General features: G+C 61.5%; 107 protein-coding genes and 6 pseudogenes (2 of these 113 running past the window's edge). 57 read left to right on the top strand and 56 right to left on the bottom strand.

What is annotated here, in order from left to right:
* The 5 genes from JI59_RS19770 to JI59_RS19750 form a co-directional block, all read right to left on the bottom strand.
* On the bottom strand, positions 1–904 hold the 5' portion of the coding sequence (locus JI59_RS19770; protein WP_007014619.1) for a glycerol-3-phosphate dehydrogenase. The gene continues 584 nt to the left of window position 1, outside the view; only the first 904 of its 1,488 coding nucleotides appear in the window; its start codon is at positions 902–904; its stop codon lies off the left edge, out of view.
* Positions 905–922: 18 nt separating this feature from the next.
* Positions 923–2,011: an LLM class flavin-dependent oxidoreductase gene (locus JI59_RS19765; protein WP_007014620.1), complete on the bottom strand. Its 1,089-nt coding sequence runs from the start codon at positions 2,009–2,011 to the stop codon at positions 923–925.
* Positions 2,012–2,137: 126 nt separating this feature from the next.
* The gene (locus tag JI59_RS19760; protein WP_007014621.1) at positions 2,138–3,052 is read right to left on the bottom strand and encodes an aldo/keto reductase; all 915 of its coding nucleotides are present in this window, start codon (positions 3,050–3,052) and stop codon (positions 2,138–2,140) included.
* A complete protein-coding gene (locus JI59_RS19755) occupies positions 3,049–4,062 on the bottom strand; it encodes a LacI family DNA-binding transcriptional regulator (protein WP_007014622.1) in 1,014 nt (337 codons plus the stop codon). Before JI59_RS19755 ends, JI59_RS19760 begins: the two co-directional genes overlap by 4 nt.
* On the bottom strand, positions 4,059–6,068 hold the full coding sequence (locus JI59_RS19750; protein WP_039858129.1) for an alpha-glucosidase: 2,010 nt from the start codon (positions 6,066–6,068) through the stop codon (positions 4,059–4,061). Before JI59_RS19750 ends, JI59_RS19755 begins: the two co-directional genes overlap by 4 nt.
* A 195-nt stretch (positions 6,069–6,263) precedes the next feature.
* Here JI59_RS19750 and JI59_RS19745 point away from each other — a divergent pair, with 195 nt between their 5' ends.
* The 4 genes from JI59_RS19745 to JI59_RS19730 all read left to right on the top strand — a co-directional run bounded on the left by JI59_RS19745 (position 6,264) and on the right by JI59_RS19730 (position 15,093).
* Positions 6,264–8,576 carry a TonB-dependent receptor gene (locus JI59_RS19745; RefSeq protein ID WP_007014624.1) on the top strand — a complete coding sequence of 771 codons (2,313 nt, stop codon included), beginning with the start codon at positions 6,264–6,266 and terminating at the stop codon, positions 8,574–8,576.
* A 235-nt stretch (positions 8,577–8,811) separates the two neighbouring features.
* Positions 8,812–10,566, top strand: a complete 1,755-nt coding sequence (locus JI59_RS19740) for a sulfotransferase (RefSeq protein ID WP_052118005.1) — start codon at positions 8,812–8,814, stop codon at positions 10,564–10,566.
* A gap of 137 nt (positions 10,567–10,703) precedes the next feature.
* Positions 10,704–13,130 carry a TonB-dependent receptor gene (locus tag JI59_RS19735; RefSeq protein ID WP_007014627.1) on the top strand — a complete coding sequence of 809 codons (2,427 nt, stop codon included), beginning with the start codon at positions 10,704–10,706 and terminating at the stop codon, positions 13,128–13,130.
* Positions 13,131–13,317: 187 nt separating this feature from the next.
* Entirely contained in the window at positions 13,318–15,093 is a 1,776-nt protein-coding gene (locus JI59_RS19730) for a sensor domain-containing diguanylate cyclase (RefSeq protein ID WP_007014628.1), read from the top strand.
* A gap of 39 nt (positions 15,094–15,132) precedes the next feature.
* On the opposite strand, the gene JI59_RS19725 is transcribed toward JI59_RS19730, so the two are convergent.
* The gene (locus JI59_RS19725; RefSeq protein ID WP_007014629.1) at positions 15,133–16,371 is read right to left on the bottom strand and encodes an MFS transporter; all 1,239 of its coding nucleotides are present in this window, start codon (positions 16,369–16,371) and stop codon (positions 15,133–15,135) included.
* 109 nt (positions 16,372–16,480) lie between these two features.
* Here JI59_RS19725 and JI59_RS19720 point away from each other — a divergent pair, with 109 nt between their 5' ends.
* Complete coding sequence (locus JI59_RS19720) at positions 16,481–17,563, top strand: YeiH family protein (protein ID WP_039858130.1); 1,083 nt, start codon at positions 16,481–16,483, stop codon at positions 17,561–17,563.
* Positions 17,564–17,827: 264 nt separating this feature from the next.
* The gene (locus tag JI59_RS19715; protein WP_007014631.1) at positions 17,828–18,262 is read left to right on the top strand and encodes a DUF4168 domain-containing protein; all 435 of its coding nucleotides are present in this window, start codon (positions 17,828–17,830) and stop codon (positions 18,260–18,262) included.
* A 279-nt stretch (positions 18,263–18,541) separates the two neighbouring features.
* Here JI59_RS19715 and JI59_RS27455 read toward each other — a convergent pair whose 3' ends face one another.
* Both JI59_RS27455 and JI59_RS19710 read right to left on the bottom strand, forming a co-directional pair.
* Positions 18,542–18,769, bottom strand: a complete 228-nt coding sequence (locus JI59_RS27455) for a hypothetical protein (protein ID WP_007014632.1) — start codon at positions 18,767–18,769, stop codon at positions 18,542–18,544.
* Positions 18,770–19,202: 433 nt separating this feature from the next.
* A complete protein-coding gene (locus tag JI59_RS19710) occupies positions 19,203–19,889 on the bottom strand; it encodes a pentapeptide repeat-containing protein (RefSeq protein WP_007014633.1) in 687 nt (228 codons plus the stop codon).
* Positions 19,890–20,048: 159 nt separating this feature from the next.
* On the opposite strand from JI59_RS19710, the gene JI59_RS19705 reads away from it, so the two are divergent.
* On the top strand, positions 20,049–20,918 hold the full coding sequence (locus JI59_RS19705; RefSeq protein WP_007014635.1) for an oxygenase MpaB family protein: 870 nt from the start codon (positions 20,049–20,051) through the stop codon (positions 20,916–20,918).
* A 44-nt stretch (positions 20,919–20,962) separates the two neighbouring features.
* Here the strand turns inward: JI59_RS19705 and JI59_RS19700 are convergent, their stop codons facing one another.
* Complete coding sequence (locus JI59_RS19700) at positions 20,963–21,430, bottom strand: ferritin-like domain-containing protein (protein WP_007014636.1); 468 nt, start codon at positions 21,428–21,430, stop codon at positions 20,963–20,965.
* Between the two features lie 209 nt (positions 21,431–21,639).
* Between JI59_RS19700 and JI59_RS19695 the strand changes: the two genes are divergently transcribed.
* A complete protein-coding gene (locus JI59_RS19695; protein WP_007014637.1) occupies positions 21,640–21,948 on the top strand; it encodes an alkylphosphonate utilization protein in 309 nt (102 codons plus the stop codon).
* On the opposite strand, the gene JI59_RS19690 is transcribed toward JI59_RS19695, so the two are convergent.
* From JI59_RS19690 to JI59_RS19680, 3 genes are all read right to left on the bottom strand, one after another.
* Positions 21,949–22,149: a hypothetical protein gene (locus tag JI59_RS19690; RefSeq protein ID WP_007014638.1), complete on the bottom strand. Its 201-nt coding sequence runs from the start codon at positions 22,147–22,149 to the stop codon at positions 21,949–21,951.
* A 138-nt stretch (positions 22,150–22,287) separates the two neighbouring features.
* Positions 22,288–24,096 carry a diguanylate cyclase gene (locus tag JI59_RS19685; protein ID WP_007014639.1) on the bottom strand — a complete coding sequence of 603 codons (1,809 nt, stop codon included), beginning with the start codon at positions 24,094–24,096 and terminating at the stop codon, positions 22,288–22,290.
* A gap of 100 nt (positions 24,097–24,196) precedes the next feature.
* Positions 24,197–25,240, bottom strand: a complete 1,044-nt coding sequence (locus tag JI59_RS19680; RefSeq protein WP_039858131.1) for a rod shape-determining protein — start codon at positions 25,238–25,240, stop codon at positions 24,197–24,199.
* A gap of 286 nt (positions 25,241–25,526) precedes the next feature.
* On the opposite strand from JI59_RS19680, the gene JI59_RS19675 reads away from it, so the two are divergent.
* The gene (locus tag JI59_RS19675) at positions 25,527–26,078 is read left to right on the top strand and encodes a DNA-3-methyladenine glycosylase I (RefSeq protein ID WP_081474056.1); all 552 of its coding nucleotides are present in this window, start codon (positions 25,527–25,529) and stop codon (positions 26,076–26,078) included.
* Positions 26,079–26,135: 57 nt separating this feature from the next.
* On the opposite strand, the gene JI59_RS27450 is transcribed toward JI59_RS19675, so the two are convergent.
* Both JI59_RS27450 and JI59_RS19665 read right to left on the bottom strand, forming a co-directional pair.
* Entirely contained in the window at positions 26,136–26,495 is a 360-nt protein-coding gene (locus JI59_RS27450; protein ID WP_041565025.1) for a hypothetical protein, read from the bottom strand.
* Positions 26,496–26,868: 373 nt separating this feature from the next.
* Entirely contained in the window at positions 26,869–27,780 is a 912-nt protein-coding gene (locus tag JI59_RS19665) for a LysR family transcriptional regulator (RefSeq protein ID WP_007014643.1), read from the bottom strand.
* A 134-nt stretch (positions 27,781–27,914) separates the two neighbouring features.
* On the opposite strand from JI59_RS19665, the gene JI59_RS19660 reads away from it, so the two are divergent.
* The 4 genes from JI59_RS19660 (at position 27,915) to JI59_RS19645 (ending at position 32,410) form a co-directional block, all read left to right on the top strand.
* Positions 27,915–29,354 carry an aldehyde dehydrogenase family protein gene (locus JI59_RS19660; protein ID WP_007014644.1) on the top strand — a complete coding sequence of 480 codons (1,440 nt, stop codon included), beginning with the start codon at positions 27,915–27,917 and terminating at the stop codon, positions 29,352–29,354.
* Positions 29,355–29,402: 48 nt separating this feature from the next.
* Positions 29,403–30,584 (top strand): DSD1 family PLP-dependent enzyme, encoded by a 1,182-nt coding sequence (locus JI59_RS19655; protein WP_052118004.1) that lies wholly within the window; start codon positions 29,403–29,405, stop codon positions 30,582–30,584.
* On the top strand, positions 30,584–30,982 hold the full coding sequence (locus tag JI59_RS19650; RefSeq protein WP_007014646.1) for a RidA family protein: 399 nt from the start codon (positions 30,584–30,586) through the stop codon (positions 30,980–30,982). Before JI59_RS19655 ends, JI59_RS19650 begins: the two co-directional genes overlap by 1 nt.
* A gap of 222 nt (positions 30,983–31,204) precedes the next feature.
* Entirely contained in the window at positions 31,205–32,410 is a 1,206-nt protein-coding gene (locus tag JI59_RS19645; protein WP_039858134.1) for an acetyltransferase domain-containing protein, read from the top strand.
* A gap of 377 nt (positions 32,411–32,787) precedes the next feature.
* Here JI59_RS19645 and JI59_RS19640 read toward each other — a convergent pair whose 3' ends face one another.
* Positions 32,788–34,110, bottom strand: a complete 1,323-nt coding sequence (locus tag JI59_RS19640) for an NAD(P)/FAD-dependent oxidoreductase (RefSeq protein ID WP_007014648.1) — start codon at positions 34,108–34,110, stop codon at positions 32,788–32,790.
* A gap of 573 nt (positions 34,111–34,683) precedes the next feature.
* Here JI59_RS19640 and JI59_RS27445 point away from each other — a divergent pair.
* Positions 34,684–34,833: a hypothetical protein gene (locus JI59_RS27445; protein WP_007014651.1), complete on the top strand. Its 150-nt coding sequence runs from the start codon at positions 34,684–34,686 to the stop codon at positions 34,831–34,833.
* Positions 34,834–35,190: 357 nt separating this feature from the next.
* On the opposite strand, the gene JI59_RS19635 is transcribed toward JI59_RS27445, so the two are convergent.
* From JI59_RS19635 to JI59_RS25785, 4 genes are all read right to left on the bottom strand, one after another.
* Positions 35,191–36,348: a ThuA domain-containing protein gene (locus tag JI59_RS19635; RefSeq protein ID WP_007014652.1), complete on the bottom strand. Its 1,158-nt coding sequence runs from the start codon at positions 36,346–36,348 to the stop codon at positions 35,191–35,193.
* Positions 36,349–36,387: 39 nt separating this feature from the next.
* Positions 36,388–37,170 (bottom strand): SGNH/GDSL hydrolase family protein, encoded by a 783-nt coding sequence (locus JI59_RS19630; RefSeq protein ID WP_239000632.1) that lies wholly within the window; start codon positions 37,168–37,170, stop codon positions 36,388–36,390.
* 140 nt (positions 37,171–37,310) lie between these two features.
* Positions 37,311–37,850, bottom strand: coding sequence for a fibronectin type III-like domain-contianing protein (locus JI59_RS19625; protein ID WP_007014654.1), 540 nt, complete (start codon positions 37,848–37,850; stop codon positions 37,311–37,313).
* Between the two features lie 166 nt (positions 37,851–38,016).
* Positions 38,017–39,162, bottom strand: a complete 1,146-nt coding sequence (locus JI59_RS25785) for a TetR family transcriptional regulator (RefSeq protein WP_203226100.1) — start codon at positions 39,160–39,162, stop codon at positions 38,017–38,019.
* A 499-nt stretch (positions 39,163–39,661) separates the two neighbouring features.
* Between JI59_RS25785 and JI59_RS19615 the strand changes: the two genes are divergently transcribed.
* The 3 genes from JI59_RS19615 (at position 39,662) to JI59_RS28225 (ending at position 41,176) form a co-directional block, all read left to right on the top strand.
* A complete protein-coding gene (locus JI59_RS19615; protein ID WP_039858135.1) occupies positions 39,662–40,126 on the top strand; it encodes a nuclear transport factor 2 family protein in 465 nt (154 codons plus the stop codon).
* A 96-nt stretch (positions 40,127–40,222) separates the two neighbouring features.
* On the top strand, positions 40,223–40,951 hold the full coding sequence (locus JI59_RS19610) for an MBL fold metallo-hydrolase (RefSeq protein ID WP_007014658.1): 729 nt from the start codon (positions 40,223–40,225) through the stop codon (positions 40,949–40,951).
* Between the two features lie 3 nt (positions 40,952–40,954).
* Positions 40,955–41,176: a Lar family restriction alleviation protein gene (locus JI59_RS28225; protein ID WP_039858137.1), complete on the top strand. Its 222-nt coding sequence runs from the start codon at positions 40,955–40,957 to the stop codon at positions 41,174–41,176.
* A gap of 4 nt (positions 41,177–41,180) precedes the next feature.
* Here JI59_RS28225 and JI59_RS19600 read toward each other — a convergent pair whose 3' ends face one another.
* Positions 41,181–42,251 carry a rhodanese-like domain-containing protein gene (locus JI59_RS19600; protein ID WP_039858210.1) on the bottom strand — a complete coding sequence of 357 codons (1,071 nt, stop codon included), beginning with the start codon at positions 42,249–42,251 and terminating at the stop codon, positions 41,181–41,183.
* 145 nt (positions 42,252–42,396) lie between these two features.
* Between JI59_RS19600 and JI59_RS19595 the strand changes: the two genes are divergently transcribed.
* Positions 42,397–43,113, top strand: coding sequence for a DUF998 domain-containing protein (locus tag JI59_RS19595; RefSeq protein WP_007014661.1), 717 nt, complete (start codon positions 42,397–42,399; stop codon positions 43,111–43,113).
* A 5-nt stretch (positions 43,114–43,118) separates the two neighbouring features.
* Here JI59_RS19595 and JI59_RS19590 read toward each other — a convergent pair whose 3' ends face one another.
* Positions 43,119–43,523, bottom strand: coding sequence for a GlcG/HbpS family heme-binding protein (locus tag JI59_RS19590; RefSeq protein WP_039858138.1), 405 nt, complete (start codon positions 43,521–43,523; stop codon positions 43,119–43,121).
* Positions 43,524–43,724: 201 nt separating this feature from the next.
* Between JI59_RS19590 and JI59_RS19585 the strand changes: the two genes are divergently transcribed.
* Positions 43,725–44,336, top strand: coding sequence for a hypothetical protein (locus JI59_RS19585; protein WP_007014663.1), 612 nt, complete (start codon positions 43,725–43,727; stop codon positions 44,334–44,336).
* Here JI59_RS19585 and treF read toward each other — a convergent pair.
* Positions 44,333–45,904, bottom strand: a complete 1,572-nt coding sequence (gene treF / locus JI59_RS19580) for an alpha,alpha-trehalase TreF (RefSeq protein ID WP_007014664.1) — start codon at positions 45,902–45,904, stop codon at positions 44,333–44,335. The genes JI59_RS19585 and treF overlap by 4 nt on opposite strands.
* A gap of 187 nt (positions 45,905–46,091) precedes the next feature.
* Here treF and JI59_RS19575 point away from each other — a divergent pair, with 187 nt between their 5' ends.
* From JI59_RS19575 to JI59_RS19545, 7 genes are all read left to right on the top strand, one after another.
* Positions 46,092–46,292, top strand: a complete 201-nt coding sequence (locus tag JI59_RS19575) for a hypothetical protein (RefSeq protein ID WP_007014665.1) — start codon at positions 46,092–46,094, stop codon at positions 46,290–46,292.
* A 305-nt stretch (positions 46,293–46,597) separates the two neighbouring features.
* Entirely contained in the window at positions 46,598–47,470 is an 873-nt protein-coding gene (locus JI59_RS19570) for a sulfite exporter TauE/SafE family protein (protein WP_007014666.1), read from the top strand.
* Between the two features lie 43 nt (positions 47,471–47,513).
* Positions 47,514–48,317: a lipid II flippase Amj family protein gene (locus tag JI59_RS19565; protein WP_007014667.1), complete on the top strand. Its 804-nt coding sequence runs from the start codon at positions 47,514–47,516 to the stop codon at positions 48,315–48,317.
* Between the two features lie 240 nt (positions 48,318–48,557).
* Positions 48,558–48,818: a hypothetical protein gene (locus JI59_RS19560; protein WP_039858140.1), complete on the top strand. Its 261-nt coding sequence runs from the start codon at positions 48,558–48,560 to the stop codon at positions 48,816–48,818.
* A 194-nt stretch (positions 48,819–49,012) separates the two neighbouring features.
* Entirely contained in the window at positions 49,013–50,140 is a 1,128-nt protein-coding gene (locus tag JI59_RS19555; protein ID WP_007014669.1) for a cobalamin-independent methionine synthase II family protein, read from the top strand.
* Positions 50,137–50,538 carry a nuclear transport factor 2 family protein gene (locus tag JI59_RS19550; protein ID WP_007014670.1) on the top strand — a complete coding sequence of 134 codons (402 nt, stop codon included), beginning with the start codon at positions 50,137–50,139 and terminating at the stop codon, positions 50,536–50,538. The genes JI59_RS19555 and JI59_RS19550 overlap by 4 nt, the downstream gene beginning before the upstream one ends.
* 8 nt (positions 50,539–50,546) lie before the next feature.
* On the top strand, positions 50,547–51,305 hold the full coding sequence (locus tag JI59_RS19545; protein ID WP_039858143.1) for an IclR family transcriptional regulator: 759 nt from the start codon (positions 50,547–50,549) through the stop codon (positions 51,303–51,305).
* A gap of 210 nt (positions 51,306–51,515) precedes the next feature.
* Here JI59_RS19545 and desA read toward each other — a convergent pair whose 3' ends face one another.
* Positions 51,516–52,919 carry a syringate O-demethylase gene (gene desA / locus JI59_RS19540; RefSeq protein ID WP_007014672.1) on the bottom strand — a complete coding sequence of 468 codons (1,404 nt, stop codon included), beginning with the start codon at positions 52,917–52,919 and terminating at the stop codon, positions 51,516–51,518.
* 53 nt (positions 52,920–52,972) lie between these two features.
* Complete coding sequence (locus JI59_RS19535; RefSeq protein ID WP_007014673.1) at positions 52,973–53,683, bottom strand: alpha/beta fold hydrolase; 711 nt, start codon at positions 53,681–53,683, stop codon at positions 52,973–52,975.
* A gap of 130 nt (positions 53,684–53,813) precedes the next feature.
* Between JI59_RS19535 and JI59_RS19530 the strand changes: the two genes are divergently transcribed.
* Genes JI59_RS19530 through JI59_RS19515 form a run of 4 tightly spaced genes read left to right on the top strand, consistent with a single transcriptional unit; the run spans position 53,814 to position 56,910 of the window.
* A complete protein-coding gene (locus tag JI59_RS19530) occupies positions 53,814–54,683 on the top strand; it encodes a methylenetetrahydrofolate reductase (RefSeq protein ID WP_007014674.1) in 870 nt (289 codons plus the stop codon).
* Between the two features lie 33 nt (positions 54,684–54,716).
* Entirely contained in the window at positions 54,717–55,574 is an 858-nt protein-coding gene (purU, locus tag JI59_RS19525; RefSeq protein WP_007014675.1) for a formyltetrahydrofolate deformylase, read from the top strand.
* Positions 55,575–55,603: 29 nt separating this feature from the next.
* Positions 55,604–56,014, top strand: a complete 411-nt coding sequence (gene ligA / locus JI59_RS19520; RefSeq protein WP_007014676.1) for a protocatechuate 4,5-dioxygenase subunit alpha — start codon at positions 55,604–55,606, stop codon at positions 56,012–56,014.
* Positions 56,014–56,910: a class III extradiol dioxygenase subunit beta gene (locus JI59_RS19515; RefSeq protein ID WP_007014677.1), complete on the top strand. Its 897-nt coding sequence runs from the start codon at positions 56,014–56,016 to the stop codon at positions 56,908–56,910. Before ligA ends, JI59_RS19515 begins: the two co-directional genes overlap by 1 nt.
* Positions 56,911–56,966: 56 nt before the next feature.
* Here JI59_RS19515 and JI59_RS19510 read toward each other — a convergent pair whose 3' ends face one another.
* The 5 genes from JI59_RS19510 to JI59_RS19490 form a co-directional block, all read right to left on the bottom strand.
* Positions 56,967–57,356 carry a dihydroneopterin aldolase gene (locus JI59_RS19510; RefSeq protein WP_007014678.1) on the bottom strand — a complete coding sequence of 130 codons (390 nt, stop codon included), beginning with the start codon at positions 57,354–57,356 and terminating at the stop codon, positions 56,967–56,969.
* Between the two features lie 22 nt (positions 57,357–57,378).
* Complete coding sequence (locus JI59_RS19505) at positions 57,379–58,272, bottom strand: bifunctional methylenetetrahydrofolate dehydrogenase/methenyltetrahydrofolate cyclohydrolase (protein WP_007014679.1); 894 nt, start codon at positions 58,270–58,272, stop codon at positions 57,379–57,381.
* A gap of 235 nt (positions 58,273–58,507) precedes the next feature.
* Positions 58,508–58,906, bottom strand: a complete 399-nt coding sequence (locus tag JI59_RS19500) for a UrcA family protein (protein ID WP_007014680.1) — start codon at positions 58,904–58,906, stop codon at positions 58,508–58,510.
* 121 nt (positions 58,907–59,027) lie between these two features.
* Positions 59,028–59,777 (bottom strand): SDR family NAD(P)-dependent oxidoreductase, encoded by a 750-nt coding sequence (locus tag JI59_RS19495; protein WP_039858215.1) that lies wholly within the window; start codon positions 59,775–59,777, stop codon positions 59,028–59,030.
* Between the two features lie 7 nt (positions 59,778–59,784).
* Positions 59,785–60,333 (bottom strand): cupin domain-containing protein, encoded by a 549-nt coding sequence (locus tag JI59_RS19490; protein ID WP_007014682.1) that lies wholly within the window; start codon positions 60,331–60,333, stop codon positions 59,785–59,787.
* Positions 60,334–60,729: 396 nt separating this feature from the next.
* Between JI59_RS19490 and JI59_RS19485 the strand changes: the two genes are divergently transcribed.
* A complete protein-coding gene (locus JI59_RS19485; protein WP_007014684.1) occupies positions 60,730–61,740 on the top strand; it encodes a sodium:calcium antiporter in 1,011 nt (336 codons plus the stop codon).
* 10 nt (positions 61,741–61,750) lie between these two features.
* On the opposite strand, the gene JI59_RS19480 is transcribed toward JI59_RS19485, so the two are convergent.
* The gene (locus tag JI59_RS19480) at positions 61,751–64,387 is read right to left on the bottom strand and encodes a cation-translocating P-type ATPase (RefSeq protein ID WP_007014685.1); all 2,637 of its coding nucleotides are present in this window, start codon (positions 64,385–64,387) and stop codon (positions 61,751–61,753) included.
* Between the two features lies 1 nt (position 64,388).
* Positions 64,389–65,333 (bottom strand): L,D-transpeptidase family protein, encoded by a 945-nt coding sequence (locus JI59_RS19475; protein WP_239000625.1) that lies wholly within the window; start codon positions 65,331–65,333, stop codon positions 64,389–64,391.
* On the opposite strand from JI59_RS19475, the gene JI59_RS27770 reads away from it, so the two are divergent.
* The 3 genes from JI59_RS27770 to JI59_RS19460 all read left to right on the top strand — a co-directional run bounded on the left by JI59_RS27770 (position 65,328) and on the right by JI59_RS19460 (position 68,789).
* On the top strand, positions 65,328–66,254 hold the full coding sequence (locus JI59_RS27770; RefSeq protein ID WP_239000624.1) for a murein L,D-transpeptidase catalytic domain family protein: 927 nt from the start codon (positions 65,328–65,330) through the stop codon (positions 66,252–66,254). The genes JI59_RS19475 and JI59_RS27770 overlap by 6 nt on opposite strands.
* Before the next feature lie 160 nt (positions 66,255–66,414).
* The gene (locus JI59_RS19465) at positions 66,415–67,902 is read left to right on the top strand and encodes a thymidine phosphorylase family protein (RefSeq protein ID WP_007014689.1); all 1,488 of its coding nucleotides are present in this window, start codon (positions 66,415–66,417) and stop codon (positions 67,900–67,902) included.
* A complete protein-coding gene (locus JI59_RS19460) occupies positions 67,899–68,789 on the top strand; it encodes a ribose-phosphate diphosphokinase (protein WP_007014690.1) in 891 nt (296 codons plus the stop codon). Before JI59_RS19465 ends, JI59_RS19460 begins: the two co-directional genes overlap by 4 nt.
* Here the strand turns inward: JI59_RS19460 and JI59_RS19455 are convergent.
* Positions 68,780–70,408, bottom strand: coding sequence for an MBL fold metallo-hydrolase (locus JI59_RS19455; protein WP_007014691.1), 1,629 nt, complete (start codon positions 70,406–70,408; stop codon positions 68,780–68,782). The two genes, JI59_RS19460 and JI59_RS19455, sit on opposite strands and share 10 nt — an antisense overlap.
* 233 nt (positions 70,409–70,641) lie before the next feature.
* Here JI59_RS19455 and atpD point away from each other — a divergent pair, with 233 nt between their 5' ends.
* From atpD to JI59_RS19410, 9 genes are read left to right on the top strand one after another with little or no spacing between them, the layout of a single operon-like run.
* On the top strand, positions 70,642–72,072 hold the full coding sequence (gene atpD, locus JI59_RS19450; RefSeq protein WP_039858145.1) for a F0F1 ATP synthase subunit beta: 1,431 nt from the start codon (positions 70,642–70,644) through the stop codon (positions 72,070–72,072).
* Positions 72,069–72,518: a F0F1 ATP synthase subunit epsilon gene (locus JI59_RS19445; protein ID WP_007014694.1), complete on the top strand. Its 450-nt coding sequence runs from the start codon at positions 72,069–72,071 to the stop codon at positions 72,516–72,518. The genes atpD and JI59_RS19445 overlap by 4 nt, the downstream gene beginning before the upstream one ends.
* The gene (locus JI59_RS19440; RefSeq protein WP_007014695.1) at positions 72,515–72,802 is read left to right on the top strand and encodes an AtpZ/AtpI family protein; all 288 of its coding nucleotides are present in this window, start codon (positions 72,515–72,517) and stop codon (positions 72,800–72,802) included. The genes JI59_RS19445 and JI59_RS19440 overlap by 4 nt, the downstream gene beginning before the upstream one ends.
* Entirely contained in the window at positions 72,799–73,083 is a 285-nt protein-coding gene (locus JI59_RS19435) for an ATP synthase subunit I (RefSeq protein ID WP_007014696.1), read from the top strand. The genes JI59_RS19440 and JI59_RS19435 overlap by 4 nt, the downstream gene beginning before the upstream one ends.
* A complete protein-coding gene (locus JI59_RS19430) occupies positions 73,080–73,790 on the top strand; it encodes a F0F1 ATP synthase subunit A (protein ID WP_007014697.1) in 711 nt (236 codons plus the stop codon). The genes JI59_RS19435 and JI59_RS19430 overlap by 4 nt, the downstream gene beginning before the upstream one ends.
* Entirely contained in the window at positions 73,774–74,022 is a 249-nt protein-coding gene (locus JI59_RS19425) for a F0F1 ATP synthase subunit C (RefSeq protein WP_007014698.1), read from the top strand. The genes JI59_RS19430 and JI59_RS19425 overlap by 17 nt, the downstream gene beginning before the upstream one ends.
* A gap of 4 nt (positions 74,023–74,026) precedes the next feature.
* Complete coding sequence (locus JI59_RS19420) at positions 74,027–74,770, top strand: ATP synthase F0 subunit B (RefSeq protein ID WP_007014699.1); 744 nt, start codon at positions 74,027–74,029, stop codon at positions 74,768–74,770.
* Entirely contained in the window at positions 74,757–76,313 is a 1,557-nt protein-coding gene (locus tag JI59_RS19415) for a F0F1 ATP synthase subunit alpha (protein ID WP_039858226.1), read from the top strand. Before JI59_RS19420 ends, JI59_RS19415 begins: the two co-directional genes overlap by 14 nt.
* Positions 76,306–77,172 carry a F0F1 ATP synthase subunit gamma gene (locus JI59_RS19410; protein WP_007014701.1) on the top strand — a complete coding sequence of 289 codons (867 nt, stop codon included), beginning with the start codon at positions 76,306–76,308 and terminating at the stop codon, positions 77,170–77,172. The genes JI59_RS19415 and JI59_RS19410 overlap by 8 nt, the downstream gene beginning before the upstream one ends.
* Positions 77,173–77,186: 14 nt before the next feature.
* Here the strand turns inward: JI59_RS19410 and JI59_RS19405 are convergent, their stop codons facing one another.
* On the bottom strand, positions 77,187–78,056 hold the full coding sequence (locus JI59_RS19405; RefSeq protein ID WP_007014702.1) for an aldehyde dehydrogenase family protein: 870 nt from the start codon (positions 78,054–78,056) through the stop codon (positions 77,187–77,189).
* Positions 78,057–78,241: 185 nt separating this feature from the next.
* A pseudogene (locus tag JI59_RS19400) lies at positions 78,242–79,371 on the bottom strand (IS3 family transposase).
* 407 nt (positions 79,372–79,778) lie between these two features.
* Between JI59_RS19400 and JI59_RS19390 the strand changes: the two are divergent.
* Positions 79,779–80,375, top strand: coding sequence for a TetR/AcrR family transcriptional regulator (locus tag JI59_RS19390; protein WP_007014705.1), 597 nt, complete (start codon positions 79,779–79,781; stop codon positions 80,373–80,375).
* An 8-nt stretch (positions 80,376–80,383) separates the two neighbouring features.
* On the opposite strand, the gene JI59_RS19385 is transcribed toward JI59_RS19390, so the two are convergent.
* From JI59_RS19385 to JI59_RS19345, 9 genes are all read right to left on the bottom strand, one after another.
* Positions 80,384–81,172, bottom strand: coding sequence for an enoyl-CoA hydratase-related protein (locus JI59_RS19385; RefSeq protein WP_039858146.1), 789 nt, complete (start codon positions 81,170–81,172; stop codon positions 80,384–80,386).
* Positions 81,165–82,241 carry a 1,2-phenylacetyl-CoA epoxidase subunit PaaE gene (gene paaE / locus JI59_RS19380; RefSeq protein WP_007014707.1) on the bottom strand — a complete coding sequence of 359 codons (1,077 nt, stop codon included), beginning with the start codon at positions 82,239–82,241 and terminating at the stop codon, positions 81,165–81,167. The genes JI59_RS19385 and paaE overlap by 8 nt, the downstream gene beginning before the upstream one ends.
* A gap of 42 nt (positions 82,242–82,283) precedes the next feature.
* Positions 82,284–82,787, bottom strand: coding sequence for a 1,2-phenylacetyl-CoA epoxidase subunit PaaD (gene paaD / locus JI59_RS19375; RefSeq protein WP_007014708.1), 504 nt, complete (start codon positions 82,785–82,787; stop codon positions 82,284–82,286).
* A 6-nt stretch (positions 82,788–82,793) separates the two neighbouring features.
* The gene (gene paaC, locus JI59_RS19370) at positions 82,794–83,546 is read right to left on the bottom strand and encodes a 1,2-phenylacetyl-CoA epoxidase subunit PaaC (RefSeq protein ID WP_039858147.1); all 753 of its coding nucleotides are present in this window, start codon (positions 83,544–83,546) and stop codon (positions 82,794–82,796) included.
* Complete coding sequence (paaB, locus tag JI59_RS19365; protein WP_039858148.1) at positions 83,546–83,830, bottom strand: 1,2-phenylacetyl-CoA epoxidase subunit PaaB; 285 nt, start codon at positions 83,828–83,830, stop codon at positions 83,546–83,548. The genes paaC and paaB overlap by 1 nt, the downstream gene beginning before the upstream one ends.
* Before the next feature lie 24 nt (positions 83,831–83,854).
* A complete protein-coding gene (paaA, locus tag JI59_RS19360) occupies positions 83,855–84,853 on the bottom strand; it encodes a 1,2-phenylacetyl-CoA epoxidase subunit PaaA (RefSeq protein WP_007014711.1) in 999 nt (332 codons plus the stop codon).
* A 73-nt stretch (positions 84,854–84,926) separates the two neighbouring features.
* Positions 84,927–86,129 carry a 3-oxoadipyl-CoA thiolase gene (gene pcaF, locus JI59_RS19355; protein WP_039858233.1) on the bottom strand — a complete coding sequence of 401 codons (1,203 nt, stop codon included), beginning with the start codon at positions 86,127–86,129 and terminating at the stop codon, positions 84,927–84,929.
* 17 nt (positions 86,130–86,146) lie between these two features.
* Complete coding sequence (gene paaI / locus JI59_RS19350) at positions 86,147–86,572, bottom strand: hydroxyphenylacetyl-CoA thioesterase PaaI (protein WP_007014713.1); 426 nt, start codon at positions 86,570–86,572, stop codon at positions 86,147–86,149.
* Between the two features lie 5 nt (positions 86,573–86,577).
* A complete protein-coding gene (locus JI59_RS19345; RefSeq protein WP_007014714.1) occupies positions 86,578–88,035 on the bottom strand; it encodes a 3-hydroxyacyl-CoA dehydrogenase NAD-binding domain-containing protein in 1,458 nt (485 codons plus the stop codon).
* Between the two features lie 80 nt (positions 88,036–88,115).
* Here JI59_RS19345 and paaG point away from each other — a divergent pair, with 80 nt between their 5' ends.
* From paaG to paaK, 3 genes are read left to right on the top strand one after another with little or no spacing between them, the layout of a single operon-like run.
* A complete protein-coding gene (gene paaG, locus JI59_RS19340; RefSeq protein ID WP_007014715.1) occupies positions 88,116–88,907 on the top strand; it encodes a 2-(1,2-epoxy-1,2-dihydrophenyl)acetyl-CoA isomerase PaaG in 792 nt (263 codons plus the stop codon).
* A 34-nt stretch (positions 88,908–88,941) separates the two neighbouring features.
* Complete coding sequence (gene paaZ / locus JI59_RS19335; RefSeq protein WP_007014716.1) at positions 88,942–90,972, top strand: phenylacetic acid degradation bifunctional protein PaaZ; 2,031 nt, start codon at positions 88,942–88,944, stop codon at positions 90,970–90,972.
* 5 nt (positions 90,973–90,977) lie between these two features.
* A complete protein-coding gene (gene paaK / locus JI59_RS19330) occupies positions 90,978–92,282 on the top strand; it encodes a phenylacetate--CoA ligase PaaK (RefSeq protein WP_007014717.1) in 1,305 nt (434 codons plus the stop codon).
* 749 nt (positions 92,283–93,031) lie between these two features.
* On the opposite strand, the gene JI59_RS19325 is transcribed toward paaK, so the two are convergent.
* The 9 genes and pseudogenes from JI59_RS19325 to JI59_RS26305 all read right to left on the bottom strand — a co-directional run bounded on the left by JI59_RS19325 (position 93,032) and on the right by JI59_RS26305 (position 102,660).
* A complete protein-coding gene (locus tag JI59_RS19325) occupies positions 93,032–93,478 on the bottom strand; it encodes an aldehyde dehydrogenase family protein (RefSeq protein WP_052118001.1) in 447 nt (148 codons plus the stop codon).
* Between the two features lie 89 nt (positions 93,479–93,567).
* Entirely contained in the window at positions 93,568–94,149 is a 582-nt protein-coding gene (locus JI59_RS19320) for a UPF0149 family protein (protein WP_007015830.1), read from the bottom strand.
* Positions 94,146–95,699, bottom strand: a complete 1,554-nt coding sequence (gene tnpC / locus JI59_RS19315; protein ID WP_007015831.1) for an IS66 family transposase — start codon at positions 95,697–95,699, stop codon at positions 94,146–94,148. The genes JI59_RS19320 and tnpC overlap by 4 nt, the downstream gene beginning before the upstream one ends.
* 50 nt (positions 95,700–95,749) lie before the next feature.
* Positions 95,750–96,103, bottom strand: coding sequence for an IS66 family insertion sequence element accessory protein TnpB (gene tnpB, locus JI59_RS19310; RefSeq protein WP_038575295.1), 354 nt, complete (start codon positions 96,101–96,103; stop codon positions 95,750–95,752).
* Positions 96,100–96,429 carry an IS66-like element accessory protein TnpA gene (gene tnpA, locus JI59_RS26310; protein ID WP_203226079.1) on the bottom strand — a complete coding sequence of 110 codons (330 nt, stop codon included), beginning with the start codon at positions 96,427–96,429 and terminating at the stop codon, positions 96,100–96,102. Before tnpA ends, tnpB begins: the two co-directional genes overlap by 4 nt.
* Before the next feature lie 161 nt (positions 96,430–96,590).
* Positions 96,591–97,529: pseudogene (locus JI59_RS19300) on the bottom strand (aldehyde dehydrogenase family protein); the annotation flags it as partial.
* Between the two features lie 39 nt (positions 97,530–97,568).
* Positions 97,569–98,810 carry an acyl-CoA dehydrogenase family protein gene (locus tag JI59_RS19295; protein WP_007014033.1) on the bottom strand — a complete coding sequence of 414 codons (1,242 nt, stop codon included), beginning with the start codon at positions 98,808–98,810 and terminating at the stop codon, positions 97,569–97,571.
* A gap of 131 nt (positions 98,811–98,941) precedes the next feature.
* Positions 98,942–101,365 (bottom strand): TonB-dependent receptor, encoded by a 2,424-nt coding sequence (locus tag JI59_RS27150; RefSeq protein WP_007014034.1) that lies wholly within the window; start codon positions 101,363–101,365, stop codon positions 98,942–98,944.
* Between the two features lie 293 nt (positions 101,366–101,658).
* Positions 101,659–102,660, bottom strand: a complete 1,002-nt coding sequence (locus JI59_RS26305) for an AraC-like ligand-binding domain-containing protein (RefSeq protein WP_238532575.1) — start codon at positions 102,658–102,660, stop codon at positions 101,659–101,661.
* A gap of 149 nt (positions 102,661–102,809) precedes the next feature.
* Between JI59_RS26305 and JI59_RS19280 the strand changes: the two genes are divergently transcribed.
* The 4 genes and pseudogenes from JI59_RS19280 to JI59_RS26860 all read left to right on the top strand — a co-directional run.
* Positions 102,810–103,904, top strand: coding sequence for a carbon-nitrogen hydrolase family protein (locus JI59_RS19280; protein ID WP_081474007.1), 1,095 nt, complete (start codon positions 102,810–102,812; stop codon positions 103,902–103,904).
* Positions 103,888–104,553 carry a pyridoxamine 5'-phosphate oxidase family protein gene (locus tag JI59_RS19275; RefSeq protein ID WP_007014036.1) on the top strand — a complete coding sequence of 222 codons (666 nt, stop codon included), beginning with the start codon at positions 103,888–103,890 and terminating at the stop codon, positions 104,551–104,553. Before JI59_RS19280 ends, JI59_RS19275 begins: the two co-directional genes overlap by 17 nt.
* A gap of 223 nt (positions 104,554–104,776) precedes the next feature.
* Positions 104,777–105,115 (top strand): transposase, encoded by a 339-nt coding sequence (locus JI59_RS19270; protein WP_007014037.1) that lies wholly within the window; start codon positions 104,777–104,779, stop codon positions 105,113–105,115.
* Between the two features lie 300 nt (positions 105,116–105,415).
* Positions 105,416–105,541 (top strand): annotated as a pseudogene (locus JI59_RS26860) (IS110 family transposase); the annotation flags it as partial.
* 38 nt (positions 105,542–105,579) lie between these two features.
* Here JI59_RS26860 and JI59_RS19265 read toward each other — a convergent pair.
* Positions 105,580–107,163, bottom strand: a complete 1,584-nt coding sequence (locus tag JI59_RS19265) for an integrase catalytic domain-containing protein (RefSeq protein ID WP_007015845.1) — start codon at positions 107,161–107,163, stop codon at positions 105,580–105,582.
* 113 nt (positions 107,164–107,276) lie between these two features.
* Between JI59_RS19265 and JI59_RS19260 the strand changes: the two are divergent.
* Positions 107,277–107,871, top strand: a pseudogene (locus JI59_RS19260) (transposase); the annotation flags it as partial.
* A gap of 278 nt (positions 107,872–108,149) precedes the next feature.
* Here JI59_RS19260 and JI59_RS26300 read toward each other — a convergent pair.
* Both JI59_RS26300 and JI59_RS28220 read right to left on the bottom strand, forming a co-directional pair.
* A pseudogene (locus JI59_RS26300) lies at positions 108,150–108,460 on the bottom strand (IS5/IS1182 family transposase); the annotation flags it as partial.
* Positions 108,453–109,085, bottom strand: a pseudogene (locus JI59_RS28220) (IS630 family transposase); the annotation flags it as partial. The pseudogenes JI59_RS26300 and JI59_RS28220, both read right to left, overlap by 8 nt.
* A 402-nt stretch (positions 109,086–109,487) precedes the next feature.
* Between JI59_RS28220 and JI59_RS19250 the strand changes: the two are divergent.
* Genes JI59_RS19250 through JI59_RS25775 form a run of 4 tightly spaced genes read left to right on the top strand, consistent with a single transcriptional unit; the run spans position 109,488 to position 112,874 of the window.
* On the top strand, positions 109,488–110,711 hold the full coding sequence (locus tag JI59_RS19250) for an MFS transporter (protein WP_039857625.1): 1,224 nt from the start codon (positions 109,488–109,490) through the stop codon (positions 110,709–110,711).
* Between the two features lie 12 nt (positions 110,712–110,723).
* On the top strand, positions 110,724–111,590 hold the full coding sequence (locus JI59_RS25780) for a glutathione S-transferase family protein (protein ID WP_007014043.1): 867 nt from the start codon (positions 110,724–110,726) through the stop codon (positions 111,588–111,590).
* Positions 111,591–111,620: 30 nt separating this feature from the next.
* Entirely contained in the window at positions 111,621–112,481 is an 861-nt protein-coding gene (locus JI59_RS19240) for an amidohydrolase family protein (RefSeq protein ID WP_007014044.1), read from the top strand.
* A gap of 12 nt (positions 112,482–112,493) precedes the next feature.
* Positions 112,494–112,874, top strand: coding sequence for an amidohydrolase family protein (locus tag JI59_RS25775; protein WP_007014045.1), 381 nt, complete (start codon positions 112,494–112,496; stop codon positions 112,872–112,874).
* Positions 112,875–112,884: 10 nt separating this feature from the next.
* Here JI59_RS25775 and JI59_RS19235 read toward each other — a convergent pair whose 3' ends face one another.
* Complete coding sequence (locus JI59_RS19235; RefSeq protein ID WP_052117999.1) at positions 112,885–113,790, bottom strand: LysR family transcriptional regulator; 906 nt, start codon at positions 113,788–113,790, stop codon at positions 112,885–112,887.
* A 105-nt stretch (positions 113,791–113,895) separates the two neighbouring features.
* Here JI59_RS19235 and JI59_RS19230 point away from each other — a divergent pair, with 105 nt between their 5' ends.
* Positions 113,896–114,564, top strand: the 5' portion of a protein-coding gene (locus tag JI59_RS19230) for an acyl-CoA dehydrogenase (RefSeq protein WP_007014047.1). Its footprint extends 507 nt past the window's final position; 669 of the gene's 1,176 nt are visible here — the first part of the coding sequence; the start codon lies at positions 113,896–113,898; its stop codon lies off the right edge, out of view.

Here is a 114,564-nt window from a genome sequence, read left to right as displayed (position 1 = left end):
CCGGTTCGCGAAAGTAGTGGCTCGCCCCCTCGCACAAGTAGGCGATTTCCTCATCGCTCGCCCGGACGTCCTCAAGGCTGCCATGATGGTCGCGATCGGTCGTGCCGATCAGCGTGAAGTCTTGCTCGTAAGGGATGGCGAAGAAGATCCGCCCGTCGGGAAGCTGGAAGAAATAGGCGAATTCATGCTCGAATTTGCGCGGAACGACGATGTGCGAGCCGCGCACGAGGCGCATGCGCCGTTCGGACTGTTCACCGGCCTGCCCCAGGAGCTTGAGGACCGCAGGCCCTGCTGCATTGACGACTGCCCGCGCGTGGAAGCTCTTGCCGCCTGCCTCGATACGCCAGCCCTCCGCCTCGCGGGTCAGCGCCTCGACCCGCGAACCCGTGTGCACCTCGGCGCCGTGATCCGCCGCATCGCGCGCATTGAGGACAACGAGGCGCGCATCGTCCACCCAGCAATCGGAGTAGACATAGGCGTGGGTGAATTCGTCCTTAAGCGGCCTGCCGCCGGGATGTCTGGCGAGATCGACCGACCGCGTCGCCGGAAGGCGCTTGCGGCCACCGAGATGGTCATAGACGAACAGGCCCAGGCGCAACAGCCAGCGGGGCCGCAGCCCCTTCACATGCGGCAGGATGAAGCGCAGCGGCCAGATGATATGCGGCGCAATCGCCCAGAGGCGTTCGCGTTCGCTGAGCGATTCACGGACGAGGCCGAACTCGTAATGCTCAAGATAGCGCAGGCCGCCGTGGATGAGCTTGGTCGATGCAGAAGACGTTCCGCTTGCCAGGTCGCGCGCTTCCAGCAGCAGGACCCGCGCACCGCGGCCCGCGGCATCGCGTGCGATGCCGCAACCGTTCACGCCGCCGCCGATCACGGCAATGTCGAAGAGCTCTTCGCTCACCTCGGTGGCTTCCTTCTGTCAGGCTTCGAGCGGACCGTGCTGGATATGCGGCAGGACATGGCGCGCAAACAGGTCGGCCTCCTGCGCATGGGGATAGCCGGATAGGATGAACGCCTCGATCCCTTCGTCCTGATAGGCGCGAAGTTTGGCGAGAACCTGATCGGGCGTGCCGACGATCGCGGCGCCGCAACCCGAGCGGGCGCGCCCGATGCCGGTCCACAGGTTGTCCTCGACGAAGCCATCTCCCCCTGCGGCGCTGCGCAGTTCCGCCTGGCGCTGGACACCGTAGTTCTTCGCATCGAGCGATTTTTCGCGAATGGCCTTGCCCGCTTCGTCATCCAGCTTCGACAACAGGCGGTCGGCATAGTGGCGGGCCTCCTCTTCGGTTTCGCGGACGATGACGTGGACACGGTATCCGAACTTGAGACTACGGCCAAATCGCGCAGCACGCGCTTTCATGTCGGCGATGGTTTCGCGCACCTTGTCCATCGTATCGGGCCACATGAGATAGACGTCGCAGCCTTCGGCAGCGCATTCGCGCGCATCCTCGCTCAATCCCCCGAAGTAGAACGCGGGACATTTGCCAGAGATAGTGCCGATGCGCGGCGGGTCGAGCTGGAGCTTGTAGAACTCGCCCTCGTGATCGAGGTGCTCGCCATCGAGGAGCGTACGCACGATCTTCATGACCTCGGTCGCGCGGGCATAACGGCGCGCACTTTCCAGCTTTTCGCCGGGCATGTCGGAGGAGATGATGTTGACGTTGAGGCGGCCGCCGGTGCCCGAGGCATTCGGGCCGAGGATGCGGTCGAGCGTTGCGATGCGGCGCGCAAGCTGGGGCGGCCAGTCCTCACCGATGCGGGTGGCCCAGAGCAATTTCATGCGGCGCACCTGCGTCGCCACCGCAGCGGCACAAGCCGTGGTATCGAGCCCGAGCTGGTAGCCCGATGGCAAAAGGATATTGTCGAAACCGCCTTCCTCGGCGCGCATCACGATATTGCGGCAATGCTCCCAGCTCGACTGGAGATAGGGATCGGGAACCCCGAGGAATTCGTAATCGTCGTCGCACAATGCGGAGAACCACGCGATTTCACATTTCCGGTCTGACATTTCGATCTCCTCTCACATCAATCAGGCGTACGCGGTTGCCGGGTCACCCGGTCCGGGCGCACGTTTGCATGTCCAGCAATAGTTACTGTTACTCTCGTTCAGCTCCGCAGGTGCGGAACTCCTGGCTCAGGGCAATGGCACTCCCCGGGCCGCGACCAGAACGCCGTACCACTCCTGCCTGGTCCAGCGGACTTTGAGCGCCGCCGTTCCTTCGACGATCCGCTCGGCCTGCTGCGACCCGATAATCGGGACGATGCCTGCCGGATGCGCCATGAGCCAACTGTAGGCCGCAACCGTACTGGATACGCCATGGGCATCGGCCACCGCGCCAAGCGCCGCGGCAACCGCCCTGTCACGCGCGCTCTGCGGATTGGCGAGGCGTCCGCCGCCCAGCGGCGACCATGCCATCGGGAGCAGGCCCATCATCATCGCCTGATCGAGTTCGCCATTCTCGAAGCAGTCGATACGCAGGGGGCTGATCTCGGGCTGGGTGGACACCAGCCTGGTACCAAGGAACGAATCCAGCGCGGCAATCTGGTGGATGGTGAAGTTCGAGACGCCCAGCGTGCGGATCTTGCCTGCCGCAACGGCATCCTCCAGCGCGCGCGCCACTTCCTGCGGGTGGGTCAGGATGTCGGGACGATGGACCTGCCAGAGGTCGATTTGCTCGACCTTCAGGCGGCGCAGCGATGCATCGATGGCCTCGTTGAGATAGGCGGTGCTCTGATCGTAAGGGAGCGGCGGGCAGATGCCGCCCTTGGTTGCCAGCACCATGCGCGGGCGCAGCGAGGAATCCCGGGCCAGCACTTCGCCCAACAGCGCCTCTGCATCGCCGAACCCGGCCACTCCGTCGAAACCGTAGATATCGGCAGTATCGAGCAGGGTGATCCCGGCATCGAGAGCCGTGTTCACGAGACGGGCAGCTTCATCGACGGTGCGCCCACCCTCTGCAAGGCGCCACATGCCCCACGCGATCGAGGACACTTCGATGCCGCTGGCACCCAGAGTTCGGACGGCAGGGGCGGCAGGCAATTGGCTCATATGGTCTTCCTGAGAGGCGGCGCGACGGATGCGCGCTCGATAAGGGAATGGGGCAGGCGGCGGTGGGTGATCTCGTTTCCGGCGATCAGGATCTCGGTGGCGGTCTGGGCCAGCTCCGCCATCGGCTGGTGAATGGTGGTGAGCGGCGGCCATACCGTGCGGGCCAGGGTCGTATCGTCGAAGCCGGTCACCGACAGCTGCGCCGGAATCTCGATCCCGCGGGTATGCGCTTCGGCCAGGACTCCGGCGGCCATGTCGTCGTTCGACGCGAAGATAGCGGTCGGCACTTCGGGCAGGTCGAGCAGGTACTGCGCCGCCCGCACGCCGCTTTCGAAATCGAACTCGCCTTCGAAGACGAGCGAAGGTTCGAACTGGATGCCGACCCGGTCAAGTGCCCGGCGATAGCCGAAGAGGCGATCTTCGGACGCCATGTGGCTTTGGTGTCCCTTTATGAAACCGATACGGCGATGGCCCTGGTTGATCAGGTAGGTCGTCATGTCATCTGCGGCCTGCGTGTCATCCATGAACACCGAGCTGGTGAGCGCATGGTTGGTACCCGGCGAGATCCGCACGAAAGGCAGGTCGAGCGCCTCGAGTGCGCGCAGCACCGGTTCGCAGTCGGTGACTGGCGAGGACAGGATGATCCCGTCGACATGCGTCTCGGTCACAAGACCGCGCACCTGTTCGCCAACGGTCGGATCGGTCACGTCGACCGGCTGGGCAAGCAGGCGGATGTTGTGCTGCTTGCACTGTTCCCAGCATCCGGTCTGGATCTGGAACATGTAGAAAGGGCTGTGGTTGTCGTAGATCAGGGCGATCTGGTTGGATTTCGATCCGGACAGGATGCGGGCGGCAACGCTCGGGCGAAAATCGAGCTTCTGCATGGCCTCCTCGACCCGCGCACGCGTATCCGCGCTGACGTAGGGATGCCCGTTGAGCACGCGGCTGACCGTCTTCACCGCCACACCGGCCATGGCTGCCACGTCCCTGATATTCGCCCGCTCACTCATCCCCGCAACACCCCTTCCAGTCCGGCAAACAGCTGCGCGAAGGCACTGTCCGGCCGATAGAACACAGGCGGCTGCCCTATCGGAGCGGGAACCTCGGCAACTCCGGGTGCGTAAACCTTGCCCGTCCAGCAATGTCTCCAGACACCGCTGCCCGGCAGGATCACCCGGCGCGCCTCGGCTCCCTCTTCGATGACGGGTGCCACGACCATGTCGGCACCGTAGAGGAACTGATCCTGCACCGTAAACAATGCAGGTTCATCGGGATAATGCAGGAACAATGGCCTCTGGGCAGGAAGACCCGCCCCTTGCGCCTCGTGGCACAAGTGGCGGACGTAGGGTGCCAGATGCGCGTGGACCCGGCTCCAGCGCGCAAAGCAATCCAGCAATTCAGATGAGGAATCGAACTGGAGGTTGTCATCGGGGCGATTGCCCTCGTGGCTGCGCATGACCGGCGCAAAGGCCGACAGCTCGCACCAACGCTGCATCAGCTCGACGCTGCGGACATTGCCGTGGAGCGATGTGTAGCCGCCACAATCGGAGTGGCTGTAGGCATTGCCGACCAGCCCCGAAGAAAGCGCGGCAGTCACGACCGTCCCGATGCCGTCATGGCGCGTGAAATCGACGCACTGGTCTCCGGCCCACAACAGCGGACAATAGGCTTGCACCCCGGAAAAGCCGGCCCGCATGAAGAAGAGCGCATCGCCTGTCCTACCGCGCGAAGCCAAGGCTTTCGCATTGACCTGCGCCCACAGGACCGGCCAGCGATTATGGGCTTCCATGGCGTCGGATCCGTCGGCGAGGCGCAGATCGGTCGGCAGGTACTCGCCGAAATCCGCCATCCATCCGGAAATTCCGATATCCAGCATTTCGCGCCCAAGGATACGTTCGGCGAACCAGTCGCGCGTTTCTTCCCGGGTGAAATCGAGGACACCGCAGTCGAACTCGCCGAAGTCGACGAGATAGACCTCGTCACTGTCCTGACGCAGGCAGAAGTGACCGCCTGCCAGGGCTTCCTCATAGAGCGTCCCGTCGACCGCCAGGTAAGGATTGGCATAAGCGAGGAAACGAATGCCCCGCTTGGCAAGCGTCGCGATGGACGCCGTGAGATCGGGATATCGGGCCTCACTGCGCTCAGACCCGACCCAGTCCCAGAACAGGCGGCGCCCGAAGCTTGTCTCGCGAATGCCGGCCCAGTCCTCGCACCACAGGCCTGACACGGCCGCGCCGGCATCGATGAAGCGTTCCAGCCGTTCAAAACTGCTCGCACCTGACTTGAGGCCGACAATCGCGCCGCCGATGGCCCATTCGGGCAAGGCCGGCTGGCGGCCGAACCTCGCCGATAGTGCCGAAACCAGCTCCAGGGGCCCGCTGGAGGCAAACAGTTCGAAGCGGGCGCATCCGCTCCACACCTCGACGCGGTGCGCGGCGGGGTCCGAGAAATCGAGCACGCTGTAGCAGGAAGCATCGAGATGCACGGCAAGCCACCGAGAGGTAAGGAAGGTGGGTTGCGGGTAATTGGTATTCCAATAGTCTCCGCCGGCCATCCCCTGCTCATCCATGATGCGGGTCAGTTCGGTTGTCTTGTCGCGCCCCACGCCCGGTTCGCTGGTCCACATCGGAAAGCTGCGACCGTTGAGCGCCAGATAGCTCATCTGCTCGCCGCCGCCCCAGACCACCTCTTCAGGTTCGGCATGGAACCTGACGGTAATGCGATCATACCCGGGGAGCAGCACATCGAACTGCAAACGCGTCCCATCGATGCGCAGCACCGCGCAGGGCGAACCGGCGTCAAGGAACTCGATACCTCCATCGGCCCTGCGCCACTTTGCAGGAATTATGCGACCCGATGGCTCGTCGGAAATCGAGAAGTTGCCTCGATACATCTCCACACAGGACTTGCCGCGCGCAATGTCCAACGCTGGACATGATTCTCTGTGACGCAGGACCACGCGCCCCCGATACTCGAGGTCGAAACCGTCTCCAGCGTCCAGAATACGCACTTCCAATGCATTTCCTCTCTAATGTCGCCCTGCCCAATGCGGCACTTTGTGTGCTTCTGCATTTGCGTATGACACCGCTTGACATACCGAGGACACGCTGGCAATGCAAGCATCAATGAAGGCCCGTTTCCGACAGGCTCCGCAAGGGAGCACGGAAGCGAATGAAAACCAAGTCGAGCCCGTATTGGGAGGGGAGTTACTATGAACGTTTCCAGGCACAAGTTCGCGTGGGCGCTGGCCGCTTCCACAAGCGCGATGGCGCTGCTTTCACCCGCTCTTGCCTCTGCACAGGAAGTCGAGGAAATCATCGTCACGGCGCAGAAGGTGAAGGAGAACGCGCAGTCCGTTCCCATTGCCATTTCCGCGGTATCGGGCGACCGGCTCGAGCAGACCGGGGCCACCAGCCTTGAAAACATTACGCGAATCGTTCCCTCTGTCACTTTCCGCAAGGGTACGACGAGCGCCAACAGCGCCATCGTCATGCGCGGTGTCGGCACGATCACCTTCTCCATCGCCGCAGAACCGAGTGTCTCCACCGTCGTCGACGGCGTGGTCCTGAGCCGTTCGGGCCAGGCCTTCATGGACCTCGTCGATGCCGACCGCCTCGAAGTCCTTCGCGGCCCGCAAGGCACGCTGTTCGGCAAGAATGCGTCGGCCGGCCTCGTCAACATCGTCTCCAAGGGCGGTACCGACACGCTCCAGGCCGAAGCCAAGGCCGAATGGTACGAAGGCGACGAATACCGCCTGCGCTCGTCCGTTTCCGGTCCGCTCGGCCAGGACTGGAGCGCACGCGTCACCGGATTCTATGGCACCTACGACGGCAACATCACCAATGTCTACGGCGGCAAGAACAAGAAGGTAAACGGGTACGAGCACTGGGGCGCTCGCGGCATCGTCGACTATTCCGGTTCGATTGCCCGCCTGCGCTTCATTGCCGACTACTTCCATGCCGACGATGACTGCTGCGCCGACGTAACCGGCGCCAGCCGCGGTCCGGTGCTCGACGCAGAACTGGGCCTGCCCGGCGGTGTCGCACTGGGCGAAGACCAGCGCTACGTAAACCACAATCTGGTAACCCGCACGCGTGACAAGCAGTACAGCTTCACCGCATCGGGTGACATCGATCTGTCCGATACGCATACGCTGAGCTTCGTGACCGGCTACCGCAACTGGTGGAACGAGGAGATCCGCGAGGGCGACTTCCTGCCCCGCGCCATCGTCGGCACTGCCCAGCTTCACGACAATGGCGTGGTCAAGACCCAGCAGATGTCCTTCGAGGCGCGCATCGCTTCGGACCAGTCGCGCCCGTTCTACTACCAGGTCGGTGGTTTCCTCTGGCATTCAGACAACAAGCAGGATTTCACCCGCCGCGACATCACGTGCGCCAGTTCGACCTTGCCGGTCGATCCCATCACCGGCGGGCAGCCGTGCAACCTCGACGACACCGTCAATACCCTCTTCCCGACCGCAAGTTCAGCCAGCGACGTCAACTCGTCGAACTATGCCGTATTCGGGCAGGCAACCTATCGCCTGAGTGACATGTTCGCGATTACCGGCGGCCTGCGCTACACTTGGGACGAGCTCAGCTTCACCCATATTCGCGCACCCGGCGTGAACGCGACGACGGGCCTTCCGGCAACCGGACCCGGCGTTTCGGGCAACCCGGCAGGCGGCACGATTGCAAGCGGCGGTAACGGCACCAACGTCTCCAGCGGATCGAGCTCCAACAGCAACCTCTCCGGCAAGGCCGTCGTGCAGTTCACCCCGAGCCGCGACATCATGCTCTACGGCAGCTACACGCGCGGCTACAAGGGCCCGGCCTTCAACGTCTTCTTCAACCACACCGCACCGACCAATGCCGTGCCGATCGACGAAGAGACTTCCGATGCCTTCGAGGTCGGTCTCAAGTCGCAATTCCTGAACAACAAGGTCCAGCTCAACCTTGCCGGGTTCACCGTTCAGTACGACGGCTTCCAGGCCAACAACTTCGTGCTGCTGAACGGCGCAGTGGTCACCAACCTGACCAATGCCGGCACAGTCAAGAGCCAGGGCTTCGAGGCAGACTTCACGGCCGTTCCTGTCACCGGCCTGACGCTGCGCGCCAGCGCCGCCTATGCCGATGCCAAGGTCAAGCGCTTCAACCCGAACCCGCTGACCAATGCCCCCGACGCGCGCGACGGCACGCGGCTGCCGCTGGCGCCCAAGTTCACCTATACCCTGGGTGCGGATTACGAGCGTCCCGTCGGCAACATGGTCGTCTACTTGAATACCGACTATCGCCATGTCTCGAAGCAGTATTCGGACCTCGGCGAATCCGGACCGATTGACGCCTACGGTCAGTGGAATGCCTCGCTCGGCCTGTCCGATGCCGATGACAAGTACCGCCTGACGTTCTACCTCCGCAATATCACGGATGAAAGCTACGTCCTGCTGAACGTTTCCGATGGTCAGCGCCTGCAGATCCCGCGCGATGCTGACCGCTATTTCGGCGTCAGCCTGCGAGCGCGCATGTAACCCAACCTGCCGGTTCTCCCCCGGTGCCCCCTCGCGCAGCGGCGAGGGGGCATTTTCTTTGCGCCGACTGATTTCCTCGCGATATCCTGCGCCGCGAGCCGAATGCGATCTTGCCAACTCGGGACTGACTTTCCGGGCTTGCAGGTCATCGAACTTGCGCAAGTCATTGCCAGTTGCAAATCTTGTCCTGTATGACCGGAACCGAAATCAACCGCGACGAGGTGTCGATCCGCGCATGACGCCAGCGACTTATTCCGCCATACGCAGGGAATTGGCTGAGGATCCACGCGCGGCTCTTCGTAACTGCGAGCAATTACTGGCCCGAAATTCGGATGACGCGGAAGCCCATCGCCTCGCCGCCCGCGCCTTGCGCGCCCTGGGCAGTGAGGAGCGCGCCAGCGCCGAAGAGCTTGCTGCAATCGATGCCTCCACGCTTGACCCGGCCCTGATTCAGGCCGGCCATGCGATGGTTCACAACAGGCTTGAGCAGGCCGAACCTCTTCTCCGGGGCCGCCTGCGGGAAAACCCGTTCGACGTCGCCGCGATCCGGATGCTGGCTGAAGTTGCCGGTCGGATCGGCCGCTATCAGGATGCGGAAAGGCTTTTGCGCCGGGCGCTTGAGCTCGCCCCAGCCTTCGTTGCTGCTCGCACCAATCTGGCTATGGCCCTTTATCGCCAGAACAAGACAGTCGAGGCCCTTGCCGAACTGGACCGCCTGACCGATGACGGTCCGGGCAACGGCGTCCTGCGTGCAGCCGTGGTTGCACGGCTTGGTGAATTCGCCGAAGCGATCAGCCTATACGAAAGCGTTCTGGCACGCGCCGGCAGCGAACGTCAGCCGCGGATCTGGACAAGCTATGGCCACGCGCTCAAGACCGTGGGTCGTCAGGCCGACGCTGTGGCCGCCTATCGACGCGCGCTGGAACTGCGCCCGGCCTATGGCGAAGCCTGGTGGTCGATCGCCAATCTCAAGACGGTGCGCCTGGAAGAGGCTGACATCCCCTCGATCCAGGGTGCTCTTGCCGAGCCTTCAGCCAGCACGGAGGATCGCTATCATCTCCATTTCGCTCTCGCCAAGGCGCTTGAGGACGGCGGCCGGCCGGAACAAGGCTTCGAACATTACCTGAAGGCCAATGCCCTGCGCCGCGAGCAGCTTCCCTATCGCGCCCAGCGCACTTCGAGCGCGGTGGATCGCACCATAGCCCTTTTCGATAGCCCGTTCCTCGCCGCGCGAGAAGGACAGGGTTGCCATCAACCCGATCCGGTATTCGTCCTGGGCATGCCCCGCGCCGGTTCAACGCTGATCGAACAGATCCTATCCAGCCACTCCATGGTCGAAGGCACGATGGAACTGCCGGACATTCTCTCTCTGGTATCGCAGCTGGGGAAGGAGGGAAGCTATCCGCAAGTCATTGCTGCGCTCACCCCCGACCGGCTGCGCGAACTGGGCGAAACCTATCTCGAGCGCACGCAAATCCATCGCCGCGAAGGCAAGGCGCTGTTCATCGACAAGACACCGAACAACTGGCTCCACGCCGGACTGATCCACCTCATCCTGCCCAATGCGCGTATAGTCGATGCCCGGCGTCATCCGCTGGACTGCGGTTATTCGAACTTTCGTCAGCACTACGCCAGCGGCCAGGCCTTCTCTTACGACCTTGCAGACATCGGCCACTACTACGCCGATTACGTCCGGTTGATGCGTCATTTCGATGCCGTAATGCCCGGTCGTATCGTACGCGTCATCCACGAGGACCTGCTGGACGACCCGGAGGAAGCGACCCGCAGCCTGCTCGACGCGCTGAATCTGCCCTTCGAAGAAGCCTGCCTGCGCTTTTTCGAAAACGACCGTGCCGTGCGCACCGCAAGTTCCGAGCAGGTTCGCCGCCCCATCAATCGCGACGGGGCCGGCTTGTGGCGTGCCGTCGAGACGGGCCTGCATCCGCTACGTGATGCCTTGGGCCCCATTCTCGAGGACTACCGGGTCTGAAAAGATAGCGTCGGAACTGTGGCGCGAGGGACACGCCAAGTTCAAAAAGCAACACAAGAGGTAACGCACTGCAAAAATTCGCTTTGCGAATAGTCGCGCATGACAAATCATGCCGCAACAACTCAGGGGGTTTCCGCATGCTTCGAGGAATCCGCAAGGGCCGGCTTGCCTTTACTCTGCTTTCAACGACCTCTCTCATCGCGCCCGTCGCCGCACATGCCCAGCAGGCTGGCGATGAATACAGCGGTGAAATCATCGTCACGGCGCAGCGCAGGGAAGAAAGCCTCCAGAAAGTTCCGCTGAGCATCAATGTCCTGGGTTCGGAAAGCCTGGAGAACGCGAATGTCGCCTCGTTCGACGATTACGCGAAGATCCTGCCTAGCGTGAGTTTCCAGTCGTTCGGGCCTAGCCAGTCGCAGATTTTCTTCCGCGGCGTATCTTCGGGCGGTGACGGCCTGCATATCGGCCCCCTGCCGACCAGCTCGATGTATATTGACGACGTTCCGGTCACGACAATCGGGGGAACGGTAGACTTCCATGTCTATGACGTTGCCCGGATCGAGGCTCTCGCCGGGCCGCAGGGCACGCTTTTCGGGGCTTCCTCGCTTTCAGGCGTGCTTCGGATCATTACCAACAAACCCGATCCGGGCAAGACGTCCGGCTCGATCGACCTCCAGGCCAACAAATGGGGCAAAGGCGATTTCGGCGGCTCGGTCGAAGGCTACGTCAACCTGCCGCTCAACGACATGATGGCCCTGCGTGTCAGCGCCTTCTACGAAAAACAGGGCGGCTACATCGACAACAAGCCCGGTACGCGCACATTCTATCTGGACGACAATGACCCGACGACCAGTGTCACCGTCACCAACGATGCGCTGGTGGAGGATGACTTCAACGATGTCGAAACTGCCGGCGGCCGCGCTGCGCTCGGTATCGAACTCGACGATTCCTGGACGGTTACACCTTCCTTCATGTACCAGCACCAGGTAGCCCACGGCAGTTTCCTGTGGGGGCCGGTTCGCGATGTACAGGCCAACGCCAACCGCCCGGCAGTGTCAGCCAAGCCTTACCTGACGGTCACCTCCTATCTGCCCGGCTACAACAAGGACGAATGGTGGCAGGCGGCGCTTACTGTCCAGGGGAAGCTTTCCGACTGGGACATCACCTATGTCGGCGGCTATTTCGAGCGTACCGTCGATAATCGGCCCGATTATTCCTATTACAGTGTGGCTTACGATAGCTACACGTACGAGTATGACGGCGTCACCTATTTCAGCGATGCAACCAAGTTCATCGGGCCCGATGGACAGTTCCTCGACCCGACCCAGAACGCCATCCTGAAGGACAAGTACACCAAGTTCACGCAGGAGCTGCGGGTCAGTTCACCATCGGACAAGCCCTTCCGGCTGACGGCCGGAATGTTCCTGCAGATCCAGACCGACAAGGTCTTTGCCGACTACGATATCCAGGGTCTGGGCACGGCGGTAGATCCCTACTGGGTTGTGCCATTCCCCAATTCCGACACGGCCTTTCGCACCCGCATCAACCGCAAGGACCGCGATTATGCGATGTTCGCCCAGGCGGAGTACGATATCGTCCCCTCGGTCACGGTCATTGGCGGCATTCGCGGCTTCATGGCCAAGAATACGATCTTCGGTTTCTCGGGCCTGAATTTCGGCAGCAGCGTGGATCCGTCGATCTGCTTCCCGACCGACATACCCGATGTGCCCTGCCAGAGCGTCGACAAGAAGATCGACGAGTCCGGTGTCATCTGGAAGGGGGGCATCAAATGGCAGGCGACGCCGGACATCATGCTCTACGGCACGGTTTCGCGCGGTTATCGCCCGGGTGGCAACAACCGCAGGCCCGGAGTCCGGCCTTTCAAGTCCGACACCCTCGACAATTACGAGATCGGATGGAAAACCCGCTTCGGTCCTGCGGTGTTCAATGGCGCGGTCTTCTACGAGAAATGGAAGAACCTGCAGTTCGGCCTGGTCCCGTTCGGTCAAAACGGCGTCACCAACACCTACAATGCCGGCGATGCGCGCATTTACGGCATAGAGGGCGATCTCTCGGTTCGCTTCGGCGGCCTTTCGCTCTCCACCGGGGCCACTTATGTCGATGCACAACTTTCACGTGGCTTCTGCTATCTAGACGCGACCAACAATCCAGACTGCTCACTCGGCGAATCCACGCCTTCGGGCACCCGCCTGCCGATCATGCCCAAGTTCAAGGGTAACGCGACTGCGCGGTATGAAGCCCCCGTCGGTGCGGGGACGGCATTCATTCAGGCGACCGTCAGTCACCAGGGCGGGACTCGGTCTTTCCTGACCGACAGCGATTTTGCCGCAGTGGGCCCGACGAAAGGCTTCACAACCGCAGATTTCTCGATCGGGATGAACTGGGACCGGTATCGCGTGGAAGGCTTCATCCAGAATGCCTTCTCCAGCCACGGCATTCTGTCGCTCAACACGGTCTGCGCGCCGCAGCTCTGTGGCGAATACGCAATGGCCTATCCCACCAAGCCACAGTTCTTCGGAATCAAGGTGGGCTACGACTACTGAATGCGCGCCGGTCTGGTACGGATTGCCTGACCGGCGGTAACCTTGGGCTCAAGTTCGCATCTCCGGCACCTGAGGTCATGCGTCCAATGGGATATTTCTTCCATTATATGAGCATCTTGAGTGCAATGCCCGACTACTTAGCCGACACTAAAAAATCCTTTAACGAATCTTGCTAGATCCGGCGACAATGGTCGCAAATCTATGTGAAGGAAAAAAGGACTGGCAGTGCTGTGTCGACAGCGCTCTTGTTGCTGCGCTTGCTTATGCCCTGCTCGCGTGGACGACGATCTACGTCACTTCGGATCTTCACGCCCATGCGACCATGTGGCCTGCAGACGCGGTCATTCTTGCGCTTCTCCTCAAGCATCCCGCTCGTCACTGGCCCTATATCCTGATCGCCGGTTGGTGCGGCAACCTGATCGCGAATGTGCTCACGCGTGAATGGACGCCGGGGCTGCTTCTGTACGGCGCCATCAACATGGGCCAGACTTGGCTTGCTTGCCGGTTGTTGCTGAAAATCGGCAAGGGCGGTGCGCTTCTTGGAAACGCCCGCACGGTGCTGGGCTTCGTCGTATGCTGCGGCCTGATTGCGCCGCTCGTGGGCGCCTGCGCAGGAACGCTGCTCACGGCGATCAATTATGGCGAAGCGTTCGGTCCCTCCTTCATGCGCTGGTTCCTGAGCAATGCGCTCGGCTACATCGTCCTGACGCCGTTCCTCACCGCCCTGTTCGACGGCAGCTACTGGCACAGCATTCGATCGCGCGGCCCGGCCGAGAAGATCGAAGCCCTGGGACTGCTTGGAGCTCACGCCCTGCTGGCGCTCTTCGTCTTTACGCAGGGCAACATGCCATTGCTGTTCCTGCTGACATCGTCGCTGCTGATCCTCGCCTTCCGTCTCGGCAACCCATCGGTAATGGCCGGAGTGATCGTCATTGCCATCATCGGCGCCACCGCGACCGTACGCGGCATCGGCCCGATCACGATCATGCCTTACGGCAAGGAAGCGCAGGAATTCTATTTCCAGTTCTACCTCGTCATGCTGCTTGCCACATCCCTGCCGGTGGCTACGATCGTGTCAGCGCGCAAGACCGCCTCGCAAGGCCTGGTCGAGCGCGACGAAGCTCTGCGGCTGATGATGGTTCATGCGCCGGGCGGAGTCCTCGCCTTCGACGGGGACGGCATATGCAAGTGGGCCCAGGGCTCGCTCAGGAAATATCTTGGGGTTGACCCTGATCAGGTCATTGGCCGGTCGATGGACGTCGTTTCGCCCCAGGCCAAGGATCTCGCGCTGAAACTGCGCGCAGCGAGCAGGGGCGACTGCGCCCCACCCAGCACTTTCGAGTTTACGCCGATGATGCGGCCCGAGCTTGTCCTTGAAGGATCCATAGGCCTGCTCCGGCCCGGCAGCGCAGTCAGCGGAACCGTCATTACCTTGCGCGATGTGACGGTGCGCAAGGACAGCGACGTTTCCCTCGCATCGAAAGCCTTCAAGGACGATCTTACCGGACTGCCCAATCGTCAGGCCTTGCGCGTGGAACTGGAAGCTGTTGCCAACTGCGCAACCGGCCCGGTCTCTCTTGCGATCGTCGATGTCGATTCACTGAGGGCCATCAACGAATCGCATGGACACAGCGTAGGCGACATCGTCCTGCGAGAAATCTCGCAGCGCATCAAGACGAGCATGCGCGGGGACGATATCGTCGCACGCATCGGCGGCGACGAGTTCGCCATTCTCCTGCACTGCGACGTGGCGACCGCGCAGAACGCGTGCCAGCGCATGGTCGAGCATGTCAGGCAAGCGCCCGCCTTCAGCCAGGATTCCGTACACATCCTGGCGACAGTCAGCTGCGGCATAGCCGAGTTTCACGCGGCTGACTTGCCGGACCGGGTCTTCCACAATGCGGATATCGCGCTGCACGAAGTGAAGCGCTTCGGCCGCAATGGCGTGAGGGCCGCGGCCTGACTCTCCCCCGAAGAAGGGAGATTCAGGGCGCTGGCCTGCTCAATCCTCCAACTGGAGATCCGGCACGATCAGATGAATGAAGGCCAGGGCGCACAAGTACGCCACGCTGCAGATAGCGAAGATCGGCCCGTAACCCAGGCCGCTATCCAGCGACCAGCCGGCGAACTCGATCATCGCCGTTCCTGAAAGGTTGCCTGCCACCGCGCCCACGGCAATGACGCTTGCCATGCGTGCCGAGGGCACAATGTCGGCAGCCATGCCAAAGATGTTCGTCGAAAATCCCTGGTGCGCGAACAGGCCGAAACCGATGAACACGGCAGCGAGCCAGGGATTGTCGGTCTGCAGGGCGAACAGCATGATCAGCACGGTCACTGCAAAGAACAGCATCGACATCTTGCGGGCGCGATTGACCGAATAACCGCGGCCAAGAAGGATCGGATAGAGTCCACCGGACGTGATCGCGCCAAGTGCCGCAAGTAGAAAGATGATCGCGATGGGCCAGCCGAGGTCGGCCTGGTCCATCCCGAAGGCCCGGTTGAAGAAGTCGGGCATCCAGAACAGCACGAACCACCAGACACAGTCTGTGAAGGCCTTGGCGCCGGCCACTGCCCAGGTTCTGCGGTCACTCAGCATCTCCCCCCACCTGACGGGAGCGCGCTCGGCTACGTGATGGAGCGGCTTGATACCGCGCATGGTCGGCCACCAGAATGCCAGCCAGATGAAGCCGAGACTTCCGGTCACGATGAAGGCCGCCTTCCAGCCGAAGGCGATGGCAAAGGGCGGGATCAGCAAAGGCGTGATGATGGCGCCAATGTTGGGCGCGGTATTGATCAGGCCGATGGCGACGTTTCTCTGCCTTGCGGGCAGATAGATCGACGCGGCCTTAAGCCCAGCCGGGGTGCTGACCGATTCGCCAACGGCCAGAACCACGCGTGCGGCGACGAACTGCTGGACGCTCGCAGCAAGAGCATGGGCCATGCCTGCCGCGCTCCAGACCGCGATGGCGATGCCGTAGGCAAGGCGGACGCCGAGTCTGTCGACAAACCAGCCCACGCCCAACAGGGCCGCCGCCGCCGCGATCTGGAAGGTGGCACCCAGGTGGGCATAGTCTGTGTCTGTCCAACCGAATTCGGCTTCGAGCGTCGGCTTGAGCAGGGCAAGTACCTGCCTGTCGACGTAGTTGAGGGCATTGCCCACGAAAAGGAGCACGACCAACAGGACGACGATCCTGCTCGCCACCTTTTCGCGCATCATCTCCTCTTGCGATACCACCAGCATTCTCCCGGTCCCCGGCACTTCCAGCCGATTTGTTGTTGCAGCTTAGCGCCGGCGCCTGATAAGGAAAGCAAAATATGACACCGTTAGACATATGGGATAGGAGAGAGGAATGAGAGGTGTGGACTGGCAGGCTTCACCCCATGCTGGCGACCTGTTCGGAGAACTGCAACTCGGCGATGATGCCCCGCCGCCGGGCAAGCGTGCGCCCTCGCACCTCATCCCCGGACTGCTTGCCTGCTCTGCCGCGGCCGGTGCTGCCGCCTGGCTTTCGGACCATTATGGATTCCCGATCATTCTCATGGGCCTGCTGATCGGACTGGCCCTCAATTTCATCTCGCGCGATCAGGATACGCACGCCGGTCTCGACTTTGCCTCGCGCACCTGCCTGCGGCTGGGGATCGTCGTACTCGGCCTGCAGATTACATTCGTCCAGATCGAGGCGCTCGGCATTCAGCCCTTCGCCGCGTTGCTCGTGATCATGGCCATCGCCTTCAGTGCGGGCCTGGCAGGCGCGCGCATTTCCCGTCAGTCTCGGTATGCCGGCATACTGGCAGGCGGCGCCACGGCCATTTGCGGCGCCAGCGCGGCTCTCGCGCTCTACGGGGTGATTGGCAAGGAAAGGCTGAGCCAGGCCCAGTTCGCGCTCACCCTTGTGGGCGTATCGCTGGCCAGTGCCATTGCCATGTCGATCTATCCGGCACTGGCCGGACAAATGGGATTCGACGACAAGCAGGCCGGCTTCCTGATCGGGGCGTCCATTCACGACGTCGCTCAAGCGATCGGCGGTGGCTATGCCTACTCAGACGTGGCCGGATCCTATGCTACGATCGTCAAACTTGCACGAGTTGCCTTGCTTGCACCTATCGTCATGCTCGTAAGCCTCTGGCTGGGGCCCAGCTCCGGACAGGAAAGCCGCCCGGCCTGGCGTCGCTTCAGCCCTCCGTGGTTCATCACTGCCTTCATCGCCGTCGTTGCCCTCAACAGTCTCGTCGCACTGCCCGAGGCGGCAAAGACTGCGGCACTGTCCGGATCAAAGGCCCTGCTGCTTCTTGCCGTAACGGCTACGGCGATGCGATCGCGCATGGACCTGCTGATCGAGCTGGGCTGGCGATCGCTGACACCGGTGATCGTCGCCACTTTGGCGAGCTTTCTGGCGGCGCTGGCCTTTGTCAGCCTGAGCATCGGCAGCTGAAATATTCGACCCGGCCATAGGAGGAGCACAAGGTCAGGCAAGAAGGGTGTCACAAAGCAAAGTGCACTGGATAAAAGCAGAATCGTGGCCAACCGTCCTCCGATCTGGCGGGAACCCCTTGGTCTTCGAAATGTATTCATCGCAGCTATCACTCCAAAGCCGCGACCCGCCCCGCCTCCGCCACCGCGTGTCCCCGGCCGGATTGACGTTCCGGCTTTTCGTCCAAATTTTCCGAGTGCAGCTCACAGCCAAAGGAAGAGCGACATGAAGTTCAGCACTCGATACACAATTGGCGCAGCCATCGGCGCCATGGCATTGACGGCAGGTTATGCGCAGGCAGAAGTGCCCGGCGCCGGTGATGCGCAAGCGCAGATGGCAGGGCCGCCCGCTCCGGCACAGCAACCATCAACCACTGCGCAGGCGCCAACCGACGCGCCGGCCCCTGCCCAGAACTCCGCGACTTTCAGCGACACCGAGCTTGCGCAGTTTGCCGAAGCCGCCAAGGCCGTGCAGGAGATCCAGGCCGACGCCAGCATAGCCGCGTCGGACAAGCAGACCAAGGCAGCCGCGGCGGTCCAGGAAAAGGGCCTGACCCCGCAGAAGTTCAACGAAATCGCGATGGCCACACAGTCCGATCCGGCCTTGATGCAGCGCATTCAGGCTGCCGCGGCCAAGGCCCCGGGTTCAGGCACGCCTTGAAGCAGAACCTGAGCTTGCGAGGTTCGAAAGGCTTTTCATAAGCCGTAGAGGGCATGGTGCCCCCATCGAAACTCGAATGTACAAATCACTGGTTTCGCGATCGTCCTGATCGGGATCGGGGCGCATTTCGCCCACGATCTCGATCAGAGGCGCGCACCCTTGGGCAAGGCTCCTCTTGAAAGCGTGCGAGCACAAGGGGACTATTGATGGATTGAGCCCATGGAGCCGGGAAGACCCACGTAGTCTTCTTGCTTGGTGCGAAAGTCTTGCTGGATCAGCTCAAAGATATCGGCCACGCGCTGGCGCGAATCGGGGCATGCCGACGACAAATTTGCCTTCTTCGACCAGAATCAGGATCACCAACCCGAAACGACAGGCGGATTCACCCGAGCCTTTTTCCGAGAAGCGCCCCGCCGCGCCCTGATGATGCGTCGACGCATCTACGCCGAGCGACCCTGCGCTCTCGGACGGTTTACGCCTTGTCGCGAATGATGTTGCCGCGATCAATTTTCTACGTGATTGTTATTCAGTCATAAAGCTGCCTGCCCGGACGATCCGATGCCGCGCGCCGACAGCGATTTCGCGTGGCGCAAAAGGCAGCGACAAGACCCACTTAACTTTCGACAGCTCACTAAACGCTACAACCGATATACTGAAGCGTAAATCCTGAACGAGGTGTCAACTTCGCCGTATCATATTTCTGAACTGTAATAGTTGTTGCAATGCATCAAGATTAATTCATAATAGGTTCGATAGTGACCTTGCACGCGCTCTGGCGGGCAAGATCAGTTGGCGGGGGCCAGCAACGACAGTTTTGACGAGGTGACCCTCCTCGAACCATGGTTGCCGGTGGGTAGTCGTGTTTTGAGGAACGTGGAGCGGGTTCGTGAAGGGGTCCCTTCTTCTCGAACCCGCTTCATTATCTGCTCGGTCCGCTTGGCTAGCGCACATTCAGGCCCAGTTCGCCAAGTAGCTGTCCTGCCTGCTCGCGCGAGATCGTCGCGCCGCGAAACTGGCTGGCATCGACCAGACGCACACCTCCCAGATCGGCACCGCGCAAGTCTGCCCCATCGAAGCGCGCGCCGTCCATGCCCGCTTCGCGCAGGCTGCATTCGATGAAATGCGCCTGCCGGAAATCGCATTTGCGCAAATCAGCCTGGGAGAAATCGATCCGGTTGAGATTTGACCTGCGAAACGAGTGACCGGCCAGGTTGGCGTTTACCAGGAGGGTTTCGTCGAAGGCGACATCCATGCCGCGCAGGTCAGTCAGGTCCGCACCGGTAAGCTTGCATCGCTCGATCCTCGCGCCCTGCAAGTTCGCGCGCTTGAAGGTGGCGTTGTTGAAATCGCAGGCGACGAGGCGCGCATCGCTCAGGTCGCTGGCAAGGAAATTGGCAAAAGCCCCTCGGCACGATTGCCAGACGGCACCTTCCAGATTGGCACGTGTCACGTCTGCGTGGCGCAGATTGCAACGCTCGAAAGTCCATCCCGCCATGTCGAGCCCGGAAAGATCGACTTCCTCAAAGGAGCAATCGACCAGCGTCTGCACCGCTCCCTGCATCCGCTCAAGGTCAGTCCGTGACAAGATCAGCTCGCGCAAGGCGCGATCGGAAAACAGATCATCCATGAACGCGTGTTAGACCGTGAGCCTTTCGCAGGCCAGACAGGTCCTGCCGGCTTTGACCGGATTTCCTTTCGCGGGGATCGATCCGGGAAAAGGCGGCAAACACAAGCGGGAGGCGCCGCTCGCCTTATATTCGAGGGCAAAGGCGCCTATCTTGTAGTCATGGACCGCATTCGCAGATCGATCGCCGGACAAGTCCATGCCCTCATCGGTTCCCGGTCGGGGGAGATCGACCGCGATCGCGTAGCCGGCGACCAAGGACTCTTCGGACCCTCCTCGGTGACATGGCGGGTTCACGGTGATTTCACGACGATGATGATCGGCGGGCTTTCCGCGCTCCTTCTGCAAATGCTTCACCCCCGGGTCCTTGCCGGTGTCTGGGACCACTCGAACTTCCGGGAAGACCCATTGGGGCGGCTGCGCCGCACGGCGCAATTCGTCTCCGGCACGACCTATGGTTCAACGCGTCAGGCCCTTGCGCTGATCGAGCAGATCAACGCCATCCACGACCGGGTTCGGGGGCATCTGCCCGACGGTACGCCTTATCATGCGCGCGATCCCGATCTGTTGACCTGGGTCCATGTTACCTCGGCGACCAGTTTCCTGCGTGCCTATGTGCGCTATCGCGATCCATTGCTGCCGTTTGCCGATCAGGACAAGTATCTGGCGGAAATGTCCGAGATCGCACATCGGCTTGGAGCTGAAAATGTCCCCACCAGCCTCAGGCAATGCGAACTCTATTTCGAAGCCACGCGCCCGCAACTGAAGGTCGACGGGCGAACGCGGGAGGTCGCTCATGCCCTGCTCTCGCCCCGCCCTTCCCGGCTTGGGCCCCGGCTGTTTCGCACCATGAGCAGCAAGGCCGCCATCGACCTGCTGCCCCACTGGGCCGCCCGCATGCATCGCCTGTCCGTGCAGGGACCCGAACGGCTTCTGGTGCGCAGCAGCGCTCAAGGCGCGCAAGTTCTCCTGCACTGGGCCCTGCGGGATCGCACTGCGCGCCGCGCCATGGAAGAGTCGACCGCAAGCTAGCGTCGAGAACGCCTGCGGGAGGCAATCGGCCTTCCCATTACCCCTTACGCGATCTCTTCCTCTGCGAATGCATCGATATCGCCGGGCTTGCGCAGCATCTTGTCCACTTCGCCGGCATGGACTTCCTCTGCATAGATCATCTTGCGCGCATATTCCTCCAGCGTGACGGACTTGCCGTCCACGACGTCGAGCAACTGCCGATAGAGTTTGAGCGCCTCGCCTTCAGCGGCGAGGGATTCGCGCAGGATCGCCCCGATATCGTGCTCGTGACTCTCCAATAGCGGACCGATGCGCAGGGATGGATGGCTGCCCAGCAGGGTCACCATTTCCCCCGCTTCCTGCGCGTGCAGCAGTGACTCATCGGCCTGGCTACGCAACCACGAAACAATCGGAATGCGCCCAAAGCCGAAGACGAGAAATGAATAGTGCGTGTAACGAACGACGCCCGCCAATTCCTGTTCGAGAATGCTGTTCAGCAACCCGACGACGCGCTCCTTGTCGATCTGTGGCATGGGAGTCTCCTTTCCGGTCAGATTCCCCGCTGGCCCTCGCCGACAAAATCTTCTCATGTCGGAAAAGCCCGGAATTGACCGTACCACACTTTGGTCCGCCGCGCAGTATGCAGTGCGAAACGATCCAGCGTAGCGACATGAAATATTCCTGCCGGCCTCGCCAAATCCTCCCCGCTCTGCCAAGGGCTGACCAAACCGGAGATAAAGACATGTCGGGCGACTCAGAGGACTACATCTACGACGAGGAAAGCGGCGAATGGCTGCCTGCCTCGGAACTGGCGGCGAAGCGCGCGGCGCAAGACCTTGTGGAAGTGCGCGATGCAGTCGGCAACCTGCTGGCCGATGGCGACGCAGTGACGCTGATCAAGGATCTCGACGTGAAAGGCGCCGGCCAGACCCTCAAGCGCGGTACGCTCATCCCCTCGATCCGGCTTACCGGCGATGCGCAGGAGATCGACTGCAAGTATCCCGGCATCAAGGGCCTGGTGCTGCGCGCCGAATTCGTGCGCAAACGCTGATCAAAGGTCCAAGGTCCCAGGTACATCGTCCGCCGCAAGAACCTTTGCCGAGCCTCGCCCACGGGCGTGATCGGCAAGGATTCCCAGGGTCGCCAGCGTCCCGCCTGTGAGCCCTGCCACGCTGAATGCCATGATGGCAGGCTCGGCGAGGTTCGCGAACTGTCTGGCGCAGATACCGATAGGTTCGAAAAACTTGCTCATGGGGGGCATCTCCTGTGGGTCGCACAGCTTATGCCGATGCGCGGATTTCAGGAGAATTCAGATAAAACCGGTCTTTTTGTTCAGGATTTTCGAATGCCTGGATTGTAACGAAGCTGCGCCGGGAGCCGATGGACGCGCCTAACCGGCGGCTCTCCCCTCAGACTCCTTCAACGGGGCCATCGCGACCCGATTGCGACCGCTTCTCTTGGCCTCGTACAAGGCTGCATCGGCGGCCTGAACCAAGCCATCGCGGTTACAGTGAGCCGGCGCGCAGGCAACCCCGGCCGATACGTTGATTTGTCCCAGGATCCTGTCCGCGTGCCGCAGGCGCAATGCAGCGATCGATGCCCTGACACCTTCGACCCGCCGCTCGGCTTCTTCGGGGCCGAGGCCGGGCATCAGGAGCAGGAACTCCTCGCCGCCATAGCGAAAGACATGGTCGTCGGAACGCACAGCGTCCTTGAGGGCCTTCCCGACCGCGCGCAGAACCGCATCGCCAGCGTCGTGTCCATATTCATCGTTGAAGCGCTTGAAGTGATCGATGTCGATCATGGCGCAGCTGATCGACAACTCGGGCTGGGCGCCTGCAACGTGGCTTTCAAGAGCCACCTCGAGCTTGCGCCGGTTCGAGAGGCTGGTCAGGGGATCCGCCATGGCCATGTCCTGCAAAGCGTCGCGCAGCCGCAGGTTGTCGAGGGCCAGTCCGACATTTTCAGCCAGGATATTCAGGTAGACATCGGAGACGGTTGCGGAAGCACCGCCGGCAGCAAACTCGAAATAGAGCAGGCCCAGTGTCCCGCGCCGCGCGACGAGCGGAAGACAGATCGTTTCGGCAACACCCTGTCCGGTCGGTTCGAGGTGATCGCAGGGCACGTCGATCACACTTCCCGCCGCCTTGTGCAGGCCGCCGCGCCGCAGGGCCCAGCACGCGCTGACCGGGAAACTTGACCGCGATTGCTGCGGCTCGAGCCACGAGCAGAACTCAACCATCTCGTCCCGCTCGGAATCGAGCAGGAACAGGCTCCCCGCCGCCGAGGGGACAATGCTGGGAATGAAGCGTTCGACGATGCCACGCAGATCGCCGATCGTGTCGCAGTTCTGCATGCGCTGGGTCATGCGCGAGAGCAGGTCACGCACGCTGCGGTCGGCATCGCGCTCCTGTTCGAGCCGTTGCCGTTCGATGCCGTTCTCGCGAAAGATCCGCAGAGCCTGCGCCATGTCGCCGATCTCGTCGATCTGGTCGTAAATCGGCGGTTCGGCGGCGTAGTCCTGGGCAGCGAGCCTCGTCACGACGTCGCTGAGCTTCACGACCGGATGAAGCACGCGGCGGCGGAATATGAAATAGAGAACGCACAGGAACAGCAGGCCGGTTATGCCCAGCATCACTTCCGATGTGGTCCGCCAGAGCCGCGAGGTGCGCACGGCTTCCTGCATTGCCGCCTCAGTTCGCTGGTCGATCCGGCTCTGAAACTTGACGACCCCGACCTGGATGCGCTCCAGCTCGCGCTCATACTCTGGCGAGAACAGGACGGCGATGGCCTGATCGCGTTTCCCTTCGCCGCGCACCTTGATGGCGGCATCCTGTTCGTCCAGCAGGGCGTCGGCCTGCCGAAACACCTGGCGCAGGTCGTACAGCTCCGCGCTGCTCGCGCCTGCATCGCGAATATGACGGGCGCGGTCCTCTACCTTCGCAAGTTCCTTGAGCTCATGTCGATAGGCGGTGAGGTCGGCCAAGCTGCCGCTGATCGCGTACTGGCGCGCAAGCCCGCTCAGAACCCCGACATCTTCGGCTACGAGCGACGTCGCATGATCGAGTTCGTAGCGCTGCTGTACGGCATCGCGCTCCTGCTTCTGGGCGGCCGATGCCATGAGCATGGTCGCGCCCGATGCAAGCGTGAGGGCAACGGTCGCGCCATATGCCCAGTTGGTGATGGTCGATAAGCGCATGATGCAGGCCTATAGACCACGTGAACTAGCCAATCGTTAAGGGCTTGATCAGGTGCTCTGACTTGCCCACGCGTCCGGACGTGTCCGTCCCCGCCCGGCTTCAGGCCGCGATCAGGACGCCCTTGTAGATGGGATCCTCCAACGCCCGCCCCGCGCCGTTCGCCACGCAAAGCAGCGGATTGTCCGCGACGGTCACGGGAAGTCCGGTTCCGCGCGAAAGAATCACGTCGAGGTGATCGAGCAGAGCGCCCCCGCCCGTCATGACGATCCCCTGGTCGACAATATCCGCCGCCAGTTCCGGCGCGGTATTCTCCAGCGCATTCAGAACAGTCTCGACGATCTGGTTGACCGATTCGGAGATCGCCTCGGCAATCTCCGCCTGACTGATCTCGATCTCCTTGGGCACGCCATTCACCAGGTCGCGCCCCTTGGTGCGGATCACCTGTCCGCAACCGTCCTCCGGCATGCGCGCGGTGCCGATCGCCAGCTTGATGCGCTCGGCGGTCACTTCGCCGATCATCAGGTTATGCTTGCGACGCACGGCAAGAGCGATCGCCTCGTCGAGCTTGTCTCCGCCGATGCGAACGGACGTGCTGTAGGCCGATCCGCGCAGGGAGAGGACGGCGACTTCGGTCGTCCCGCCCCCGATATCGACGACCATCGCGCCGACCGGCTCGGTCACTGGCATCCCCGCGCCGATTGCCGCCGCCATCGATTCCTCGATGAACCAGACTTTCGACGCGCCCGCCTGGCTTGCCGCATGTTGAATGGCGCGGCGCTCCACCGGCGTCGAACCGGAGGGCACGCAGATCGCGATTTCGGGCCGGCGCGGCAAGCGGCTCGGCCGATCGTGCGCCTTGTCGATGAAATGCTTGATCATCAGTTCAGCCACATCGATATCGGCGATCACGCCCCCGCGAAGGGGCCGGATCGTGGAAACATTATCAGGCGTCTTGCCCATCATCAGCTTCGCATCGCTGCCGATCGCCCGCACACGCGGAATGCCGCCCAGGGTCTCGAGCGCGACAACGGAGGGTTCGTTCAGGACGATGCCCCGGTCGCGGACGTACACGAGCGTGTTCACCGTTCCCAGATCGATCGCCATGTCGTGAGAAGAGAAATTGAATAAGCGCGATAATCGCATTCTGAAATCCGGACCCTAAAGGTGGCTTATTGCGGGTTGTCGATCCACGCTGCCTTGACCGGACGGCGCGTGTGAGGGGGCGGAGACGGCGTCAACCACCCGTGCGTTCGACTGCCAGTTGCATGCGATGGCTGGCCTCCATCCCGGTCCCATGGCCAGAAAACGGCGGCAGTTCGGGGCTCCTATCGGCCGGGCCGGGAATCGCCTAGGCTGCCAGCATGGATAACCTCTCGAAACCCTCGCATCACGCGAATCCGAAGTACAGGACCATGGGCGCACCGTTGGCATGACGCCCGTCTGCCGTTGCGCATGGGCCCAAGGCGATCCGGTGATGGAAGCCTATCACGATGCCGAATGGGGCGTGCCGGTCCGCGATCCTCGCCTCCTGTGGGAGATGCTTGTCCTGGAAGGCTTTCAGGCCGGACTGTCCTGGCGAACGATCCTGCACCGGCGCGACGGCTTTCGGCGCGCCTTTGACGGCTTCGATCCTGAAGTCATCGCGGCTTACGGCACGGACAAGGTCGAAGCCCTGATGCAGGACGAGGGCATCATCCGCGCCCGCGCCAAGATCGAAGCCACCATCGGCAATGCCAGGGCGTACTTGCGCATGCGCGAGGAAGGCCGGAACTTCGCGGAATTCATCTGGTCTTTCGTGGACGGAAAGACCCAGGTCAACGATGGCACTATCATACCGGCGAGCACCCATACCTCCGCCGCGCTGTCCAAGGCCCTCAAGGTTGAAGGCTTCAAGTTCGTCGGGCCAACGATTGCCTATGCGTTCATGCAGGCCGTCGGCATGGTCGACGATCACGAGCCCGGCTGCTTTCGTCGTGCCTGACGGGTATCGCAGCGCGCAAAGCAGTTGCCTGCTCTCCCATTGCGCTCGATCGGCGGGTCAATTGCCCTTTTCGTTGAACGATACGGCCGCGTTTGGATCGTCGGGTCCCTGACCGATGCCGCCTGTCATGGGCCCGACCACACACGTCTGCGGATTGAAAGGTCCAGACGCATACATTGTAACTTCAGCGCCATCGGGCCCGCTCGTGCGAAAGCGCAGCTGCGCCGACGCGGCCTTGCCATTGGCGGGCACGTCCGCGCGAAAATCGACGAAGTCGAATGATGAGGTGCCCGGTGGAAGTGCAGCGCTCACACGTTGGACAAGGGCGTTGAGGAAGGCCGCATCTTTGGCGCGGCAGATGTCAGCGGGGCTTGCCGCATAGAGATCCGCCTTTCGAATGGTATAGCTGGTCGGCATCGGGTCAGGCTGCGACGCCTTCTCAGCTGATCCGCAAGCCGTCAGCATGGCTAGCAAAGCCAAGGACCAGGCCATTGCCCCGGAACGTCTGCAGATGCTGCCGGATCGATTGCGGGTTCTCATGGTCGCTGCGGCAAGGGTCGTGGCTGGGTCTTTCGTCGAGATGAAGTGCCGCGCGCAGATATGTCCCTCCGCATCCTCGGTAGCGAGCGCGAATTTAGTGCCGCCTGCCTCTATGGCGCCGAAAGGCGACATTCTTTCAGTCATTCGAATGACCCTGCATACCAGTCGGCAGTTTGCTTCGCTAATGAAACATTTTTGCGTGGCAGTTCAGAAATGCAGGCTCGGCCGATGGCTGCGATCGGACGAGCCATCACTTCAATGCCCGCCACGGCACCGGGGAGAGGCTTTCGCGCAAACATTGCAGGAATGCGCTGGTTCGCCCGCTCCTGCCGTGCCGGGCATGCAATAGCGCAACAACATCTGCGCTGGGCGGTCGCCACTCCGGAAGTACTTCCTGCAAGTTTCCGGCTTCAAGATCCTCGACAACGTCCCACTCGCTGCGGACCATGACACCCATTCCTGCAAGAGCCCATTGCCGAATGATCTCGCCGTCGTTGCTCGACATCACGGGCTTTATTCGGACCGTCACACTTTCATTTTCGTTCTTCGCGAAGCGCCAGAGCGTTACGTCTTCACTGTTTTCACGCAGGGCCAGACATTTATGCGCCGAGAGGTCCTGCGGATGACGGATCGGGCCATTTGCGTCCAGATAGGCGGGCGCAGCGCACAGGATACGGCGGTTCGGGGCAAGGGTAGTTACCAGCCTGTCGCTTTCGGGCAGCGCGCCGATATGTACGATAAGGTCGCAAGTTTCCGCCACTTGCCTCACCGGATTTTCGGACAGGTCCAGCTTGACCGTGACGAAAGGATGGGTTGCTGCGAATGATTGCATGACACTGGCAACGTATCGTCTTCCAAACCCGTAGGGAGCGGCCACGCGAAGATTGCCTCGCACCTGCTCGGTTCGTTTGGACAATCGCTCTGCCAGATCTTCCAGTGCGTGAGCAATGTTCACACCTTCGGTCGCGATCAGCTCCCCTTCGTCAGTCAGGCGAAGTCCGCGCGGGTTCCGGTCGACCAATTTGACACCTACCCGAGTTTCCAGAGCGCGCAGGCGCTGGGTAACTGCCGGAGGCGTTACGTTGAGACGGCGCGCCGCCTCGGCCAGGGAAGTCGAGGTTGAGAGGACTTGGAAGAAGAGGAGGTCCTCATGCGTAACCATTAAGCTCAATCTTAATCCAATATACAATTTACCTTAATTGCATTCTTTACGTGTTCGGATCATCATTTGCAACGCGCAAGTAGGACGGATGTCTCAGATGCGCCTCTCCGATTCTTGCGAAGGCAGACCCTGCAATGACCATGGCAGCTTGCGATATGCACTATATTGGTGGCGAATGGATTGCGCCGGTCGAAGCGGGCCGTGTAGTTGCGGTAATCAGCCCGGCAAGCGAAACGCAGATCGGAACCGTAATCGCCGGAGGATCGGCAGAGGTAGATAAGGCAGTCGCTGCCGCCCGGAGGGCCCTTCCTGCCTTCTCTTCCACGACACCAGCCGAGCGAGCGGAATTGCTCGGTCGCATTCTTGCGCTGATGGAAGATCGTGCCGAAGACTTCGCACAAATCATCACAGCCGAGATGGGCTGCCCGATAGGCTTTTCCCGAAGCGCACAAGTTCCATTTGGCTTGGCCCATATCCGCGCTGCAATCGAGGTACTGGGCAGGTTCGAGTTTTCCCGCCGACAGGGCACGACAATGATTGCCCGCGAAGCAATCGGAGTGTGCGCACTCATCACGCCCTGGAATTGGCCGCTTTACCAGATGACGGCCAAAGTTGCTCCGGCTCTTTCGACCGGTTGCACAATGGTCCTCAAGCCCAGTGAGAATTCACCTTTCAGTGCGCAGCTATTTGCGCAGGTGCTCGACGAGGCGGACCTGCCTGCAGGGGTGTTCAACATGGTCACGGGCACAGGACCGGAGGTTGGCGCACTGCTTTCCAGTCATGTCGATGTCGACATGGTTTCGATCACCGGTTCTACTCGTGCCGGGGTGCAGGTAGCGCAGGCGGCTGCACCGACTGTTAAGCGAGTGACGCAGGAATTGAGTGGGAAATCGCCGAATATACTTCTCGATGATGCCGATTTTGCGCGGGTGGTCCCACTCGGCGTAGCCTCTGCAATGCGCAATGCGGGCCAGTCTTGCAGCGCCCCGACGAGAATGCTTGTTCCGAAGCGGCGCCTGCCCGAAGCAGAAGCCCTGGCTGCTGCAGCCGCAGATACCATCATCGTTGGCGACCCGCGGAACGATGAGACCGTCATGGGTCCGCTTGCCAACCGCTCACAGTTCGAAATGGTCCAGGCGATGATCGAATCCGGCATTGCGCAAGGGGCACGGTTGCTTTGCGGCGGTCCCGGCCGCCCAGAGGGTCTGGAGCGTGGCTTCTACACGAAGCCGACCATATTTTCAGACGTTTCATCGGACATGCGCATTGCGCGGGAGGAGATTTTCGGGCCGGTCCTTTGCCTTATCCCTTACGAGGATGAGCAAGACGCGATCCGAATTGCCAACGACACCTGCTACGGCCTGGGCTCGCACGTCCAGTCAGCCGATCTGGACCGTGCGCGGCGCGTGGCGATGCAGGTAAGGGCGGGGCAAGTGCACATCAATTACCCTGCATGGGACGCGCATGCTGCGTTCGGTGGTTACAAGCAATCCGGAAACGGTCGGGAATACGGTAGTTTCGGTTTTGAGGAATACCTCGAGACGAAGTCCGTGCTGGGCTATTTCCCGTCATGAGCGGCGCCGTTGCCGACATTCATTCCCAATCGCATCGGGAGTAAAAACATGAAGAATAACAATTTTCTCGAAAGTGAACGGGATCTGTCCGACCAAATCACCCTCGACGATCTGGAAACTCCCTGCTTGATCCTTGATGCGGAACGCATGGAGCGAAACGTGGCGCGCCTGCGCGCACGGCTTGCGAAGTTCGGCGTAACACTGCGCCCACACCTCAAGACGGCCAAGTCGATCGAAGTTGCGCGGGAGGTGATGTCCTCGCCGCAAGGCCCGGCCACCGTATCCACTTTGCGCGAGGCGGAATTTTTCGCCTCGGCAGGGGTGACCGACATTATCTACGCGGTAGGTATCGCACCGGGAAAACTGGAAAAGATCATCGATTTGCGGCGCAAGGGATGCGACCTTGCAGTGGTGCTGGACACGGTCGAGCAAGCTCAGGCGGTCGCTTCTGCATCGATCGATGCCGAAATGGCCATCCCGGCCCTGATCGAGATAGATTGCGACGGGCATCGTTCGGGTGTGTTGCCGCACGACGCAAGACTCCTTCTCGACATTGCGGACGCCTTGACGAGGGGCGGGGAGCTTCGCGGCGTCCTCACCCATGCGGGCGCAAGCTATGATGCGCGCGGTGCCGAGGCGCTTCGGGTCTGCGCCGAGAACGAGCGTGTGGCTGTCGTCGATGCTGCTGCAATCCTGCGGGATGCCGGCCATGCCTGCCCGGTGGTCAGCATCGGCTCCACACCCACAGCCCATTATGCCGAGAATCTTGATGGCGTGACGGAAGTGCGTGCCGGGGTTTTCGTCTTTTTCGATCTGGTCATGGCGGGCATCGGCGTGTGCCGGATCGATGACATCGCCCTTTCCGTGCTGGGGACGGTGATCGGTCACCAGCATGAAAAAGGCTGGATACTTATCGATGCGGGCTGGATGGCGATGTCTCGCGATCGCGGGACATCCAAGCAGGAGGTCGATCAAGGTTACGGGATCGTGTGCGACAGCACCGGCCTTCCCTACGAAGATCTGATCCTGGCCGATGCGAACCAGGAACACGGGATAGTCACGGTGCGCCCCGGCTCGAACGCAGCTTTGCCCGACCTGAAGATTGGCGACCGGGTCCGTATCCACCCCAATCATGCATGCGCGACAGGAGCGCAGCATGGATCGTATCGCGTTGTGCGCGGGAGCGACAACGTCGTCGTGAATGAATGGAAGCGCTTCGGAGGCTGGTAATGAACAATAAACAGCAGGTCATTGAAACGGACAAGGCACCCGCCCCTGCCGGCGCTTATTCTCAGGCCGTCCGGTCCGGGGCGACGCTTTACATTTCGGGTCAATTGCCGATCCGCGCGGACAAGGAACCTCTAGCTGATACGAGCTTCGCCGCGCAGGCTCGTCAGGCAATCGCGAACATGCTTGCCATACTTGAAGCGGCAGGCGGTTCGCCAGCGGACCTTTCGCGGGTTACCGCCTACATTGTCGGCGTGGCGAACTGGCCGGAATTCAACCGCATTTACGGCGAATTGCTTGGCGATGCGCGCCCCGCCCGGACCGTCGTGCCGGTTCCGGAGCTGCATTACGGGTTTCTCGTCGAGATCGACGCGATCGCGACCCTCGATGACGAGGGCTGAGTCTGACTGACGAGCAATATGGCCAAGCGTCAAGCGTTGTCCTTGTATCGGAGCAAGCGGTCCGAACACGAGATAAGCTTCAGCGCGATCACGACACATACTGCTTTGGACTGATCCGAATTTGAAACAATCGGCCAGATCGGGCGCAAACTTGCCAACTTTATCGATGCGTGTTGAGCCAGCATGAAGCAAGTTGGCTCTACACGGGAACGGGTTGGTATCATGGCGAGTAGCGCATCACTGTCACCACATTTGGCCGAAGCCTCGGCAGCAGGCCAGCAAGCTGTCAAAGTGAAATCGCGTCTGGCCAATATCGATGCCCTGCGCGGCTTTGTCATGGTTCTGATGCTTTTGGACCACCTGCGCGAAACGTGGTTCGTCAACTACGCCGTGAGCGATCCGATCAATGCGGCAACCGTGATACCAGCGATTGGATTTGCGCGTTTTGCAGTCAGTTTTTGCGCACCCATCTTCGTCGCGCTTACCGGCCTTGGCGTCTATCTCTTCAGCATGAACCATACGGTCGAGGAAACCTCGTCGTACCTGCTCAAGCGCGGCCTTCTTCTCGTCGCCATCGAATTGTTCTATCTCTCCCCGCTGTACTGGGGGATCGTACCGCAGCCCACGTTCTGGCTTCAGGTCATCTGGGCGATCGGACTGAGCATGATCGCCCTGTCAGTACTGATGCGTCTGCCGCGCCCGGCACTGATCGCGTTCGGCTTGATCATCGTATGCTTCCATAATCTCCTCGATCCGGTTCGGCTGACGCCCGAAAATCCCTGGTTTCCGCTTTGGGCGATCCTGTACCAGCGTGACGTGATCGCGCTGCCATTCGGCTTCGCTGCCAAGACGACCTATCCCCTCTTGCCGTGGCTGGGCGTCATCTCGCTGGGCTATGCCATCGGCAACTGGTTCCGCCCCGATTTCGGGACGGAGAGGCGGCAGCGTAATCTGCTCATCCTCGGCTTCGGAATGATCGCTGCTTTCATCGTGCTGCGCATGCTGAACGTCTACGGCGACAAGCCCTGGTTCGTTGTCGAAGGCGATTTCGTACGCACCACGATCAGCTTCATCTCGATGACGAAGTATCCGCCGTCCCTGCTCTTTCTCCTGCCGACGCTTGGCGGAGGGGCGCTCCTGCTGGTCCTGTTCGAGAAGATCAACGATTCCAGGCTGGTGGAGGCGCTGGCAGTATTCGGTGCAGCGCCGATGTTCTTCTACCTGCTGCACCTGACGGTACTGCGCGTGCTGTACCACAGCGCTCTGGCGATCTGGGGCCCGAACAACGGCAACGCCTACATGTTCGATAACTATCACTGGGTCCTGCTGTGGTACGCCTTGATGATCGTACCGCTGTATATCCCGACCGTTTGGTATGCCCGCCTCAAGCGCCGTCGCCGCGACATCGCCTGGCTGAAATATTTCTGACAGTTCACGGCGCGCCCCGATACGGGGCGCGCATCGGTTCTGCGGGCGGCTCGGGGCATGTCCATGGCAAGGCTGCCCGCAAGGTGCCCCAGGTTAGCGGATCACTTCGAATTCCATATTCTCGCAAAGGGATATGTCTGACCGCAGTTGCCGAATGACCGGCCACCGAGGATCTCGACGCCCTTGCCGATACCGTGTCTCCTACTGGAGACGATCCATTCGGGACCGATGCATGAGCGCTGGAGATCGGCGCTGGGACCCCGCTCCGTTGAAGCGATCGCCCTGCCAATTTCCGGCAGGCTGACTGACGGAGGGAGCCGGTTGGGCGCAGTCTTGTACTGGAGCCGGGCAGGAGCGCGCTCCTGCCCGGTTTGTCGTTAGAGTCCGCCGATTTCGAGCGGCGAACCGTCCACGAGACGCGACAGGCGAAATGGCGCGGCGTCCACACATGGGGTGTCGTTCACCAGCAATTGCGAGGCGAGCAGGCCAATCCCTGGCCCCATGCCAAAACCATGGCCCGAACAGCCCGCGGCCAGGACAAGCCCTTCAACTTTATCCGTTTTCGAAACGACGGGCACCGCATCGGGGGAACAGTCGACAAGCGCGCCCCATGCTCCTGCCAATTCGATACCGGCAAACTGCGGAAACGCACGGGCGACGTTGGCCAGGATCCTGCGTACGAGCCATTGCTGCGGATTGGGATCGAGAACGCGGGTTCTTTCGAAAAGCGTTTCATCGTTCCTGAGCAGCGAGAAAAGAGATTCCGGGCCGGTCACGAAGGAGGGCCCGACCGCCAGCCTGACGTTCTTGAGGCGACGCTTGAACTGAGGCAGGAACTCGCGGGAATAACGGATGCCTTGCGGCGTCAGGTCGATCGTTGCCTTACCGCTGATCGCCAGAGTGTAGCTACCATCAAGCCGTCGCGTCATCGCGAAATCGGGGGCATAAAGACACCCTCCAACGTCGTTCATGGGTTTTGTGCGTATAGCCGTCTGTCGCACGCCGGCTTGCGGGAAGTTGATACCGTGCGGGCGAAGGAAGCGCGAGGCCCAGGCGCCGGCTGCACACAGGACCGCATCGGCCTTGATCAGGCCCTGTTCCGTATTCACGCCAACAACCCGGCCGTTCGTAATCTCGAGAGAGCGGGCGGCGCATCCCTGGTGTATTGTCGCGCCGTGGGCGCGCGCACCGAGCGCGATCGCGGGGGCAGCAAGCGCCGGTTCTGCCTTGCCGTCGTTGGGCGAGGAAACGCCGCCGATCCACTTGCGCGAGCCTTCGGGAATATGCCGAACGATCTCCGCGGCGCTGAGCATTTGCGTCTCGACGCCGTTCTCGAGGCCGTAGGGCTGCCATTTCGCCCATTCGGCCAATTGGGCTTCGTTATCGGTCGCGTAGAAAAGGCCGCAGCGCTGGAAACCAACATCGTGGCCGAGTTCCTTCGAAAATTCGTCCCACAGCCGCATCGAAACCGAGGACAATGGCAATTCGCGGTAATCACGATTTTGTTGACGGCACCAGCCCCAGTTACGGCTGGATTGTTCGCACGCAATATGGCCCTTTTCTATCAGCGCCACTGAATGACCCTGCCGCGCAAGGAAGTATGCCGCCGAGACGCCGACGATACCACCGCCCACGATGACCACGTCGGCGGATTCCGGCAAACGCTCGTCGCTATCTATGCGTTCGACATATGGAGACACTAGCTATAACCCCCGATTGACCATTCAATCCAATCGAACAAATCATCCCATCGCTCGTTCGGCAGATAATTTCGAAGCCTTCAGAAAATTGGCACCTTTCGCGCGAATTGTGCTCCCGTTCTGATTGGACGACAGGTCGAAGGATGTTTCACAACCAACCAGCCTGCCGCCGTCCTTTGCCAGGGCTATCCTCTGTACTATTGCAAGCGCGGCCACGAAGATAGGATCGGCCGCGGGCGTCAATTTGAACGCACCGGCTCAAGTCAACATGACGAGGTGATGGCTCCGCTCCTGAATGCCGACGGCGCGTTCTCGCCGCGCTCTGGCGGGCGAAGATGTCACGACGCATAAACCTGCCCTCCAGGAATAGCGGGGGAAGCCACTCCTTGCATGTTGATGGCGCGGGTGATCTTCAAGTTCCATCCGGCATCAGGTGGCCGCAATCCAGACAGAGTGGGCCATCACGCCTGTCTCGGCAAGATCCTCGCCGATGTCGAAGGCATGGTGTCAACGACCGCCTTTTGCGTGCCATGACCCGGCCCATAGACATGATGTGCTGCCCCCGAAGCCGAGGTGAAGGCGATCACCCCGCTTCCCTGCGGCACCATCGTGCGCGCCGCGTGCCAGCTCCGCAACGTGGGAATTGCGGAGACCTACGTTGTTGATTTCGTCCAGCTTGAGCGGCTTTTCCCAGAAATTGCCGGGGTCGCCAGCTCGCCATAGATCGCCACGATACTATTGCCGCAGATGTCGAGCCGCCGGCTCTCCGCCGCGATCCGCTGGAACCGCGCCTCGGCCTGCCGAACGTCGGCATCGTCGCGGCGGAGCGCGATTTTCCTTTCACCCGCCCCGGTAACGGCCTTGGCGGTTCCAAGGATGGCGCCGAATAACAGGTGGTCGTCCGGCGACTCGCTGCGGCCGGTCGCATAGACCGCCGCGCCATGGCTGCCGAGCGCTCGCTCCTGTCAGACAAATGCTTATTCGAGCGACATGCGCCCCTGTTTGTGCTTCCGGACGAGGGGAAGTTTGTTCGTGCCCTGCGCCATTCATTCCTCCGTGATCGAAGCGATAACGAACAGGTTACTGCACTGCTTCAGCAGAATCCCTTGTGGACGAAGCCCACTCGACCGCGTCTTCAAGCATGGTGAGGTAGACTGGATGGTCGTAGGTCTCGGGGCGATGGCCGATCGCGGAATAGAGCATGCGTCCCTTGCCGACATTCCGCGTCCAGACGATCGGGTGGTCGCCCATGCGAAGGTCCTGACCGCCGTATCCAACCGGCGAATAGGTGGATTCGTCAAGCGTTGCGATTATCTTCGAGCCGCTGTCCCGCGGGTTGTTCCTGAAGGAATACCACTCGTCGCTCATCACCCACTCCCGTGGCAAGTCCGCGGCGACGGGATGATCTTCTGCTTCCGTGACGATCCGCGCATCCTGGTATTGAGGCTTCATCGGATGTCCCTGGAACCGGGCGCCGAGAAGCTCATCCGCATACCAGTCCCAGAAGTATACGGGGTCTCCGCCGCTGCCATGGATCGCGACAAAGCCGCCTCCGCCTTCGACATAGCTGCGGAGCGCATCGCGTTGCGAGAGGGTGAGCACGTCGCCGGAAATATTATTCCAGATCACTGCGTCGAACTGAGAAAGGGTTTCGGGAGTGATGGCGCCTCCCCGGTCGGTTGCCACCATGGCCCAGCCCTTTTGGCCAGCCATTCTCATCAATGCCTGATGCGCTGCGTCGACCGAAGGATCGTCGCGAAACCCGTTGATCTTCTCGAACAGGAGAATGCGCCGCGGCCCTACCGGCAAAGCGACGTCAAGCGGGTCGTTATCGTAACGTGCGCACCGTGCCATGCGATCGGCATCGGTCACCGGCAGTTCGTGCAAGGCTTCTTCGGCGCGCGTCAATGAGGCATCGTCCCGCTTGCCCAGCATGGACGCAGCAGTACGTATCGTCAGAATGGCCGCAAAGCTGGGCGCCTGCGTACCCGCGAACTGCGCGGGGAGATTCTCGAACGACAAGCCCAGCGCCTGTTCCGCAACCGCTCGGGCGCGCGGACTGAGGAGGATGTCGATCAAGGGACTGTCCAGCGAGAAAGCCTCATCGCGCAGCGGACAATCGGTGACCGGTTGACTGGCTTTCATGGCGCTATCCTCGGATGCATTCTGCGCGAACGCCGGAAAAGCAAGAAGCGCGATGGCAGGAACCAGTGCCGCTCGAAGCTTGAAGGCGGTCATTTCAGTGCTCCTCGATAATGGCGAACGAATGGCTGGATATCATCGCCCCAGTCTTTGACCCAACGCTTCGGCTATGGCCGTCATGCCAGCCAGGTTCGGATGATAAAGCGCAAACTGGCCTGCCCCGCCTGAAGGAATGAACCCATTCATCCAGGGGGCACTCGAACATGCGTCATGATTTTTCGACAGTTCGGACGCGCGGATCAGTTCTGCGCCGGTATCTCTCGCCACATTGGCGGTAACCTCCGCCAGGCGGGCGGCTGTCGCCCGGGCAGATGCCGCCGCCTCGTCGGATAGCGGCACCTGTGCACATAATTCGCCTTCCGGGACGATAGAAAGATAGTCCACAAAGACCAGGCGAGCATTCGGTGACCGGCGGCGGACTTCGCGGGCGATGCCTTCGAGGCCGGCCTTTACCGCCTGCCATGCATCTTCGGATGACGCGGCCATTGCACGGCTGCGAGCTTCTGGATCTGCAGATGCCATTTCAGCCAGTTTCTGGCACACCTTCGCCGCCACTCCTGCGGCAGGCTGCTCGCAGGACTTCGCCATCAACCCACCGATGTAGTTAACGTCATTGCCGCCAATCGTAACTGTCACGAGGGCGGTGTCGGGCCTGAGTGCATCGACCTGCGCGGGAAGTTCATTCCATGGGCCAAGGACGTGTGCGGTCGTTGCGCCGCCGCAGCTTACGTCCGTCAGGCGTAGATCGTACATTCGGGCGAGTTGCTGCGCATAATTATCTGTCGAGCGCGAGCACCGGGCCGGGGTCGATTCCACGGTCGTACCGACGCCGGGCCCTGCCGCAAAGGAGCTTCCCATCGCAACGTAGTGCGCGCCTGCTGGCAGAGGTACCAATCGCGGTACTTGCGCCGTGGTGCAGGAGGCAACGGCAACGCCCATTGTGGCAATCGCAATTTTCTTCAGCCAACAGCTTACATGCTGAACGTTTACGAGGCCCTTCATCGGAAATTCCCCTCTGTCTGCGCGGCACCGCTACGATCCACGACGAATGAGGCCTCGAAATCGGCAGTGGAATCGCCGCCAACGGCCACTTCGAACGTACTTTCATCGATTACGCGAGCGCGCGTCGCGGCATTCCAGTACTGCCGCTTTTTCGGGCCCGGCTCGAAGGAATGCCTGCGTGTCTCGCCCGGCCCAAGGGTAACCCGCTGATAGCTCTTTAACTCGCGGACAGGACGTGAGGCGGTTCCGACTGCTTGGTGAATGTAGAGCTGCGCCACTTCGTCAGCGGTGCGGGTGCCGGTGTTCTTCAGATCGAACGTGACCGTCACCTTGCCGCCGGGCGCGATCACCGCTTCGAGCAATTCCTTTTGCCGCCCCGGTGGTTCGGGCGAGGAGCGCGACGCGTCGAGATGGGCCGGCGTACGCAGCACGCGGGCCTCGGCCCTCGTGCGAATCTCTGTTTCGGAGATCTCAGCAAACGCGGTCGTCGCCGATGACGCAATCCCCATGAACGCGGCGATCGTGGCACCGAACATGCGCGTTCTGGGTGCCTTTCGCTTGCCTTTACCGCCCGCCGACACCTGCCTCTCTCCAAACCAATTTCCCGGCCTTGTGATTGGCACATAGAGCGGCTGACAGTAAAAGTCTACGAAGCCGTTTATTTATCTATGGGTGAGCGTCTGTCTCGTTCCACGATGGCGGTCACCACGCCTCCCGCCCGCGAAGGAATATCTCCGTAACGGTGTAGGCGAACTCATCGTAAGAGATTTCGGCATCTTCATCTGCAGAAAGCCTTACGAATGCGAAGCTCGACAACATGCCGAGAAATACGGCGGCGGCCTCGTCCGCATTTCGGGCATCGCGACCGGTCTGAGCGGCGGCCACCGAAATTTCATGCGAGAGGATGTCCAGCATAGGACGATACAGCAGTTCCTTGTACTGCTCGCCAAGGGACCGGTTGGAGCCGAACAGGCTGTCCACCAACGTCCTGAACGACCGGATTTCCGCATCTTGGGACAGGCGCACGAGCGTTCGCGCAAAGTAGCGCAAGCGGTCGTCTATGCTTTGCCCCATCATCCAGTCGGTCTTGGAAGACGCTTCCCCCCACGCCTTTAGACGATCCTCCAACACCGCGCGCAAGAGGCTCTCCTTGTCGGCATAACGGAGATACAGGGTCGTCTTTGTCACCCCCGCCTGTGCGGCGATCGCCTCCATTGTCGACGCATCGAACCCGGCTGCGACAAAGCAGCTACGCGCTGCGTCAAGCACGTCCCGGTCGATCGAAGCGACCTCTTCCTTCCTGGGTCGGCCCCGCCGGGGCTTGGGTTGCGCTGCATCTTTGTTCATTGGATGTGACGCTCTCATGTTCAGACCGGGCCATATAGGCCGAAGTTTTCCGGGCGGGCAAAGCACATGAGGCACCGGCCGCCGGGAAAATAAACGGTGCCGGACGGATGCCAAGGCTTTCGATGTCAGGCATGGCGCGTTGCCAAGCGGAACGATGTCGATTCCCACACCGGGCGCATCGCGCCGCAGTTGGGCGAGTGCCGGATGAAGGACCGAAGTTGTCCCGAAGTCCGTCGAGGCAATGCGAAAACGGCGGTTGAGCCGGACTGGAGCGAACGCGCGCTCATCAAACAAGCCGGCGGTGTGGGATACCCAGTCCGACAGCTTGTCGACAAGCTCATCGGCCCGCCGCGTGCGGGTCATTCCATTTCCAGTTCGCACGAGCAGCGGATCCTTGATGACCTCCCGCAATTGCGCAAGGTAACGGCTCACGCTGGGCTGACTCAGACCGAGCGCCAAGGCCGTGGAGCCCACGCTCCTGGTCTTGAGGAGATAGGCCAAGACCAGGATTAGGTTCGGAGACAAATGCGAATGAATCATTGGCCTTGTGATGCAACCGATTCGCATTAGCGATCAAAGCCTGAAACATTGCATTTTGTTGCGCACAAACAGAGCTTCACGCCCGGTCCGGGGGCGGGGCTCACGCTCAGCAAATCGAGTCAGACGATACCGAAGAGCGCGCCTTCCATTGAGGCCACGGAGGCGATGGGGGTCGGGAATGCCGAATAGCGACCATGAAGACGTCGCCGATATCGATTTTTCGGCAGTTCACTGGGGCATCCAATACCAGGCGACGACTTCTATCTCGAGGTCTCGATCTCGTATCTTGATGTCGAAGGCACCTCCGGCGTAATTTCAGGTCACCGCCGCGTCAGTTTGCCAAGTGGAGCCGTTACCTCACGCAAGGATCAGGCGATGACAACCGGCGAAATGGCGAGCCCGACCGGTGCAGCATTCGTATCGAGTTCGCAGCGCCTCTTGCATGACCGGAGCCAAGCCCATGTCCCGCCCGCCTCTTCCCCCGTTCACCCCGGCAAGCGCGGCCGCCAAGGTTCAGGCCGCCGAAGACAGCTGGAATAGCCGCAATCCTGCCAAGGTCGCCCTCGCCTACACGCCGGACAGCATCTGGCGGAACCGCAGCGAGTTCCTCGAGGGCCGCGCGGCGATAGAGGCGTTCCTGACCCGCAAGTGGGAGAAGGAACTCGACTACCGGCTGATCAAGGAACTCTGGGCCCACGATGGCAATCGCATCGCCGTGCGCTTTGCATATGAATGGCACGACGATGCCGGCCAATGGTATCGCAGCTATGGCAACGAAAACTGGCAGTTCGCTGCGGACGGACTGATGGAGCGCCGTATCGCCAGCATCAACGACCTGCCGATCGCGCAGGCCGATCGCCTGTTCCATTGGCCCAGCGAGCCACGACCGGCCGGGCATCCCGGGCTGTCCGATCTCGGGCTCTAGCAGCACGATTGCGCTGAAAGTCCGGGGAAGACAGATGAGATTGAAGGGCGCATAAGATGCAAGGACCGGGGCGAGACGCGTAAGGAGTCCTGCACGATGGGGATTACCAACAAGGAAACCCGCACCAACATCGGCGAAGTGGCAGAGGGGATCTGGCGCATCAATACGCCGGTCGCGATAGACGAGAACACCGCGTTTTCCTTCAACCAGTACCTGATCGAGGCGCAGGCCCCCCTGCTCTTTCATACCGGCCCGCGTCAGCTTTTCCCCGTTGTGCAAGAGGCCGTCGAGCAGATCATGCCCTGCTCGCAGCTTCGTTATGTCGGCTTCTGCCACATGGAAGCCGACGAATGCGGCTCGCTCAACGAATGGCTCGCCTGCGCGCCAGACGCCGTGCCCCTGTGCAGCGCCGTGGGCGCGATGACGTCCATCGGCGATATCGCCTGCCGTGCCCCGACGGTATTGGCCGAAGGCGAAGTCATCGATCTGGGCGGACGCGAAGTGCAGTGGTTCGACGCACCGCACGTGCCCCACGGCTGGGACAACGGATTCCTGTTCGAACGGGTCACGCGCACCCTGTTCTGCGGCGACCTGTTCACACAGCCCGGCGAAGGCCGGGAAGTCGTTACCGAAGGCGACATCCTTGGTCCCAGCGAGGCGTTCCGCCAGGTCATGGACTACTACGCCCACGGCCCGGAGACCGGACCGACGCTCGGCCGTCTTGCCGCCAGCAAGCCACGGATCCTGGCCTGCATGCACGGCAGCGCCTGGCACGGAGACGGTGAGAGGCTTCTTGGCGACCTCGCAAGGGCGCTGGGTGCCTGAGCCATGCGCGCGACGGCAACGGGCGACCAACTGCGGCCATTTTCCGGCGCCAGCGGCTCCGAGCTGAAACCCTGTCCTTTCTGCGGCTCACGCGACGTGGGTTACTTCGAACACGTCTATGCGCGGCATTTTTCGGTGATGTGCAAATCGTGCGGCGCGGAAGGCCCGCCCCGGTCGGAGCACGAAGAAGCTGCAAGGCTGTGGAACGCACGGGCGCAAGGCTAGGCAGTCAATCGGCCGCCGCTTCCACCGGCAGGCGCTGCGAACGCCAGCGCAACATGCCGCCTGCGAGATTGGCGACCATGCCGAACCCCTGCTTCTCCAACATCATGACAGCCTGTGCCGAACGCGCCCCGGAGCGGCAGACGGTCACCACTGGCTTGTCCTTGTGGAGCCTGGCGGCACCGTCCTGAAGCTGACCGAGAGGAATGAGCGTTGCCCCCTCGATATGACCGAGGATACCTTCGAATTCCTCGCGTTCGCGCACATCGACAACCTGCACCTGGCTGCGGTGCTCCTCAAGCCAGCCGGGCTGAAGCTCCCAGAAACCCGCGTAAGTGAAGGTCAGCGGGGCCCAGACGGGTTCGTTCGCCGCGCTGGCGGGCTTTGCCGGCTCTCCGCATTTCAGGTTTGCCGGCACGGCAATGTCGATCTGCTTGGGATGGGGCAGGCCGAGGTTCTCCATGTAGCCGCGAAAGTCCTCAAGGCCGACTTCGGTGCCCAGGCGCGGGTTGTAGATCTTCTCCTCCGCCACGCTCGTCACGGTCGAACCGCGGTAGTCGTGGGCGGGATAGAGCAGGCACTCGTCCGGAAGTGAGAAGATCTTGTTGTGGACCGAAGCGTACATCGCCGCCGGATCGCCTTGCTGGAAATCGGTACGGCCGCAACCCCTGATCAGGACGCAGTCGCCGGTAAAGGCCATAGACGCATCGTCCAGCACAAATGTCGAGCAGCCGCCGGTGTGGCCCGGCGTCGCCAGCACCGTCAGGTGCCGTCCACCGAACTTCAGCTTGTCGCCTTCGCCGAAGTAGATGTCCGCACCCTCGGCGCCCGACCTGTCCGATACGGCGATCCGGCTCCCCAGGCGCTGCCGCAGTAGCCAGCCTCCGGTCACGTGGTCGGCGTGAACGTGAGTCTCCAGCGACATGCGCAGTCGCAGCCCCAGTTCCTCGATCAGGGCGATCTCTCGAGGCACCTGCTCGAACACGGGATCGATCAGCACGCTTTCGCGGCTCGCGGGATCTGCGAGCAGGTACGTGTATGTCGAGGATTGTTGATCGAACAGTTGCCGGAAAATCAGCATCGGCTGTCCCCACGTGACAATGCGGCAAGAGCGGCTTGCCCGCCATGCGCAAGCATAAACCATATTCCAACCCGGTTCGAGGCTGAAGGATAGGCCCAAGAGGCGGCTGGCATTGGCAGCCGGATCAGGGCACCCTTCGCCGGTGGACGGTGAATCGCATCTTTTGCGCCTGGCAGGACTGCTCTGGCTGATCGCTGGCCTGTCCTACCTGTCGGCCGAGACTGTCGCTGCCGCTGCGTTCCCCGGCTACAGCTACGCGCGCAATTACGTCAGCGATCTTGGCGTGCCCTATGCCGACGTCATCGACGGCCGTGTACTTCGCTCAGGCCTTGCCTGGCTCATGAACTGGGGAGGCTTCATCCTCGATGGTGTGCTGTTCGCCGCGGCTAGCGTGATCGCCGCTCGGCTTGCCTTCACAGCGAAGGACGGGGTGAATCCCTGGGCCGCGGTATTTCTGGTACTCGCCTTGATGCACTCGGCGGGGACGGTCCTTGTCGGGCTCGTCCACAGCGGCAGCCGGGAACTGGCCTCGGGCGCCGACCACTATCATGTTCTTGGCGCGGCCATGGCTATCCTGGGCGGTAACCTGGCGCTGCTCGCCGCTGCACCCGGCGGGCGGCACCTCGACCTGCCCCGGGCATGGCGAAGCACCAGTACCCTGCTCGGCCTGTTCGGATTGGGGAGTTTGGCCCTGCTGGAAGTCAACCGTATCGGCAGGACCCCCATCCTGCCCGACGGCGTCCTGGAAAGAGCCAGCATCTACCCGATCACCGCGTGGGAGATCGTTACGGGCCTGACGCTGCTCGCCGCCAGCTTCAGGGTAGCTAAAGTCGCGCCGGCCGGAACCGGCGCGACCTGATCGCGTCAGAGGATGGCGGCGATGCCGGCCTTTGCAATCTGCGCATCCTGGTCGGACTTGACGCCGGAAACGCCCACCGCGCCCACGAAATCGCCATCGACGACAATCGGCACGCCGCCTTCAAGCAGCGCGCCCATGGCCGGAGCCGAGAGCATCGATACGCGGCCGTTGCAGATCATTTCCTCGTAGAAGCCGGACTCGCGCCGTCCCATGATCGAGGTCAGCGCCTTGGCCGGGGCCATGTGCGCGGTGCTCGCCGAGGCTCCGTCAAGGCGCAGCATGCCAAGCAGATGTCCCCCCTCGTCAACCACAGCGATGGTCACGGCCCAACCGTTGCTGACGGCTTCCGCTTCCGCGGCGGCAAGGATCGCCTTGACGTCGGCGGCTTCGAGACTGTGCTTGGTTTTCATGACATTCCATTTCGCTTGCACGCTCCGCCAGGTCGGTCGCAGCGGCTGTGGTGAGGTGTGAAGTGAAGGCCACAACCCATAGCATCACAGGCCCTGCGCGCCAGAACGAATGTGCGCCTTACCCCCGGGCAGGTGACGCGAAAGTGTCCGCGTCGTCGAACCTTCTGGCATCCCCTTGACGATGCGCCTAGTGGGGCCCGCATGTCGATTGCCCGAAATCTCGCAGAGCTTGGAAAGCTCCTTTCCGTCGATCATGGCTGGCCAGCGGCCAAGGCGTTCAAGTCCTACCGGATGACCGAAAGCGATCGCACGGCCTTGTCGGCACGCGCCGTCGATCTGCTGAAGGTCTTCCCCCCGGAGGCGAGCGGAGCCGCCATGATGAGCGCCGCCCTTTGCGTGAGCCTCGAGGGTCGTCTGAGCGCGCCGGTCTATCTCGTCGCGGGAACGCTGACGGTCGGAGGCGATCCCATCATCGGTAACCGGCAGCGCTTCGATGGACCAGGTGTGTTCGCATCGTCCAATCCCGAATGGGACGGGCACGTATGGGCTATGGTCGGCCCCTACGTCGTCGACATTTCGATCTTCCGCATCGCCTACTCCGGCACGGGGCCGGCAAGCCTAGCCCGCCACGTGCTCTCGACGTTCGGTCCGAACAAGGGGCTATACGTCGATCTCTGGCGCAATACGGGCCGGGTCGGCCTTGGCTACGAGCCGCAATATGTCCTGGGCAACGATGAAGTCACTGCCCTGATGCAAGGTGCCTATCGGGTAATGACGCAAGCCGCCGCCGACAGGGATGAAGCCATCGACTAAGGGGCTTCGCGGTCGAGCGCGGGGTAGCGATCGAGCAGGGCACCGGTAACGCCATTGGTCCAGCCGAAGCCATCCTGCAGCGGATATTCGCCGCCGCCGCCCGGCAGGCGTTCTTCCACGTCGTATTTCTCCAGCATCTTGCCGGTCTCTGCATAAGTGCGCGCGACGGTGGCGATCCAGCGCGCGGCGATCGTCCGGGCAAGCTGCGCATGACCGCTGGAATCCAGGCCGCCTACCGCTATCCATTGCAGCGGCGCCCAACCATTGGGGGCATCCCATTGCTGGCCGGATCGCGTCAGCGTCGTCCTCAGTCCGCCCGGCGCCACCAGCTTCGCACGGGTGAGTTCGGCGACGCCATCTGCCTGTTCGGCAGACGCCATGCCAACGAAAAGCGGATAGAGCGTTGCGGCCGAAAGCGCAGGTGAAGGCCTCGCTTCGCCGATCAGCCAATCGCCGTAGCATCCCTCTCCAGCCTGCCACAGGAAGCGGTCCACCGCCGCCCTGCGGCGATCCGCGCGCTTTACGAAGTCGCGCGCGCACCCGGCATCTCCCAAGGTCTTGCAGCCCCTGGCGATGCGCCGTTCCATCGCCCAGAGCAAGGCATTGAGGTCAACCGGGACGACATCGGTCGTGCGGATGGTTGCGAGCGTCCTGCCGTCCGCCAGCCAGCGCGAGGAAAAATCCCAGCCGCTTTCCGCAGCGGCGCGCAAGTCGCGATAGACTTGGCTGGAAGCGCGATTTGCAGCAGCCTTGGCGCTTGCCCGGTCCTCCGCAAAGGATTCGTCGCGCGGGGTGTCGCGCTCGTCCCAGTAGCGGTTGAGCAAACTGCCATCGGGCATGCGCACGACGCGCAGACATGCGCCCTTGCGAAGCGCGCAGTCACCGCCTGCCATCCAGAACGCGTATTCGCTGCGCAGCGCCTCGAGCCGGCGCGCCTGCACTCTCGCGTCATGGTTCTGCGAGATGTCCAGCATCAGCGCAAAGAATGGCGGCTGCGAACGGCTTACATAGTACGTACGCGTACCATTGGGGATATGACCGAAGCGCTCGATCAGGCTGGTGAAATCGTCGAGCATCGATTCCACCAGTGCATGTTCGCCGTCGGCGGCCAGCCCCAGCATCGTGAAGTAACTGTCCCAGTAATAGATCTCGCGAAAGCGACCTCCGGGCACGACATATTGTGCGGGCAGCGCGATCCGCGATTCCCCGGGGACCACAGGGGCCGGCTGGCGCACCAGATGCGGCCAGAGCTTGCGGATATGCGCGCGCAGCCCGCCCGTCCCGGCATCGTTGACGCCCGGGACCTCGAAGCGGTCGAGCACAAAAGCGCGCAGCGCCGCATCGTCCCTTGGCGGCGCGGCGCGGTAGTCGGCCATGATCGCAGCGGGCGCTTTGCGCGGGACGGCATCGGCGAATGTCTTGTTATCGTCGAAGATACGACGCTCCTGCACCGCGACGAAGAGGTCGCCATAGAGGTCTGCCGGCGATGGTGGCGCCACATTGCCCAAAGAAGCGCAAACCAGAACGAGGGCGACCAGCCTGGAAATGCGGCGCACGGCCTGCCTCATCGCGTTATCTCCTTGTTATGGCCTTGCAGGATGATGGCATAACCCAAAGCGGCGCGTCGGAGAAATTCGCCTGTGCCAACTCCCGCAAGGGAAGGGCAGCAGCGATTGGGCAAGCGCGTTTCCCCGGCACAGGATAACCCGCCTGCCAGACTGGACGCGGCAATCGCGAGGCGGCTAACGGGCGGGCATGAGTATCATTGCCACAATCATGAATTCGACCACCGGCCTTGCGATCCAGAAGATGAAGTTCGAGCGCATGCCCAAGCCCTGGGTCACTTTCCACCTCGAAAACGGTGAGCAGGTCACGGCCGACCGCGTCCACGTCGGCAAGCCTGCCCCCGGCAAATTCATCACTCCCGTCGAAGTCTGGGTGACACCCAAGAGCTGAACAACGGCCTCCTGGCGAGGCCCGGCGTTCTGGCGAGACCTGGCATTCTGGCGAGACCTGGCGTTCAACCATTTGCGCAGACAGACAGGATGCGGGTCGTCCTGCCCTCGCATCCATGCCGGGCCGACCTTGCTTTGCGCTTCGAACTGCCAACCAGAACGGTTCAGGCAAACTTGCCCTTCGCACCATAAAAGTGATTGTCTATTTGTCTATTATATTGGTAGAGTTTAAACCGCCAAACAAGGACGGCGGACGAACGCTCTGAGCGATTCGCACGCGTGCCGGGACGAAGGGGGTTTTTGAGCATGCTGGATCAACTGGATCAGCTTCACGCCTTGGCGGGGTTTATCGTCGGCCTGCTGGTCGGCATGACCGGCGTGGGCGGCGGATCGCTGATGACGCCGCTGCTTGTCCTCATGTTCGGGGTCAGCCCACAGACGGCAGTGGGCACCGACCTTCTCTATGCGGCGATCACCAAGATCACCGGCACGACAGTGCATGGCTGGCGCGATACGGTGGACTGGAAGATCGTGCGCAGGCTCGCCTATGGCAGCATTCCCGCGACCATCCTGACACTTGCCGTCATGGCCCGTCTCGGCAAGGTCAGCGATCACAGCCAACATATAATCCTGTTCTCGCTGGCGGTCCTGCTGGCGATCACCGCCTGCACAGTCATCTTCCGCGCTCGCCTCGCCCGCTTCGCGCAGGAGCGCGGGCCGCTCGAACCGGGATCACGGGTCACCGGGGCAACCGTTCTGCTCGGCGCGGCAATCGGCATCGCCGTGTCGATCTCCTCGGTAGGAGCCGGTGCGATCGGCGTAACCGTCCTGCTCATGCTCTACCCGCGGCTGCCGATGGTGCGCATCGTCGGCTCGGACATCGCCCATGCCGTGCCGCTCGCCCTGATCGCGGGCGTCGGACACTGGATCATCGGAGACGTCGACGGCGTGCTGCTGACCAACTTGCTCGTCGGCTCGATTCCAGGCGTCATCATCGGCAGTCTGCTGTCCACCCGCGCGCCGGAATGGCTCCTCAGGCCGCTCCTCGCTATCGTCCTGGGGCTTTCGTCCTGGCAACTTTTCGTCAAGGCTGCGACCCCTTCGGAAACGGCGGCAAAGTCATCCGCAAGTTCCAGCGAAGGCGCTCTTGCAGCCTCAAGGGGCTCGGACCAGAAGTGACGCCTTGGGGCCGGGTCGTCCGGCCAGCTGAAAGCCAAAATGCATGGACGTGCAACTCGTTGTCATCTGCCTGCTGACGGCAGGCATCAACCTGATCGGAACCCTGGCCTACGCGGCGCGCATTGCCGGAGTCCGCACACGACGGATCGCGATGAGTTTCGCGCTCTTCAACATCCTCGTCCTCGTCAGCCGCACCTCGAACAGCTTCCTCGGCCCCTTCCTGGCCAAGCGAATCGAAAGCCGCCTGTCGCTGGGCGGCGGCGCTGCCCTGCTTGGCGACTTTCGCATGGTGCTGATGTCGGCCACGATGGCGGTCGCGCTTGGCATCGCGCTGATCCCGACCAGCCAGCGTCTCTTCGTCAACGCCATCGGCTACTTCCAGCGCCACCGCTCGACCAGCCGCATGCTGCTGCGCGCTGCATCGCCGGCCGGGCTGCGCTCTATCCGCACGTCGTTTCGCGCCCCGCGATACGAACACATCCGCGAACTCGCCCGAGCCCGCGGCGTGGGTTGGGGGGTACTGCTGGCCAATTGTCTGGCCCAGGCGCTGATTACAGTGGGAGTGCTGGCATCGCTCTATGCCGGATATCTCAATCCGCAGTACCGCGTCACGGCCTCTCAGCTTTCTGCCGTCATCAACGGCTTCGCGACGATCCTGCTCTTTGCCCTGATCGATCCGCAGCTCTCGGTGATGACTGATGACGTCGTCGAGGGCCGGGTCAGCGATCCACTTTTTCGTCGCACGATCGTGTGGATCAGCTTCAGCCGACTGGCCGGGACAGTCCTTGCACAGGCCTTCTTCGTCCCTGCTGCCCAGCTAGTCGCCTGGATCGCCTACGTGGTCTGAACGCGGCATCGAACGGCCGAAACTTTTTCTCGCCAGGAGGCCCTGCGGCACCCCCTGATACAGCAGCGTCCTGAAACGATTGGACAATGTCAACTCATCGCAAATACTGACTCCGCCGGGCCTTTTGCGCTATTCTGGTCTGTGCGTGAGACCAACGATTCTCCCGACGCAAGGGTTGCCAATATCCATGTTGAACCCGGCTCGCCAAACCATCGCGCGGGCCTTGGCGAGGAGCAAATTATGGCATCCGTGATCGAAGCCTACAGAGACGAAAAGGGCAATCTCCACCACGAAGCGTCGAGCGCGATCATTGCTGACATCGCAGCCGCACTGGGACGCGTCGGCGATGAAGGCGGCCTCACCGAAGGCGTGGCGCGCCTGATCCTTGAGAAGCGCGCGGCCATCGAAAAAGCCTTCGGCGATCTCGACAGGCTGGAGGGCAATTCACTGACAGTGATCGATGTGAGCGACCACTTGCGAGTGCAGTCGCTTTCCGCCTGAGGTCCATCGATGCAAGTCATGACCAAAAAAGGATATTTTAGAATCCCTGGCGATCAAACTCGATAGCGCGTGACGGTCAAGCCGCCATGCGGATTGGTGAATGCGCGTGCGACGGGAAAGCGTAAGTTCGCAAATGCGAATCTGTACACACTTGTGAATTCATGGCAGGCAGCACTCGAAAGAGGAGCTGCCTGATGACCATTGCCACCACCCACGTCGGAAGCCTGCCGCGCGGAGACGAACTGACTCCGCTGCTGCTCGCGCGCGACAAGGGCGAGCCTTACGATGCCGCCGAATTCGACCGCCTGGTGCAGGCCGCGGTCGATGAGGCCGTGCGCCAGCAGGTGGCGAGCGGCGTAACCTGGGTCAGCGACGGCGAACTCGGCAAGGTCGGCTACTCAACCTACATGATCGAGCGCCTCGAAGGGTTCGGTGGTCATATCGACCGCAAGCCCGCCGCCGATCTGGCCGAGCACCCGGACCTGTCCCGCAAGCTGTCGGCGATCATGGGCAGCCAGGAGTTCACCCGCGCCTCGTGCGTCGGCCCCGTACGGCTGCGGACACTCGACCCGCTGCACGAAGACACCCGCAGGTTCCGCCATGCGCTCGACAAGCACGGCCAGGGCGTGCGCGGCTTCCTCAATGCCGCTTCGCCCGGCCTGATCACCGCTTTCCAGGTCAACCGCCACTACCCGAGCCACGAAGCCTATCTCGCCGATCTCGTCGATGCCATGCGCCCGGAGTACGAGGCCATCGTCGCGGCCGGTTTCGACCTGCAGCTCGATTGCCCCGACCTCGCGATGTCGCGCCATACCGGCTACCAGGACCAGGACGAAGACACGTTCCTGCGCACGGCTGCCGCCAACGTGGAGGCGCTCAATGCGGCAACGGCCAATATCGCTCCCGAGCGCTTGCGCATGCATATCTGCTGGGGCAACTACGAGGGCCCGCACGACCACGACATTCCGCTCGAGAAAGTCGTCGATACCGTGATCGCCGCCCGCCCCGCGACAGTCCTGTTCGAAGCCGCCAACCCGCGGCACGAGCACGAATGGACAGTGTGGCGCGATGCCAGGCTACCCGATTGGAAGGTGCTGGCCCCGGGCCTGATCGACACCTGTTCCAACTATGTCGAGCATCCCGAACTCATCGCCCAGCGGATCGAGCGGTTCGCTTCCATTGTCGGCAAGGACCGGGTTGTGGCGAGCACCGACTGCGGCTTCGGTACCTTCGCGGGCTACGGCAAGATCGATCCCGGCGTGACATGGAAGAAGCTGCGTGTCCTGCGCGAAGGGGCCGATATTGCGGACGCCCGCCTGTGAGCGCCGCTCTTTCCCCCGATTCCATCCGCGCGATCGAGCACGACTGCGCGAAGCTGGTCGCCCGCTATGCCAACCGCAACGATGCCGCGGACTGGGAGGCGGTTACAGCGCTCTATGCGCCCGAAGGCCGCATGGCGCGCCCAACGGCGCCTGACGACTGGATCACCGGACGCGAGGCCATTCTGGCGGCCTTCAAGGCCCGCCCCCCGCGCGTTACCCGCCACGTCTGTTCCAACGTCGAGATCACCGTTGTTGACGCGGACACTGCGCTGGGCGAGAGCGCAATGCTGCTCTTCACCGGTGAAGGCGCACCCAAGGTCGGATCTTTCCACGACCGGTTCGTGCGCCTGCCCGATGGCTGGCATTTTGCCGAAAGGCGCGGGTTGTTGACGTTCTGAGGGGGACAATGGCGATAACGGGGGCACCGGGAAGCACTTCACCGACGGTCAAGTCGGCTATGCGCACGCTCGACATCATCGAATATGTCGTCGCCAATCCTGACGGCGTGGTCGCGCAGGAAATTGCGCAGGCCCTCGCCATTCCCGTGAGCAGCCTGTCCTACCTGCTGGCAACTCTGGTGGAGCGCGACTACCTCGCGCGTACCGGACGCCTCTATCAGCCCGGCGCCGGACTGGAACGCCTGCGCTCAAGCCCGCGCAAACTGCCGCTGGTCGAACGTGTACGACCGCTGGTGCGTTCGCTGCGGGTACGCTCCAATGAAACGGCAAGCTTCTTCATCCAGCGCGACTGGTTCCTGGAAGCGGCGATTACCGAAACCGCCGAACATACCCTGCGCTATTCGATCGGCGTCGGCACGCGCACCCCGATGCACTGCCTGGCAGCGGGCAAGGCCCTGCTCGCCGCGTTCGACGCCGAGACTCTTGACCGCTATTTCCGGGAATCGGCGCGCGAACGCTACACCGGCGCGACCATTATCGAAGAGGCAGCGCTGCGCAGCGAGATCGACAAGGCGCGCGAGCTAGGCTTTTCGATAACCCGGGAGGAAATGACCCCCGGCATCTGCGGCTTGGGCACAGTCCTGCGCGAGGAGGGCAAGCCGGTCGGATCGCTGGCCATTGCCATCCCAACCGTGCGCTGGTCACCGCAAGTCGAGGAGGCAACCAGCAAGCTGCTCATTTCCGTGGCCGAGAGCTTTTCCCGCTAAGTTTCACGGGCACGAAGACGCGTGCATCTGCGTCTGCGGGCGCCCATTCCGCCGGCGCAATGCACCGGACAGGCGGATCTGTCCTGCAGATACGTAAACAGGGCCGGGACAATGCCCGGCCCTGCCGCCTGTTCGGTCTATCCCGCCCCCCCGCGTGCCAATCATGAACACGCAGGAGGTCCGTCTTCGGATGGCTGAAGAAGTACGGCCTCAGCCAGCTGACTTGGTGCGCCAGCCTTCGGCGTAGGAATCGCGAGCGACTTCCGAGTAGGGGACCGGCGCAACGGTGGCACGGATCTCGGTCTGGACATGGCGCTCGACGGTCGGCTTGCGGGTTCCGCCGTTTGGCTCACCCCAGAGCAGCGAGACCTGCGTGCCCGGCTCCGCAACCGATTCATCGACCATGGCCAGAGCGAGGAATCGGCCCTCATTCTGGGTGTAGCCGATCCAGGTCGACAGACCGACCTGCTTGCCGTCCACCAGCACGCTGTCATAGGGGTGCATCGCATAGACCGCGCTCGGGAAGTCCATGTACTTCGCACGGTCGCCCTTGGTCAGCATCGAGCTGATCACGCGCATCACGTCCTCGTTGTCGAGCGCGAGGGTGACCTTGCGACGCTTGGGCTGGTCCTTCATCTTCTCCAGCGCTGCGCGGCCGATGAAGTCATGGTCGAACTTGACCATGATGCCGTAACCCAGCTCCCAGGGGTTGAGGTAGTAGTCTTCGATGTTGTCGGAAACGAAGCTGCCGCCGATCGAAGTCATGCCACCGTACGACTTGGCCGAAAGCCATTCGCGGTATTCGCGCATGGATTCGCCGGTGTAGATCGCCGGCAGCGGCGAGGGAATCCAGCCCGATTCAAGAGTGTTCGAGCTGTAGGTGCGGCCGCCCGAGGGGAGCAGGCCGAAGTCCTTGCCGGCTTCGAGCAGCGCATTGCGCACGGTGTCGTAGTCCTTCCAGGGACCGAACAGTTCGTAACCCGGCTGACCGGCCATGCCGTGACGCAGGGCGCGCACTTCGACGCCGGCGATCCTGATCGGTGCCATGTGGAAGAACTTGAGATCCGGCGGCGTCTCGCCCATCGCCTTTTCCAGCACCTTCATGGCGTTCGGGCCCTGCAGCTGGAAGCGGTAGTTGCGACGGTAGCCCTGCTGGTCGAGAGGACGTGCGGCGGTGCGCTCGTCGCGCTCGACCTTGACGTCCCATTTGCCCGAGGCCGCGTGGAATTCCACCCATTCGATCGTCGGCGCGCGGCCGACCAGCTCGAACTTCTCTTCTTCGAGATAGAACAGGATGACGTCGCCGATGACAAAGCCCTCCGGCGAGACCGGGGCGAACTGCTTCGCGCGGTTGGGGACGAAGCCCTTGAAGCTGTTCGGCGCAAGGTAGGACAGCATCTTGAACGCGTCCGGTCCGGTCACCAGCAGGTCCACCATGTGGAAGCTCTGGTTGAAAAGGACCGCGGTCTCAGCCCAGGCACGCTGTTCGTCGCGCCAGTTCGAATATTCACCCGGAACGCCAGGATAGACGTTGGGGCCGGTCTGCTGATTGCGCAGGAAGTCGACCATGTCGCCCTTCTCTTCGATCAGCTTCTGGAGGCTCTTCTCGGTCATTATGTTCTGCCTTTCAGTACTTTGGTCAGGTTCTTCTCAGGTTGTGGATCATTCTATGCGAGCCATGCGCGAATGGCCGCATTGAAGGCGGCGGGCCTCTCGGCAGGAGCCATGTGGCCGGCGTCCGGCACGATGGTGAGCGGACAGCCGCCGATGGCTGCAGCAATCTCCCGGTGCTGTTCGACCGGGGACCAGGCATCGTCAGCTCCAACGATCAACGAGACCGGACAGGCGATTTCAGTGAGGACATCCGAAGCGTCAGGCCGGTTCAGCAGCGCTTCTATCTGCGCCTCGAACACATCCTGCCCGGCATCCAGACACATCGCGCGCAGTTGGCTGAGGAGATCTGTGTCGCTACGCATCGCAGGGCCGATCATTGGCGGCAACCAGGCATCGACAAGTGCGGCGAAGCCCTGCTCCCGTCCTATATCGCGCAAGGCGTAGCGCTTCTCGCGCTCACCCGGGCGCGGCAGATGAATACCGGTATCGGCAAGCGCCAGTCGTGTCACGCGGTCGGGCGCCTTGCGCGCGATCTCAAGCGCCACGCGCGCCCCCATCGAGTGGCCGAGAACAGCACAGCGCGAAGGCATGCGCTCCAGCGTGTAATCGGCCATCGCAGCGATGCGATCTGCGCCGCCATAGAAACCGTCGATGCTCTGGCTTCCGGCGAATTCAGCAAGTTGGCCGGCGAACATGCGTCCGTCGCACAGCAGCCCCGGCAGGATCACGAGCATCTCGGATTCGGCATCTGTGTTCGCATTCATGAATTTTCACCTATACGAATCTTCTTTGGCGCGCTAGAGAGAATTCCGCAGTCAGTTCTCGACAAGCCCATCCCCAATTCCGGTTCGCAGGAATGCGGGCAAGAAGGGCGCGGGGGAGAAGGAAGCGAATATGACCACCCCAATCATCCATCCGAACTGGGCGCGCCCGGCTCTCAACATGGTCGACGGCTATTCGCTGGAGATAACGGCCAAGGACGTGGACAGCCTGCGCGCTGCCGCCCCCGGGATCCTGCCCGAGACCCCGATCGCCCTCACTTTCCTCCCGGGAGAGGAATTCGACGCCCGCGTCGCCGCGGCGCGCACGGCGCGGGAACTCGGTTTCGAGCCGATGCCGCACTTCTCCGCGCGTCGCATCACTTCGCCCGATGAATTCGAACGTTACCTGGCGGCCGTGACCCGGGAGGCCGGGGTAAAGCGCAGCTTCGTCATCGCCGGCGATCCGGCCGAGCCGGAAGGCCCCTTCGCCGACAGTGCGGCCCTGATCGCCACGGGGGAATTCGAACGCAACGGCATCACGGCCATCGGCATCGGCGGGCATCCCGAAGGGCACCCCAACATGTCGGACGAGGAGTGCTGGCGGGTTCTGCAGGACAAGTGCGCTGAGGTTACCGCGCGCGGCATGGCACCGCTGATCGTTACCCAGTTCGCCTTCGACGCCGATGCGGTTCTCGCCTGGCTCAAGGAACTGCGCGAGCGCGGCATCGTGGCACCGGTACGCCTGGGCGTGCCCGGCCCGGCCGGCATCAAGACCCTTATGCGCTTTGCTGCGCGCTGCGGCGTCGGCGCTTCCGCCTCCGTCATGGCCAAATACGGCATTTCCATCACCCGCCTCATCGGTTCGGCCGGTCCCGACAAACTCGTGAAAGCGCTCGAACAGGGACTGGGCGAGGAACACGGCCCCGTTCGCCTGCACTTCTACCCCTTCGGCGGACTGGAGAAGACCGTCGCATGGATCAACGAGTTCGCGCGCAAGAGCTGACGCGACACTCCAGAAAAAGAGGAACCTTCAAAGGTGTCTGAGATCTACACCCTGCGCCTGCAATGCGATGATGCGCCCGGTCTTGTCGCTAAGGTCGCGACTTATCTTGCCGAGTGCGGCTGCAACATCGTCGACGCGCAGGAATTCCACGACCGCCCCGCCGGCCGCTTCTTCATGCGCGTGGAATTCCAGCCCGGAAAGCCGGGCTCTGTCGCGCAGTTGCATGCTGGCTTCGCACCGATTGCCAAGGCTGCTGGCATGGAATGGAGCCTACGTGACAAGGCCCGGCCCAAGAAGGTCATGCTGATGGTTTCCAAGTGGGACCACTGCCTGGGCGACCTGCTCTATCGCCAGCGGATCGGGGAACTGCCGATGGAAGTCGTCGGCATCGTCTCCAACCATCCGCGCGAAGTGTTGCATACCTCGCTGATCAACGGCCTGCCCTACATGCACCTGCCGGTCACCAAGGACACCAAGCCGCAGCAGGAAGCGCAGATCCGCGATCTGGTGGAAGAAAGCGGTGCAGAGCTCGTTGTGCTGGCACGCTACATGCAGATCCTTTCCGACGAGATGGCAGGCTTCCTCTCCGGCCGCTGCATCAACATCCACCATTCGTTCCTGCCCGGCTTCAAGGGCGCCAAGCCCTATCACCAGGCATTCGATCGCGGCGTGAAGATGATCGGCGCGACCGCCCATTACGTAACCGCCGACCTCGATGAAGGCCCGATCATCCATCAGGACGTCGAGCGCATCAGCCACGCCGACATGCCCGAAGAACTCGTGCGCCGCGGCCGCGACATCGAGCGGCGCGTGCTCGCCGAAGCGGTTCGGCTGCACCTCGACGACCGGGTCTTCGCCAATGGCGCCCGCACCGTCGTGTTCCGCGACTAGGCCGCACCGGAACCGAAAGGACGATCCCCATGCGCGAAGCGACAGACATCGCCAGTTATCTGGCGGACCTTGAAGACATTCCAGGCACGCAAGTATTCACGGCTCAGCGAGCCCGGCAGGGCTATCACCTCAACCAGTGCGCCATGAGCCTGATGAAGCCGGAGAACCGTGAGCGGTTCAAGGCCGACGAACAGGCCTATATCGATGAGTGGCCGATGAGCGAGGAGCAGAAGCAGGCGCTGCTCGCCCGCGATTACAACCGGCTGCTCAATCTGGGCGGCAACATCTACTTTCTCGCCAAGGTCTTCTCCACCGACGGCATCAGCGTGGTCCAGGGCGTTTCTACGATGACCGGCATGAGCGTCGAGGAATACCAGGCGATGATGATGGCGGGCGGGCGCTCCCCTGTGGGGCAGCGTTCGATCCGGGAGAACAACTGATGGCACGCATTACTCACGGCATCGGCTGCAGCCACATTCCCGTGCTGGGCTATGCCCACGATCACGGCAAGGACGGCGACGATTATTTCAAGCCCGCCTTTGCCGGGTTCGACTGGACCCGCGAATGGATCATGGCGCCTGAAAGCCGTCCGGACGTCGTCATCCTCGTTTACAACGACCATGCCAGCGCCTTCGACATGAAAGTCATCCCGACTTTCGCCATCGGTTGCGGCGAGCGTTACACTCCGGCCGACGAGGGCTTCGGCCCGCGCCCCGTGCCGGTGGTCGAAGGCCACCCCGATCTTGCCTGGCACATCGCGCAGAGTCTTGTCCTCGATGAGTTCGACACGACCATCATCAACGAGATGGAAGTGGACCACGGCCTGACAGTGCCGCTCACGATGATGTTCGGCGATGTCGACAAATGGCCGGTGAAGGTGATCCCGCTGGCGGTCAACGTCGTCACTTATCCGCCGCCATCGGGCAATCGCTGCTGGGCGCTGGGCGAAGCGATCTCCCGCGCGGTTTCGAGCTTTCCCGAGGACCTCAAGGTCCAGATCTGGGGCACTGGGGGCATGAGCCACCAGTTGCAGGGGCCGCGCGCCGGCCTGATCAACAAGGAATGGGACAACCGCTTCCTCGACGGCCTGACCGGAGAGGGACAGGATCTGCGCCACATCCCGCATATCGAGTACCTGCGCGAGACCGGCTCGGAAGGCATCGAGATGGTCATGTGGCTGATCATGCGCGGCGCCCTGGGCAAGAGCACCCGTGCCCTGCATCGCCACTACCACGTGCCGGTCAGCAACACGGCGCTCGGCCACATCGTGCTCGAACCCGTCGATCCCACCGTACCGCCCAGCCGCACGCTGGAAGGCAGCAACCCGAACGCATAAGTCATCATCGCCCGATCCCCGGGGGGCGCCTTCCACGCTCCTTGGGGATCGCCCGGTCAGGCCCAGCGTACAATACGTGTCGAGGCAAGCCCGTTGAGCAGGGCGGCGGGCTTCTGCACGCTTACCTCCACCCTGACCACAAGATCCGATTGCAGGCAAAGGTCCGCGAGACGCGCTGCATAAGTCTCGATGAGGCATATCCTCTCGCGAGCGAGATCCTGCGCGTATTCGACGATGCGATTGTAATCGATCGTCTCTGCAAGAGCATCTTCGCGCGGTGTGACGATGTCTGCGATCACGCTGATGACCAGAGTTTGCCTGCGCCCGATTTCATGCGAGTGGACGCCGATGTCGGCAGCGACGCGCAAATCACTGACACCCACCTGCGAGAGGCGCTTCACACTCTGCGCCAGGTCAAAGCAAGGCGATTGCGCCTGCATCTTCATCGACTTTCCATTTCCCGGTCCGTCAGCCAGCACTTGAGGCAATCCGGCCGCCCGGCCCCTCGAGGCTGAGCGCAGCGGCTTTCGCCGTGTTCGAGAGCAGGCACGCAATGGTCATGGGGCCGACACCGCCAGGAACCGGAGTCACAGCCCGGGCATGCTGAACCTCATCGAAGGCGACGTCTCCCTTGAGCGCGCTCGTGCCGTCAGGTCGGGTCACGCGGGTGATGCCGACATCGATGATGACGGCGCCTTCCTTTACCCAGAAACCCTTCACCAGTCCGGGCGACCCGGCCGCAGCGACCACGATGTCCGCCTTGCGAACGATCTCAGAGAGCCCGCGCGTCTCGATGTGCGTGACGGTGACGGTCGCCTCCCGCTCCAGCAGCAGCATCGCCACCGGCTTGCCGACGATGTTGGACTTTCCGATCACCACCGCGTCGAGCCCGCGATAATCGGAAATCACCGTATCGAGCAGCATCATGATGCCAAGCGGAGTACATGGTACCAGCCCACCGGTCCCGGTCGAGAGCCGCCCGACGTTTACCGGATGAAACCCGTCGACATCCTTGCCCGGCGCGATCGCGTCGAGCACGAGGCCGGCATCGATGTGCGGCGGTAGCGGCAATTGTACGAGTATGCCGTGTACGCCGGGATCGACGTTCAAATCGGCGATCAGCGACAGAAGCTCGGCTTCCCGGGTTGAAGCCGGGAGGCGGTGTTCGATCGACCGCAAACCGACCTTGCGGCATTCGCGAATCTTGCGCCCGACATAGACTTCGCTGGCCGGGTCGTTGCCGACCAGGACCACGGCGAGACCTGGCGCCTGGCCAAGCCTCACCGCCAGGGCACTGACCGTATCGGCAGTTTCCTGCGAAACGCGCCGCGCCAGCGCGATACCATCGATAATCGCGGTCACAGGAAGTTGCCCTGACAGGCCGACCCACGGGACCTGCGCCAAGCACGACAGGTGCGGGTCAGGCCAGCAAGGTCAATCTTCATTCTTTCCTCTCGCCAATCACGCAGCAGAGGCGCAGTGGCCTCGGGAGAATTCGGATTTTCTAATATACGAATTTTCGTGTTTGTGAAATAGCGAGTGTGACTTTTAATTCGGCAGTGTCTGCGACGCGCCTCGAACGAGAGGCAGACCGCTTCTACTGCGCGGTTTGCGCCTCGGCGATCGCCTGCTCGGCGCCCTTCGTGCCGTTGGCCAGGGCGCGCATCATGCAATCCTGATCGGGGTTGAAGGGATAGATCCGGTCGAGCTCATCGCAGACGTCGCGGGCGACGCTGCGCACGCGGGTCATCAGCCTGTCCTGATCGTGGGGCTTGCTGAGATCGAGGTCGTTGTACAGCACCGGAATGCGCACCGTCGTGGTAATGATCGGCGCGCCGGTCGTGCTGGAGTGCTCGATGCGGGCCGGTACCGAGCGCGGGGCCTCGACCACGATTTCCTCGGGAACGGGGGCGGCTTGCGCGTCGGCAGGCGCCTGGTCGCTTGCGCCGGCCGAAGCCGCGACAACCACGAGGCACAGACCGCCAAGCACCGTCATGCCAATGGTTCGTGTTCTGTGAGCCATAATATCGAATACCTCCGCCCCTGCTCTTGCAGCAGCAAGTATCGCAGATCCTTGATCCGCCGCAATCCACGCCCGCTCGCGCGCGAAGTTTCGATCAACTGCCGTCTGTGATCAGGGTTCCGCCGTCGACGACAAGGTTTTGTCCGGTTATGAATGCCGCCGCAGGCGAGGCAAGGAAAACGGCTGCTCCGGCGATCTCCTCCGGCGTGCCTGCGCGGCGCAGCGGCGTCATCGCCATGCGCCGCGCCATGAACTCCTGGTCCGCAAGCAAGGGACCGGACAGTTCGGTGGCGATGAATCCGGGAGAAATGGCATTCACCCGGACCGCGTGCGGCCCCCATTCAACTGCCAGGTTGCGGGCCAGTTGGGCAACGCCCGCCTTGGACAGGGCATAGGCATTGATCCTGAGGTTTCCGCGCAGACCCGAGAGGCTCGACATCAGGATCGCAGCGCCCCCGCCCCTTGCCGCGATGTGCGGCAAGACGAGATTGCAAAGCGTGACCTGACTGGTGAGATTGATCGCCATGACCCGCGCATAATCGGCCATGTCGACTTGCGCGAACATGCCCGCACGTCCGGTAATTCCGGCATTGCACACGAGGGTGTCGATTCCGCCGAATTCGGACAACGCCCGCTCTACCAGACCAGACAGTGCATGATCGTCGCTCACGTCGCATGCTTGTCCCGGCATGCCGAGCTCTGCCGCGACGCGCGCCGTATCCCCGGCAGTCTCGCTGGAAATCAGCACCCGCGCACCCTGCGCGATCAGACCCTCGGCGATCGCCCTGCCGATACCCCGGGTCGAGCCGGTGACGATCGCGCTCTTGCCGGTGAGATCGAACATCGACACGTCAGGCCTTGTCCGCCGCCGCATCGTAAGCGGGATCGACCTGCTCCGGCTTGGCTTCGTCAAGCGGCACGCCGTTGTGCAGGTAGGCCGGCGCCTCGATTAGGACGAAGGCAATGCGGCAGACCCGGTCGGTCGTGTTGCGCCAGAGGTGATTGGTGCCTCGCTGGACGATGATCCCGCCTTCGCGAATCGACTTCTTGCGCCCGTCCTCCAGTTCCAGTTCGATCTCGCCCTGCATCACGATACCGTAGTCGATCGAATTGGTGCGGTGCATCGGGCTCTCCTTGCCCGGGAGCATGTCGACGACGCGGATCACCGAACCGCCTTCCAGCGTCGCCCCGGTCGCACGGTCGCGACCTTCGGTCTCGTCGTTGTTGTCGGCCGGCACTGTCGCGGTCGTCCAGATGGTAAGGAACGAAGCATCGCCCGAGGGAACCATGCGGGTCGGTTCGCAGTCCTCGCAGCGAAAAACCGCCCGTCCGTCTGCGTCATGGCCGGTGACCACCCGCTGCACCGGGGGCAGCCCGGAATCGGAAACCACTTCACTCATCGTTTCACCACCTTCGTATCCAAAGTTGCCCGGCGGCGCTGGGCCACCTGGCGAGATAGCGACCGGACAGCTCTCGCAGCTGCCCTCGTTCAGGAAAGCCAATCCCATGCGCGCAGGACTTCAAGCCATTCCTGCCTCAAGCACCGGCTAGCCAATGACACGCCCCGCAGCAAAGGCATAAGATCAATGATCATCCATCGATAACCTGCATGGCCGAGCGGGGCTGGCCCGAAGGACAAGACACTGCGCCCCGGCCCAGCTCGTCAATGAAAGGATGAGGCCTGAAATCCGAGACGAGACGGAAAAGGCGCGGCCGGCTACGACGGAGATCTTCCCTGCGGACATTGCGCATGGTCAACGACCCGGCCGCCAGACAATGCTGAGATACACCCGACCATGGAGATCCTGACCGCTTGGCTAGCCTTCGCAATCTGCCTGCTTGTCATTGGCATGGCAGGGCCCGTCCTGACACGAAGCGGCAGCGACATTGCCGCGCAAACGGGCATGTCCGCATCCTGGGTCGGGTTGATCATGCTGGCAGCGGCAACATCGCTACCGGAACTGTTCACCGGGATCAGCGCCGTGACAATCGCCGATGCTCCCAACATCGCGATGGGCGATGCCCTGGGCAGCTGCATCTTCAATCTCGTCATGCTGGTCCTGCTGGACGCGCTATGCCGTGACGAGCCGTTCTGGCGCCGCAGCGATCAGGGCCACATCCTTTCCGCCGCTTTCGGTGTCGTGCTCATCAGCTTTGTAGGTGCGGTGGTGCTCACGAGCCGCAACGGCCTCGATCTCCGGGTAGGCCATGTCAGCGCCTATTCGCCGTTCCTGATCGCACTCTACTTCATCGCGATGCGCGCCGCCTTCTTCTATGAGCGCCGACCGGAGCGCCCTGCCCAGCCCCTCGGCCCGGCTCATGCCGACAGGACGTTGCAACGCACCCTGGTGAACTACCTTGTTGCCGCCGCCGCCGTCGGGGCGGCCGGAGCCTGGCTGCCATTCGTCGGCCAGGAAGTAGCGGCAGTGATGGGCTGGCGGGCCAGCTTCGTGGGAACGCTGTTTATCGCCGCAGCCACTTCGATTCCTGAGCTGATCGTGACGGTAAGCGCGCTCAGGATGGGTTCCGCAGACATGGCCATCGGCAACCTGCTGGGCAGTAACCTTTTCATCATCCTCGTCATTGCCCTGGACGACATCGCCTTTGCCGGCGGTTCGTTCTACGCGCAGGTTTCGCCCGCTCACGCCGTCACTGCCTTTGCTGCGGCAATGATGTCCGGGCTGTGCATCATCGGGCTGCTCTATCGCCCGGGTAACCGCTTCTTCGGCCTGTTCGGATGGATCAGCCTTTCACTCCTCGCAATCTACCTTCTGAGCTCTTACGCTATCTACCTTCACGGACATTGAGAGCCGCCCGTCAGTTCGCCAGGACCGCGCGAAAGCGGAGCTTTGCGAGCATCAGGGCCGCACCGAGAAGCAGCGCAGTCACTCCGACCGCCTGCATGCCAAGGGGTTGGAGCGCCGAGAAGCCAAGAAGCGAAGCCACGGGGGGCGACAGGAAGATCGCGGAGAAGATCGCGATCACCAGTCCCATGATGATCGCCAGGGGCAGGTTGTGTCCCGCCTTGCCGCCAGAGGCCAGCGAACGGAACGAACGATTGGCCAGCACGAGCGCGAGCACTGCGACGATGAGGCCGGCAAAGCAGGTCGAGCGCACCGAACCTGTCGGGATGGCGCCATGATTGGCCCACGCAGCCAGCAGCAGGATTGCGCTGAGCGCAAGGAAGCCCTGCAGGAGCGACCAACCCAGCAAGCTGCGCGAAATCAGGGCACTTTCGGGCGCGCGCGGCGCGCGGCGCATGACATCGCGCTCCTCCGGCTCCGCTTCGAAGGCGAGCGAACAGACCGGGTCAATGACCATCTCCAGCAAGGCAATGTGCACTGGCCCCAGGATCAGCGGCCAGCCGGCAAGCAGAGGAAATATCGCAAGGCCGCCGATCGGGATGTGGACCGCGAAGATAAAGCCTGCCGCCTTGCGCACGTTGTCGTAAATGCGCCGCCCCAAACGGACGGCGGTGACGATCGAACCGAAATCGTCGTCGAGCAGGACAATCGACGAGGCCTCGCGCGCAACGTCGGTCCCCCGCTGGCCCATGGCAATGCCGATATGCGCCGCCTTTAGCGAAGGCGCGTCGTTGACGCCGTCCCCGGTCATGGCGACGACCTCCCCGCTGGACTTTAGTGCCCTCACGATGCGCAATTTCTGGTCGGGCATTACCCGCGCGAAGACGGCGACACCCGCAACGCGGCGCGCCAGTTGCTCATCATCGAGGCCAGCCATGTCGTCGCCTGTCAGGACATCCCCTTCGGCGATCCCGGCCTGGGCGGCGATGGCGCGCGCGGTTGCAGGATAGTCGCCGGTGATCATCACCACCCGGATGCCTGCCTCCTGAAGCTGCGCGACTGCAGGCGGCACCGACGCACGGATCGGATCGGCGAGACCGATCAGCCCGCGATAGACGAAGTCGAAGCCGCTCTGACTCTCAGGCAGGTTTTCGCCTTGCCACCGCGCTTCGGCGACGGCCAGGACGCGCAGCCCCTGCGAAGCCATCTGTGCGACGTGAGCATCAAGGTCGGCTCGGGCATCTTCGTCCATGCCGCAAAGGCGCGCGATGGCCTCCGGCGCGCCCTTGGCGGCAACGAGACCTTCGCGCCTCGCCGGGTCCGACCAGACGTTCGACATCGCCAGCATTTGCGAAGACAGCGGATATTGGCGGTGCAGGTGCCAGCCGTCCCGCTTGCGCAGCTTGAGGCCATGCTCGGGAAATTCGTCGTCGAGCGCATGAAAGGCCTGTTCCATCGGATCGAATGGCTCTTCCAGACAGGCGGAAATTCCCAGGGCCGCCAGTTCTGCAAAGTCCGCGCCGAGCTCGGCGCCATCCTCATCGAGGCGCCGCACGGAACCGTCCGACAACTTCAACTCCATGATCGCCATGCGGTTCTGGGTAAGCGTGCCGGTCTTGTCCGTGCACAGCACGGTCGCCGCGCCCAGCGTTTCAATGGCGCTTCCGCGGCGGGCGAGCACCCGCTTTTGCGCCATGCGAAAGGCACCCATCGTCATGAACAGCGTGAGAACGACCGGAAGCTCCTCGGGAAGCAGCGACATGGCGATGGCAATGCCGGAGAGGAAAGCCTCGAGCCAACCTCCCCGCAGGAACCCGTACAGCAGGATCGCCAGAACGCTCACGCTTATGCCGAGCACGGCCAGCCAGCGCACAAGCCGCCGCGTCTCTTGGGTCAGATGCGGAATTTCGGTTTCCAGCGATGCGAGCGACTGGCCGATGCGGCCAATCTCGCTGCGCGGTCCGGTTGCGGCCACCTCGATCGTCCCGGATCCACGAACTGCAAGCGTCCCGGCATAGAGGTAGGGTGCATCCTCGCCGCCCGGCCGGGGCGGCTGTGCGTCCGGATCGCCGGCGAGGGCAGGCTTCGCGACTGGCACGGATTCGCCGGTCAGAAGCGCCTCGTCAGCCTGCAAGCCGGAAGCATCGACAACCCAGCCATCGGCCGCCACACGGTCTCCTTCCTCAACAACCATGAGATCGCCGCGCACCACTTCGCGCGAGGGTATCCGCTGCCTGCGGCCATCGCGGATAACCAGGGCCTGCGGCATGCTGAGATCGCGCAGGGAATCGATTGCCTTTTCCGTCCGGCTCTCCTGCACGATGGCGATGACGACCGAGAGCCCCGCAAAGGCGATCAGGATCAGCGCCTCGTGCAGGTCGCCAAGCAGCAGATAAATCCCCCCGGCCGCAAGCAGCAGCGCCAGCATCGGCTCACGCAGCACATCGAGCATGATCCGCGGGTAGGAGCGGCTCCTGCCGCCCGGCAGGGCATTGGCTCCCTCGTCGCGAAGGCGCGCGGCCGCTTGCTCGCGCGACAAGCCGGTACGTTGCGATGCTGAAGCCTTGCCGCCCATCGTCTCCTGCCGGATCGCCGATTGCCCTGAGCGCAGTGTACCGGTTTCGGTCGGGGATGCGACCTGCAACGTCACGTCAGCCCGCGCAGGCCTTGCCGCTGCCTTTCGGCGCGGCGGGGAGCGGCGCCAGGGCCCTCGGCGCTCTGGCTTTCGCCCCACCGGCCGAGGGGTCGCCTATCCGGTCATCGCGCCTGTAGATATCGGGAAAGAAGTGAACGTCACCCTCCTCCCCGGCGGCTGCGGTGAAGTACGCAATATAGACCGGCAGCTCGTTGTCGAGCGGCAGGCGCGTCGTCTCCCGCGTGGCGACGATGGCATCGACTTCCTGGCGGCTGTGACGTGCGTCCAGCAACCGCGTTGCAAAACCCAGAGCATCGCCGATCCTGATGCAGCCATGGCTGAATGCGCGCATGTCCTTGGCGAAGAGATCCCTGGCCGGTGTATCGTGAATATAGACCGTGAAAGGATTGGGCATGTCGAGTTTCACTTCGCCAAGGGCGTTGCCCGGCCCCGGCTTCTGACGGATCTGACCGCCGCTCCGGACATAGCCCAATTTCGCCGGAAACACGCCGTGCTTCTCGCGCACGATGCTGGCAGGCACCACCCACCAGGGATTGAGGATGACGCCGGTGATGCGAGCCGAGAAGGCCGGTGTGGGCGTCGAACGCTTGCCGACGATCACCGGCCAGGTGCCCGCCCGCTGCCCCTTTCGCCACAGCTCGGCCTCGAAGGCCGCTGCGTTGACCAGCACGTAGTCCTGCCCCAACGACTGGGGCAGCCAGCGCCAGCGCTCCATGTTACGCGCCAGGATCAGCCGGCGCTGCGGATCGTCCTGTGTGGCGAAGGCCCTGCGCAGCGCCGCATATTGGGCACTGCGCGGTTGCAAGCCGGCAAAGTAGTAATCGAGCGCATCCAGTGTCACGGCGCGAACCAGGCGCTCGCGCAAGTCGACGGCAGCATCGCTGTCGGCAATGTGCCAGCCCGCTCGCTGACCTGCGCCGGACACGCCAAGCAGGTGCATGCGCGCCAGGCGCAGGGCGAGTTCGGTCGCGGCATGCGATACAGACAAACCGTCGCCGCGCGCCTGCGCTCTTCGCAACTCTTTTGTATCGAGTACCGGCAAGGCATCGTCAGGAGCCCTGGCAATCCAGGCCTCCAACCTTTCCAGCGTAGCGGGAGACCAAGGGATCGGCTCCTGCGCCTGCGCTGGATGCAAGGTCAAAAAGAATGTCGCGAATACAATCGGTATCCGGTGCATTACGCGCCCGAGGGCCAGGATCGGTTTGAAAATCGCCGCCCTCATCCTTACCTGTTGGACAACGGAATTGAGGATTTCCATACCATGACTCTCAGTCGGCGCCATATCATTGGCGGCGTGCTTGTGGGTACTGCGGGGCTGGTCGCACCGCGCGCTTTTGCTGCGGTCCGATCTACGGATGCACCAGACCTGCTGCCACAGGCCAAGGCCGCTCTTGATGCCCATGCATCCCGAATCCGCCATCGCGACGTGGTCGGTTTGGTCGATTTTTCCCAGCCTTCGCGCAATCCGCGCTTCCAGATCGTCGACTTGTCCAGTGGCCGGATATTGCAGACCTATTTCGTTGCGCATGGACGCGGCTCGGACCCGGGCAACAGCGGCTTTGTCGAGCGCTTTTCCAATCGACCGGGCTCCAATGCCTCCTGCCGCGGCGGCTTCCTGACGGCCTCCACCTATTATGGCAAGCACGGCCGCTCGGGGCGGCTCGTCGGGCTCGACCCGGACAACAGCAATGCGGCCAGCCGGGCCATCGTGATGCACGGGGCCGACTATGTGAACCCGCACATGGCGCGCATCAGCGGCAGGATCGGACGCAGCCTGGGATGCTTCTCGGTGCCGGTTCACGACATCAACGAAGTGCTCGGCCACCTCGGCGAAGGTCGCCTGCTCTTTGCCTCGAAATAGGCTTCGTTTCACCGCTGCATCATCCTTGGCCGATCCTGTTGTTCTCTTGGCCAGCTTCGATTTTCATCGCATTGACGAGGGTCAAGAAACAGCGCGGGCGCCTGTGCAATAGGCGCATGGCGGGGTTACAAGGAGCCAAGGCAATGCAAGGTCGTCGTTGATGCTCAAGATAAAACGCCTCGCCATCGACACTCATCCCGAAAACACCGCATTCCTGCTGCGACACGGCAATGGCTACTCGGCCGAGCAGTTCCAGGCGCTGCGCAAGATCCGGATCGGCAGCGAAACCTCCGAGATTCTCGCCACGCTCGCGCTCGTGGACGAAAGCGAGTGGCTTGCGGCAGGCGAGATCGGACTGGGCGAACAGGCCTTCCGCCGGCTCGGCCTGCCCGAAGGCGCCGAAGTCGTGATCGAACAGGCCCGCCCGCCGGTCAGCCTCGAATTCGTGCGCCGCAAGATCGACGGGGATACACTGGAAGACAGCGAAATCGTTGCCATCGTGCGCGACATCGCCGCCCATCGCTATTCGCCCATGGAAATCGGCGCCTACCTCGTGGCCTGCGCCGGCTTCATGAGCACGCAGGAAACGCTGTCGATCACGCGCGCCATGGCCGACGTGGGCGAGAAGCTCGACTGGAAATCGCAGCTGGTGGTCGACAAGCATTGTATCGGCGGCATTCCCGGCAACCGCACTTCGATGATCGTCGTGCCGATCGTGGCCGCGCACGGCCTGATCATGCCCAAAACATCTTCGCGCGCGATCACCTCGCCCTCGGGTACCGCCGACACGATGGAAGTGCTCGCCAATGTCAATCTGTGCGCCAGGGACATGCAGGCGATCGTGTCGAAGGAACATGCCGTCCTGGCCTGGGGAGGGCAGGTCAACCTTTCTCCCGCCGACGACATCCTGATCTCCGTCGAGCGTCCGCTGCGCATCGATACCTTCGAACAGATGGTCGCCTCGATCCTGTCCAAGAAGCTGGCGGCCGGATCGACCCATCTCGTGCTCGACATTCCAGTAGGGCCGACCGCCAAGGTCCGCTCGCAAAGCGAAGCCGTACGCCTGCGCAAGCTGTTCGAATATGTTGCAGGCAAGCTGGGCATAGAGATCAACGTCGTCGTCACCGACGGCTCCCAACCGATCGGGCGCGGCATCGGGCCGGTGCTGGAGGCACGCGATGTCATGGCGGTACTGCGCAACGACGCCGACGCGCCCGAGGACCTGCGCGACCGGGCGCTGCTGCTGGCCGGGCACATTCTTGATTTCGATCCCGAACTCAAGGGCGGAAGGGGCTTTGCCCGGGCGATGGAAATGCTGGCGTCAGGCGCCGCCCTGGAGGCCATGGAACGGCTGATCGATGCACAGGGCCGCCAGTCCGAAAAATTCACGCCGGGCGAATTCACACATGAAGTCTGCGCGCCGCTCGACGGCCGCATCAGCATGATCGACTGCCACGTGATCGCCCGCATCGCCCGCCTTGCCGGAGCGCCGATGGACAAGGGTGCAGGCATCGACCTGCTGCACAAGGTCGGCGAACAGGTCCGCAAGGGAGAGGCGCTCTATCGTATCCACGCCCAGTCCGAGACGGGCCTGGGCTTTGCCCGCGATCTGGCTGGCGAGGACAGCGGCTACGAGGTCCTGCGTTGAACGCCCTCGTCCTCGGTTTTGCGCATTCCCTGTCCAGCGCGCAAGCACTGGCGGCGCAGTTGGGACTGCCTTGCGACAAGGTCGGTGTGCACCGCTTCCCGGACCTCGAAAGCCTCGTGCAGGTGCCGCGAAGCGCGCCGACGGTCATTCTTCACCGCTCGCTGAACGACCCCAACGCCAAGCTCATCGAACTGATCCTTGCCGCATCGGCAGCGCGCGACGGCGGCGCGCGGCGCGTGGTACTGGTCGCGCCCTATCTCGCCTACATGCGCCAGGACATGGCCTTCAAACCGGGCGAAGCGGTAAGCCAGCGCGTCATCGGGCAGCTCATCGCCGCGCATTTCGACGGCATCGTCACCGTCGACCCGCACCTTCACCGCGTGGCCACCCTGGCCCAAGCCGTGCCGGGCATTCCCGCGATAGCCCTCTCGGCCGCCCCGGTTCTGGCCAGCGCGATAGAGGCCGGGCAAGACCCGGTCATCGTCGGACCCGACAGCGAATCGCGTCAGTGGATCGAGAGCATCGCCCGGCCGCTCGGCCTCGACACGCTGCTCGGCAGCAAGGAGCGCTTCGGCGATCGCAAGGTCGCGCTTTCCATTGCCGGGATCGAGAAGGCGAGAGGGCGCAGAGCGATCCTGGTGGACGACGTCATTTCCAGCGGTGAGACGCTGATCGCCGCAGCAGGTGCCCTACGCAAAGCCGGTGCGCAGCGCATCGAGGCGCTGGCAACGCATTGCCTCGCCAGTAGCGAAGACCTTGCCCGCATGACAGCCAGCGGGATCGCGCGCATCGTCTCGACCGACAGCATTCCCGGCCCGACTTGCGGACCGACGCTGGCACCGCTCCTCGCCGATGCCCTCAAGTCCTCGGGCCTGCTTCAGACCTGATCGTTATCGCCCGGCGCGTGGCGGCGCTTTTGCCGTTCGCGCGCCTCGTTGTAACTGTCGAGAACACGGCGCATGTCGCCGAGCGCCTGCTTGCGCGCCTTTTCGTCGCGGATCTTGCCCAGGTGCGCCTTGAGGTTCGAGACGAAGTCCGCGTATTCGTTCTGCCAGTCGGTGCCGGCCATCTGCTCCAGATCGAGCCGGCCGGTCTGCGTACGCCGCGCCGGTTCGCCTGCGCCCAGCGCATAGACCTCGCCAATCTGCGGCTTGATCACGCGCAGCTTCGGGTCGTCCTTTTCCACCTGCGCCTTGAGCGACGCGATCGCCTCGCTCTCGCCATGGCTCAGGAACAGGCTGCCGGCTATGGGCCGCCGCGCCGCGATCCAGGCCAGCAGCTCGTCGCGGTCGGCATGGGCAGAATAGGAATCGATGCGCCTGATCTGCGCACGCACATTGATGTCCTCACCCGAAATGCGCACCCGCTTCGCCCCTTCCAGGATGACACGGCCCAACGTGCCCTGCGCCTGGAAGCCCACGAACAGGACCGTCGATTCGCGCCTGTGCAGGTTGTGCTTGAGATGATGGCGGATGCGGCCTGCCTCGCACATGCCCGAGGCGGCCATGATGATCGCCCCCGACAGCGTGTTGATCCGCATCGATTCCTTCACGTCCTCGACGTAGTGGATTGCGGGATGATGGAAGATGTCGTCGCCGCAGATGTCTTCCAGTTCATCGGCATGGGCTGCAAAGACCTTCGTCGCCCGGCTTGCCAGCGGCGAATCGACGAAGACCGGCACATTGGGAATGCGGTTGGCATCGGCAAGACGCGCTATGTCGAGCAGCAGTTCCTGCGTGCGTTCCAGCGCGAAAGTCGGGATCACGAGGTTGCCGCCGCGTGCAATGGCGTCCTTGATCTCGCGCTCGAGCTGGCTGCGGCGCTGCGCCATTGTCAGCTTCTGGCGCGCGCGGTCGCCGTAAGTGGATTCGCAAATGACGTAGTCGAGCTGCGCCGGCGCTTCCGGATCGGGATGGAAGGCCTTGTGCTCGGGGCCGAGATCTCCCGAACACAGAATGTGTACGCCGCCGACCATCAGTTCGACCGAAGCAGAACCAAGGATATGGCCGGCATTCCAGAGGCGGGCACGAAATCCGGGCACCGGCTCGAACCACTCTTCGCGCTCGACCGGCTCTGACATGCGCCAGGCCTTCAGGGCATCTTCCGCGGTATAGATCGGCACGAAGCGCTCCTCGCCCGCCCGGTCGCGCCTGCGGTTATGCCTCTCCGCCTCGCTTTCCTGGATGCGCCCGGCATCGCCCAGCATGTATTCCAGCAGATCGGAGGTTGCCTGAGTACACCAGATCTTTCCCTTCCAGCCCTGTGCGACAAGCTTGGGCAGCAACCCGCAGTGATCGATATGCGCATGAGTGAGGACCACGGCATCGATCTTGTCGATGTCGAAATCGAAGGACCCGTGGTTGAGCGCTTCGAGACTGCGCGAGCCCTGAAACATGCCGCAGTCGACCAGCAAGTGCCGTCCGCCAAGCTGGAATTCCATGCACGATCCGGTGACGGTCCCGGCTGCACCATGGAAACGGAGCGATAGCGTGTCTTCGTCGGCCATGGGCTGGCTCTCCTCTCATACGGGCCTCTCCCATGCCTGCCACGTGCAATCGGCTGCGTAATTGCGCTGGATCATGGATCGCCCGCCCGGTCTAGGACATAGCCTTTACAGCAGATGGCGGAAAGGCTGTGCTTTTGGAGCGGTTTGCGCCATCCTGTGCCCAGCCTGTCGCGGCAGCGGCCTTTCGGTCTCGGGCCAAGCGGCGCCCTGACCAGTCTCGGAGGTGACCTTCGATGGCAGTACCGGATCGTACCGAGCACAGCGATGGCACGGTCGTGGCGGTTCGCGGGGCTGTGGTCGATGTCCGTTTCCAGCCGGGTAAGCTCCCCGCGATCGAAGAGGCCGTGCTGATCGAAGAGACCGGCGGGACCAGCATCATCGCCGAAGTGCAGGCCCACCTCGATGTGCACACGGTGCGCTGCATTGCCCTGCAGGCGACTGCCGGCCTCAGGCGCGGAGAGCGCGCAAGATCCCTTGGTGGTCCGCTTACCGCTCCGGTCGGACAGGCCGTGCTGGGCCGGCTCATCGACGTGGTCGGAAACCCCGGCGATGACGGACCGGCGATACCGCCTGCCACGCCGCGCCGTCCGATCCACCGCCCCCCTCCGCCGATAGCGATCCAGGGCCCATCGACAGAGCTGTTCCTGACCGGGATCAAGGCGATCGACCTGCTGACCCCGCTTTCCCACGGCGGCAAGGCGGCGATGTTCGGTGGGGCCGGCGTGGGCAAGACCGTTCTGGTCATGGAACTGATCCACGCCATGGTCAGCGGCTATCAGGGCATCTCGGTCTTCGCAGGCGTCGGCGAGCGTTCGCGCGAAGGCCACGAGATGTTGCTCGACATGCGCGAGTCCGGCGTTCTGGAGCGCACCGTCCTCGTCTACGGGCAGATGAACGAGCCGCCCGGCGCACGCTGGCGCGTGCCGATGACCGCACTTACCATCGCCGAGCATTTCCGCGACGAGGAACACCGCAACGTCTTGCTGCTCATGGACAACGTGTTCCGCTTCGTCCAGGCGGGCGCAGAAGTGTCCGGCCTGCTGGGCCGCCTGCCCTCTCGCGTGGGCTACCAGCCGACGCTGGCCAGCGAAGTGGCCGCGCTGCAGGAACGCATCGCTTCGGTCGGCGAGGCCGCAGTCACGGCCATTCAGGCCGTCTATGTCCCTGCCGACGATTTCACCGACCCGGCCGTCACCACGATTGCCGCCCATGTCGATTCCATGGTCGTCCTGTCGCGCTCGATGGCTGCAGAGGGCATGTATCCGGCCATGGATCCCATCGCTTCGTCCTCGGTCCTCCTCGACCCTGCCATCGTCGGACATGAACATGCCCGCGTCGCCATCGAGGTTCGCCGGGCGATCGAGCATTACCGCGAGCTGCAGGACGTCATCGCCCTGCTCGGCATGGAGGAACTGGGCAGCGAGGACCGCCGCATCGTCGGGCGAGCGCGCAAGCTGCAGCGGTTCCTGACGCAGCCCTTCTCAGTGACGGAGGCATTCTCCGGGACCCCCGGCAAGTCAGTGAAGCTGGAAGACACCATCGCCGGCTGCCGGGCGATCCTCGATGGCGAATGCGACGACTGGCCGGAAAGCGCCCTGTTCATGATCGGCCCGCTCGAGGAAGCCCGGGCGAAGGAATCCGCCGCAAGGGAGGCCGCCGCATGAACGACGGGCTCCACCTCTCCATCGCGACGCCTGAAGCCTCGGTGGTTTCGGTCGAGGGTGTGCGCTCGGTGCGGGCAATGGACGAGAGCGGCAGCTTCGGATTGCGGCCGGGCCATGCCGATCTCCTGACGGCGCTGCCTGCCTCGGTCGTGCGCTGGTGCGAGGCCGATGGAACCATGCGTTATTGCGCGGTACGCGGCGGCGTCCTCACGCTGAGCGGCGGCAGGCACCTTGCCATTGCCTGCCGCGAAGCCTTTTGCGGCGAGCGGCTCGACACATTGGAAGCGCAAGTTGCCGCCATGCGCGAAAGCCAGGGCGAGGCGGAGCGCAAGGCGCGGGTCGCACAGACGCAGCTTCATGCACGCGCGGTTCGCCAGCTCATGCGCTATCTGCGCCCGGGTAGCGGCGATCCGCTGCGCGCCATCCTCGAAGGAGAGGTGCCATGACCGCGGACCCGCCCGACGACCGCCTGGCCGAAGCCGCGCGCAACGAGGAACGACGCGCCCGCCTTGGCAAGGATGTGCCCGAACCCTCGCTCGGCGCGCGACTGGGCCAGATTGGCGTGCTGGGCTGGATGATCGTCTTGCCCATGCTTTTCGCCCTGTTCGTCGGCCGCTGGATCGACCGGCACCTGGCCACCGGGATCGTCTTTTCCGCCGCTTTCCTGATGCTGGGCGCGGCCCTTGGCTTCTGGTCTGCCTGGCGCTGGATGCATGGACGCATCGGATGATGCAGCTGGCCCCGATCGCTCTTGAGGCTCTGGCCGGTTTCGCAGTGGGATTGCTGCTCGGCCTGATCCATTTCCGCTCGCTGCTGCAGGTCAGCGGCGATTACCTGCAAGGCAGGGCCATGCGCGCCGCCCTGCTCCAGCTTGCCCGGATGACCGTGCTGGCCGCCGCGCTCTACGTCATGGCGCGGGTCGGCGCGGGCTGCCTGCTGGGCGGCGCGGCCGGAGTTCTCGTCGGACGCAGGTTGGTCATGCGAAGGGTTGGCAAGGAGGAAACGCCGTGAACGCCTCTCCGCTTGCCATCGAGCCGGTCTTCCACATCGGGCCCGTGCCGATCACCCAGCCGGTCATCGCGACCTGGGCGATCATGGCGGTCATGACGCTCGGCTCGATCCTGCTGACCCGCCGCCTTGCACTGCGCCCCGGAAAGGTACAGGCGGCCGCAGAACTGGTAACCGGTGCCATCGACCATCAGGTTCGCGAAGTCATGCAGTCCGATCCGGCGCCCTACCGCGCCCTGATCGGCACGATCGCACTGTTCATCCTGATTGCCAACTGGTCCGGCCTGCTCCCCGGCGTCGAACCGGCGACAGCCCATCTGGAGACCGACGCCGCGCTGGCACTGATCGTGCTGGCCGCCACGCTCTTTCACGGCGTGCGGGTCAACGGCCCAGGCGGCTATCTCAGGACGTTCGCGCAGCCCAGCTGGATCATGATACCGCTCAACATCATAGAGCAACTGACGCGCACGTTTTCCCTGATCATCCGCCTTTTCGGCAATGTCATGAGCGGGGTCTTCGTGATCGGCATCATCCTTTCGCTTGCCGGCCTCTTCGCGCCTATCCCGCTCATGGCGCTCGATCTGCTGACGGGCGCCGTGCAGGCCTACATCTTCGCCATTCTCGCCGCAGTCTTCATCGGCGCCGCGATCAGCGAGGGCACCCCATCCAGAAATCCAACGACCAGCCAGGGAGATGTGCATGACGATTGAGGAAATCAGCATCCTTTCAGCCACCATCGCCGTATCGTTCGGAGCGATTGGCCCGGGGCTTGGCGAGGGCCGCGCGGTCGCAGCGGCCATGGATGCCATAGCGCGCCAGCCCGATGCAGCGGGCACCATTTCCCGCACGCTTTTCGTCGGCCTCGCCATGATCGAGACGATGGCGATCTATTGTCTCGTGGTCGCCTTGCTCGTGCTCTTCGCCAATCCCTTCGTGAAGTGAACTGATGCACCTCGACTGGTGGACACTGGGCCTGCAGACCGTCAATCTGCTGGTGCTCCTGTGGCTGCTGGGACGCTTCCTGTTCCAGCCGATGGCGCGCATTGTAGCCCAGCGCCAGCAAGCGGCGGCAAAGCTGCTAGGCGACGCCGAAGCAGAACGTGCGAAGGCGGCAGAGGCCCTTGCCGGGACGCAGCGCGAGCGCGGCGCGCTGGAAAGCCAGAAGCGGCAACTGATCAAGGAAGCACAGGCCGAGGCGGAGGCCACTCGCACCGCAATTGTCGAGGCCGCCCGCAAGGAAGCCCACCGCATCGAAGAGGACGCGAAGAACGCGAGCACGCACTTGCGCGCGCAAGCAGCCGAGCAGGTAGAACACGATGCCAGCCGGCTGGCGACGGAAATCGCCGCAAGGCTGCTGCAAGGCCCGGCAAAGCAGATCCCCCTCACCGGGTTTCTCGGCGGCTTCGAAAATGCCCTCGCCTCGCTGCCCGCCGAAGTGCGCGAGCGGATCGGGCTGCAAGGCAAGCCGCTCACCGTCAGCCTCTCGCGCACGCCTTCGCCGGACGACCGCGAAGCGCTGCTCGCGGCCCTAACGCGCGCATTGGGCCGGGAGGTCGAATTCGACACGGTGGTGGACCCCGAACTTATTGGCGGCCTTGCCCTGGAAACGGACATGGCCGCTATCGAGAATTCGCTGCGGTCAGACCTGAGCCATGTGCTGGACGGACTGGATGACCATGACCGGCACTAAGCCATCCCAACCCGGCGGCGCGGCAGCCGACGATCCGCTTGCGCACGACTGGCTGGCGCGCCAGCGCGAACGGCTTGCCGGGATTGCCTTGTCTGCAAAGGCCGAAACCTTCGGCCGGGTCACCCATGTCGCCGACGGCATTGCCCGGATCCAGGGCCTGCCTGAAGTCCGCCTCAACGAACTGCTTCATTTCGAGGGCGGGCAGACCGGGCTCGCCCTTGCCCTCGACGAAGACGCGATCAGCGCCGTCCTGTTCGACGACCTGACAGGCATAGAGGCAGGCACGCGCGTGTCGGGAACGGGCGATGTCGTCCGGGTGCCGGTGGGGCCGGATCTGCTTGGCCGGATCGTCGACCCGCTCGGCCGCCCGCTGGACGAAGGCGATGCCATCGCCCCGGCCGATCATTGGCCGGTCGAGCGCCCGGCCCCGGCGATCATCGAGCGCGACCTTGTGTCGCAGCCCGTCGAGACCGGCGTCCTGGTGGTCGACTCCCTCTTCGCATTGGGCCGCGGGCAGCGCGAATTGATCATCGGCGACCGGGCGACGGGAAAAACCTCCATCGCCGTCGACGCCATCGTCAACCAGAAGAATTCCGGCGTGGTGTGCGTCTATGTCGCGGTCGGCCAGCGCGCGACGGCGATCGAGCGGGTGATCGAGGCGGTGAAAGCCCACGGCGCGCCGGAAAGCTGCATCTTCGTGCTCGCCTCTGCCGCGGCCAGTCCCGGCATGCAGTGGATCGCGCCCTTCGCCGGTATGACCATGGCCGAATATTTCCGCGACCGGGGACAGGACGCGCTGATCGTCATCGACGACCTGACCAAGCACGCCGCCACGCACCGCGAACTGGCCCTGCTGACGCGTGAGCCTCCCGGCCGCGAGGCTTATCCCGGCGACGTCTTCTACCTGCACGCTCGGCTGCTGGAACGCGCGGCGCATCTCTCGCCTGCGCTTGGCGGCGGCTCGCTCACGGCCCTGCCGATTGCGGAGACCGATGCAGGCAATCTTTCAGCCTATATCCCGACTAACCTCATTTCGATCACCGACGGGCAGATCGTCCTCAGCACGAACCTGTTCGCGGCCAATCAGCGCCCCGCCGTCGACGTTGGCCTGAGCGTCAGCCGCGTGGGCGGCAAGGCACAGCGCCGCGCGCTGCGGCAGGTATCGGGACGGATCAGGCTCGACTATGCCCAGTTCCTTGAACTGGAAATGTTTACCCGCTTCGGCGGAATGTCGGACCAGCGCTTCAAGCCGGTTCTCATACGCGGCGAGCGCATTCGCGCGGTTCTCACGCAGGACCGCTTCGCGGGCCTGTCGGGCGCAGCGCAAGTGGCGCTTCTTGCCGCTCTCAATGCCGGAAAACTCGATACAGCGGCGCCCGAGACGATCCCCGCCTTGCAGAGCCGGGTGGATAGCGCACTGGCCTGCGGCGCCCGCGATCTGGTCTACAGGATCAACGCCAATTCCGAGATCGATGATGCCGACCTGACCCGCCTTGCAGACATCGTCGGTGCATTGGCCGACAAGGCACAGGACCATGGCTGAGCGGCTTGCCGAAGTCGAAGCGCGGATCGAAAGCGTTCACCAGCTCTCATCCGTCATCGGCGCCGTGCGCGCCATTGCCGCGGCTCGCTTGCGCGAAGCCAAGGCAAGGCTTCCCGGTATCCAGACTTATGCCCGGACAATAGGCGAGGCGATTGCCCAGGCGCTTGCGCTTGTCCCCCAGGCGCCCGTCAATGCCGCTAAAGGCGGGAACCGGAAATCCATCGTTCTGGCAATCGGCGCGGAGCAGGGGTTCGTCGGCAATTTCAACGGCCGACTTCTCGATGCCCTTACCCCGCTGACAAGGTCGAGCCGAACTCCGAGCTGCGAACTTCTCCTCGTCGGCAGTCACGCTGCTTCGGCCGCGTCGGAACGCGTGCTTACCGTCAACTGGTCCGCCCCGATGGCGACCCATGCGCAGGAGATCGCTGGACTCGCCAACCGCATCGCCGATGCCCTGTTCGATCGTATTGCGAACGGCGAGGTCAGCGAGGTGCTGCTCGTTCACGCCGCGACCGACGCGCAGCAGCCCGAGAGCCCGGTGCAAGTCCGCCCGCTCCTGCCCTTCGACTTTTCGCGCTTCGCCCCTCTCGCCAGGGCCCAGCCGCCGATAATTCAGCTGCCACCGGAAAGGCTGCTTGCGCAGCTGGCCGACGAATACGTTTTCGCCGAGATCTGTGAAGCGCTTGTCCTTTCTTTCGCAGCAGAGAACGAGGCGCGCATGCAGGCCATGGTCGCGGCGCGCGAAAACGTGGCCCGCCGCAGCGACGAACTTGCCGCCAGGGCGCGACTCATGCGGCAGGAACAGATTACCGAAGAAGTCATTGAACTTGCCTCCGGTGGGAGGCGGGCCATTCCATAATCAACAGTCAAGCTTCAAGTCGCGCTGAGAAACGTCTTCGGCTCGGTGTAGGACAGGAGTCGTTCCGTGCCATTGACCTTCTCGACGACGTTATCGACCGAGCTGAATTTGATTATCGGCAGGACAGGGCTAAACTGCTCTTCCTGAACGATCCGGCTTTCCTCCGGCGGATTGTCGACCAGCGTGGCAGGCACGAAAAAGCCTTCACCATCCGGCGCCGTCCCCTGGATAAGATGATAGCCTTGTACCTCAAAATCGCGGACAAGGTCCTCCACCCGGTCATACTGCGGCCTGTTCTGGATCGGGCCCAAGGCCACGCCTTGCTTGCTGCCATCGCCCATTGGTGTCGAGGCGACGAGCTCGGACAGGGCATCGCGGAACTGGTCGTAGATGTCCTCGTGTACATAAGCGTGCTTGGCGTGCTTGGTGGCAACGCAAACCTGCCCGCTGTTGGTGAAGGCCGACCAGAAAAGCTTTTGGGCCGTCTCGGCTATATCGACATCTGGCAGCACGATGGCGGCGTCATTGCCACCAAGCTCAAGGGTCAGCCGTTTCAGAGTAGGAGCAGCGCTTTGCATCACCCTACTCCCCGTCGCAGTGGAGCCGGTAAAGCTGACCTTGTCGAAGCCTGGATGAGCAGTCATCATCGGGCCAAGGGCATCTCCGCCAGCGATGACGTTGAGCACGCCTGCGGGAACAAAGTCACGGACGAGTTCGCCGATCCGCAGGACCGTCATCGGCGTAAAAGGCAAAGGTTTCAGCACCATGGTATTGCCCGTCAGCAGCGCAGGGCCGATCTTCCAGATCGAAAGCACCACCGGGAAGTTCCAGGGCGAGATGCCGGCCACGACCTCGAATTGCTGAGAAAGCTGCCCAAGAACCAAGGTGCCGTTCCCGAAGCCATCGTTACCGACGGATTGAAATCATATCCGGCGGCGATGAAGGTTCTCGGCTGTGTCGACGGTCATCAACCTGGTCGATTGCGAGACAATATTCGAGCGGAGAACTCACATCTTCCGGTCCGACGAAGAGATCGAAAGATACAGAGTTTTGAGTAGCCCCTAGTTTTCTAGACGCCTTCGGCTTTCAAAATCTTCTGCAATTCGAACTCGACAGGTGACAGCATCCCGTTCCTGACGTGCTTGCGCACAGGGTTGTAGAACATCTCTATGTAATCGAACACGTCCTGTCGGGCTTCCTCGCGGGTTTTGTAGGTCCGGCGCCGAATGCGCTCGCGCTTGAGCGAGGAGAAGAAGCTCTCGGCGACGGCGTTGTCATGGCAGTTACCGCGTCGGCTCATCGAGTGTTCAAGATTGTGTGCCCGGATGAAGGCAGCCCAGTCCATGCTGGTGAACTGCGAGCCCTGGTCCGAATGGATCAGCACTCGCTGCTTCGGCTTGCGCCGGCAAACCGCCATGTGCAGCGCCTGCAGAACTACATCGGTGGTCTGCTGGCTCTGCATCGACCAACCCACCACGCGGCGAGAATAGAGGTCGATCACGACAGCCAGATAGGCAAAGCGGATATAGGTGATGTCTGGTACCCAGGCACGGTCTGGCGCAGCAACATCGAACTGGTGATCCAGCGTGTTGTCGATCGCCAGGGACGGCTTGCCGCCATAGCTCCCCGGCCGGCGCTTGTAGCCGATCTGCGCTTTAATACCCGCCAGCCTGGTCAACCGGGCAACGCGGTTTGGACAGCAGGTTTCGCCCTGATCCAGCAGGTCGTCGTGCAGCTTGCGGTAGCCATAGACCTAGCCGCTGTCGTTCCAGGCTTGCCGGATCAGTGCCGTCTGCCGAGCATCTTCCCGTGCCCGCTGGCTCAGCGGGCTCTTCTGTCAGGCATAGAAACCGCTGGGCTGCACGGCCAAACACCGGCAAATTGCCCGCACACCGAAACGATCACGATGCTCGGCAATGAACGCGTATCTCACTTTGCATCTCGAGCGAAATACGCGGTGGCTTTTTTCAGAATGTCGCGCTCCTCGGTTACCCGAGCCAACTCGCGCTTCAGTTGGCGGATCTCCGCGTACTTGCCGGCATCGCCAGACATCACCTTCGCCAGTTGCCGCTTCCAGGCATACAGCGAATGCTGACTGACACGGAGCCGCTCGGAAACTTCCGCTACCGGATACCCGCGCTCGGTAATCTGGGCCACCGCATCACGTTTGAACTCATCGCTGAAATTAGGCTTCCCCATCATCGCCTCCTGTCCTCAAAATTAGGATAGAAGGCGTCCAGAAATCTAGGGGCTATTCAGTTCAAGTCCCAAGGCCAGGCCCAGCGCTTCGTCTCTATCCACTCAGCGATCTGCAACACGTTCAACATCCAGCGTAACCTTGTCCCCAGAAACACCATGCGACTTTTCCGAATCCGCGCTTTTGCGGAGTGGCAGGCCGTGTCAGCTGCTGCAGCGTGAGATTACAGACTCGGGCTTTCGCTCGCCCATCAGCGAATAACCTGACAAGGCGGCCCCGCCCTACCCGCGCCGCCTCATTCGTCAATCAGATACATTTTCACTGACTGTGCCCGCAAAACCGTTGATGGTTGACAGGCTAGGGATTGATGCTCTTCGGGCTTGCTGTCTAGAATGTTGGCTGGAAGACTATGGAAGGGCAGATGGCAAGACCTCAAGCTGCAGACTATGAAGAACGGCGCGAAGCTATACTGGACCGCGCCGCCGAGCTGTTTGCGAAATCAGGTTTTCCTAGCGCAACAGTCTCAGACATCGCGCGCGCCTGCAATGCATCGAAATCGCTCCTCTACCACTACTACCGCTCGAAAGAAGAAGTTCTCTTCGGGGTGATGAGTTCGCACATTGACGACCTGGTCGACGAGGTGGTCTCGGTTTGCGAAGGCCCGGGAACGGCAAGAGAGCGTCTGACCGCCTTGCTCCGCCGCTTCATGAAGCATTATGTAGGTGCTGCCAGCCGGCAGAAGGTCCTGCTCAACGATCTAAACCACCTGCCAGATGACAAGCGGCAGGAAATCGTGGCGAAGCAGCGTCGCATCATCGATGCGGTTCAGGCCCTTTTGGTCGAAATCGATCCGGCTCTGGCAGAATCGGCTGGAGAAGCAAGGGCGCAAACCATGCTGCTGTTCGGCATGATCAACTGGAGTAGTAACTGGTACGATCCTGACGGCCCGGTATCACCCGATCGGCTGGCCGACATGGCTTTCGCGATGGTAGCGCCAGATCGCTAAACGATGCGCTAAGAACCGGACCAGACGGGCTTTCGTTTTTGAAGGAACGCAGTCACACCCTCGGCCTTGTCGGCACTACCGAGCAAGACAACAAAGCGATGCCGTTCGGCCAGTAGGTGGGCGTTTAGATCCAGTTTCTCGTAATCCAGGATGCTGGCCTTTGCAGCCTGCAATGCGTCCTGAGCCCGCCCGGCAAGCTTCGTCGCGAGTTCCAGCGATGCAGGCAATGCACTTCCCTTTGCCACCACATCGGCGACCAGCCCGGTGCGCATGGCCTGTTCGGCATCAATCGCTTCGCCTGTCAGCACCATCTTCATGGCCAGAGACCGCCCGACAAGCCGCGGCAGGATCGCTGTCCCCCCGGCGCCCGGAATGATGCCCAGGTTGGTTTCCGGCTGACCAATCCGCGCCCCGTCACCCGCAATCACGATGTCACCGCACAACATCAGTTCCGCCCCTGCTCCGAGGCAGAAGCCTTCAACCGCGCAGAGCAGCGGTTTTGCAAAAGCGCGAATGCTGCGACATGCTTGGAAACGAGGACCCTCGATCGGATCGGTATCGTCTGATCGCTGAAGCTCTCCGATGTCGGCGCCCGCAGCAAAGCATTTCTCGCTACCAGTCAGAATCGCGACTCGCACGCTGACGTCGGCATCGGCCTCGGTCAGGACATCGGCGATCCGTTGGAGAAACGGCGTGGCCAGCGCATTGAACTTTTCGGGCCGGTTCAGCTGCAGGACGAGCACGCCGTCGGTAGGGCGCTCAATCAAAAGGGCGTCTTCGGCCAGCACGTCAGGCATCGAAGTCGAGTTCCACTTCGTCGGAAACCGGAACAGCTTGACAGGTCAAGACATAGCCCTGCGCCACCTCGGCCTCGGTCAGGCCATAATTCTGGATCATCCGCACCTCGCCCTTCACAACCTTGGCGCGACAGGTGGCGCAGACGCCCGCCTTGCAAGCGAAAGGAGCGGGAAGCCCGGATGCGCGCGCGTTTTCCAAAACGCTTTCCTTGTCAGGATCGAACGTGATCTTGCGGCGGCGCCCTTCCAGCGTCACCCAAATGGGCTTGCCCGCTGCTCCCTGCTCGAGCTCGCGCATGGCCGCACGTTGTTCTTTGGTAAGTTCGCCGGAGGTAAAGCGTTCGGACAGGATGCGATCCGCCGGCATTCCGGCGTCCTTCAACCCAGCCTCTATTGTATCCATCATCACTACCGGACCACATATGAACGCAGCATCCAGCGTTGACGGATCGACCAATGTACCAAACACGCGCTGCAGCCTATCCGCATCGAGCCTACCGTTGAACAGGTCGATGTCGCCTTCCTCCGCCGTCAGGAAGTGATAGACCTGAAACCGGTCGAGATAGCGATCCTTGAGATCTGCGATTTCGTTGAGAAACATGATCGAATCGCTGGTCTTGTTGCCATAGAGTAGCACGACCCGGCTCTGCGGTTCCTCACGCAGCGCGGTCTTCACCAGTGACAGAATCGGCGTGATACCCGATCCCACGGCGAAGGCGGCATAGCTGCCCTCGCGCGTCGGATCGAAAGACCAGGTAAAACTGCCATGCGGCGGCATGACGTCGATCGCCTGCCCCTCCTTGATCTCGCCGTTCGCCCAGGTCGAGAACGCGCCTTGCGGCACCCGCTTGATCGCGACCCGCAACTCGCCTTCATGAGGAGCGGAACAGATCGAATAATTTCGACGGATATCGTCCCCCGCGATTTCGGTGCGCAGGGTGAGATGCTGTCCCGGTGTATAGCGAAAGGCCTCGGCCAGATCGTCGGGCACGCGTAGGCGCAGCGAAACGGCATCGGCAATCTCGCGACGAACCTCAATCACTTCAAGCGGATGGAACTGAACGGACATCGCGTTACTCCTGTGCTGCCGCGATAGGGCGCAGCGGGCGCATCAGTGGCATTTGAAACTGTCGAAAGGCTCTTTGCAGTTGTCGCACTGCCAAAGCGCCTTGCACGGGGTCGAGCCGAAGCGACTGACCTCATGTGTATGGAGCGAACCGCATCGTGGGCAGGCAACAGCGTCGTTGCCACGCAAGGATCGTGCATCGGCCCCGAACGGTGGCGGCGAAATGCCATAGGCGCGCAATTTCTCACGGCCGGCATCGCTGATCATATCGGTACTCCACGGCGGGGAAAGCACCCTTTTCAGGGCAATGTTATTCAAGCCGGCCTGGTCTAACGCGTTGCGGATCGACCGTTCGATAACCAGAGTAGCAGGGCAGCCAGTATATGTCGGCGTGATGCTGACCACCGTTTGCCCGTTCTCCACGGCCAACCCGCGCACGATGCCAAGGTCGAGAACCGAAACCGCCGGGATTTCCGGGTCCGGTACATCGGCCAGCACCTGCTCGATCCGGGCCGCCAAGGCGCCGTCAAAAGGAGGTGCGGCGTCCATCGGCAATCACCACCGCGCGTCGGGGTGCGCGCGTGGCAGCACCTGCATTTCGGCCAGCAAAGGGGAGAGGTGTTCGCTATGTTTGCCATCGCGCCCACCACCCAGTGGCCAGCTGGTTTCGCCGCGCTCCAGACCTGCCGGAGCCAGCACCGCGTCGATGCGGTGGTCGTATTCGGCCCGAAGCCCGGTCTTGTCTGCCGCAATCCCTTGCGCAACCAGACCCGATTCGCCTTCGCCAACCGCAAACAGTTCGTCTTCAAATCGCCAGAACCAGTCGAGACCGTCCTGCATGCGGGTATGGCTTTCTTCGGTCCCGTCACCTAGTCGCAGGGTCCAATCGGCAGCAACTTCGGCGTGGTAGCGCACTTCTTTCACCGCCTTCGCGGCAATTTCAGCAATTCGCTGATCGGACGACGCACAAAGGGCGTCGAACAGCAACTCACAGTATGTCGAGAACAACAGCTGCCGCGCCATCGTCTGGGCAAAGTCACCATTCGGCTGTTCTACCAGCAGGCAATTGCGAAAGGCCTCCGCTGCGCGGTGATAGGCAAGGCGGTCCGCATCGCGGCCCTCACCCTCAACCTCTCCGGCATAGCCCAAGAACAGCTGCACCTGACCGATAAGGTCGAGCGCAATGTTGGACAGAGTCAGGTCGACCTCGATCGTCGGCGCCTTGCCTGACCATTCGCAAAGCCGCTGCGCAAGAATCAAGCTATCGTCGCCAAGCGCCTGCAGATAATTGAAAAGCGTCTTGCTCATCACATGTGCTTCACTTGTTCGGGCAGGTTGTAGAAAGTGGGGTGGCGATAGATCTTCGTCGTCGCCGGCTCGAACATCTGGCCTGCGTTTACCGGATCGCTTGCGGTGATGTCCGAGGATTTGACAACCCAGACGCTAACCCCTTCCATGCGGCGGGTATAAGTATCGCGGGCATGACGCAGTGCCATTTCAGCATCCGGCGCATGAACGGAACCCGAGTGGCGGTGATCTAGACCGCCACGTGCCCGCACGAAGACTTCCCAAAGAGGCCAGTCCTTGCTCACAAGAATTTTCCTTTCCCTATCAGATCAGGCAGCGGCGCGAGCAGCGGTTTGCTTTGCCGCATAGGTATCGGCCGCTTCACGCACCCAGGCACCTTCGTCCCATGCTGCGCGGCGCGCTTTCAGGCGCTCTTTCGCGGTCGGACCGTCGCCGCGAACAACAGCGTAAAATTCGTCCCACGCCAGCGCGCCAAAGTCATAATGACCACGGCCTTCGTTCCACGACAGGTCAGCATCGGGCAGCGTCACACCTAGCAATTCCGCCTGAGGAACCGTGGCATCGATGAATTTCTGACGAAGCTCATCATTGGTATCGCGCTTGATGCGCCAGCGGATCGACTGGGCGGTGTTAGGCGAATAGTCATCCGGCGGTCCGAACATCATCAGCGAGGGCCACCACCAGCGGTTTACCGCATCTTGAACCATCGCCTTTTGTTCCGGCGTACCCTTCATCATCTCGAGCAGAAGGTCGTAGCCCTGCCGCTGGTGAAAGCTCTCTTCTTTACAGATTCGCACCATGGAGCGGGCATAGGGACCATAGCTGGTACGCTGCAGCGGGACCTGGTTCATGATCGCCGCACCATCGACCAGCCAGCCGATCACCCCAATGTCCGCCCAGTTCAGCGAAGGATAATTGAAAATCGTCGAATACTTCGCGCGCCCTTCATGCAGCGCGTGGATCATCTCTTCGCGGCTGGTCCCGAGCGTTTCCGCCGCGCAATACAGGTACAGGCCGTGGCCGCCTTCATCCTGAATCTTGGCCAGCAGGATCGCCTTGCGCGACAGGCTGGGTGCACGGGTCAGCCAGTTGCCTTCGGGCAACATGCCCACGATCTCGCTATGGGCATGCTGGCTGATCTGCCGGGTCAGCGTTTTGCGATATGCATCGGGCATCCAGTCATTCGGCTCGATGAACTCATCGTTGGCAACACGAGCTTCGAACGCCGCAACCAGTTCTGCATCTTCGTCCGACATCGTCGCCAGCGCAGCCTCTGCGGCCTTTTTGTCGAATTCGGTCGTATACATTGCAAAACCTCCGTCTCGTGGACCTTTATACAGTTATTAGACCGTCCGGTCAATCAATTACTTTTGAATAGCTTCAGACCCGCTCGATCGCCATGGCGATTCCCTGCCCCACGCCGATGCACATTGTGCAAAGCGCCCGCTTGCCACCGGTCCGCAGCAGTTCTTCCGTTGCGGTCATCACCAGCCTTGCGCCCGACATGCCAAGCGGGTGACCAAGCGAAATCGCACCGCCGTTGGGGTTCACATGATCGGCATCGTCGGGCAGGCCCAATCGGCGCAGCACCGCCAGGCCCTGCGAAGCAAAGGCCTCGTTCAGTTCGACCACATCGAAATCGCCGATCTTCAGGCCAAGCCGGTCCATCAGCTTTTCGCTGGCTGGGGCAGGTCCGATCCCCATGATCCGCGGCGGCACACCGGCGACAGCGGCACCCAGGACGCGGGCACGCGGGGTCAGGCCAAGGCGCTCGACCGCAGCTTTCCCGGCAACGATAATCGCCGCTGCGCCGTCGTTCACTCCGCTGGCGTTGCCTGCGGTAACCGTGCCGTCCGGCCTCACGATCGGGCGCAGCCGACTTAGCGTTTCCATCGTCGTATCGGCGCGTGGATGCTCATCGGAATCTACGATGATGGGGTCGCCCTTGCGACGCGGGATGGTGACCGGAACGATTTCCGCGGCCAGCCTGCCATTGGCTTGTGCGCGCACCGTCCGTTGCTGACTGGTGAGGGCAAAACGGTCCTGGTCCTCTCGACTGATGCCGAAATCCTGGGCGACGTTCTCCGCCGTTTCAGGCATTGAATCCACGCCGAACTCGGCTTTCAAACGCGGATTGACGAAGCGCCACCCGATTGTCGTGTCATAGACCGCATTGCTGCGCGAAAAGGCGGTTTCGGCTTTGGGCATGACGAAAGGCGCACGGCTCATCGATTCGACACCACCCGCTATATATAGATCGCCGTCACCCGCGATGATCGACCTCGCAGCAAATGCGACCGCGTCCATGCCGGATCCGCACAGTCGGTTGAGCGTGGTTCCGGGAACAGCCTCTCCCATGCCGGACAGTAGCGCCGCCATGCGGGCCACGTTGCGATTGTCCTCGCCCGCCTGGTTCGCATCCCCCATGATAACATCGTCGACATTATCGATCAGCGCCGGCACGCGCTTTACTAGCTCTGCCATAGGGATCGCCGCCAGTTCGTCGGCCCTGATCGGTGCTAGCGCGCCGCCGAACCGGCCGATGGGCGTGCGAACCGCGTCACAAATGTAAGCTTCGGTCATTGTCTTCTCCGATTTCATTAAGCTTTGGCGATCACCGCACCGCCAATGGCGCGCGAATGTCCCTGGAACTGTGCCACTGCCCTGCCGTCGCCAGTCGCGACCGAGACGCTGTAGGCACCGCTGCGGCCGGATAGCGCGAGTTCACGCGCCTCAGCCACCAGCGTTTCGCCCTCGCTCGCGGGGGCTAGAAAAACGATCGATGCTCCTTGCGCGACGGTCGCGACATTGCGACTGTTGCAGGCATAGGCGAACGCGGTGTCAGCAAGCGCAAAGATCATCCCGCCATGAATCGTGCGATGGCCGTTTGTCATGTCCGTCCGGATCGGCATCGACACCCGGGCGAAGCCCTCCTCCACCTCTTCGATAGTCAAGTCCCAGGCCTTGCCGGTCCCTTCCCGCGCGAAAAGTTCTGCGGCAATTTCCGCAGGCGTTGGCTCAGTCATATGTTTCACCCTTCAAAACGGTTGGGTCGATACATCTCGTCACCGCTGGCCGAGGCAATATTACCAAGGACATCGGCCAGCTCCGCCGCTCCGAACCGTTTTGACCAGGCCAACGGACCTTCCGGGTGGTTGGCGCCATACTGCATGGCAATGTCGATGTCGGTCGCTTTGGCGACATCGTCTGCAACCGCATCCGCCGCAGCGTTGGCAAGTTGCGCCAGCGTCCGCAGCACAAGCTGCCCTGGACGATCGGGCACGGCAATGACGGCCTTTCCCAACGTGGCGAAAAGGTTGGCAGCAGTACCGAGTGCCTCCGGATCTTGCGTCGTTGCGCCGATCATGCGCGCCTTTACTATGTCGCGTGCATGATCGATGAGGACCGCCACACCATCTCCACGCGACCGCAGGGGCCGTCCATCGCCCATCGCCATGCGCAAGCCGCCCGCGGAAAGGATGCCTTCTGGCAGGTTGTCATCAATCGAAACGGGAACGCCGGATTCGATCAGAGCCTCTGCGAACAAGGCCATCGCGCAAGGTCGCGTAGAAATCGCGATTGCACCCATACTCTTTGAGGAAGCGACCACCTGCGGGTCACCGCGACCCGCCGGGTAGGAATAGACGCCTTCACCACTCTTTCGGCCAAGCTTGCCGGCCTCGACGAGGGCGCGCTGAGTAGCCTGCGGGCGAAACCGGGATTTTCCGTCATAACTATCGTAAACCCCGGATGCGGCCGAGTAGTTGATGTCCTGCCCGATCATATCGGTCAGCTCTAGGGGCCCCATTCGAAAGCCACCCGCCTGTTCCAGCAGTGTGTCGATGTCCGCTGCAGCCATGCCGTCGCCGAGCGCGACAAAAGCCTCTGCATAATACGGCCGCGCCACCCGATTGACGATAAAACCGGGAACATCACGAACGCGTGCTGGCCTCTTACCCCATCGCCGCATCAGATCGACCAGCGCATTGGTCACATCGGGCGCAGTGCAAGTTGCGGCAACAACCTCGACCAATTTCATTGCCGGCACTGGATTGAAGAAATGCAATCCGGCGAATTGGGATGGCACCGTCACCAACCGTGCCATCTCTTCGATCGACAGGGAAGAGGTGTTGCTGGCCAGAATGCATTGCGACCCGACGACGCTCCCCACTTCGGCAAAAAGCGCGGCCTTGGCCTCTGGCTGTTCGACAATCGCCTCGACCACCAGCGCAGAACCGGAAAGTGCGCCGAGGTCATCGGTCCACAAAATCCGAGACAACACCGCCTCTGCCTGTTCATGGGCAATGCGTCCGCGATCGACCTGACGCGCCAACGCGCCGGCAATTGCCGCCCTGCCGTTCTCAAGCGCAGCCCCAGCCTTGTCGAACACGACCACAGGATGTCCGCTGGCAGCGGCCACTTGCGCAATTCCGGCTCCCATAACCCCGGCGCCGCACACGCCAATCACGTCTTTAACATCGATATCCATGCCCCGCTCCTAGCGCGAAAAAAGCCTCTTGCCAATAATCGCCTGACCGGGCAGTCTATTAATTATGAGAGGATCACTTAATGACTTCTGAAACCATTGCCCATGCCAATCAGGATGGCGTTGCGCGTATCACGCTTAACCGTCCGGATCGCCTGAACAGCTTCACCGCACAGATGCATGAAGAGTTGGCATCGGCGCTCGATGCGGCCGATGACGATCCCGCGGTTCGCGCGATCTGGCTTACGGGTGCTGGGCGCGGGTTCTGCGCCGGACAAGACCTGAACGACCGGGCCGTCGCGCCAGGATCGGAACCGATGGACCTTGGCGAAACTGTTGAGAAATACTGGGCCCCGTTGGTCGAACGTCTGGCCAGACGCGATAAGCCAGTGGTCTGCGCGGTGAATGGGGTGGCCGCGGGTGCTGGTGCCAATGTCGCGCTAGCCTGCGACATCGTCTTCGCAGCGCGCAGCGCGAAGTTCATCCAGTCTTTCGCCAATATCGGCCTGATCCCCGATACAGGCGGCACCTGGGTCCTGCCTCGAGTGATCGGTCAGGCCCGCGCAATCGGACTCGCCCTTACGGCAGAACCACTTTCGGCGAAGAAAGCGGAAGAATGGGGCATGATCTGGAAGTGTGTCGATGACGAGTCGTTGGAATCGGAAAGCCTCGCGCTAGCCAAGCGGCTGGCCGCAGGACCGACACGTGGTCTTGCGGCCACGAAGCACGCGCTACGCGGAGCGTTTCAGCAGGATCTTTCCAGCGAGCTGGCGCACGAATGCGACCTGATGCGCGAACTTGGATTCAGCGACGATTACCGTGAGGGCGTCAGCGCCTTCATGGAAAAGCGCAAACCCGAATTTTCCGGGCGCTGAGCCCCCCCTTTTTTTAATAGTCCAAGGATAAGACATGGTTCTCACCCTCAGCAACTACGCCAAGGACGAATGGTATCAGGCTGGCACCGGATTGGCCGAAATCCATTCCGCCGTTGATGACTCGATCGTGGCGCAAACCGGGACCGACGGTCTCGACTATGCCGCCATACTTGACCACGCGCGCAAGGTCGGCGGCTCGGCGTTGCGGGCAATGACATTCCATGAACGAGCGCAAATACTGAAGTCGCTGGCGTCGGCCATCATGGAGCGTAAGGAAGAGCTGTACGCGCTCTCCACCGCCACCGGCGCGACCCGCAGCGACAGCTGGATCGATATCGAAGGCGGTGCCAGTACCTTGTTCGTCATGTCATCCAAAGGCCGTCGCGAACTGCCAGAAGACACTATTCTGATTGACGGCGATTTCGAGCCGATCGGCCGCAAAGGCACCTTCGCGGGACAGCACGTTTATACCACGCTGCAAGGCGCCGCGATCCACATCAACGCGTTCAACTTCCCGGTGTGGGGCATGCTGGAAAAGCTTGGCCCGACGCTGCTTGCCGGAGTTCCGGCGATCGTCAAACCGGCAATGCAGGGCTCTCAGCTGACCGAGGCCTGCGTACGCATCCTGATCGAAAGCGGCGTGCTGCCCGAAGGCGCGCTGCAACTGATTGTCGGCGGGGTCGGTGACCTTTTCGACCATCTGACCGCACAGGACGTCGTCAGCTTCACCGGGTCTGCCGCGACCGCAGGCAAGCTGAAGAATCACCCCGTAATCCAGGCCAATTCAGTGCGCTTCATTGCAGAACAGGATTCGCTCAACGCATCGATCCTCGCGCCCGACGCCACGCCAGACTCGCCCGAATTCGATCTGTTCGTAAAGGAGGTTGTCCGCGAGATGACGACCAAGGCCGGGCAGAAGTGCACGGCCATCCGCCGCACGTTTGTGCCTGAGACGCTGCTTGGTGCGGCCGAAGAGGCATTAAAGGCGCGGCTTGCCAAGGTCGTAGTCGGCGATCCCGCTGCAGAAGGCGTGACGATGGGCGCGCTCGCTTCCATGAAGCAGCTCGAAGACGTGCGCGCCAAGGCCCGCGAAATCGCGACCGAGGCAGAACTGGTTTTCGGCGATATCGACCTTGTCGACGCGGTCGGGGTAGAACCCGGCACCGGCGCTTTCATCTCGCCCCTGCTGTTCCGCGCGGACAAGCCGTGGGATGCGCAGCGCATTCACGACGTAGAGGCATTCGGACCGGTTTCGACGCTTATGCCCTATAAAGACATCGAAGATGCGATCGCGCTGGCAAACAGAGGTCTCGGCTCCCTCGCCCTGTCGATCTTCACCTATGATCCGGCAACGGCGCGGCAGTTTGTGGCGGGTGTCGGCGCATGGCATGGCCGTATCGTCTTCATCGACCGCGACAGCGCGCGCGAATCTACCGGTCACGGCTCTCCCCTGCCGATGCTGATCCATGGTGGCCCCGGCCGTGCCGGAGGCGGCGAGGAAATGGGCGGTGTGCGCGGCGTGAAGCATTACATGCAGCGAAGTGCCATCCAAGGCCATCCCCGAACGCTGTCCGGCATCGTCCGGCAATGGCTGCCCGGTGCGCCGCAGCCGACAGGAGAAGTCCATCCGTTCCGCATGGCATTTGGCGAGCTGGATATCGGCTATACCTTCAATACTGACAGCCGGACCATCACGCTGGATGACATCCAGCACTTCGCAGAATTTACGGGCGATACGTTCTACGCGCACATGGATGAGGAAGCCGCCGCCGCGAACCCGTTTTTCCCGGGCCGCGTCGCACACGGGTATCTGATCCTATCTTTCGCGGCGGGTCTGTTCGTCGAGCCTTCGCCCGGTCCAGTGTTGGCGAACTACGGTCTGGAATCGCTGCGTTTTCTGGAACCTGTAACCCCCGGTACCGCGATCAAGGTTGCGTTGACGGTAAAGTCCAAGAAAATGCGTAAGGCTAGGGAATATGGCGAAGTCGTCTGGGCAGTGACAGTCACCAATCAGGATGACGCCACCGTCGCGACTTACAACCTGCTGACCATGAACGAGGTGTAAAATCGATGAGCGCGAAAGTATCCGAACAAGAGCTGTTGGCCAACGAACTGTTGGATTTGCAAACCCTGCGTGCGCTACAGTTCGATCGGCTGAAGGCATCAATCAGCAACGCCTACGGTGGTAACCCTGCATGGCGCGCAAAGTGCGACGCGGCAAACGTCGGGCCTGATGACTTGCAGTCGCTGAGCGATCTCGCCCGATTTCCCTTCATTGCGAAGGCGGATCTGCGCGAGGCCTATCCGTTCGGCTTTTTCGCGACACCCATGGACGATATCGTGCGGATCCACGCTTCGTCAGGAACGACAGGCAAGCCGACTGTCGTGGGCTATACGCGGGACGACATCACCACTTGGTCCGCTGTCGTCGCTCGATCCATCCACGCAGCGGGCGGACGCCCTGGTATGAAGGTCCACGTCGCCTATGGCTATGGCCTGTTCACGGGCGGGTTGGGCGCCCATTACGGCGCGGAGTCATTGGGCTGTACCGTAATCCCGATGTCAGGTGGGCAGACCGAAAAGCAGATTCAGCTCATTACCGATTTTCAACCCGATATCATCATGGTCACGCCCAGTTACATGCTGACTTTGATCGACGCGATGCGCAAACGCGGTATCGATCCGAAGAGCACATCGCTCAAAATCGGAATCTTCGGTGCGGAACCGTGGACCGATACCATACGCCACGAGATCGAGAGCGCGACCGGGATCACCGCGGTTGACATCTACGGCCTGTCCGAAGTCATCGGCCCGGGCGTCGCACAGGAATATGGGCGTGCGAAAGGGTCTCCAACGATCTGGGAAGACCATTTCTATCCCGAGATCATCGACCCGGAAACGGGCGCAGTACTGCCCGAAGGAGAGGAAGGCGAACTCGTCTTTACGTCTCTAACCAAACAGGCGATGCCGATCATTCGTTATCGTACGCGCGACCTTACGCGCCTGTTGCCGGGCGATATCGGGCCTATGCGGCGCATGGCGCGCATCACTGGCCGTTCGGATGACATGTTGATCATTCGGGGCGTAAACGTCTTTCCTAGTCAAATCGAGGAGCAAATCCTTCGCATTTCAGGCCTGGCCCCACATTACGAGATCGAGATCACCCGTCCCGACAGGCTCGATATCGTCAAACTGCGCGTTGAATGTCGTGAAGTCGTGGATGACGTCCAACAGAAGAATTACCGAAGTGAGCTAGTCCATCATATCAAGACAATCATCGGAATCAGCACCGACATCGACGTCGCAGCTCCCGGAACTTTGAAACGTTTCGAAGGCAAGGCAAGCCGCGTAACCGACCTCCGGCCAAAAGTCTGAACTTTGGGACACGTCCAGCCCGGCGCGCCGACCCACATCAATTAGGAGGATTGCGAAATGGGTCGGTGCAGCCGCTGCGTCACAGCGCGTGGCTCAACGCTTCGTTTCCAGACGGGCAATGCGACTTATCCAGGCACGGGCGCTGTCTGTCCTTCGCTTGGAATTAGGAACAGGTCGAACTGGTAGGCTGTAGGCTGTAGGCTGGCGAGGCATCGGCATCTCTCCGAATCGTGTCCTGAGAACCCGATGCTGCGCCGATATTCCCAGATTGCGATGCCGCTCCACCGCCAATCAACAACACAGACAGGGCATCGATCGCAGCCATAGAAACCTGCGGTGTGGAGGCGACAAGCCAGCCAGCCCTCGCAGTCCGGTCGAACATCCAACCGGGCACCTCCAACAGACGGTCGCAATCACCGCCCGACAGGCTGCAACGAAAGACCGCCGCGCCATTCTTCTCATTCACTTCATGAACGCAATTCTGGCGCCCGATCCAAGGATGCCAAGGATAAAGGAGCTCACGCTCACAGGTCCCGTGGGTGTTCTGTCGTCGAATTGTACAACCATCATCGGCCTCATTCACGCCTTGCGGGCAAAAACCCGGCCGAGGCATATGGGCAAATAAACGCTCCAGATCGTGGGGGGAATGCCCTCCGCGACCTGATCACCAGAATGGCAGCATGAGCAACAACATGGATGAGCTTAACTTAGCCGCAAAACTGTCCAAATAGACGGGACCACCTCACTTATCAGCTTGGATAACTGAGTACGGTCTTGATATTCATATTCTGGTTGAGACCTTCGATGCCGAATTCCACTCCGACCCCGGATTGCTTGATCCCTCCAAAGGGTGCATTCGGCTGGATTAGCCCATGCCTGTTAATCCAGATCGTCCCAGCTTCCAGGCGCAAGGCCAATTCATTTGCAACGTCAGAGTCGGATGACCAAATGGATCCACCCAGACCATTTGGATTGTCGTTAGCCCAAACAAGCGCCTGCTCGATATCGGAATACTTCACGATTGGCAAAGCCGGACCAAACTGTTCCTCTTGGACCAACGCTGCCTCGTTCGTGATATCAGCAACCAGTGTTATCGGGTAAAAGAGCGTTTCTCCGCGTGGATCTCCCCCACACAGGATTGTAGCCCCACCCTGCTTGGCCTGCTCGACCAATGAAGCCACTTTATCAAACTGCATTTGATTCTGGATCGGACCAAGCAACGAACCTTCATTCGTTCCATCGTAACCGCTGCACCGGCCCCACGCAGGAGCTGACGAGGTAGCCGTCAGAGCGCCGTCATGGTTCGTGCGAAGGCGCAGTGGTCATGGAGGAACGAGATGATCTCGGGCACCATGCGCCAGGTATCGGCGAGAGCGTGATTGGCGGACGGATCGTCGAGTTGCTCGATCAAGGAGGCCCCCCCGGTAAGGGTGCTGTGGCCGAGGATGGCGGCTAGCGGCAAGCCGAACTCGGGATCATCTACGAAGGGGGTCCAGGCATTCATGTCGAGATGCATCGCGGTAAAGAAGCCGTTGGCAAAGTCCTCGAGCAACACCTCGCCATCCTCGGTGCGCATATAGATCGGCGCATAGATCTCCGGCTGCTCGGCAAGCTCGATGCAGATGCGGTTGTAGCGCTGGAGAATCGTTCTGCGTGCAGGTGCCGAACTCGCGCTTCGGGTGTGTTCGCGCAGGATGCTCTTGAGCCATACGTCGGGATCGATGACGCAAGGGCCTGCCGCCAGCGCAGCGAGGAAGCCGTCGATCGAGGAGACGCCGGCAACCGGCGGGTCGAGGGCGTCCAGCCAGATCTCGAGTTGCTCGAGCGAGAGGGTTCTGCCCCCGGATGCGTGCCGTTTGGATCTCATGCCGCCAAGGCCTTAACCGGCTCGTGTGCAGGGCGCCAGTTCCAGGCGAGGAGACTGTCGAGTTCGTTGATCTTCACCTTCTCCGAGACGATCCGCTCCAGAACGTCGCTCAGCCATGTGTACGGATCAAGGCCGTTGAGGCGAGCTGTCTGGAGAAGTGACGCCAGGACAGCCCAGGTCTGGGCCCCTTCCTCGCTGCCGGCGAAGAGGCTCGCCTTCCTGCCCTGGGCAACATTTCGCATGCCGCGTTCGACGGTATTGGTATCGACCTCGATGCGACCGTCCTCCAGGAACAGCGTCAGCCCCTTCCAATGATTGAGCGTGTAGCGCATCGCCTTGGCCAGATCGGATTTGGGCGAGAGCTTGGGCAGTATGTCGTCGATCTGGGCCTTGATCCTGTTCATCGCTTCCCGGGCCTCGGCCTGACGGGCGATCAGGCGCTCTGCTGCGCTGCCGGTGCGCACCCGGGCCTCGATGGCGTAGACCTCACCGATCAGGGCGATGATCGCGGCAGCTTCGGGCGACGGAGATTTGCGGTAGGCGTCGACGAACTTGCGGCGAGTATGAGCCAGACAGAAGACAAGCGTGATCCCTTCCGCCCCCTTGCGGACGAGCGCCTTGTAGGCGGCGTACCCATCGACCTGCAGGATGCCCTGATAGTTGGCAAGCTGCTGGCGCGCTTCAGCCTGCCCGCGACCGCGCGCATGGATATAGGCGACGGCGGGCCTTGCCGGGCCAGACCAGGGTCCGTCGTCGCAGGCATGGGCCCAGAACTGTGTGATCCGGGTTCGTTTTCGTCCCTTCTCGAGAACCGGCATCCGGGTCTCGTCGCAGAATATTCGGGATTGACCATGGATGTAGGCAAGCAGGCGCTCATAGAGCGCCTTGAGCCACCATGCGACCTTGCGCATCCATCGGCTCGGGAGGGCCCGGTCGAGAATGACGCCTTGCCCTGCCAGCATCTGCAACTGCCGGTTAAGCGGGATCGACCAGGCGAAGCGCGCCGTCGCCATCCAGGCCAGGGTCGAGGTGGTGACCATCGAGCCGGGGATCGCGCGGCGCGGGGCCGGCGCCTGGACCACGCCTTCACGGCAGTTGCGGCAGGCGTAGCGCGGTCGCACGGTACGGATGACACGCACGATGGCTGGCACCCAGTCGAGAGCTTCGCTGGCGTCTTCGCCGATCCTGTGAAGCTTGCCTGCGCAGCAGGGGCAATCCAGCGCTTCGGGCTCTATCACGCGCTCCACCCGTTCGAGATGGGCGGGTAATGCCATCATGCCACGCTTCCTGCGCGGGCGCCGGATCAAGGGCCGTTCCTCGGCCACCTCGTCGTCGTTCGCCGCGGTGACCGGCGTGCTGACCAGATCGCCCAGATCGAGCAGCCCCTGATCTCCCAGGATGACGCCGGCGCGTTCCGACCGGCTGCCGAAGGCCTGATGGCCTACGCCTTTGAGCAGTGCGCGCAGCTGTGCAATTTCAGCCCGGAGCTCACACACCAAGGCTGCCATTTGCTCAATATTTTCAGAAAGATCGTCGGCTCCGGCGGGCATGGTTGCCTATACCACACAGGCTTCCCGCCGCCACTTAAAAACCACCGATTTCAGCCATAAAATGCAGGGCGACGGGCCTCTTGCGACGGCAATTTCTGCCAATCCAGACCAGACAGCAGCGCCACGCACTGCGCCCCGCTCAGAGCCAGCGTTCCACCTCGCACCGGCGGCCAATGGAACTTCCCATGGTCGAGCCATTTCGTCGCCATAACCGCGCCGGACCCGTCATGACGGACCAGCTTGACCTTATCTGCTCCCTTGTTGCGGAAGACGAAGACATCCCCGGCGCAGGCGTCATGGCCCAGCACATGCGTCACCAGTCCCATGAGCCGGTTAATCCCGGCCCTGAAGTCTACGGGCTGCGTGGCCACATAGATCCGCACGCTTCCATCGATGGGGATCACGCGCGGATCGCCGCCAGCACCGTGCGCAGATGGTCCGCCTCGATCGCACCCCGGATACGAACGGTCACGTCGCGCACGATCAGTTCCATGCCGGCGGTCTGGCTCGCCTGCTCCGCTTCCGCAACGACCGTCACGGGTACGAGCCGCAATTCCTCGACAACGCCCGCTGCCCGCGCCTGTCGACGCCAATAGTGCAACAGGCCCAGGCCAACACCGTTATCCCGTGCGACCTGCGCCACCGTCCTCCCAGGCGCGAAGCTCTCAGCAAGAATGCGGTCACGCTCTTCATCCGGCCACCGCTCGTAGCGCCGCCGTGTGGACGCCAAACTGTCGGATAAACGCGAAATTGCACTGTGCGACGCACACGTCAAATCCCCGTTTGACCCGGTATCAATCTCATCCGTCACTGCCGAGTTCCTCATCGTCTCGTGCGGATTTAGTCCTCAGCGCAGCACACGGATACGTGGGGTAGGATCAGCGGTTACGTTCCATCACCTATGACAATTCCGTTCGCAAGGCTAGTCAACTCCAAACAAAGGGCCTCGTAAACATCATCGTGAACATAGAGCCTCTTGATGCAGGCACATGTCTGGCCACTGTTCAGCATCGCGCCCCAGAAAACGCCTTCGGCGATTGCTCCGACGTCTACATCTGGAAGCACGATAGCGGCGTCGTTCCCTCCCAATTCCAGGGTCAGGCGCTTCAGGTTCCCAGCTGCCGATGCCATGATCTCTTTACCGGTATTGGTTGATCCGGTGAAGACCATCTTGTCGATGTCACGATGCTGGGAAATCGCAGCTCCGATATCGACATCGCCGCAGACAATGTTAACCACGCCAGCTGGCAAGATGTCGTTTATCAATTCGACGAGCCGGATTGTTGCCAAAGGCGTATTGGGAGATGGCTTGATGACAGCAGTGTTTCCGGCACGGATTGCAGGAATGAGATGCCAAACAGCTATCATGACCGGGAAATTCCAGGGGGTTATCGAACCGATAACCCCGATAGGCTGTCGATGAAGTTCCACCCTTGCACCCTCATCGTCCTGAAGTACTTCAACCGGAATCTCCAGTCCAGCGGTATACTGGCACCATGCTTGCGCCCCACCGATCTCCCACCGAGACCCAAACCCATTTAATGGCTTACCTTGCTCAAGGGTGAGAAGCATGGCGAGTTCTTCTGAGTTCTCACCAATTGCTTCTGCAATCTGCATGCAAAGCTCCTGCCGGTCGCTATCGCAACGGTTTGCCCAGCCAGACGCGGCAGCACGAGCTGCGCTAACCGCAGCATTCAAATCATCTAGGGTTCCCACCGGCATGAGCCCGACCACCTCTCCATTCGCTGGATTGCGAACAGGAAGCGTCTGCGCAGCGTCCTGAGACCGGCCGGCATAGATGTTACTGAATTTGCGTGAAACAGTGGTCATATGAACCCTTAAATCCCCAGTCCGATCAACGCGATTGGCTCACGCAAGCGTAGAGTGTTGATCGTAGTCTTTGAGTTGGTAAATCTGATGGAGTTGTTTGCGCCGAACACCCATGTTGCCACCATCAAAGACAGGCAAAGCCAGCGCATCCTGCATTAAACCCGCCAAAGGACAGTCGCGGTCATAACTTTCGACGCCGACAATTTTCATCAGATCGCCCAAAACCTCGACGGCTCTTTCTGAACCAAACACCTTTGCATGAATCGCCAGTTCTTCGGCACCGGGCAAGTTGTTGTCCAAGGCAATGCATGCCCTCCAGGAGAGCGCTCGTGCTGCTTCTATGGTGCTCTTGGCATCGGCCAGAGCGTAGCCCACGGCTTGATGCTCGATAATCGGCTTGCTTCCGCCTCGCGTCTCAGTCTTCGCGAAATTCAGGGTATACTCCCATGCTGTTCGCATCAGGGCCACACCGAATACGCCAACAAGCGCAGCTGTCGCTGTGAATGCGCCAGCCATGACTGCCCCCCCTTCACCCATTGGAGTGACGGCGTTCTGATTTGGGATCCACAGATCCTTAATCTGGAATTCCGGAAGGAGATGGGCCCGATGCCCAACTGAATCTATTAGCCGAGCGACCGAAAGTTCGACTATGCCCGATTGAGGTCGTTCGGTTGCCAGAATCCCAGTGCCAAGCTCTTGCCCCGCATCATCGATGCCACGGCAAACGATGCACAGCAGTTCGGCCCCCTTACCGTCCCATCCCGTTGCCGAGGATACCCACTTCTTGGCGCCCGAAACCTGCCACCCCCCTTGCTTCTGCAAGGCAATTGTTCGGAGCCCTTCTACGGGCACGGAATCTGAAATATTTGCGCTGCCACCAGGTTCCGTCATGCAGAACGCTGACAGCGGCGTTCCGCTAGTCTTCAGAAATGGAGCAAGGACCCTGTCTCTCAATTCATCATTTGGCCCTAGTATTACGGGCATCAAGCCCAAAACCGTTCCAAACAGCGTAAGGGAAATTCCTCCATTCTCACCGTAAAGTTCTTCTGCAAGGATTGCTGCATCAACCAAACCAGAACCATCACCGCCTAATGGGGCGGGGATACACCGCCTCAGGAATCCGGCAGACACCATTGCCTGATAGATTGGTCTGGATGCCGCGAACCGTTCTTGCGGCGTAGAACCAGTCTCAACGAGAGGGTCGCATTGGCGTAGATGCTCTTGGGCAAACTCTCGAGCTGCGAAGCGAAGTGCGGTCTGTGCGCTGCTTAGAGATTCCATATTTCTAATACCTTTACGTCAACATCTTTGCCCGCGTCACAGCAGAAAGCGGATGGGGGGAATTCAGCCGATTCTGGAATTCCCCCCAAAGCAACTACACTCAAGCGTTTGGACAAGAAGAGAGCATGAGCTTAGTAACTCCAGCCCAACCGGACCCCATATGTACGCGCAGCGCCAGGTATTCTGAAAACCACGTCAGTCAGAACGTCTGTTGAATTCCAATAATATTCATTGAAGAGATTGTTCGCATACAATCCAACGCTCCAGTTGTCCTGACTGGAATACAGGTCCAGCGAAGCGTTGACGACCGTGTAGGCGTCCACCTTGAAGCCTGGCTCGTCGCCGAGCGAGGCCGCAGTGGAAGACTGGTAGTTTGCGACAACATTGCCACGCAACCCAAGCGTTTGCGATACTGGCTGATCGACTTTCACTGCCGCATTGAGCGTCCATTCAGGTGTGTAAGGAAAGCTTGAACCGACAAAGTCGGCCGGTTGACCGCTACGATCAAAGCCAGTGAATTCGGTGATCTTGGTTTTTGTGTAGGAGGCACCCAGGCGGAAGTCGACGACATCGCTGACACGGACATTGAGATCCACCTCGCCACCATAAACTTCGGACTTCGGAACGTTCACGAGGCGGGTCAGCGTGGTGAAAACAGGGTCAAGCACCTCTGAGAAAAGCTGCTTGTCCTTGTAATCGTAATAGAAGACCGAGCCGTTCAGTTGGACTGCTCCGCCCACAAGCGTTGCCTTCGTGCCCAGCTCATAGGCTGTGATGCGCTCCTGGGTCGCTGGTGCCAACTGTGTTTCAACATTTGTGGGAAGCATGGGCACCGCACCTGACTTATACCCACGGCTGAAAGAACCAAAGATGAGCAGATCCGGATTCGCCTGGTACTGAAGGCTCAGACGACCGGCCAGATTGTCTTCATTCAATACAGGTCGCTTAAACGATGCAAGTTCCGTAAAGTTTGCGGCATAGGACATGCACCCGTTCGGCTGAACGTTGAAGTTTGGCACGTTTCCGGTTTGCACATTCACCAGGAAATGAACCGCCGTGTTCCAGATGGGCAGCGTATTACCATTGAAATCGCCCGAGCAAGCGCTGAACTTCAACTGGTCGTCCGTATAGCGCGCGCCTACGGTCACACTAAGCTTGTCCGAAAGTTCCCAATCCATGGAGGCGAAGACTGACTTCGAACGATTGCGCTGCTCAGTCGTATTTCGGTAGGAGCGGAAGCCAGTCGCATACTGCTCAGGCGTATAGAGCGCATTAGTCGGATCAATAACGTTCTGAGACAGGAATCTCAGAAGTTGCAGCACCGATGACCGGTCGTAGTTGCCAATTTGATTGTCGGTAATGTCGTCTTTAGAATAATAAACGCCGAGGATGTAATCGACCGGCCCTGCCGAGCCTTCAAGGCGCAGTTCCTGCGAGAACGACTGAATGTCGCCGACCGACTGCTGTGCGAAAACTTCGACCGATGTGCCGTCCACGTCATTCTGGTCATTCCTGCTCACGTCATTGTAACCAGTCAGGGACACCAGCGAAATGTCATCACTAAGGTCAAGACGGACCCGGCCGGCAAGACCATAGAAGCGGGAATCGGCCTTGAAAGGAGCTTTGGTCCCATCCAATGTATCCCAGTCCGCCGTTGTGCTGGTCCAATCGTCACGGATGGCCGTTCGCAGGCGAGGATCGACGAACGCCGGCTGGTCGGGATTTAGCAGCACAGCCTGGCCAGCCACCGTATCAGATTGATCCTTCCAATAGCTGGCGACGAGGTCCACCGTCAGCCGATCACTAAGCGCCCAGGCCAATGTGCCACGCAGGCCGACACGGTCCTTCTCTCCCAGACGTTCGTCACGGGAGATACTTTTCTGCCATCCGCGCCCGGAACGCTCAATTCGTCCGGCGAACCTTGCTGCAAGTGTGTCACTGACTGCAATGTTCAAGTACCCTTCGAAATTCTGGGTATCGTAATTTCCGACCTCAACATTGAGTCCGGCGCCGAATGTGGTGTCCGGTTTCTGAACAATAAAATTGACAAGTCCGCCGGTCGTATTGCGGCCGTAAAGGGTTCCCTGCGGTCCCTTCAGTACCTCCACTCGTTCGATATCGAAAATGGGCCCAGAACTCATGAACGGATACGCGTAGGCAATCTCGTCGTAATAGACCCCGACTGGCGAGGTTGACGATAGGTTCGGCGTATTAAATCCGACGCCCCTGAGTGTGTAAATCGGCGTGTTCGCGCTGGAACGCGCTACATTCAAAGCGGGGGTAACTACCGCCAACGATTGCGCCTCGGTGATTCCCGACTGACGGAGGTCTTCTCCTCCGAAGGCCTGAATGGCGAGCGGAACCTCATTGATACTTTCCGAACGCTTCTGCGCCGTAACCAAGATAACGTTGTCGCGAGAAGGCGCCGGGTCGTCCTGTGCCGAAGCTGTCGCAGCCCCATTATCAAACTGATCCTGCGCGTTCGCTATTGATGGTGATGCGACCGCCGCAGTTGTCAAGGCAGCAATCGAGACTGACTCCATTAGCTTGTTCATTCGGCCCTCCCTTAAGGCATTAGATTGCGGCTGACCAAGTAAGTTACCTGATCGGACGGTCAACTTATTGCCCCGTATTCCTCATTTTCGTTCCAGCGTCTTTGCCTTGGAGGACAGATTGATTGCATCAGGCGGCCACAGGGCGTCTGTGTGGCCGAACTGTGACAGTCGGTGTATCGAGGGATTTCTTTGCCACGACCTTTGACAAAGCAACTATCAGATCTGCGGCTTGGAAGCCGCAGATTTGATCGGTTCAGGTTACTCCGATTTTTGAGGCCCGATCGCGAAGGGAATCATTTCCTGACAGCTAGGTTGTCATTCCGCCATGCGGAAGGCGTGCAGTCAAATCGAGACCGAAATGAGCGGCTGAAATGTGCCGAATCGCGATACCCAAGATCATAAGCGATTGCCGTGATCGACAGCGGAGCCTTCAATGGGTCGACCAAATCTCGCTTCGCCTTCTCCAGCCGTCGAAGCCAGATCCAATCGGAAAGCGAAGTGTGCTGACCTTCGAAGGCACGGCGTAGTTGCCGTTCTGAAATACCATGAACCTCGGCAATTCGACGACAAGAAAGTTCGTGATCGGCGAGGTGCTGATCGACATAGGCGATGACTCTTCTGCGCAGGATGGCCTGGTTCTCCGTGCCCAGACATTTAACGCCCGCTTGCTCAGCGATGGCCGTCGCAAGAAGGTCGACTGCGCTCGCTTTCAGGCGACCAGAACTAAGTTCCTCGATAGTGCCGACTTGTTGATGAAGGTTTCGGATGTAGTTCGACGCCAAGAGTCCCACACCCTTGCTACCATCAACTTGCATAGCCGTGAGCCCATCGGCATCAATGAGACGCTCAGTCACAGTCTTGCGTGGCAGTTGGACAACGATCTGCCCAAATTTCTCTTCGAACTGCAATCTGTAAGGGCGCGTGGAATCATACAATGCGAAATCTCCAGGGCGGAGCAAGGCAACCCGATCATCCTGAAGAATAATACCTTGCCCCCAGGTCTGGAGGCTGAGAAGAAAATGGTCGCTTGTCGATGCGCTGATTGCCCGCCTGGTCCGCCGGACCAACTGCGGTGCCGCATCAACTTCTGTCATATGAAAATCACCGAGATCCATTGTGCGAAGCGAGCCAGAAAACTGGCTCGGCACAGCCATTTCGCATTCAAGTTCGACAAAAGTCGCGGAAACGAGATCTCGCCAATATGAAGCGCGCTCCTTCGACGCGACAGAGTCTGTCGTCATATGTAGGGAAACGACTTCGATGACACAGCCCTCCAGATGATGATGATATGTCAAGCGCTGAGCGTTTCCAACATTATCACCTTGGATTGCCGAATCCGACAAATTTTTCGACCTCATCAGCAAAGACACCCTTTCGCACCAATCCGATGAGTGTTGCACTGGCCTGGTGCCTCTAAAATCGATCTGGTTGTAAGGAATGCAATATGAGTTCTGAGCCGTTCAAAGTGGCTGTTGTCCAAGCTGCTCCTGAGTTTCTCAATCTTGAACGGGGGGTGGAGAAAACTCTCGACCTCGTAAAGGAGGCGGCCAGAAATGGTGCGAAACTCGTCGCTTTCCCAGAGTGCTGGCTACCCGGCTATCCTTGGTGGGCTTGGCTCGATTCTCCTGCATGGGGCATGCAGTTCGTCCGACGGCATTTCGAAAATTGCATGACCGCCGACGGTGCAGAGGCTCAACGCATCGCCCAATGTGCCAGCGAGCACGACATCTGGGTTGTGATGGGATATAGCGAGCGTGCAGCTGGTAGCCTGTATATCGCTCAACTCATCATTTCACCCGATGACGGAATTATTGCTGCTCGCCGAAAACTCAAGGCGACCCACGTTGAACGCACGATTTTCGGCGAAGGGGATGGCAGCGATCTAAAAGTGCATCAAACCCCGATCGGCAACCTCGGCGCGCTTTGCTGCTGGGAGCACATCAACCCATTGAGCAAATATGCGATGTTCTCACAAAATGAGCAGATTCACGTTGGAGCCTGGCCAAGCTTCTCCATCTATGCGTGCGCAGCATACGCCTTGGGGCCCGAGGTCAACCTAGCAGCAAGCCAGATCTACGCAGTTGAGGGCCAGTGCTTCGTCTTGGCCGCTTGCGGGTTGGTGTCAGAACAAATGATCACTGAATTGTGTGATGCCGAGATCAAGAAAGAATTGCTGAAGCAGGGTGGCGGATACGCAATGATCTTTGGCCCCGATGGTTCTCCCATGTGCGAGCCCATCGCCCCTGATCAGGAAGGCTTACTCTATGCGAACGTGGATTTGGGCATGATAGCGTTTGCAAAGGCCGCAGCCGATCCGACGGGCCACTACTCACGCCCCGACGTTGCGCGATTGCTGTTCAATCCGGCAGCAAACAGGCCCGTGGAGAATATGGCTCCGAATTTCGGCGTTGCTGGTGAGAGGAGTCAACATGGCCTCTTAGATGGAGCCATCGAACCTCTTTTCAACCTAACCAGTTCGCTCCAAGATCAAGTGAATGCCTGTCGCATGCCGGGAGATACCGATGATCACGCCGGATGAGTTCTATACGCAAGATCAACGAAAGCTACAGCAGCAGTTCGAAAGCGAAGCGTTGGCGGATACCGTTGTCGCTGCGATAGTTCGTGATGAGATTGAAGTGCCTCAGGCTCAGTTTATCGAGTCACGCGACTTCTTTTTTCTTTCGACCGTGAGCGATGAAGGCGAACCAACCGTTAGCTACAAGGGCGGAGCAACGGGGTTCGTTAAAGTTCTGGATTCTAAGACCCTCATGTTTCCGAATTATGATGGAAACGGGATGTTCAAGTCCATGGGGAATATCCTGAGTCGACCAAAAATAGGGATGCTCTTCATCGACTTTGAAACGCCTAACAGGGTGCGAGTTCAAGGATCGGCAACCTTGTCATTTGAAGACGATGACCTTGGCTATTTTCCCGGCGCGACATTGGTAGTGCGTGTGGATGTGAGTACATGCTTTCTCAATTGTGCGCGCTACATCCACAAGCACTACCGCCATGCACAAAGCCCTTACATCCCAAGCGATGATGGAAGTCAGCCTCATCCTTCGTGGAAACGGATCGACGTGGTGCAAGCTTCACTGCCAGAAGGCGCTCGAAAACGTACGCGCGAAGAAGGCGGGACTATCACCTTCGAAGACTATGTCGAAAGGTTGCAGGCCGGAGAATCATAGTGATTGGCGAGAGCCTACAGTCATCGAATCGGTTGGGAACAGGGCTAGCGACTCTATCTCACCCAAGACGGCGAGGAGGTGATCATCATGTTCGTCAGCGGGACGAAGAAGCGCCAGCCGTCCGACATACGCCGTAACGGCTCGGTTGAGCCCGCCTTCTCGGGTTTGAGTTGGATCCGTAAGGACGTACTTATGGACGTCTTCAGCAAGAGCGAGAGCAAGCATGGAGATATTGGACCGGGTACGGCGGCGTCGCTGGACGCGGGCGGAGAAGCTGGAGATTGTCGCCGCGGTGGGTGTGAACGGCGAACCGCTTTCGCGAGTTGCGCAGCGCTACGACGTAACGCGCAGCCAGATTTACCAGTGGCGGCACGAGTTCAAGAAAAGAGGGATGCTCCCTGCGCTGCCGGCGCCGACCTCATCGCAGGTCGACATTGGTTCGCCCAGTTTCAAAGCAGAGCCTGCCTTCGAGAACTGGCTAGCCTCACCCTCGATCGTAGAACTGTGTCTGCTGCAAGGAAGCCGCCTTCGTTTCGATAGCAGCTCGAAGGCTCGACCCTGATGGGCCTCATTCGGGCGGTTGAGGCGGCATGATCGATCCAGGCACCGATGTGCGGGTCGATTAGGCTGGCGGGGCGACCGACATGCGCGAGGGAGTAACAGGGCTGGCTATACTGCGCAAACAGTGTTGGAGCAGAGAGCATCAAGCGGCGCGGTCTTTGCGGCTTTGATGATGTGACCGCCCCCCAAGACGGCATCTCTGTTCCAAGGTGGGTCTGGGACGATCCACACAGGAGAGCGGTCATGTCGGAGATTATCAAGGTCGGGCTCGATCTGGCGAAGAATGTGTTTCAGGTACATGGGGCCGACGATGCGGTTCGTGCCCGTGAAGAGCGAAGAGACCCAAGGGGCAGCTACGGTCTTCCGCACCCGCGAGCTACTGATCCGGCAGCGCACGCAGGCGATCAATGCTCTGCGCGGCCATCTGATGTCACCCGAACTGACAAACTGACCCCCCGTGTTGCCTCACCGAAGATTGTTACCGGGCTGAGCGGTTGCGAGGTGCGCCCTATCTCCACCCGCCGCGGCGGGTGCAGATAGGGCGAAGCCCTTCATCCAGTCACCATTGAGGATGATCTGCCCGGTGATTTCCGCGCGCCACGCCTTCACGGCTAATTGCACCGTTCGCTCGCTCTTCTTCGTGAAGCGTGACGGATCGGCGCTCATAAGCCGCTGCAACACTGCGGCTGCCGAGAGCGTCGGGTCCGCCGCGATCCACGCGCGGATTTGCGCCTCGAACGGATCGAGCATGCTCGGCCTTTTGGGATAGGGCTTGGTTCGCCGATAGGGACGCCGATGCGTGGGCCGCGTCTCGCCCGCCTGCCAGGCTGTCTCCAGATTGACGGCAAAGCGCTGCAGGTCGACAACGACCGGCTCCTCAGGCTTGGCATTCAGCCCGCGGCGATCGACGCGTTTCCCCAGATCGTCTTGTGCTGCCCGGATGCCTGCGAACAGCATCACGGGATCGGCCATTTCCAGCATCCGGCTCAGCCGCTCTTTATCGGGCGCGGCTACATCGGGATGAGCCAGCACGCGCGCGGCCGGCGGCGTGGGCGGATGATAGCGTTTGATGATGCGCGCACCGATCCGGGTCTTCTCCCGCAGTTTGAACGAGGGTTGGAACAGATTACCGTGCAGCCGCACCACATCGTACAAGCGGCTGAGCGCCGCTGTCGCCTCCGCTCCCACGAACCTGCCGTAGCCCACCAGGCGCCGGACGATGGCGCCGTTCTTCTGCTCGACCCACGCCTGATCATTCTTGCGATAGGCCCGGGAGCGCGTCACCTCCAGACCCTGGCTTCGGCACCAGCAGACCACGAGTTCATTCATGAAGGCGCTGTCATTGTCGAAGTCTACGCCCAGGAGTGGGAACGGAAAGAACCGCTGCGCTTGCTGGATCGCCGCAACCACCAGGCTGCTGTCGCGACTGCGGACCGGCACGCATTCGGTCCACCCCGTGGCGATGTCGGTCAGCACCATCGTTTGCACGAAACTGCCGGAGGAAGAGGTGCCGGAATGCGCCACGAAGTCGACCTCAACATAACCGGGCACAGGATCGTTCCAGTCCCCGAAGGTGCGGACCGGAACCGACCGGCGCACTGCGGAGCTCATGCCGGTCCGACGCCGCCGCCCGCCGCGCGCGACAATACGCACCTCCGACAGCAGCCGGTCCATCGTCGCCGCGCTCACCGTGAGCAGCTTGTCGCGCAGCTCGGCACTGACGTCGAGCCGGTCGTGCCGCTCGAGCGCCGGTAGCAGAACCGGGATCAACGGCTTCAGGCGCTTTGAGCAGAGGCGATCCGACGCCTCCCACAACACCACCAGCGCCTCGCGGACATCGCCGCCGTAACGGATCGCCTGACGCCGGTCGCGCGGCGGCTTCGTCTCGCGGCGTCCAAGCACGCGGATCGCGTGCTTGCGATGATAACCGGTGACCGCAACAAACTCGTCCAGGATCTGCTGCTTGCTCGCCCGAGAGCATGATCGATACCGCTCGATAATCGCCCCCACCAACTCCGATCGTGTCGCCATGCTGATCCGCCTGCCCATCCGACATCCCCGATCCAGGGTTACAGAACAGCCTCCATCCCCCTCGGGCCCGCAGTCCTACCGGTAACATTCTGCTTGAGGCAATGCGGGGGTCAAATCCTCAGTTCGTTTGACATCTGAGGGAGTTTGGACAGATCATGCCGCAAAGGGCGGCAAACCCAACGCGGTTGATTTCCATCGTCGAGGATCCGGACAGTGGATTGCCCAGGGATGCCATCGCCACTCTACAGGTGCTGGTTGCAACCCTTACCCATCTCGATGCTGGAGCTTGGCAAGCTCGATGCCGAGATCGTCCGGCGATCCAAGGAGAATGATGTCGCGCGTCGGCTCATGACTGTGCCAGGCATTGGGCCGCTGATCGCGACGGCCATTACGGTCCTGGCTCCGGCTTCCGAAACATTCAAAAAGGGGCGGGACTTTGCGGCATGGCTTGGCCTGACATCTCGGCAGCATTCGACAGGAGGCAAGCAGCGCACGACGAAGATGGGCGAACGATCGTTGCGGCGCCTTCTGATCATCGGAGCCAACAGCGTGATCATCAAACGACATGTCCATGCCAACGCCAAACCGGGCACATGGTTGGGCGGGATGCTGAAGCGCAAGCCACCAATGTTGGTCCGTGTGGCGCTCGCCAACAAAATGGCGCGGATCCCTTGGGCCTTGATGATGCGGGGCGGAGTTTACCAGTCTCCGGTCGCGGCTGCATAAGTCAGCTTCAGGTCGCGAGGGCGTCGGAGCGTAGGAGGGCGAGGAGCAGTTTGGCGCAACGGTCATGAGACGGGATCGGGAAAACCAGGGTGCAACTAAGTGCCTTCGAGCACGCGGCATTGATCTGGACCAGACCTTCGAACACCATACGGGCCCGCGGCATCTACCCCGCCGCAATCGAGGCCAGATACATGTCAGCACCCGACAACGCGTCAAAGCAGCTCAAATATCTCTTGTGCATGGGGCGGTGATACATGTTGCACAAATGAGAGTTCGTTTCAGTTTCCCGCTTTGAAGGGCGAACATTGTGCGACCCGCTGAGTTTCGGGCGCTCCAAGGGCAGTGAAGCGGTTGAGGATGGCAGCACGGATTTGTAGCTCGGCGACTTGTCGATCGAACTCTCGCGCCATGACCCGCTCGCCGAGCAGCTTGAAGCAATGCATTTTGGTCTCGACGCGGCTACGCTGGTGATAGCCACTTCAGCGTTTCCAGATTACCTGGCCAAGGCGGCGTGTTGCCCGAACGGTTTCATCGCGGCGCGGACGCCAAACGTGCTTTCGAGCCATGGCTTGGCGTTACGGCGGGCGGGCTCCGCGCCTCGCCCAGCGCCGGGTGATCTTGTTCTTCTGGCCTACGCAGGCCTCGTCCTGGAACCAGATCTCTATGGGTATGCCTTTCGGGAGGGCTGCCCTGACCTTTGCCAACTCGGCAGCGAAGCCCCCTTTTTGAAAGCCTCCATCGCATGCTCGTTCTGGGCGTGTGGTGGCGCGGACGCGCGGTAAGCTTCACGTAGCCCAGCTTCTTCAGTTCCCGGCTGACATTGGTCTCGTCGAGCGACACGGAAAATTCGTCATGGAGCCACTGGACCAGATCGACCAGGCGCCAGCGCACAACGGCATGGATGGTCGGGATCGTGCCGCGTTCGACAATATCGACCAATGCCTGGCGCTGAGCATCGTTAAGCCACGAACGGGGGCCGGGTGCCTTGCCACCAAGCAAGCCGTCCGGGCCACGGGCATTGAACCGCAGCACCCAGTCCCGCACAATCTGAAGGCCGACACCACCGATCCGCGCCGCCGCACTCCGGCTCCTGCCATCGTAAATCTCGGCCAGTGCCAAAAGCGACGCGCTTGGTTCACGTGCTTCGTCGTCCGCGACAATCGGCGCAGCGACGCACCGTCAAAATCGTCCCGCGAACCAATCGCTGTTCCCATGCCGCCGTTCTCCAATCTGAAGGCGCCATTGAGTCAGATTTCGGCAGCTTTGGGATTCCCCCCGTGAGTCGCCCGCCGCGCAGGTTGGTATAACAGACTGGATTCACGCTTGGAATCCCACCGTGATTTGCGCACCAAGGCCTGGAAGAAGTTGAATTTGTCGCCGATGTCAGGCGGAGTGTGACGAGCGGCGAAGCTCGCTCTATGGTGACCGGACGCCCCAGCAGTTCAATCGAGCAACGCCCGTGGAGTACTCACAGGCACCACGGCACAGCCAAGAACGAAAAATTGATTTGACATCACATATGATGATGTATCATGTGACTCCGAACGATAAGGAAAAGGTGCGCCGCAAGGAGCGCCTGACGAAGTTCATGCAATGAGAATCACGGGAGAGCTGACATGTCGGCGCTTAAGGAAACCCAACCCGGAGGATCGGTTCCGTTGGGGATAGTGCTGTCGCTGTGCAGTGTACCGGCAGTTATGTCGGCGATCGTCCTTGTCCCGATCGTCCCTCAATTGTTCCAACAGTTCGCCGGCGTGAAAGACGCCAATTTCTGGATACCAGCACTGGTTGCCGTGCCTGGCCTGTGCACCGCCCTTCTCTCACCGCTTGCTGGCTATCTCGGAGACAAGATTGGCCTCAGATGGCCCATCGTCATCAGCCTCTGCCTGTTTTCCCTTTTTGGCGCCATGCCGCTAATATTGAACGATTTTGGAACCATTCTGGCTTCCCGGATCGCGCTTGGTGTCAGCCAAGTCGTGGCGCTGGTGCTGTCCATCGCGCTCATCGGTCAGCTTTACCAGGGCGCTCCCAGGGACAAATGGTTGGCAATCCAGACGGTGGCCGCAACATCCTCGTCGCTCGTGGTACTGCCGCTTAGTGGATTCATGGCGGGAACCGCGCTCGGATGGCATGGCTCGTTTCTGTTGTTTCTGAGTGGGTTAGCACTGGCGGCGGCCGTCGCATGGCACACACGCGGCATCAAAACAACGGCGCACACTGCTGCGAGCCACACAGATGCGCAAACGCCCTGGGCATGGTTACTCTGTTATTGCGTGCTCACGTTGGTTGTCGGGGTCTTCTTCTTTACGACGCAATTTCAGTTCGGGCTGGCGCTTTCGACCGCCGGCGCCAAGGACAGCGGCCAGATTGGCCTGCTCAGCGCGATCGCCGCCGTGGGCATCATGCTCGGCTCCGCCCTATTCGTGCAGATGAAGCAGTTGCTTGGGCGACTGTTGCTGCCTTGCGAGTTGCTGCTGTGCGGCATCACACTAACGCTCATGCCGCAATTCCCGGCAATCGCACCGCTTGTCGTACTGGCCTTTTTTAACCTGATGGCATGCGGAATGATGTTGCCAACCCTGGTGACGGCAGTGGCCGAACGAATGCCAGACGAGGTGCGCGGACGCGGCCTCGGCCTGTGGAATTCATCATTCACCTTCGGCCAATTCCTAAGTGCGGCTGTCGTCGGCATGCTGTTGAACAGAGCAGGCACAAGTATACTCGATGCCTTTGCCGTGCTCGGCATCGTGGCGCTGACAATGAGTGCTATTGGCATGGGCTCGGTTCTGTTGCGCCGTTCTGCGAAGTCTGAAACTCGGGCACACCCGGTCAAGCAGTAAAGGTTAATAAATATGCAATTATCCGAACGAGACATCACCACCCGCGAAGTACTCGACTGGAAAGGCATTCACCTTTTCCATGCGCCCGGATCATCCTGTTCACAAAAGGTCCGGATCTATCTGAACATCAAGGATGTCGAGTGGACATCACACCCGGTCAACCTCATGTTGAAAGAGAATATCTCCAGCTATTATCTGGGCATCAATCCGCGCGGGCTGGTGCCGTGCCTGATCGATGATGGCGCGGTGCATATCGAGAGCAACGATATTCTCGTCCATCTGGAATCGCGCTTCCCCGAACCATCGCTGATCCCCGCCGAGCACAACGACAGCGTGAGCGACCTGCTGCGTCATGAAGACAATCTGCACATGGCGCTGCGCACCGTCACGTTCCGGTTCATGATGCCGACGGACGAACCGCCCAAGACCGCACAGGATCTAGAGCGCTATGCAAACCAAGGTTCCGGCACAGTAGGCGGCGTCGCCGATGCAGCGCGCGACAGGGAAATCGCCTTTTGGCGCAACATGCTGGACGGCGGCATTTCCGACGAGGCCGCACGCGCCGCTGTCGCAGAATTCCGCGCAGCCTTCGAAGACCTTGAACAGCGCCTTGCCGGTTCATCCTATATTCTGGGCAATCAGCTGTCCGTGCTCGACATCGCCTGGGTGATCTATGTCAATCGGCTCGCTCTTGCCGGCTATCCCTTGGAGCATCTACATCCAAGACTTGCGGCGTGGGCCGCCACCCTGAAATCCGATCCCGCCTTTGCTCCTGAAATGGCCCTGCCCCCGCCGTTTGCCGCGCGAGTTGCGGCGCATCAGGAAGCCCTGGCACAAGCAGGGCGGAGCCTGTCCGAAGTCTGCGGCTTGACGACATAGACCCGTGCGGCCCGTTATCTGAAACGACCAATGCGCAAAGTCATAAAGGGCGCCACCATTTTCGATGGCTCGGGCGAAGCGCTGTACCGGGCCGATGTGACGATCTCGGATGATCGCATTCAATCCATCGATCGTAGCGCGGCAACAGTGGCGCAGTCGGATGACCATGTGATCGATGCGGCCGGCATGACATTGATGCCGGGGATGACGGAAGCCCATGCACATCTCGATTTCGGAGCAAGCGTGGGGCGCATTCCCGCCAACACGTTCGCCCTGTCACCGGTGGACCGTATGCTGGGTGCAGTCTATGCGGCGCGCGTCCTGCTCGATCACGGATACACATCGGCCTACTCGGCCGGGACCTTCGCCGACAACCGCGCCGATATCCTGTTGCAGGCGGAAATTGAGGCAGGCCGCCTTCCCGGCCCGCGACTGCGCTCCAGCTGCGGCCAATGGATGCCGGCATTCATCGACCCGGAAAACAAGCTGCCATTCGGCATCATCGACCGTAGCCACCGGGAATCAAACCCCGCCGCCGTACGCGATGCGGTAAAGGCGCTTGCCGACACCGGCATTCAAAATATCAAGATCGGTCTCAATGGCGAAAGCAGCCTGATCCATGGCACTGCGCGCAGCCTGATGTTCTACGAAAACGAGCTGGAAGCCCTGATGGAGGTCGCGCGCGATTGCGAGCTGGACACCAGTGCCCATCTCTATTCCGACCAGGCGCTCCGCATGGCGCTGCGCCACGGCATACGCCTGCTGTACCACTGTGCCTTTGCCTCCCCGGAGACAATCGAATTGATGGCCGAACGGCGCGACGAAATATTCGTAGCGCCGGGACCGGGCATTCTACTGACCACGATCGAAGGTTCAGGCCTTTCGTCCTAGGAAATCGCCAATATGGAAGTCCGGTCGACCTATGAAGCAACGCGCCGCGTCATTCCCGCGATGCGCAAGCTGGGGCTACGCATTCTGCCGGGAGGTGACTATGGCTTCGCCTGGAACCCCATCGGCCGGAACGCACGTGATCTGGAATTGCTCGTGCGCGACTATGGCTTCACGCCAGGTGAAACGCTGCATGCCGTCACTGCGCTTGGCGCTCAGCTCATGCACCGTGGCGGCGAACTCGGCCTAATCAAGGAAGGCTATATCGCGGACCTGTTGCTGGTCGCAGGGAACCCTGTCGATGACATCACGATCCTACAGGAAGCGGACAAGCTGACCATGGTTATGAAAGGCGGAACCGTGCATAAAGCGCCAGCCAACCACGCCCATGCCTAATCAGGGCTGATCAGGCCGCGTCGACGGGAGAAGCGCTGCCAAAGGCCGCGCGCACATCTGCGATCAGCGGTTCGGGCACATCGCCTCGATGCACCATTTCGATCTCAAGCGATGGACAGTAATCGTCTATCCCGACAAACCCGAGCCCCTTCAGGTGAAGGCGCGCGAGCGACGCCGGGGCCAATACGATACCCAGTCCAGCGGCAGCCATGCTGGCGGCAGTGATATAGTCTGCTGTTGGTATCACAACTGGTTGCGCAAAGCCCCCCAGCTTCGCCAGATTATGGACATGTTCGATCAAGCCGACATCTTCGCGAAACTGGGGTACGACGAAAACTTCGCTAGCCAGCGCGCTGGCCCGCACGCTGGTTCGATCACAAAGGCCATGCGATTTGGCCATGCCGAGCAGGATGCCCTCGCTGTGCGCACGCTCATTCAGGCACCAGGCCGGATAGCTTGACCGTGGCCGCAGAAAGCCGACGTCGATAATGCCCTGCTCCAGCGCGGCAAGCTGTTCGGGCGTTTCCATCAGTACCGGCCTCACCTCCAGCCGCGGCCTGCTTCGCGCCAGCCCCTCGATCACGTTGATCAGCAATCCGGTCAATGCCGCGGAGAAGACATAGCCGAGCCGCAGCGGCCCAGATTCCCCCCTGCCGAAGTCATGGCCCAGCCGCTCGGCGCGGCGCAGCTGATCCAGCGTCTCACGCGCGACAGGCAGGAAGAGACTGCCCGCCCGCGTCAGTCCGATATCCATCCGATTTTCGCGATCGATCAGGGTCAGGCCGAGCTGCGCTTCCAGCCGCTTGAGGCGCTTGCTCGCGACCGATTGCGCGATGCCGACGCGATCGGCCGCGCGCAGGAAATGCCGTTCTTCCGCTATGGCGACGAAGGCTTCGACATCCAGGCCATTGATCATCACATCATTCCAAATCGCAATTGATTGCGGCAATATGAAACATTGATAGAATTACGCTGGCCGTGTCAATCAACGGATCGCCCAACAGATTGGAAACAGGCCACCATGACATCGTTTCAATGGGAAGACGCTTTGCAGATCACCAGCCAGCTCAACGAAGATGAGCGGCTGATCGCACAATCGGCGTATGTTTTTGCGCAAGATCGACTGCAGCCCCGCATCGCCGATGCTTTCGAGCGGGAGCATTGCGACCCGGCCATCTTCCGCGAATTCGGCGCACAGGGGCTGCTCGGCCCTACCTTGCCCGAACAATATGGCGGCGTCGGCGCATCCTATGTCGCCTATGGCCTGATCGCGCGCGAGATCGAGCGGGTCGATTCCGGCTATCGTTCGATGATGAGCGTCCAGTCGAGCCTGGTCGCTTTCCCGATCTATCAATATGGCTCGGAAGCACAACGGCAGGCCTATCTGCCCGGACTGACCGCAGGCAGTTTGATCGGTTGCTTCGGACTGACCGAACCGGATTCAGGATCGGACCCCGGCAGCATGCGTACCGTCGCGCGCAAGGTTGCTGGCGGCTATTGCCTGACCGGCAACAAGACCTGGATCACCAATGCGCCGATCGCCGACGTTTTCGTCGTGTGGGCCAAGTCCGAGGCACATGGTGGCGCCATTCGCGGTTTCATTCTTGAAAAGGGCATGACGGGCCTTTCTGCGCCCAAGATCGCCAACAAGCTGAGTCTGCGCTCATCGATCACCGGCATGATCAACCTC

The sequence above is a fragment of the Novosphingobium pentaromativorans US6-1 genome, from assembly GCF_000767465.1.
Taxonomy (GTDB): domain Bacteria; phylum Pseudomonadota; class Alphaproteobacteria; order Sphingomonadales; family Sphingomonadaceae; genus Novosphingobium; species Novosphingobium pentaromativorans.
Note: the sequence above shows the minus strand (reverse complement) of the source record. Positions and strands in the feature narration are given on the sequence as shown.

Coding starts and splice junctions, on each gene's coding strand:
- JI59_RS19345 (WP_007014714.1), bottom strand. CDS start 88,035: ATGGATATCGATGTTAAAGACGTGATTGGCGTGTGCGGCGCCGGGGTT.
- JI59_RS19515 (WP_007014677.1), top strand. CDS start 56,014: ATGGCACGCATTACTCACGGCATCGGCTGCAGCCACATTCCCGTGCTG.
- JI59_RS19420 (WP_007014699.1), top strand. CDS start 74,027: ATGCACCTCGACTGGTGGACACTGGGCCTGCAGACCGTCAATCTGCTG.
- JI59_RS19555 (WP_007014669.1), top strand. CDS start 49,013: ATGACCATTGCCACCACCCACGTCGGAAGCCTGCCGCGCGGAGACGAA.
- atpD (WP_039858145.1), top strand. CDS start 70,642: ATGGCAGTACCGGATCGTACCGAGCACAGCGATGGCACGGTCGTGGCG.
- JI59_RS19610 (WP_007014658.1), top strand. CDS start 40,223: ATGGGGATTACCAACAAGGAAACCCGCACCAACATCGGCGAAGTGGCA.
- pcaF (WP_039858233.1), bottom strand. CDS start 86,129: ATGACCGAAGCTTACATTTGTGACGCGGTTCGCACGCCCATCGGCCGG.
- JI59_RS19705 (WP_007014635.1), top strand. CDS start 20,049: ATGGACCGCATTCGCAGATCGATCGCCGGACAAGTCCATGCCCTCATC.
- JI59_RS19510 (WP_007014678.1), bottom strand. CDS start 57,356: ATGAAGATGCAGGCGCAATCGCCTTGCTTTGACCTGGCGCAGAGTGTG.
- paaE (WP_007014707.1), bottom strand. CDS start 82,241: ATGTCCGTTCAGTTCCATCCGCTTGAAGTGATTGAGGTTCGTCGCGAG.
- JI59_RS19685 (WP_007014639.1), bottom strand. CDS start 24,096: ATGCGCTTATCGACCATCACCAACTGGGCATATGGCGCGACCGTTGCC.
- JI59_RS19485 (WP_007014684.1), top strand. CDS start 60,730: ATGGAGATCCTGACCGCTTGGCTAGCCTTCGCAATCTGCCTGCTTGTC.
- JI59_RS19325 (WP_052118001.1), bottom strand. CDS start 93,478: ATGCAGTTTGATAAAGTGGCTTCATTGGTCGAGCAGGCCAAGCAGGGT.
- tnpC (WP_007015831.1), bottom strand. CDS start 95,699: ATGCCCGCCGGAGCCGACGATCTTTCTGAAAATATTGAGCAAATGGCA.
- JI59_RS19745 (WP_007014624.1), top strand. CDS start 6,264: ATGAACGTTTCCAGGCACAAGTTCGCGTGGGCGCTGGCCGCTTCCACA.
- JI59_RS19680 (WP_039858131.1), bottom strand. CDS start 25,240: ATGCGATTATCGCGCTTATTCAATTTCTCTTCTCACGACATGGCGATC.
- JI59_RS19390 (WP_007014705.1), top strand. CDS start 79,779: ATGGAAGGGCAGATGGCAAGACCTCAAGCTGCAGACTATGAAGAACGG.
- JI59_RS19410 (WP_007014701.1), top strand. CDS start 76,306: ATGGCTGAGCGGCTTGCCGAAGTCGAAGCGCGGATCGAAAGCGTTCAC.
- JI59_RS19695 (WP_007014637.1), top strand. CDS start 21,640: ATGTCGGGCGACTCAGAGGACTACATCTACGACGAGGAAAGCGGCGAA.
- paaA (WP_007014711.1), bottom strand. CDS start 84,853: ATGTATACGACCGAATTCGACAAAAAGGCCGCAGAGGCTGCGCTGGCG.
- JI59_RS19665 (WP_007014643.1), bottom strand. CDS start 27,780: ATGGTTACGCATGAGGACCTCCTCTTCTTCCAAGTCCTCTCAACCTCG.
- JI59_RS19240 (WP_007014044.1), top strand. CDS start 111,621: ATGCGCAAAGTCATAAAGGGCGCCACCATTTTCGATGGCTCGGGCGAA.
- JI59_RS19625 (WP_007014654.1), bottom strand. CDS start 37,850: ATGTTCGGTGCCACGATCGCCGCGTTCATGGGGATTGCGTCATCGGCG.
- JI59_RS27450 (WP_041565025.1), bottom strand. CDS start 26,495: ATGCCGACCAGCTATACCATTCGAAAGGCGGATCTCTATGCGGCAAGC.
- JI59_RS19270 (WP_007014037.1), top strand. CDS start 104,777: ATGGAGATATTGGACCGGGTACGGCGGCGTCGCTGGACGCGGGCGGAG.
- JI59_RS19535 (WP_007014673.1), bottom strand. CDS start 53,683: ATGAATGCGAACACAGATGCCGAATCCGAGATGCTCGTGATCCTGCCG.
- JI59_RS19560 (WP_039858140.1), top strand. CDS start 48,558: ATGGCATCCGTGATCGAAGCCTACAGAGACGAAAAGGGCAATCTCCAC.
- JI59_RS19710 (WP_007014633.1), bottom strand. CDS start 19,889: ATGGATGATCTGTTTTCCGATCGCGCCTTGCGCGAGCTGATCTTGTCA.
- JI59_RS19435 (WP_007014696.1), top strand. CDS start 72,799: ATGATGCAGCTGGCCCCGATCGCTCTTGAGGCTCTGGCCGGTTTCGCA.
- JI59_RS19765 (WP_007014620.1), bottom strand. CDS start 2,011: ATGTCAGACCGGAAATGTGAAATCGCGTGGTTCTCCGCATTGTGCGAC.
- JI59_RS19490 (WP_007014682.1), bottom strand. CDS start 60,333: ATGAGTGAAGTGGTTTCCGATTCCGGGCTGCCCCCGGTGCAGCGGGTG.
- treF (WP_007014664.1), bottom strand. CDS start 45,904: ATGAGGCAGGCCGTGCGCCGCATTTCCAGGCTGGTCGCCCTCGTTCTG.
- JI59_RS19615 (WP_039858135.1), top strand. CDS start 39,662: ATGTCCCGCCCGCCTCTTCCCCCGTTCACCCCGGCAAGCGCGGCCGCC.
- JI59_RS25780 (WP_007014043.1), top strand. CDS start 110,724: ATGCAATTATCCGAACGAGACATCACCACCCGCGAAGTACTCGACTGG.
- JI59_RS19250 (WP_039857625.1), top strand. CDS start 109,488: ATGTCGGCGCTTAAGGAAACCCAACCCGGAGGATCGGTTCCGTTGGGG.
- JI59_RS19645 (WP_039858134.1), top strand. CDS start 31,205: ATGGCGAGTAGCGCATCACTGTCACCACATTTGGCCGAAGCCTCGGCA.
- paaI (WP_007014713.1), bottom strand. CDS start 86,572: ATGACTGAGCCAACGCCTGCGGAAATTGCCGCAGAACTTTTCGCGCGG.
- JI59_RS19465 (WP_007014689.1), top strand. CDS start 66,415: ATGCTCAAGATAAAACGCCTCGCCATCGACACTCATCCCGAAAACACC.
- paaG (WP_007014715.1), top strand. CDS start 88,116: ATGACTTCTGAAACCATTGCCCATGCCAATCAGGATGGCGTTGCGCGT.
- JI59_RS19500 (WP_007014680.1), bottom strand. CDS start 58,906: ATGACGGTGCTTGGCGGTCTGTGCCTCGTGGTTGTCGCGGCTTCGGCC.
- paaK (WP_007014717.1), top strand. CDS start 90,978: ATGAGCGCGAAAGTATCCGAACAAGAGCTGTTGGCCAACGAACTGTTG.
- JI59_RS19415 (WP_039858226.1), top strand. CDS start 74,757: ATGACCGGCACTAAGCCATCCCAACCCGGCGGCGCGGCAGCCGACGAT.
- JI59_RS19440 (WP_007014695.1), top strand. CDS start 72,515: ATGACCGCGGACCCGCCCGACGACCGCCTGGCCGAAGCCGCGCGCAAC.
- paaC (WP_039858147.1), bottom strand. CDS start 83,546: ATGAGCAAGACGCTTTTCAATTATCTGCAGGCGCTTGGCGACGATAGC.
- JI59_RS19715 (WP_007014631.1), top strand. CDS start 17,828: ATGAAGTTCAGCACTCGATACACAATTGGCGCAGCCATCGGCGCCATG.
- JI59_RS19630 (WP_239000632.1), bottom strand. CDS start 37,170: ATGGGAAGCTCCTTTGCGGCAGGGCCCGGCGTCGGTACGACCGTGGAA.
- JI59_RS19655 (WP_052118004.1), top strand. CDS start 29,403: ATGAAGAATAACAATTTTCTCGAAAGTGAACGGGATCTGTCCGACCAA.
- JI59_RS19660 (WP_007014644.1), top strand. CDS start 27,915: ATGACCATGGCAGCTTGCGATATGCACTATATTGGTGGCGAATGGATT.
- ligA (WP_007014676.1), top strand. CDS start 55,604: ATGCGCGAAGCGACAGACATCGCCAGTTATCTGGCGGACCTTGAAGAC.
- JI59_RS19725 (WP_007014629.1), bottom strand. CDS start 16,371: ATGCTGGTGGTATCGCAAGAGGAGATGATGCGCGAAAAGGTGGCGAGC.
- JI59_RS25775 (WP_007014045.1), top strand. CDS start 112,494: ATGGAAGTCCGGTCGACCTATGAAGCAACGCGCCGCGTCATTCCCGCG.
- JI59_RS19475 (WP_239000625.1), bottom strand. CDS start 65,333: ATGCACCTGCTTGGCGTGTCCGGCGCAGGTCAGCGAGCGGGCTGGCAC.
- JI59_RS19755 (WP_007014622.1), bottom strand. CDS start 4,062: ATGAGTGAGCGGGCGAATATCAGGGACGTGGCAGCCATGGCCGGTGTG.
- JI59_RS19675 (WP_081474056.1), top strand. CDS start 25,527: ATGACGCCCGTCTGCCGTTGCGCATGGGCCCAAGGCGATCCGGTGATG.
- JI59_RS19730 (WP_007014628.1), top strand. CDS start 13,318: ATGGTCGCAAATCTATGTGAAGGAAAAAAGGACTGGCAGTGCTGTGTC.
- JI59_RS19585 (WP_007014663.1), top strand. CDS start 43,725: ATGTCGATTGCCCGAAATCTCGCAGAGCTTGGAAAGCTCCTTTCCGTC.
- JI59_RS19575 (WP_007014665.1), top strand. CDS start 46,092: ATGAGTATCATTGCCACAATCATGAATTCGACCACCGGCCTTGCGATC.
- JI59_RS19530 (WP_007014674.1), top strand. CDS start 53,814: ATGACCACCCCAATCATCCATCCGAACTGGGCGCGCCCGGCTCTCAAC.
- JI59_RS19495 (WP_039858215.1), bottom strand. CDS start 59,777: ATGTTCGATCTCACCGGCAAGAGCGCGATCGTCACCGGCTCGACCCGG.
- JI59_RS19265 (WP_007015845.1), bottom strand. CDS start 107,163: ATGGGCAGGCGGATCAGCATGGCGACACGATCGGAGTTGGTGGGGGCG.
- JI59_RS19690 (WP_007014638.1), bottom strand. CDS start 22,149: ATGAGCAAGTTTTTCGAACCTATCGGTATCTGCGCCAGACAGTTCGCG.
- JI59_RS19650 (WP_007014646.1), top strand. CDS start 30,584: ATGAACAATAAACAGCAGGTCATTGAAACGGACAAGGCACCCGCCCCT.
- JI59_RS19425 (WP_007014698.1), top strand. CDS start 73,774: ATGTGCATGACGATTGAGGAAATCAGCATCCTTTCAGCCACCATCGCC.
- JI59_RS19570 (WP_007014666.1), top strand. CDS start 46,598: ATGCTGGATCAACTGGATCAGCTTCACGCCTTGGCGGGGTTTATCGTC.
- JI59_RS19455 (WP_007014691.1), bottom strand. CDS start 70,408: ATGGCCGACGAAGACACGCTATCGCTCCGTTTCCATGGTGCAGCCGGG.
- JI59_RS27150 (WP_007014034.1), bottom strand. CDS start 101,365: ATGAACAAGCTAATGGAGTCAGTCTCGATTGCTGCCTTGACAACTGCG.
- desA (WP_007014672.1), bottom strand. CDS start 52,919: ATGACCGAGAAGAGCCTCCAGAAGCTGATCGAAGAGAAGGGCGACATG.
- JI59_RS19295 (WP_007014033.1), bottom strand. CDS start 98,810: ATGGAATCTCTAAGCAGCGCACAGACCGCACTTCGCTTCGCAGCTCGA.
- JI59_RS19760 (WP_007014621.1), bottom strand. CDS start 3,052: ATGAGCCAATTGCCTGCCGCCCCTGCCGTCCGAACTCTGGGTGCCAGC.
- JI59_RS19735 (WP_007014627.1), top strand. CDS start 10,704: ATGCTTCGAGGAATCCGCAAGGGCCGGCTTGCCTTTACTCTGCTTTCA.
- JI59_RS19445 (WP_007014694.1), top strand. CDS start 72,069: ATGAACGACGGGCTCCACCTCTCCATCGCGACGCCTGAAGCCTCGGTG.
- JI59_RS19235 (WP_052117999.1), bottom strand. CDS start 113,790: ATGATCAATGGCCTGGATGTCGAAGCCTTCGTCGCCATAGCGGAAGAA.
- JI59_RS19320 (WP_007015830.1), bottom strand. CDS start 94,149: ATGAGATCCAAACGGCACGCATCCGGGGGCAGAACCCTCTCGCTCGAG.
- JI59_RS19275 (WP_007014036.1), top strand. CDS start 103,888: ATGATCACGCCGGATGAGTTCTATACGCAAGATCAACGAAAGCTACAG.
- JI59_RS19740 (WP_052118005.1), top strand. CDS start 8,812: ATGACGCCAGCGACTTATTCCGCCATACGCAGGGAATTGGCTGAGGAT.
- JI59_RS19565 (WP_007014667.1), top strand. CDS start 47,514: ATGGACGTGCAACTCGTTGTCATCTGCCTGCTGACGGCAGGCATCAAC.
- JI59_RS19545 (WP_039858143.1), top strand. CDS start 50,547: ATGGCGATAACGGGGGCACCGGGAAGCACTTCACCGACGGTCAAGTCG.
- paaD (WP_007014708.1), bottom strand. CDS start 82,787: ATGGACGCCGCACCTCCTTTTGACGGCGCCTTGGCGGCCCGGATCGAG.
- JI59_RS19635 (WP_007014652.1), bottom strand. CDS start 36,348: ATGACCGCCTTCAAGCTTCGAGCGGCACTGGTTCCTGCCATCGCGCTT.
- JI59_RS19385 (WP_039858146.1), bottom strand. CDS start 81,172: ATGCCTGACGTGCTGGCCGAAGACGCCCTTTTGATTGAGCGCCCTACC.
- JI59_RS19700 (WP_007014636.1), bottom strand. CDS start 21,430: ATGCCACAGATCGACAAGGAGCGCGTCGTCGGGTTGCTGAACAGCATT.
- JI59_RS19720 (WP_039858130.1), top strand. CDS start 16,481: ATGAGAGGTGTGGACTGGCAGGCTTCACCCCATGCTGGCGACCTGTTC.
- JI59_RS19590 (WP_039858138.1), bottom strand. CDS start 43,523: ATGAAAACCAAGCACAGTCTCGAAGCCGCCGACGTCAAGGCGATCCTT.
- paaZ (WP_007014716.1), top strand. CDS start 88,942: ATGGTTCTCACCCTCAGCAACTACGCCAAGGACGAATGGTATCAGGCT.
- JI59_RS28225 (WP_039858137.1), top strand. CDS start 40,955: ATGCGCGCGACGGCAACGGGCGACCAACTGCGGCCATTTTCCGGCGCC.
- JI59_RS19280 (WP_081474007.1), top strand. CDS start 102,810: ATGAGTTCTGAGCCGTTCAAAGTGGCTGTTGTCCAAGCTGCTCCTGAG.